General features: G+C 47.3%; 110 protein-coding genes, 13 tRNA genes, 3 rRNA genes, 4 pseudogenes, 1 riboswitch and 1 other annotated feature (2 of these 132 only partly in view). Of the genes and pseudogenes, 79 read left to right on the top strand and 51 right to left on the bottom strand.

The features are described 5' to 3' along the window. Positions 1-852, bottom strand: partial view of a GGDEF domain-containing protein gene (locus tag AC3IRK_RS14785; protein WP_131973489.1) — the 5' portion only. The gene continues 825 nt to the left of window position 1, outside the view; only the first 852 of its 1677 coding nucleotides appear in the window; its start codon is at positions 850-852; the stop codon falls past the left edge of the window. 125 nt (positions 853-977) lie between these two features. Further along, positions 978-1199, top strand: a binding site (T-box leader). Positions 1200-1256: 57 nt separating this feature from the next. Here AC3IRK_RS14785 and argS point away from each other — a divergent pair. After that, positions 1257-2939, top strand: coding sequence for an arginine--tRNA ligase (argS, locus tag AC3IRK_RS14780; protein WP_131973488.1), 1683 nt, complete (start codon positions 1257-1259; stop codon positions 2937-2939). 29 nt (positions 2940-2968) lie between these two features. Beyond that, positions 2969-3574: a hypothetical protein gene (locus AC3IRK_RS14775; protein WP_131973487.1), complete on the top strand. Its 606-nt coding sequence runs from the start codon at positions 2969-2971 to the stop codon at positions 3572-3574. A gap of 74 nt (positions 3575-3648) precedes the next feature. Here the strand turns inward: AC3IRK_RS14775 and AC3IRK_RS14770 are convergent, their stop codons facing one another. From AC3IRK_RS14770 to AC3IRK_RS14760, 3 genes and pseudogenes are all read right to left on the bottom strand, one after another. Then, a complete protein-coding gene (locus tag AC3IRK_RS14770) occupies positions 3649-4242 on the bottom strand; it encodes a metallophosphoesterase family protein (protein ID WP_131503480.1) in 594 nt (197 codons plus the stop codon). A 63-nt stretch (positions 4243-4305) separates the two neighbouring features. Further along, positions 4306-4473: pseudogene (locus tag AC3IRK_RS14765) on the bottom strand (carboxymuconolactone decarboxylase family protein); the annotation flags it as partial. Positions 4474-4557: 84 nt separating this feature from the next. Continuing rightward, a complete protein-coding gene (locus AC3IRK_RS14760) occupies positions 4558-5052 on the bottom strand; it encodes a YajQ family cyclic di-GMP-binding protein (protein WP_026827201.1) in 495 nt (164 codons plus the stop codon). A 161-nt stretch (positions 5053-5213) separates the two neighbouring features. Between AC3IRK_RS14760 and pulA the strand changes: the two genes are divergently transcribed. Both pulA and AC3IRK_RS14750 read left to right on the top strand, forming a co-directional pair. Continuing rightward, positions 5214-7226, top strand: a complete 2013-nt coding sequence (gene pulA, locus AC3IRK_RS14755) for a type I pullulanase (protein WP_489170172.1) — start codon at positions 5214-5216, stop codon at positions 7224-7226. Between the two features lie 217 nt (positions 7227-7443). Continuing rightward, complete coding sequence (locus AC3IRK_RS14750; RefSeq protein ID WP_131503478.1) at positions 7444-7926, top strand: site-2 protease family protein; 483 nt, start codon at positions 7444-7446, stop codon at positions 7924-7926. Between the two features lie 60 nt (positions 7927-7986). Here the strand turns inward: AC3IRK_RS14750 and AC3IRK_RS14745 are convergent, their stop codons facing one another. Next, on the bottom strand, positions 7987-8163 hold the full coding sequence (locus AC3IRK_RS14745) for a YycC family protein (RefSeq protein WP_114596622.1): 177 nt from the start codon (positions 8161-8163) through the stop codon (positions 7987-7989). Between the two features lie 115 nt (positions 8164-8278). Here AC3IRK_RS14745 and AC3IRK_RS14740 point away from each other — a divergent pair, with 115 nt between their 5' ends. The 3 genes from AC3IRK_RS14740 (at position 8279) to AC3IRK_RS14730 (ending at position 12460) form a co-directional block, all read left to right on the top strand. After that, a complete protein-coding gene (locus AC3IRK_RS14740; RefSeq protein ID WP_489170171.1) occupies positions 8279-9073 on the top strand; it encodes a hypothetical protein in 795 nt (264 codons plus the stop codon). A gap of 62 nt (positions 9074-9135) precedes the next feature. Continuing rightward, the gene (locus AC3IRK_RS14735) at positions 9136-11241 is read left to right on the top strand and encodes an MMPL family transporter (RefSeq protein ID WP_489170170.1); all 2106 of its coding nucleotides are present in this window, start codon (positions 9136-9138) and stop codon (positions 11239-11241) included. Between the two features lie 103 nt (positions 11242-11344). Further along, a complete protein-coding gene (locus AC3IRK_RS14730; protein ID WP_131503475.1) occupies positions 11345-12460 on the top strand; it encodes an NADH-dependent flavin oxidoreductase in 1116 nt (371 codons plus the stop codon). A gap of 50 nt (positions 12461-12510) precedes the next feature. On the opposite strand, the gene AC3IRK_RS14725 is transcribed toward AC3IRK_RS14730, so the two are convergent. The 9 genes from AC3IRK_RS14725 to AC3IRK_RS14685 all read right to left on the bottom strand — a co-directional run bounded on the left by AC3IRK_RS14725 (position 12511) and on the right by AC3IRK_RS14685 (position 21962). After that, on the bottom strand, positions 12511-13083 hold the full coding sequence (locus tag AC3IRK_RS14725; protein WP_131503474.1) for a 3'-5' exonuclease: 573 nt from the start codon (positions 13081-13083) through the stop codon (positions 12511-12513). Between the two features lie 109 nt (positions 13084-13192). Continuing rightward, on the bottom strand, positions 13193-14590 hold the full coding sequence (locus tag AC3IRK_RS14720) for an MATE family efflux transporter (protein WP_489170169.1): 1398 nt from the start codon (positions 14588-14590) through the stop codon (positions 13193-13195). A 160-nt stretch (positions 14591-14750) separates the two neighbouring features. Beyond that, positions 14751-15830 carry a site-2 protease family protein gene (locus AC3IRK_RS14715; protein WP_131503472.1) on the bottom strand — a complete coding sequence of 360 codons (1080 nt, stop codon included), beginning with the start codon at positions 15828-15830 and terminating at the stop codon, positions 14751-14753. A 79-nt stretch (positions 15831-15909) separates the two neighbouring features. After that, the gene (locus AC3IRK_RS14710) at positions 15910-17175 is read right to left on the bottom strand and encodes a sensor histidine kinase (protein WP_489170168.1); all 1266 of its coding nucleotides are present in this window, start codon (positions 17173-17175) and stop codon (positions 15910-15912) included. Continuing rightward, positions 17172-17855 (bottom strand): response regulator transcription factor, encoded by a 684-nt coding sequence (locus AC3IRK_RS14705; protein ID WP_131503470.1) that lies wholly within the window; start codon positions 17853-17855, stop codon positions 17172-17174. The genes AC3IRK_RS14710 and AC3IRK_RS14705 overlap by 4 nt, the downstream gene beginning before the upstream one ends. A gap of 11 nt (positions 17856-17866) precedes the next feature. Continuing rightward, complete coding sequence (locus AC3IRK_RS14700) at positions 17867-18724, bottom strand: hypothetical protein (protein ID WP_131503469.1); 858 nt, start codon at positions 18722-18724, stop codon at positions 17867-17869. Between the two features lie 99 nt (positions 18725-18823). Beyond that, positions 18824-19375 carry a maltose acetyltransferase domain-containing protein gene (locus AC3IRK_RS14695; protein WP_131503468.1) on the bottom strand — a complete coding sequence of 184 codons (552 nt, stop codon included), beginning with the start codon at positions 19373-19375 and terminating at the stop codon, positions 18824-18826. 122 nt (positions 19376-19497) lie between these two features. Further along, on the bottom strand, positions 19498-20382 hold the full coding sequence (locus AC3IRK_RS14690; RefSeq protein WP_290828182.1) for an SDR family oxidoreductase: 885 nt from the start codon (positions 20380-20382) through the stop codon (positions 19498-19500). 227 nt (positions 20383-20609) lie between these two features. After that, complete coding sequence (locus AC3IRK_RS14685; protein ID WP_489170167.1) at positions 20610-21962, bottom strand: FAD-dependent oxidoreductase; 1353 nt, start codon at positions 21960-21962, stop codon at positions 20610-20612. Between the two features lie 419 nt (positions 21963-22381). Here AC3IRK_RS14685 and AC3IRK_RS14680 point away from each other — a divergent pair, with 419 nt between their 5' ends. Then, positions 22382-22993 (top strand): YitT family protein, encoded by a 612-nt coding sequence (locus tag AC3IRK_RS14680; RefSeq protein WP_131973479.1) that lies wholly within the window; start codon positions 22382-22384, stop codon positions 22991-22993. Positions 22994-23069: 76 nt separating this feature from the next. After that, the gene (locus AC3IRK_RS14675; protein ID WP_131503465.1) at positions 23070-23630 is read left to right on the top strand and encodes a GNAT family N-acetyltransferase; all 561 of its coding nucleotides are present in this window, start codon (positions 23070-23072) and stop codon (positions 23628-23630) included. 270 nt (positions 23631-23900) lie between these two features. Here AC3IRK_RS14675 and AC3IRK_RS14670 read toward each other — a convergent pair whose 3' ends face one another. The 10 genes from AC3IRK_RS14670 to AC3IRK_RS14625 all read right to left on the bottom strand — a co-directional run bounded on the left by AC3IRK_RS14670 (position 23901) and on the right by AC3IRK_RS14625 (position 33461). Further along, entirely contained in the window at positions 23901-24596 is a 696-nt protein-coding gene (locus AC3IRK_RS14670; protein WP_489170166.1) for a phosphotransferase family protein, read from the bottom strand. A gap of 13 nt (positions 24597-24609) precedes the next feature. Beyond that, a complete protein-coding gene (locus AC3IRK_RS14665; protein ID WP_489170165.1) occupies positions 24610-25992 on the bottom strand; it encodes a hypothetical protein in 1383 nt (460 codons plus the stop codon). Beyond that, entirely contained in the window at positions 25989-26906 is a 918-nt protein-coding gene (locus tag AC3IRK_RS14660; protein WP_131503463.1) for an FTR1 family iron permease, read from the bottom strand. The genes AC3IRK_RS14665 and AC3IRK_RS14660 overlap by 4 nt, the downstream gene beginning before the upstream one ends. Before the next feature lie 12 nt (positions 26907-26918). Next, positions 26919-27656, bottom strand: coding sequence for a hypothetical protein (locus tag AC3IRK_RS14655; RefSeq protein WP_131973476.1), 738 nt, complete (start codon positions 27654-27656; stop codon positions 26919-26921). Further along, positions 27653-28384 carry a glycosyltransferase family 2 protein gene (locus AC3IRK_RS14650; RefSeq protein WP_214855356.1) on the bottom strand — a complete coding sequence of 244 codons (732 nt, stop codon included), beginning with the start codon at positions 28382-28384 and terminating at the stop codon, positions 27653-27655. The genes AC3IRK_RS14655 and AC3IRK_RS14650 overlap by 4 nt, the downstream gene beginning before the upstream one ends. After that, positions 28381-29814, bottom strand: coding sequence for an alkaline phosphatase family protein (locus AC3IRK_RS14645; RefSeq protein ID WP_489170164.1), 1434 nt, complete (start codon positions 29812-29814; stop codon positions 28381-28383). Before AC3IRK_RS14645 ends, AC3IRK_RS14650 begins: the two co-directional genes overlap by 4 nt. A 5-nt stretch (positions 29815-29819) precedes the next feature. After that, positions 29820-30677 carry a lysylphosphatidylglycerol synthase domain-containing protein gene (locus tag AC3IRK_RS14640; RefSeq protein WP_489170163.1) on the bottom strand — a complete coding sequence of 286 codons (858 nt, stop codon included), beginning with the start codon at positions 30675-30677 and terminating at the stop codon, positions 29820-29822. Beyond that, positions 30656-31576: an NAD-dependent epimerase/dehydratase family protein gene (locus AC3IRK_RS14635; protein WP_489170162.1), complete on the bottom strand. Its 921-nt coding sequence runs from the start codon at positions 31574-31576 to the stop codon at positions 30656-30658. Before AC3IRK_RS14635 ends, AC3IRK_RS14640 begins: the two co-directional genes overlap by 22 nt. 25 nt (positions 31577-31601) lie before the next feature. Further along, the gene (locus AC3IRK_RS14630) at positions 31602-32783 is read right to left on the bottom strand and encodes a hypothetical protein (protein ID WP_489170161.1); all 1182 of its coding nucleotides are present in this window, start codon (positions 32781-32783) and stop codon (positions 31602-31604) included. A gap of 150 nt (positions 32784-32933) precedes the next feature. Next, positions 32934-33461 carry a type III secretion system chaperone family protein gene (locus tag AC3IRK_RS14625; protein ID WP_489170160.1) on the bottom strand — a complete coding sequence of 176 codons (528 nt, stop codon included), beginning with the start codon at positions 33459-33461 and terminating at the stop codon, positions 32934-32936. Between the two features lie 208 nt (positions 33462-33669). Between AC3IRK_RS14625 and AC3IRK_RS14620 the strand changes: the two genes are divergently transcribed. From AC3IRK_RS14620 to AC3IRK_RS14610, 3 genes are all read left to right on the top strand, one after another. Further along, a complete protein-coding gene (locus AC3IRK_RS14620; protein ID WP_489170159.1) occupies positions 33670-36117 on the top strand; it encodes a CoA-disulfide reductase in 2448 nt (815 codons plus the stop codon). Between the two features lie 209 nt (positions 36118-36326). Beyond that, complete coding sequence (locus AC3IRK_RS14615; RefSeq protein ID WP_131503455.1) at positions 36327-37772, top strand: alanine/glycine:cation symporter family protein; 1446 nt, start codon at positions 36327-36329, stop codon at positions 37770-37772. A gap of 118 nt (positions 37773-37890) precedes the next feature. Beyond that, on the top strand, positions 37891-38352 hold the full coding sequence (locus AC3IRK_RS14610; protein WP_489170158.1) for a hypothetical protein: 462 nt from the start codon (positions 37891-37893) through the stop codon (positions 38350-38352). Positions 38353-38446: 94 nt separating this feature from the next. Here the strand turns inward: AC3IRK_RS14610 and AC3IRK_RS14605 are convergent, their stop codons facing one another. Then, positions 38447-39259 carry an aldo/keto reductase gene (locus AC3IRK_RS14605; RefSeq protein WP_026831792.1) on the bottom strand — a complete coding sequence of 271 codons (813 nt, stop codon included), beginning with the start codon at positions 39257-39259 and terminating at the stop codon, positions 38447-38449. Positions 39260-39416: 157 nt separating this feature from the next. On the opposite strand from AC3IRK_RS14605, the gene AC3IRK_RS14600 reads away from it, so the two are divergent. Beyond that, positions 39417-39617, top strand: coding sequence for a hypothetical protein (locus AC3IRK_RS14600; RefSeq protein WP_131503453.1), 201 nt, complete (start codon positions 39417-39419; stop codon positions 39615-39617). Positions 39618-39660: 43 nt separating this feature from the next. Here AC3IRK_RS14600 and AC3IRK_RS14595 read toward each other — a convergent pair whose 3' ends face one another. Together AC3IRK_RS14595 and AC3IRK_RS14590 are read right to left on the bottom strand one after the other, a co-directional pair. Next, complete coding sequence (locus AC3IRK_RS14595) at positions 39661-40968, bottom strand: Na+/H+ antiporter NhaC family protein (RefSeq protein ID WP_131503452.1); 1308 nt, start codon at positions 40966-40968, stop codon at positions 39661-39663. 78 nt (positions 40969-41046) lie between these two features. Further along, positions 41047-41150: riboswitch (SAM riboswitch) on the bottom strand. 68 nt (positions 41151-41218) lie between these two features. Further along, a complete protein-coding gene (locus AC3IRK_RS14590; RefSeq protein ID WP_131503451.1) occupies positions 41219-42181 on the bottom strand; it encodes a metal ABC transporter solute-binding protein, Zn/Mn family in 963 nt (320 codons plus the stop codon). A gap of 178 nt (positions 42182-42359) precedes the next feature. On the opposite strand from AC3IRK_RS14590, the gene AC3IRK_RS14585 reads away from it, so the two are divergent. Next, a complete protein-coding gene (locus AC3IRK_RS14585) occupies positions 42360-43319 on the top strand; it encodes an alpha/beta hydrolase fold domain-containing protein (RefSeq protein ID WP_489170157.1) in 960 nt (319 codons plus the stop codon). A gap of 51 nt (positions 43320-43370) precedes the next feature. After that, positions 43371-43961: a histidine phosphatase family protein gene (locus tag AC3IRK_RS14580; RefSeq protein ID WP_131503449.1), complete on the top strand. Its 591-nt coding sequence runs from the start codon at positions 43371-43373 to the stop codon at positions 43959-43961. On the opposite strand, the gene AC3IRK_RS14575 is transcribed toward AC3IRK_RS14580, so the two are convergent. After that, positions 43958-44443, bottom strand: a complete 486-nt coding sequence (locus AC3IRK_RS14575; protein ID WP_131503448.1) for a YwpF family protein — start codon at positions 44441-44443, stop codon at positions 43958-43960. The genes AC3IRK_RS14580 and AC3IRK_RS14575 overlap by 4 nt on opposite strands. A gap of 142 nt (positions 44444-44585) precedes the next feature. Between AC3IRK_RS14575 and AC3IRK_RS14570 the strand changes: the two genes are divergently transcribed. After that, positions 44586-44915 carry a hypothetical protein gene (locus tag AC3IRK_RS14570; protein ID WP_114596592.1) on the top strand — a complete coding sequence of 110 codons (330 nt, stop codon included), beginning with the start codon at positions 44586-44588 and terminating at the stop codon, positions 44913-44915. Between the two features lie 26 nt (positions 44916-44941). Here AC3IRK_RS14570 and AC3IRK_RS14565 read toward each other — a convergent pair whose 3' ends face one another. Both AC3IRK_RS14565 and AC3IRK_RS14560 read right to left on the bottom strand, forming a co-directional pair. Next, positions 44942-46393 carry a nicotinate phosphoribosyltransferase gene (locus tag AC3IRK_RS14565; protein WP_131503447.1) on the bottom strand — a complete coding sequence of 484 codons (1452 nt, stop codon included), beginning with the start codon at positions 46391-46393 and terminating at the stop codon, positions 44942-44944. A gap of 16 nt (positions 46394-46409) precedes the next feature. Next, positions 46410-46943 carry a cysteine hydrolase family protein gene (locus AC3IRK_RS14560; RefSeq protein ID WP_131503446.1) on the bottom strand — a complete coding sequence of 178 codons (534 nt, stop codon included), beginning with the start codon at positions 46941-46943 and terminating at the stop codon, positions 46410-46412. A gap of 164 nt (positions 46944-47107) precedes the next feature. Here AC3IRK_RS14560 and AC3IRK_RS14555 point away from each other — a divergent pair, with 164 nt between their 5' ends. The 3 genes from AC3IRK_RS14555 to AC3IRK_RS14545 are packed head-to-tail and all read left to right on the top strand — an operon-like array spanning position 47108 to position 48164. Then, positions 47108-47383, top strand: a complete 276-nt coding sequence (locus AC3IRK_RS14555; RefSeq protein WP_026827240.1) for a 4a-hydroxytetrahydrobiopterin dehydratase — start codon at positions 47108-47110, stop codon at positions 47381-47383. After that, entirely contained in the window at positions 47373-47867 is a 495-nt protein-coding gene (locus AC3IRK_RS14550; protein ID WP_131503445.1) for a hypothetical protein, read from the top strand. Before AC3IRK_RS14555 ends, AC3IRK_RS14550 begins: the two co-directional genes overlap by 11 nt. A gap of 33 nt (positions 47868-47900) precedes the next feature. Then, a complete protein-coding gene (locus tag AC3IRK_RS14545; protein ID WP_489170156.1) occupies positions 47901-48164 on the top strand; it encodes a hypothetical protein in 264 nt (87 codons plus the stop codon). Positions 48165-48236: 72 nt separating this feature from the next. On the opposite strand, the gene AC3IRK_RS14540 is transcribed toward AC3IRK_RS14545, so the two are convergent. Beyond that, positions 48237-48983: a rhomboid family intramembrane serine protease gene (locus tag AC3IRK_RS14540; RefSeq protein ID WP_131503444.1), complete on the bottom strand. Its 747-nt coding sequence runs from the start codon at positions 48981-48983 to the stop codon at positions 48237-48239. A 68-nt stretch (positions 48984-49051) separates the two neighbouring features. Between AC3IRK_RS14540 and acpS the strand changes: the two genes are divergently transcribed. From acpS to AC3IRK_RS14395, 29 genes are all read left to right on the top strand, one after another. Beyond that, entirely contained in the window at positions 49052-49438 is a 387-nt protein-coding gene (gene acpS / locus AC3IRK_RS14535) for a holo-ACP synthase (RefSeq protein WP_131503443.1), read from the top strand. Continuing rightward, positions 49410-50483: an alanine racemase gene (gene alr, locus AC3IRK_RS14530; RefSeq protein ID WP_489170155.1), complete on the top strand. Its 1074-nt coding sequence runs from the start codon at positions 49410-49412 to the stop codon at positions 50481-50483. Before acpS ends, alr begins: the two co-directional genes overlap by 29 nt. Before the next feature lie 139 nt (positions 50484-50622). Then, complete coding sequence (locus AC3IRK_RS14525; protein ID WP_012371670.1) at positions 50623-50847, top strand: hypothetical protein; 225 nt, start codon at positions 50623-50625, stop codon at positions 50845-50847. A 3-nt stretch (positions 50848-50850) separates the two neighbouring features. Further along, positions 50851-51201, top strand: coding sequence for a type II toxin-antitoxin system PemK/MazF family toxin (locus AC3IRK_RS14520; protein WP_014971520.1), 351 nt, complete (start codon positions 50851-50853; stop codon positions 51199-51201). Between the two features lie 202 nt (positions 51202-51403). Continuing rightward, a complete protein-coding gene (locus AC3IRK_RS14515) occupies positions 51404-51730 on the top strand; it encodes an STAS domain-containing protein (RefSeq protein ID WP_012371668.1) in 327 nt (108 codons plus the stop codon). Beyond that, positions 51727-52209, top strand: a complete 483-nt coding sequence (rsbW, locus tag AC3IRK_RS14510; protein WP_012371667.1) for an anti-sigma B factor RsbW — start codon at positions 51727-51729, stop codon at positions 52207-52209. Before AC3IRK_RS14515 ends, rsbW begins: the two co-directional genes overlap by 4 nt. Then, positions 52175-52972: an RNA polymerase sigma factor SigB gene (gene sigB, locus AC3IRK_RS14505; RefSeq protein ID WP_012371666.1), complete on the top strand. Its 798-nt coding sequence runs from the start codon at positions 52175-52177 to the stop codon at positions 52970-52972. Before rsbW ends, sigB begins: the two co-directional genes overlap by 35 nt. A gap of 67 nt (positions 52973-53039) precedes the next feature. Then, positions 53040-55160: a Tex family protein gene (locus AC3IRK_RS14500; RefSeq protein ID WP_188004853.1), complete on the top strand. Its 2121-nt coding sequence runs from the start codon at positions 53040-53042 to the stop codon at positions 55158-55160. Beyond that, positions 55157-55597 carry a SprT family protein gene (locus tag AC3IRK_RS14495; RefSeq protein ID WP_489170154.1) on the top strand — a complete coding sequence of 147 codons (441 nt, stop codon included), beginning with the start codon at positions 55157-55159 and terminating at the stop codon, positions 55595-55597. The genes AC3IRK_RS14500 and AC3IRK_RS14495 overlap by 4 nt, the downstream gene beginning before the upstream one ends. A gap of 149 nt (positions 55598-55746) precedes the next feature. Further along, positions 55747-55821: transfer RNA gene (locus tag AC3IRK_RS14490), tRNA-Asn, on the top strand. Positions 55822-55829: 8 nt separating this feature from the next. After that, positions 55830-55921, top strand: a tRNA-Ser gene (locus tag AC3IRK_RS14485). 49 nt (positions 55922-55970) lie between these two features. Further along, positions 55971-56045, top strand: a tRNA-Glu gene (locus AC3IRK_RS14480). A gap of 4 nt (positions 56046-56049) precedes the next feature. Further along, positions 56050-56125: transfer RNA gene (locus AC3IRK_RS14475), tRNA-Val, on the top strand. Between the two features lie 34 nt (positions 56126-56159). Then, positions 56160-56235: transfer RNA gene (locus tag AC3IRK_RS14470), tRNA-Asp, on the top strand. Between the two features lie 4 nt (positions 56236-56239). Continuing rightward, positions 56240-56311: transfer RNA gene (locus AC3IRK_RS14465), tRNA-Gln, on the top strand. Positions 56312-56317: 6 nt separating this feature from the next. Beyond that, positions 56318-56393: transfer RNA gene (locus tag AC3IRK_RS14460), tRNA-Lys, on the top strand. Positions 56394-56423: 30 nt separating this feature from the next. Beyond that, a tRNA-Leu gene (locus AC3IRK_RS14455) sits at positions 56424-56509 on the top strand. A gap of 4 nt (positions 56510-56513) precedes the next feature. After that, positions 56514-56590, top strand: a tRNA-Arg gene (locus tag AC3IRK_RS14450). A 19-nt stretch (positions 56591-56609) separates the two neighbouring features. After that, a tRNA-Ile gene (locus AC3IRK_RS14445) sits at positions 56610-56686 on the top strand. Between the two features lie 132 nt (positions 56687-56818). Further along, a 16S ribosomal RNA gene (locus tag AC3IRK_RS14440) occupies positions 56819-58380 on the top strand. 166 nt (positions 58381-58546) lie between these two features. Continuing rightward, positions 58547-61461: ribosomal RNA gene (locus AC3IRK_RS14435) — 23S ribosomal RNA — on the top strand. A gap of 46 nt (positions 61462-61507) precedes the next feature. Continuing rightward, positions 61508-61623: ribosomal RNA gene (gene rrf / locus AC3IRK_RS14430) — 5S ribosomal RNA — on the top strand. The 16S, 23S and 5S rRNA genes sit together here with 12 tRNA genes alongside, the layout of an rRNA operon. 167 nt (positions 61624-61790) lie before the next feature. Next, positions 61791-61867, top strand: a tRNA-Met gene (locus AC3IRK_RS14425). A gap of 33 nt (positions 61868-61900) precedes the next feature. Then, a tRNA-Met gene (locus tag AC3IRK_RS14420) sits at positions 61901-61977 on the top strand. A gap of 107 nt (positions 61978-62084) precedes the next feature. Beyond that, the gene (tsaE, locus tag AC3IRK_RS14415) at positions 62085-62531 is read left to right on the top strand and encodes a tRNA (adenosine(37)-N6)-threonylcarbamoyltransferase complex ATPase subunit type 1 TsaE (RefSeq protein WP_131502482.1); all 447 of its coding nucleotides are present in this window, start codon (positions 62085-62087) and stop codon (positions 62529-62531) included. Beyond that, a complete protein-coding gene (tsaB, locus tag AC3IRK_RS14410) occupies positions 62528-63181 on the top strand; it encodes a tRNA (adenosine(37)-N6)-threonylcarbamoyltransferase complex dimerization subunit type 1 TsaB (RefSeq protein ID WP_489170153.1) in 654 nt (217 codons plus the stop codon). The genes tsaE and tsaB overlap by 4 nt, the downstream gene beginning before the upstream one ends. Then, positions 63174-63629 carry a ribosomal protein S18-alanine N-acetyltransferase gene (gene rimI / locus AC3IRK_RS14405; RefSeq protein ID WP_489170152.1) on the top strand — a complete coding sequence of 152 codons (456 nt, stop codon included), beginning with the start codon at positions 63174-63176 and terminating at the stop codon, positions 63627-63629. Before tsaB ends, rimI begins: the two co-directional genes overlap by 8 nt. After that, positions 63629-64636, top strand: coding sequence for a tRNA (adenosine(37)-N6)-threonylcarbamoyltransferase complex transferase subunit TsaD (tsaD, locus tag AC3IRK_RS14400; protein WP_131502479.1), 1008 nt, complete (start codon positions 63629-63631; stop codon positions 64634-64636). The genes rimI and tsaD overlap by 1 nt, the downstream gene beginning before the upstream one ends. 30 nt (positions 64637-64666) lie before the next feature. Continuing rightward, on the top strand, positions 64667-65236 hold the full coding sequence (locus AC3IRK_RS14395) for a hypothetical protein (protein ID WP_489170151.1): 570 nt from the start codon (positions 64667-64669) through the stop codon (positions 65234-65236). A 44-nt stretch (positions 65237-65280) separates the two neighbouring features. On the opposite strand, the gene AC3IRK_RS14390 is transcribed toward AC3IRK_RS14395, so the two are convergent. Beyond that, a complete protein-coding gene (locus AC3IRK_RS14390; RefSeq protein WP_489170150.1) occupies positions 65281-65946 on the bottom strand; it encodes a haloacid dehalogenase type II in 666 nt (221 codons plus the stop codon). A 161-nt stretch (positions 65947-66107) separates the two neighbouring features. Between AC3IRK_RS14390 and AC3IRK_RS14385 the strand changes: the two genes are divergently transcribed. Continuing rightward, positions 66108-66761 (top strand): TVP38/TMEM64 family protein, encoded by a 654-nt coding sequence (locus tag AC3IRK_RS14385; RefSeq protein WP_489170149.1) that lies wholly within the window; start codon positions 66108-66110, stop codon positions 66759-66761. Between the two features lie 18 nt (positions 66762-66779). Here AC3IRK_RS14385 and AC3IRK_RS14380 read toward each other — a convergent pair whose 3' ends face one another. After that, entirely contained in the window at positions 66780-67235 is a 456-nt protein-coding gene (locus tag AC3IRK_RS14380) for a flavodoxin (protein ID WP_371819933.1), read from the bottom strand. Positions 67236-67340: 105 nt separating this feature from the next. Next, a complete protein-coding gene (locus AC3IRK_RS14375) occupies positions 67341-67661 on the bottom strand; it encodes a winged helix-turn-helix transcriptional regulator (RefSeq protein WP_012371654.1) in 321 nt (106 codons plus the stop codon). Between the two features lie 183 nt (positions 67662-67844). Between AC3IRK_RS14375 and AC3IRK_RS14370 the strand changes: the two genes are divergently transcribed. Together AC3IRK_RS14370 and AC3IRK_RS14365 are read left to right on the top strand one after the other, a co-directional pair. Further along, on the top strand, positions 67845-68243 hold the full coding sequence (locus AC3IRK_RS14370) for a DoxX family protein (RefSeq protein ID WP_131502474.1): 399 nt from the start codon (positions 67845-67847) through the stop codon (positions 68241-68243). Positions 68244-68264: 21 nt separating this feature from the next. Continuing rightward, positions 68265-68858: a flavin reductase gene (locus AC3IRK_RS14365; protein WP_131502473.1), complete on the top strand. Its 594-nt coding sequence runs from the start codon at positions 68265-68267 to the stop codon at positions 68856-68858. 69 nt (positions 68859-68927) lie between these two features. Here the strand turns inward: AC3IRK_RS14365 and AC3IRK_RS14360 are convergent, their stop codons facing one another. Together AC3IRK_RS14360 and AC3IRK_RS14355 are read right to left on the bottom strand one after the other, a co-directional pair. Further along, positions 68928-69320, bottom strand: a complete 393-nt coding sequence (locus AC3IRK_RS14360) for a hypothetical protein (RefSeq protein WP_051525108.1) — start codon at positions 69318-69320, stop codon at positions 68928-68930. Then, a complete protein-coding gene (locus AC3IRK_RS14355) occupies positions 69320-71221 on the bottom strand; it encodes an ABC-F family ATP-binding cassette domain-containing protein (protein ID WP_188004850.1) in 1902 nt (633 codons plus the stop codon). The genes AC3IRK_RS14360 and AC3IRK_RS14355 overlap by 1 nt, the downstream gene beginning before the upstream one ends. A gap of 156 nt (positions 71222-71377) precedes the next feature. Here AC3IRK_RS14355 and AC3IRK_RS14350 point away from each other — a divergent pair, with 156 nt between their 5' ends. The 11 genes from AC3IRK_RS14350 to AC3IRK_RS14300 all read left to right on the top strand — a co-directional run bounded on the left by AC3IRK_RS14350 (position 71378) and on the right by AC3IRK_RS14300 (position 80018). Beyond that, positions 71378-72037: a redox-sensing transcriptional repressor Rex gene (locus AC3IRK_RS14350; RefSeq protein WP_012371649.1), complete on the top strand. Its 660-nt coding sequence runs from the start codon at positions 71378-71380 to the stop codon at positions 72035-72037. Continuing rightward, positions 72037-72240, top strand: a complete 204-nt coding sequence (locus AC3IRK_RS14345; RefSeq protein ID WP_026831823.1) for a twin-arginine translocase TatA/TatE family subunit — start codon at positions 72037-72039, stop codon at positions 72238-72240. Before AC3IRK_RS14350 ends, AC3IRK_RS14345 begins: the two co-directional genes overlap by 1 nt. Positions 72241-72247: 7 nt before the next feature. After that, entirely contained in the window at positions 72248-73027 is a 780-nt protein-coding gene (gene tatC, locus AC3IRK_RS14340; RefSeq protein ID WP_131502471.1) for a twin-arginine translocase subunit TatC, read from the top strand. A gap of 107 nt (positions 73028-73134) precedes the next feature. Further along, positions 73135-73207, top strand: a tRNA-Ala gene (locus AC3IRK_RS14335). A gap of 245 nt (positions 73208-73452) precedes the next feature. Beyond that, positions 73453-77196 carry a S8 family serine peptidase gene (locus AC3IRK_RS14330; RefSeq protein WP_489170148.1) on the top strand — a complete coding sequence of 1248 codons (3744 nt, stop codon included), beginning with the start codon at positions 73453-73455 and terminating at the stop codon, positions 77194-77196. A 146-nt stretch (positions 77197-77342) separates the two neighbouring features. Next, positions 77343-77501, top strand: coding sequence for a hypothetical protein (locus tag AC3IRK_RS14325; protein ID WP_489170147.1), 159 nt, complete (start codon positions 77343-77345; stop codon positions 77499-77501). Positions 77502-77595: 94 nt separating this feature from the next. After that, entirely contained in the window at positions 77596-78045 is a 450-nt protein-coding gene (locus AC3IRK_RS14320) for a hypothetical protein (protein ID WP_489170146.1), read from the top strand. Positions 78046-78059: 14 nt separating this feature from the next. Continuing rightward, entirely contained in the window at positions 78060-78536 is a 477-nt protein-coding gene (locus AC3IRK_RS14315) for a hypothetical protein (RefSeq protein ID WP_489170145.1), read from the top strand. A gap of 20 nt (positions 78537-78556) precedes the next feature. After that, complete coding sequence (locus AC3IRK_RS14310; protein ID WP_489170144.1) at positions 78557-79018, top strand: hypothetical protein; 462 nt, start codon at positions 78557-78559, stop codon at positions 79016-79018. A gap of 18 nt (positions 79019-79036) precedes the next feature. Further along, entirely contained in the window at positions 79037-79510 is a 474-nt protein-coding gene (locus AC3IRK_RS14305) for a hypothetical protein (RefSeq protein WP_489170143.1), read from the top strand. Positions 79511-79532: 22 nt separating this feature from the next. Next, positions 79533-80018 (top strand): hypothetical protein, encoded by a 486-nt coding sequence (locus AC3IRK_RS14300; RefSeq protein WP_489170142.1) that lies wholly within the window; start codon positions 79533-79535, stop codon positions 80016-80018. Positions 80019-80271: 253 nt separating this feature from the next. Here the strand turns inward: AC3IRK_RS14300 and AC3IRK_RS14295 are convergent, their stop codons facing one another. From AC3IRK_RS14295 to AC3IRK_RS14280, 4 genes are all read right to left on the bottom strand, one after another. Then, positions 80272-81279: a FecCD family ABC transporter permease gene (locus AC3IRK_RS14295; RefSeq protein ID WP_131502465.1), complete on the bottom strand. Its 1008-nt coding sequence runs from the start codon at positions 81277-81279 to the stop codon at positions 80272-80274. Then, positions 81276-82283: a FecCD family ABC transporter permease gene (locus tag AC3IRK_RS14290; protein WP_131502493.1), complete on the bottom strand. Its 1008-nt coding sequence runs from the start codon at positions 82281-82283 to the stop codon at positions 81276-81278. The genes AC3IRK_RS14295 and AC3IRK_RS14290 overlap by 4 nt, the downstream gene beginning before the upstream one ends. 63 nt (positions 82284-82346) lie before the next feature. Further along, positions 82347-83258: an iron-hydroxamate ABC transporter substrate-binding protein gene (locus AC3IRK_RS14285; RefSeq protein WP_131502464.1), complete on the bottom strand. Its 912-nt coding sequence runs from the start codon at positions 83256-83258 to the stop codon at positions 82347-82349. A 3-nt stretch (positions 83259-83261) separates the two neighbouring features. Further along, the gene (locus tag AC3IRK_RS14280; protein WP_131502463.1) at positions 83262-84053 is read right to left on the bottom strand and encodes an ABC transporter ATP-binding protein; all 792 of its coding nucleotides are present in this window, start codon (positions 84051-84053) and stop codon (positions 83262-83264) included. A 189-nt stretch (positions 84054-84242) separates the two neighbouring features. Here AC3IRK_RS14280 and AC3IRK_RS14275 point away from each other — a divergent pair, with 189 nt between their 5' ends. From AC3IRK_RS14275 to AC3IRK_RS14265, 3 genes and pseudogenes are all read left to right on the top strand, one after another. Beyond that, entirely contained in the window at positions 84243-85301 is a 1059-nt protein-coding gene (locus tag AC3IRK_RS14275; protein WP_131972020.1) for an NAD(P)/FAD-dependent oxidoreductase, read from the top strand. Positions 85302-85457: 156 nt separating this feature from the next. Continuing rightward, positions 85458-86753, top strand: coding sequence for a cation:dicarboxylate symporter family transporter (locus AC3IRK_RS14270; RefSeq protein ID WP_489170141.1), 1296 nt, complete (start codon positions 85458-85460; stop codon positions 86751-86753). A gap of 184 nt (positions 86754-86937) precedes the next feature. Continuing rightward, a pseudogene (locus AC3IRK_RS14265) lies at positions 86938-87875 on the top strand (IS30 family transposase). A gap of 181 nt (positions 87876-88056) precedes the next feature. Here the strand turns inward: AC3IRK_RS14265 and AC3IRK_RS14260 are convergent. Beyond that, the gene (locus AC3IRK_RS14260; RefSeq protein ID WP_489170140.1) at positions 88057-88926 is read right to left on the bottom strand and encodes a hypothetical protein; all 870 of its coding nucleotides are present in this window, start codon (positions 88924-88926) and stop codon (positions 88057-88059) included. Positions 88927-89100: 174 nt separating this feature from the next. After that, positions 89101-89346: pseudogene (locus tag AC3IRK_RS14255) on the bottom strand (transposase); the annotation flags it as partial. Positions 89347-89860: 514 nt separating this feature from the next. Between AC3IRK_RS14255 and AC3IRK_RS14250 the strand changes: the two are divergent. Further along, a pseudogene (locus AC3IRK_RS14250) lies at positions 89861-90134 on the top strand (transposase); the annotation flags it as partial. Positions 90135-90237: 103 nt separating this feature from the next. Here AC3IRK_RS14250 and AC3IRK_RS14245 read toward each other — a convergent pair. Next, positions 90238-90471 carry a DUF4305 domain-containing protein gene (locus tag AC3IRK_RS14245; RefSeq protein WP_026831839.1) on the bottom strand — a complete coding sequence of 78 codons (234 nt, stop codon included), beginning with the start codon at positions 90469-90471 and terminating at the stop codon, positions 90238-90240. A 21-nt stretch (positions 90472-90492) separates the two neighbouring features. Next, positions 90493-91185: a CPBP family intramembrane glutamic endopeptidase gene (locus AC3IRK_RS14240; protein ID WP_489170139.1), complete on the bottom strand. Its 693-nt coding sequence runs from the start codon at positions 91183-91185 to the stop codon at positions 90493-90495. Positions 91186-91405: 220 nt separating this feature from the next. Here AC3IRK_RS14240 and groES point away from each other — a divergent pair, with 220 nt between their 5' ends. From groES to AC3IRK_RS14205, 7 genes are all read left to right on the top strand, one after another. Beyond that, positions 91406-91690: a co-chaperone GroES gene (gene groES / locus AC3IRK_RS14235; RefSeq protein WP_012371631.1), complete on the top strand. Its 285-nt coding sequence runs from the start codon at positions 91406-91408 to the stop codon at positions 91688-91690. Between the two features lie 19 nt (positions 91691-91709). Next, positions 91710-93350, top strand: coding sequence for a chaperonin GroEL (gene groL / locus AC3IRK_RS14230; protein ID WP_026831841.1), 1641 nt, complete (start codon positions 91710-91712; stop codon positions 93348-93350). 101 nt (positions 93351-93451) lie between these two features. Next, positions 93452-94000: a hypothetical protein gene (locus AC3IRK_RS14225; protein WP_489170138.1), complete on the top strand. Its 549-nt coding sequence runs from the start codon at positions 93452-93454 to the stop codon at positions 93998-94000. A gap of 1112 nt (positions 94001-95112) precedes the next feature. Further along, positions 95113-95370 carry a hypothetical protein gene (locus AC3IRK_RS14220; protein WP_489170137.1) on the top strand — a complete coding sequence of 86 codons (258 nt, stop codon included), beginning with the start codon at positions 95113-95115 and terminating at the stop codon, positions 95368-95370. Between the two features lie 298 nt (positions 95371-95668). Continuing rightward, positions 95669-98176, top strand: a complete 2508-nt coding sequence (locus tag AC3IRK_RS14215; RefSeq protein ID WP_489170136.1) for a DEAD/DEAH box helicase — start codon at positions 95669-95671, stop codon at positions 98174-98176. A gap of 880 nt (positions 98177-99056) precedes the next feature. Then, the gene (locus tag AC3IRK_RS14210; protein ID WP_489170135.1) at positions 99057-99524 is read left to right on the top strand and encodes a GNAT family N-acetyltransferase; all 468 of its coding nucleotides are present in this window, start codon (positions 99057-99059) and stop codon (positions 99522-99524) included. Next, complete coding sequence (locus AC3IRK_RS14205) at positions 99511-100449, top strand: HEAT repeat domain-containing protein (protein ID WP_489170134.1); 939 nt, start codon at positions 99511-99513, stop codon at positions 100447-100449. Before AC3IRK_RS14210 ends, AC3IRK_RS14205 begins: the two co-directional genes overlap by 14 nt. 107 nt (positions 100450-100556) lie before the next feature. Here AC3IRK_RS14205 and AC3IRK_RS14200 read toward each other — a convergent pair whose 3' ends face one another. Beyond that, a complete protein-coding gene (locus tag AC3IRK_RS14200; RefSeq protein ID WP_489170133.1) occupies positions 100557-102362 on the bottom strand; it encodes an LTA synthase family protein in 1806 nt (601 codons plus the stop codon). Positions 102363-102633: 271 nt separating this feature from the next. Between AC3IRK_RS14200 and AC3IRK_RS14195 the strand changes: the two genes are divergently transcribed. From AC3IRK_RS14195 to wrbA, 3 genes are all read left to right on the top strand, one after another. Continuing rightward, positions 102634-104667: an acyltransferase family protein gene (locus tag AC3IRK_RS14195; RefSeq protein ID WP_489170132.1), complete on the top strand. Its 2034-nt coding sequence runs from the start codon at positions 102634-102636 to the stop codon at positions 104665-104667. A 107-nt stretch (positions 104668-104774) separates the two neighbouring features. Next, positions 104775-105809: a DUF2332 domain-containing protein gene (locus tag AC3IRK_RS14190; protein WP_489170131.1), complete on the top strand. Its 1035-nt coding sequence runs from the start codon at positions 104775-104777 to the stop codon at positions 105807-105809. A gap of 105 nt (positions 105810-105914) precedes the next feature. Continuing rightward, positions 105915-106517 (top strand): NAD(P)H:quinone oxidoreductase, encoded by a 603-nt coding sequence (gene wrbA / locus AC3IRK_RS14185; protein ID WP_131502452.1) that lies wholly within the window; start codon positions 105915-105917, stop codon positions 106515-106517. 44 nt (positions 106518-106561) lie between these two features. Here the strand turns inward: wrbA and AC3IRK_RS14180 are convergent, their stop codons facing one another. Then, a complete protein-coding gene (locus AC3IRK_RS14180; protein ID WP_489170130.1) occupies positions 106562-109000 on the bottom strand; it encodes an ATP-binding protein in 2439 nt (812 codons plus the stop codon). Positions 109001-109253: 253 nt separating this feature from the next. Here AC3IRK_RS14180 and AC3IRK_RS14175 point away from each other — a divergent pair, with 253 nt between their 5' ends. Continuing rightward, positions 109254-109427: a hypothetical protein gene (locus AC3IRK_RS14175; RefSeq protein WP_012371618.1), complete on the top strand. Its 174-nt coding sequence runs from the start codon at positions 109254-109256 to the stop codon at positions 109425-109427. A 54-nt stretch (positions 109428-109481) separates the two neighbouring features. On the opposite strand, the gene AC3IRK_RS14170 is transcribed toward AC3IRK_RS14175, so the two are convergent. Then, positions 109482-110495 carry a zinc-binding alcohol dehydrogenase family protein gene (locus tag AC3IRK_RS14170; protein WP_489170734.1) on the bottom strand — a complete coding sequence of 338 codons (1014 nt, stop codon included), beginning with the start codon at positions 110493-110495 and terminating at the stop codon, positions 109482-109484. 194 nt (positions 110496-110689) lie between these two features. Between AC3IRK_RS14170 and AC3IRK_RS14165 the strand changes: the two genes are divergently transcribed. Next, on the top strand, positions 110690-111127 hold the full coding sequence (locus tag AC3IRK_RS14165) for a hypothetical protein (RefSeq protein WP_489170129.1): 438 nt from the start codon (positions 110690-110692) through the stop codon (positions 111125-111127). Between the two features lie 53 nt (positions 111128-111180). Here the strand turns inward: AC3IRK_RS14165 and AC3IRK_RS14160 are convergent, their stop codons facing one another. The 4 genes from AC3IRK_RS14160 to AC3IRK_RS14145 all read right to left on the bottom strand — a co-directional run bounded on the left by AC3IRK_RS14160 (position 111181) and on the right by AC3IRK_RS14145 (position 114283). After that, positions 111181-111678, bottom strand: coding sequence for a PCYCGC motif-containing (lipo)protein (locus AC3IRK_RS14160; protein WP_131502449.1), 498 nt, complete (start codon positions 111676-111678; stop codon positions 111181-111183). 93 nt (positions 111679-111771) lie between these two features. Then, a complete protein-coding gene (locus AC3IRK_RS14155; protein WP_131502448.1) occupies positions 111772-112689 on the bottom strand; it encodes a metal ABC transporter solute-binding protein, Zn/Mn family in 918 nt (305 codons plus the stop codon). Next, complete coding sequence (locus AC3IRK_RS14150; protein ID WP_131502447.1) at positions 112686-113546, bottom strand: metal ABC transporter permease; 861 nt, start codon at positions 113544-113546, stop codon at positions 112686-112688. Before AC3IRK_RS14150 ends, AC3IRK_RS14155 begins: the two co-directional genes overlap by 4 nt. Then, a complete protein-coding gene (locus tag AC3IRK_RS14145) occupies positions 113543-114283 on the bottom strand; it encodes a metal ABC transporter ATP-binding protein (protein ID WP_131502446.1) in 741 nt (246 codons plus the stop codon). The genes AC3IRK_RS14150 and AC3IRK_RS14145 overlap by 4 nt, the downstream gene beginning before the upstream one ends. Positions 114284-114518: 235 nt before the next feature. Between AC3IRK_RS14145 and mgtE the strand changes: the two genes are divergently transcribed. After that, positions 114519-115343, top strand: partial view of a magnesium transporter gene (gene mgtE / locus AC3IRK_RS14140; RefSeq protein WP_131502445.1) — the 5' portion only. Its footprint extends 528 nt past the window's final position; the window shows 825 of its 1353 coding nt (coding positions 1-825); its start codon is at positions 114519-114521; its stop codon lies beyond the right edge, outside the window.

The raw sequence follows: 115343 nt of genomic DNA, 5'->3' as shown, positions 1-115343 counted from the left end.
TTGCTTACGCTGTTGCTGAATTGATATCCAACCTTCCGAAAAATCAATCAGATACGGCAAGTCGCGTAATAAGGAGTCAATCGTTTCTTGTTCGAACTGGGAAATCAGCAGATGTTCTTTGGCGTCATCAAACCGTTTGGCTTTTTCATTCGCTTCGATTGTTTCCCCATGCTGTTGGAGCAATCGTTTGAATAAAAATAAGATCAGCGTCGAGACGGAAGCGGCGATGAGCGGGTTCTCATCATAAAACCAGATTCCGAGCAGAGCACTTAAGATACTGATACCGTAGACAAGTGTCTGCAGACGGACAAGGCGCACCCAATCATATTTCAAATATAAGATGCGGTTGACGAACCGGCATTGGAGGTAGGAAACGATCATGACGGTCGTTAAATATCCGAGAAGCGGAAGGAGTGCTCTCGAGTAAGTAAAGTCAGTTCCAATCGGTCCGCCGAGTACTAAATAGACGAGTGACGGAGAGGCAAGATAAACTAAATCAAACAGAGCATTGATCGGATATAAATATAAAAAACGTTGACGGCGAATTTCTTTTTTATGAGAAAAAAACTGAAAGACGAAGATGCCGATTTGGCTGAGAAGAATGGATGGCCATAATCCGTAATTAAGAAAGATGAATAAAATGATCCCTTCCTGAAACGTATAGTAAATGCCTCCACGACGAACATTATCGAACTGGAACAAGATGATGAGTGCTAGAAGATAAGTGGCATTGCCAAATGAGAGCGGAAAGTCGATGAGTGTGGGATGTGTAAGTAAAATGAAGGTAAGCAGACTAGCAACGAGACACAAGACAAGCCAACTGTTTCGTGCGACTTTTTGATAGTAGACCATGATGCGTCTCCCTCCTTTAACAGTCCTTCCCTACTTATACCCGTTTTGTGGAAATTATGATAAGGGATTTACAAAAAAATAAGGTTGAGAGAATGCAGTGAATTGCGTATAATGTGAAAGATATCAAACAATCGATGACGAAGAAAGTAGCGATATGATTTAATCGACCAGCGAATCAGGGAACGGTGAAAGCCTGAACAGATTAGACCATCGTGAAACGCACTTCCGAGATGCTATCCGAATCCATGTGATCAGGCCTAGCCGGGGGAACCCCGTTATCCCCGTTAAAGTGGGTGTCGTACCGTCGACACCAAGAAGAGTGGTACCGCGGTCATTCCGTCTCTTTGCGTGTTGCGCAAAGGGCGTTTTTTATTGGAAAAAATAAACTGTTTGGAGGAAACAAAATGAGTTACAAGCAACAATATGCCCAAGTATTACATGATGTGATTGGTGATGCATTGTCACAAGAAGAGATCGAACAGTTGATTGAACAACCAAAACATGAGGATCACGGCGATCTGGCATTCCCATGTTTCCAACTCGCAAAAGCATTCCGTAAAGCACCGATGATGATTGCAACGGAACTGGCTGAGAAAATCGATAATTCACTGTTCTCGAACGTGCAGGCAGCTGGACCGTACGTGAACGTCTTCTTAAACCGGGAAGTTGTTTCGCGTGAAATCATTAAACGTGTTTTAGAAGAACAACAAGCTTACGGATCAAGCGAAGCGAACGGCAAAACAATTGTGACTGACTTTTCATCACCGAACATCGCGAAGCCGTTCTCGATGGGACATTTACGTTCGACAGTCATCGGAAATGCGCTGAACCAGATTTCACGAAAAAAAGGATATGATGTCGTCGGCATCAATCACCTCGGAGACTGGGGAACACAGTTCGGGAAATTGATGGTCGCCTACAATATGTGGGGCAAGGAAGAAGACGTCCGGGCTGAACCGATCAAAGAATTGCTCAAACTGTACGTGCGTTTCCACGAAGAAGCGGAAGAAAATCCGGCTCTTGAAGATGAAGGTCGTGCTTGGTTCAAGAAACTTGAACAGGGTGACGAACAAGCAACAGCACTTTGGACGTGGTTCCGTGAAGTTTCGCTCGTCGAGTTCAACCGTGTCTATGAAATGCTTGGTGTCAGCTTCGACAGTTTGAACGGCGAAGCCTTCTATAATGATAAGATGCAGCATGTCATCGACTTATTGGAAGAAAAAGAGTTGCTCGTCGAGTCGGAAGGCGCAATGGTCGTCGACCTCGAAGCAGAAGGAATGCCTCCTGCCTTGATTAAGAAAAAAGACGGGGCGACATTGTATGCAACACGTGATTTGGCTGCTGCCGTCTATCGTCTTGAGACATACGGTTTCGAGCAGGCCTTTTACGTTGTCGGTGGTGAACAGGCCCTCCACTTTAAACAGCTGTTTGCTGTTCTGAAGAAACTTGGCTTTGAAAATGTCGACGGTATGCACCATGTCCCGTTTGGTCTGATTATGAAAGACGGGAAAAAGATGTCGACGCGTAAAGGACGGATTGTCCTTCTTGAAGAAGTGCTTCAAGATGCAATCAATGTCGCGAAACAAAATATCGCCGAGAAAAATCCGAACCTTGCCAATGCCGAACAGACGGCACGCGAAGTCGGTGTCGGTGCTGTCATTTTCCACGATTTAAAAAATGAGCGCATGAACAACATTGAATTTGATCTCGAACAAATGTTGAAATTTGAAGGGGAAACCGGTCCATACGTCCAATATACAAATGCACGGGCAAATTCATTGTTACGTAAAGGCGAATACGATGGATCAGCTTTTGCGGGTAGCGCAGATGACTATTCATGGGGTGTCGTGTCGATGCTGAACCAGTTCTCGGCAGTGATTGACCGGGCGTTTACACGTCGCGAACCATCGATCATCAGCCGTTATGTCCTCGATTTAGCTCAAAGTTTCAACAAATATTACGGACAGGTTCGTGTCCTCGAAGACGATGCGGAAAAACAATCTCGCCTCGCGCTCGTAAAATCGGTTACGATTGTATTGACGGAAGGATTACGCCTGCTTGGTGTCGGCGCTCCTGAAGAAATGTAAGATAAATCAATTAAAGATGGGGTTATCATATGAACAAAGAGACAATGGAACGGTTACAGCACGCATCTACACAAATGAATCAGGAAGACTTGGCTGCATCCATCGCTTTTATTGCTGACTTTCACGGAAAGGTTGCCACGTGGCTTCCGGGTGAATCAGTCGATTTCATCTTAGATTTCGTGACAGCACCAGGAGCCGATCAAATTGCTCCGATCAGCGGTGACGCACTCGATACGAAAAGTAACTTCGAGTTCTTCATGGAAAAAAAACAGACGCGCAAAAAACTCGGTGAGTTATTGGCGTTATGGAAAGCACCTCGTACGAAAGAGACATTGAATCAAATTGATGCCATTGGTCTAAAAAAATGGTTGGCACGCAATGAATTTCGTTCGGAAGACAAGCCATGGGATTATTTGAACCGCCTTCATGTCCTGTTATTCCTCGATCAAATGACTACGGTCATCGATGATCATCAGTTGACGACATTGTATGAGCAACTCGTTCGGAAAACACCGGTACCGACTAGCTTCGTCCGTCGTCAAGGGGAAGTCCGCCGTGTCGTGAATCAGTTCGCCGATAAAACAGAATTTACACAAGTCGATTTAGTTCGCGCTTCACTCGTGCGTTTCCTGTAAGCGAGATGACATCAAAATCCCCCGTATCCTTCACAAATTGTGAAGGATACGGGGGATTTTGTCATGTCAGACATTCATTTGACTTGATGAAAGGTGATGGTTTCGGCAGTCGTATCGTATAGTAACCATTCGCGTTCGACCAGAACCGGTCCGACGTTGATGGCGTAACGGCCACGTTTGATGGAAATCGGGATATCATGATGAATCGCTAGACGTTTGCCCTCTTTGAATAGTCCGTGCACATGACTGTGTCCAAAAAATAAGAGTCGGTCGGGATAAGCGGATGTATCGGGCGTCAGATCATAGCTCCATTTCAATTGGTCACCATGAATGAACAAAGCGGACGTGATTTGTTTTGTCCGTTCCGACATGCGCAGCTGATCGAGATAACTGGATATCCCTGCTGGAATCAATGAAAACAAGCGTTCTTCCTGGTTTCCAAGCAATGTCTCAAAAAAAAGCAATTTCAAAAAATCCGGATCAAGCGTCACGATTTGTTCGATTTCTTCAAACGTATACCGTTTGGCCCGCTTTTTTCCGATGTGACACTCATGGACATCCCCAAGCGAAAAGACAACGGCTTGCGGAGCCGTCTGTTGAATATCTGTCAACACAGCACGTGTATCGGATAGTGAACTGTGCAAATCCGTGATGAGTGCATACTGCATCTGGCATCGCTCCCTTGTACTAAGAGTATACCCCGGGTTTCATGCGGCTCATCCTATTTTTGATTAAGCCGGGTCGACCGTGACACCGCGCTCGGCAAAGACCACTTTTGCAACTTCGAGTGCATTGAGGACACGCGGGAAACCGGTATAAGGGACAAGATGCATGATGGCTTCAACAATCTCATTTCCTGTCAATCCAGTGGTTAAGCCGGTATTAATATGAAGGGCAAGCGTTATCCTTGATGGTGGATATACAGCGCAATAAGCATGAAAAAAACCCCCTTTCTCCAATCGGAGTAAGGGTTTTTTTTGTACTTAACGGAAATTGAGGAACTGGACGTCGACCGATAATGGTAATTCGCGGACGATTTGCATGACTTGTTGCAAGTCATCGCGCGATTTGCCTGTGACACGGATTTGATCGTCTTGAATCTGAGTTTTGACTTTGAGTTTGGATTCCTTGACGGCATTGTTGATTTTTTTAGCATCATCACGATCGATGCCGCTTTTGAGAATGACGCGTTGACGGACCGTGTTTCCGGCTGCCTGCTCGACTTTTTCGTATTGCAGGTTTTTCGTCGGGACTTCGCGCTTGATGAGTTTCGCTGTCAGGACATCTTTGACTTGATCGAGTTTAAAATTATCATCTGAAATCAGAATCAAATCTTCTTTCTCGAGTTTCATGTCGCTTTTTGATCCTTTGAAATCAAAGCGGTTCGTGATTTCCTTTAAAGCGACCTGCATCGCGTTTTTGACTTCCTCGATGTTGATTTGTGACACGATATCAAATGAATTGTCTTTTGCTGCCATAAGAATCTCCCCTTTCGTTCCACAACCATTTTAACATATTTGTCCGCAGATGCTTTGACTTCGTGTCGAAGTTTCGGCAAAAGAAAATGGAAGAGAAACAGTCGAATCGTTCATCTGTATGAAATTTTGTTATAATGAAAACCATGAAATGAAAGGGGTGCATGGCTTTGAAACAAACAGCAGATATGTTGACGCTCACACCAGAAGAGCTGGATGAGCGGTATGCCTATAAAGGATCAGATTTAGGAGCAACATTTGATGAAAAAACGATACGGGTCCGTTTATGGGCACCGACGGCTGAACGTGTCGTGATTCGTTTGTACCGGACATTGCGGGCAAGGAAAGTTGAAGAACTTGAATTGGCGGCGGATCAGCAGGGGACATTCGTCGTCGAACTGGATCGTGCTGTGTATGAAGGTTACTTTTATACGTTTCAAGCCAGCATCAACGGACAGAAAGTCGAAGCGGTCGATCCGTATGCAAAAGCAGTCGGGACAAACGGTAAACGGGGAGCATTAATCGATCCGTCCACCACTCAACCCGAGCGTTGGATTGAAGAACGCCCTCTCTTCCATTCGTCACAAGATGCCGTCATCTATGAATTACACGTTCGGGACGCGACGAGCCATTCGGCGAGTGGGGTCATCGAGCGGGGAACGTTCCGCGGATTGACGGAAGCCGGGACACGAACACCATCAGGCGGATTGACAGGTCTTGATTACCTGACGGATTTAGGTGTGACACATGTCCAATTGCTTCCGATTTATGATTTCGGTTCAGTGAATGAAGCCGCACCGAACGATCCGGATAACTACAACTGGGGATACGATCCCGTCAATTATTTTGCGCCGGAAGGATCCTATTCGTCGAATCCGGATGATCCGGCAGCGCGAATCCGTGAATTAAAAGCCTTGATTCAAGCCTTGCATGACCGGGGCATTCGTGTCGTGATGGATGTAGTCTTTAATCACGTCTATGATGCGGAAACGGTACCACTTGGCCAATTCGTTCCGGGTTATTTTTTCCGTCAGGCAGCAGACGGAACACTTTCGAACGGGAGTTTTTGTGGAAATGACACAGCATCAGAACGTTTCATGATGCGTAAGTTCATTCTTGATTGCGTGACGTACTGGGCGAAAGAGTATCATCTGGACGGATTCCGGTTCGACTTGATGGGCTTACATGATATCGAAACGATGAATCAAGTCCGCCATGCACTCGACCGGATTGATCCATCGATCTTGATTATCGGGGAAGGATGGGATCTTGACACACCACTTGCAGCCGATCAAAAAGCCAACTACTTTAATGCGCCGCAGATGCCGGGAATCGCTCATTTCAACAACGGATTACGTGACGGTGTCAAAGGTGACGTTCAGACACCGCTTGACCGCGGATTCATCAGCGGAACTTTCGAGCGGACAAATGAAGTCAAACGGGGCATTGCCGGAAACGTCTCTTCGCAAGGATTTGCGGATGAACCGAATCAAGTCGTTTCTTACGCGGAAGCCCATGATGATTTAACGATTTGGGACAAATTGTCCGTGTCACGGCCGGAAGATACGGATGAAGTCCGCCGAAAACGACAAATGCTTGCGAATGCCATTATCTTAACCGGACAAGGGATTCCATTTTTACATGCGGGACAGGAGTTTTTCCGGACAAAAAACGGCATTCGGGACAGCTTCAACTCCGGAGAAGTCGTCAATCAACTCGATTATGAACGGGCAGAAGAGTTCCGGTTCGGCGTCGAGTATGTCAAAGGATTGATTGCGCTGCGGCGTCAGTATCCGATGTTCCGTCTCGAAAACACCGCCATGATCCGCAAACATCTCCGCTTTCTCGAAGAAGGAGAAGGCATCATTGCTTACGAATTGAAGCGGACATATGAAGGGTATGTTGAACGTCAGCGGGTGTATCACAATGCGACGGAACACGATGTGACAATCGAGTTACCGGGCGGCGAGTTCGAAATTCTCGTCGAAGAAGGGGTTGTAAAAATCCATGCCCCTCGTCTGCATGAAGAAAAACAGCTTGTCGTGAAGGCTTTGTCGACGACAGTCATTGCCGAACGGAAAGCAGACTATAAAAAATATGCAGTGGCAGGCGGCGCCGCACTGACGATTCTTGGTTTGTTGTATGCAGCGAACAAACGGCGTAAAAATAATAAATGATGAGTCTTAAGCAACGAGGCAATTAGAAGAATCGGAGTTCACTGATGTGGGCTCCGATTCTTTTTTTTTAGAGCCGCATCCCGCAACGTAACAGTCATGTTGCGGTGTCATCATAATGACTTAATGATTTTTCATGTTTGCTGTTTTAATTCAGAGCTTCCGGGAACATACTATAAGTAGTATTTAGAGTGCTGGTTTTTTTGAAAGGATGTATTTTATGTTTGGCTTCAATGATATTTGGAAATTTTTCTTCTCGTTTTTTTTGTTATTACCAATCGTCACGTTAATTCATGAGATGGGTCATTACTTTTTCGCACGTCTGTTTGGGGGGAATATGGAAATCAATATCGGATCGGGGAAATCGTTGTTACGTGTTGGCCCCATCCGCTTGAACCGTATCTATTTCTGGGACGGATGGTGTCAGTATGAGGCACTTCGTCATGAAAATAAATTTACGAACATTACCGTCTATGCCGGTGGAGCTATTTTTAATCTGGCGAGCATCCTGATTGTAAACGGTTTGATTTATGCGGGTGTCTTCGAGGCTTCGATTTTTACGTATCAATTCGCCTATTTCTCGTTCTACTTCATTTTCTTCTCGCTGTTTCCGATTGATCATCCGAACGGTTATCCGAGTGACGGAAAAGCGATCGTTAATGTATTCCGTTATGGAAAATCAGAATATAACCCCCAATCGTAATCACAAGCAAAATATGCCCTTCTTTTATGCGACCAGCGCACGAAAGAAGGGCATATTGCATCATTTGTCTTCTGAAGATGTATCATCCGCAGAAGAAGAGTCGGATTGTTCTGTTTCTAATTCGACCAGTTTTTGTATCAAAATATGCCGTGGCATGTGCATTAACTGTTCGAGCGGCACATTGAGACGTTTCGAAAGTTCAACAGCTGTATCAGCAGACAGTTGTAGGGGTTTCATAGTGTGTGTACCTCCTTTTTGTTTCCTTTAAGTATACAGGACATGCTCTTCGAGCGCATCGACAGTAGCTAGAAATGAAGAAGGTTGATACCGTAGGGAGTAGGAAGTGATGCGTATGTATAAACCAGCCGCTGAGCTGTTGTTCCATGAATCTGTTTCACTTTTTGACCGATTTGGCGATGATCTGATTTTATACCGGGATCAAGGCGGATTTACAAAATGTGATTTGGATTTGAGAATACGGTGGGAGACAGCATGTGCGTATGTTCCGTTCACGTGGTTCTTTGAGCCGGACGGATACCGTGTGTTCATCGTTTTTGAAGAAACTTCATTGTTTGGTTTACTCGATTTAAGAGACGGACGTCTCCAATATATGAATCGCCCCATCTTCTTTGCTGATGCCTGGTTCAGTAATCTGTATGAATGGCGAGACAATCAGATTTTTATGTACTCGGCTGAGACCGATGTCGTGCGTTATTGTTTTGAAAAACAGGAAGGAACTTTTTCGGATTATGACGAAGCTCCTCTATTAGGACGTTTGATTGAACGGGGGTATCATCCGCAGTATGCGTTCGAACGTCTGCTCGCACCTGGAACGATGATTTCCTATGATGTGAATCAATCACGTTATGTCATTTGGGATGCGTTTACGGAACAGGAACAGTTGATTCCGTTTTCCGAGTATGACGACTATTTGTTGGTCGACAGCCGGAAAAATCTGTTTTCTGTCACGGATGCCAATCGATTTTATCTGTACGAAAAAGAGCAACTGAAATTTAAATTTGATGGGTGCCAGTCATCGATCCTGTTAAAGACGGTTTTACTGGATGAATCGGCGCAACGTCTGGCCATCGTCTCGACGTCGGCGAATTTCGGAAATACGTGGCTCCAGATTTTTCAAAAGACGTAAACACATCCTTTGTCGTAGCGGGCGAAGGATGTGTTTCTTGTATAGAGAGAGGAAGATGACAGATGGAACGTTTTGGTCAATACGTAGTGCGCTTTCGAAAAGGCACCAGCGTTACCTGGGTGGTGCTGTTGCTGATTCTTGGTTATTTTGCGGTGCAACTCCCGGATCAGCTGAAGGGAAACGGCTTTACACGGGACGGAGAGTTTCAACAAGTCGAACGCACGTTAGAAAAAGAATTTAAGCAGGACCCACACCAAATCATCGTTTTGTTTGAAGGGAAAACAGAAACCATCCGGCAGGAGATGCAGCGTCACGTCACGGCGTTTCGGACCATCCAAGGAGTGGGACAGGTTATCGGTGTCCAGGAAAATCCGGAAGCTTTAAAAGACGGAAAAGGATATGTCTCGATCGGGATACCGGACATTGACCCTTCCTGGGTGAAGGCGGTGCAGGAAAAACTGGATCCGCAAGACGGCAATACGATTCGCCTGACAGGAGAGCCGTTGATCGTCGACGATTTGAATACCGCATCGAAAAATGATTTGGTCCGGGCGGAATTGATTGGCGTACCGGCAGCGTTACTTGTCTTATTTCTTGTTTTCGGGACGCCGCTTGCTGCCATCTTGCCGCTCATCATGGGACTCGTCACGTTCATCTTCGGAGCCGGGACGTTGTATTTCATCGCCGGACAACAGGAATTGTCCATCTTTGTCTTAAATGCCGTAGCGATGATTTCACTGGCCCTCGGAATCGATTTTTCCCTGCTTTACGTCAACCGGTTCCGGGAAGAACGGGCAGCCGGACGGTCGATTACGGCAGCAGCGGAAGTTTCGGTTGCGACGGCCGGACGATCGATTTTATTTTCCGGGATTTGTGTGTTCGTCGGACTGGCGGGCTTACTTGTCATTGATGTCGATGTGTTTCAAGCAGTTGCGATCGGCACGCTGGTTTCGGTACTGGGCGCCGTCATCAGCGCTGTGACCTTACTTCCGGCCCTGCTCGCACTACTCGGGGGCAGTCTGGAAAAAGGGCGGATTTTTAAAGCGGATTCGGAGCAGGGGGAAGTCCGATGGCGTAAGCTCGCCCGGTTCGTCATGAAACGTCCGGTTGCCATCACCCTTTTTTCACTCCTTCTTCTTTTGCCGTGTTTAATTCCGTTGCGCGATTTGGAACTGAACATTCCGCAAGCAAGCGCGTTACCGGAAGATTATGAATCACGCCTCGCTTTTGAAGCGTGGGAAAAAACCTTTGGCGACGATGGGACCGATGCCGTCGTCTTGCTAAAAGCTGATTTTCAAACGGAACAAGGTGTCGAAAAACTGGAAGCGTTGACGACACGACTCGAAGCAGATGACGGAGTAAGCAGTGTCATTTCAGCGACGGCGCTGGCGGAAGCGAATGGACAGACCGTGACCCAGCTTGCTGCGAACGAACAGGGAAAAGAACAGTTGGCGCCTTTGATTACGTTTGATCAAGGAGTTGCCCGGATCAATGTCAAGCTGACGGGAGATCCGGGAGACAAGAGTTCACAAAAATGGGTCCGCGACGTGCGAGACCAAGGATACCAGGTCGGGGGACCGGCAGCCTTTAATCAGGAAATCTATGATGAAATCTACTCAAAAATGCCGCTCGCGCTAGGTCTTGTCTTACTTGCGACATTCATCATCCTGTTGTTTGCGTTCCAGTCGATTTTGATTCCGATCAAAGCCATCTTGATGAATCTACTCAGCCTCGGAGCAACATTTGGTCTGCTCGTCATTTTATTTGAATCGGGCTGGGTTTTCCCGGCCGAAACAATCGGTATCTTAACCCCTGTGTTCATCTTCTCGCTTGTTTTCGGATTATCGATGGACTACGAAGTATTCCTCGTCTCACGAATGGAAGAATACTACGATGAGACCGGGGATAATGACCTCGCAACGGAAATGGGACTGGCGAAGACGAGTAAAATCATCACCTCCGCCGCCTTGATCATGATTGTCGTCACCGGTGCATTTGCGTTTACCGGCGTCAGTCCGATTAAACAGCTTGGTGTCGGAATTGCTTTGGCGATTTTCATTGACGCGACGATCGTCCGGATGTTCCTTGTTCCGGCACTGATGAAGCTGTTCGGACACTGGAACTGGTGGTGGCCGGGCGGACGGCGAAAACGAAAATACCGGATCTGATCATCGTTCAGAACATCAGTGAAGCACATCATTAGTCATTTAAAGCAGGGCGGGCGTATACTGACGATATTCAAGTTAAGATTTCAGAGGAGGATATGCTTCAATGGCTAATGAAAAGATGTTTGATACGTTTACACTTCCAAACGGAGTGACCCTTAAAAACCGGATTATGATGGCGCCGATGACGAACTACGCGGCGGAAGAAAACGGTGAAGTTTCAGAAGCGGAGCTTGCATACTACGCAGCACGTTCAGGTGGAGTCGGTGCAGTCATTACAGCATGTGCCAACGTCACAGCAGACGGTCAGGGATTCCCGAACGAGTTTGGCGCAGAGCGCGATGAATTGATTCCGAGCCTGAAACGTCTCGCTACAACAATCCAAGATCAAGGCGCAAAAGCGATTCTGCAAATTTTCCACGCGGGTCGTATGGCACCACCGGAACTCGTCGGCGGACAAACAGTCAGCGCAAGTGCAGTAGCACCAGAACGTGAAGGCGCAATGACACCACGTGCACTGGAAGCAGCAGAAGTCGAAGCGATCATCGAAGCATTCGGTCAAGCAACACGCCGTGCGATGGAAGCCGGATTTGACGGAGTGGAAATTCATGGTGCGAACACGTACTTAATTCAACAATTCGTTTCTCCGCACTCGAACCGTCGTGAGGACAAATGGGGCGGAAGTCTTGAAAAACGTCTTGCTTTCCCATTAGCTGTCGTCGATGCCGTCGAAGCCGTTGCAAAAAAAGATCCATCGTTTATCGTCGGTTATCGTTTCTCACCGGAAGAAGTTGAAAATCCGGGAATTACACTCGATGATACGATGCAACTCGTTGATGCACTTGCGAAAAAAGATCTCGACTACCTGCACGTTTCCGTCATGGACTTCTTTGCAGGATCGATTCGTGATCAAAACGAAACACGTTCGCCAATCAGTCTCGTACAAGAACGTGTCGGTCAACACGTTCCGGTCATCGGTGTCGGTTCACTCCATACACCGGAAGAAGTCGAGCGTTCACTTGAAGTCGTGCCACTCGTCGCTCTTGGCCGTGAGTTAATCATGGAACCAAAATGGGTTGAAAAAGTAGAAGCTGGCGAAACGGAATCGATTCGGACAGAACTCGATCCGTCGGCACAGTCTGAACTCGTCGTGCCGGATGCACTATGGCAGGGAATCACGAGCCGTCCAGGCTGGTTCCCAATCAAACAAACAACAAAATAAGAAATACGAAAAGGAGCAACTCAGAATTCTAAGTTGCTCCTTTTTTAGTGTCAGTAAGCGACTTCACCCATCCGGACACCACAAAAACGGTGCAGTTCAACGGGATGATCCATGTTCGTCCGGTCGAACATATCCTGCAGTAATAACGCACAGATGTAGGCATCTTCCTTCGCATCGTGATGCTTAAAAGATACACCTAAAAACTCCGCCATCGTATTTAGCTTATGGTTCGGCAACCACGGATAAAGCTTCCGTGACAATTTGACCGTACAACCATACTGAAATGTCGGCATTTGATATAAGTCATATTTTTGAACCGCTTTTTGGAGCGCACCCATATCGAAAGCTGCATTATGGGCAACGACGAGCTCGGCCTGTTCAATTAATTCAAACAAGCCGTGTGCCGCCATTGCTTCCGGTAAGGCCGGTGCATCCCAGACGTCACTCGGGCGAATGCCGTGGACACGGATATTACCGGCATCAAAGTCTTCTTCCGGATTGATTAAGACCTGCTTGCTTGTGAGGACTTTCCCAGCGGATAAAACAGACCAGCCAAAGGCACAGATGCTGCGGCTGTTCCGGTTCGCTGTTTCAAAATCAATCGCCAGTGTATAACGTTCCATATCATCTCTCCTTTTTAATCAGCATACCGTATTTCGATTTAGAATGCATGTTCGTCTTTTCGTTTAATCAAAAAGTCCGTCTGTCTTTGAGACAGGACGGACTTTTTGATTATTTAGCCTGTACCGCTTTTTCTTGTGCTTCAGGTTCCGTATACGCATCGGGCTTAAAGAGCATGATCCGGTCACGGTAGGCAAAAACGACAGCCGTCAAAACGGCCATTAAATCAGCAATCGGGAAGGCGAACCAAACCCCTTGTACTCCAAAAAAGATAGGTAAAATCAGGACGAGTGGAATCGTATATAAGGTCTGCCGCGAGAGCGACAGGAACAAGGCGATCCGCGCCTTGGCAAGTGATTGATACATTCCGTTGATGATCATCTGAATCCCGTAAACGAATGAAATTGCGAATAAAATCCGCATCGCGGTCGAACCTTCATTGAGTAATGTCACATCTTCCGTAAACATTCCGACCCAAAAACGGGGGAACAGCTGGATTAACAGCCAAAGCGTGATCGACAGGCTCAAACCGTAGCGAATGGCCAGTTTGATTGCTTGTGACATCCGATCAAACTGTTTCGACCCGAAATTGTAGCCGACAATCGGCTGCATCCCTTGGACGATTCCCATGATTGGCATTCCGACAAGTGCCATGAACTTATTGATGACGGCAAAGATCGCAAGTTCCGTCGTACCGCCGTAGCGGACGAGCATATGGTTGACGGTGATGAATAAAATGGACTGTGACACTTGCATGATGAAAGACGATGAGCCGATCTGTCCCATCCGACCGACCAGTTTGGGATCAAACCGAAAGGCTTCACGGTCAAGGACAAGACTTGTTTTTTTCGCTTTCGTAAAGAAAAACCTGAAAATCAGAACGGAACCGACGATTTGCGCGACGACCGTCCCAAGCGCAGCCCCTTGAATGCCCCAGTCGAGTCCGAAAATAAACAGGGGCGTCAAGACGATGTTGATGGCGACTGTCGTCAGCATGACACGCATCTGATAACTGGCACGTCCTTCTGCCCGAAGCATGGCGCTCGAAGCCATCGTCAACATGAAGAACGGGGAACCGAGTAACAGGACACGGAGGAAATCAATACTGTATGGCATGATTTCCGGTGTGGCACCGAACACCTGTAACAACGGTTCGACGAAGATGAATGCCGTGATAATCGCAAGCATACTGACGACGAAAACGGTCATCAGGACATTTGCATAGGCACGACTGGCACCTGCCAAATTTTTTTGACCAAGCCGCTGAGAAGCAATGGCCGCACCGCCGATTCCAATCGAGTTCGAGATGGCCATCAAGACGAGCTGAACGGGGAACGCAATGCCGACAGCCGCGACGGCAACCGTCCCGATTCCTTGTGCCACAAAAATCGTATCGACAATATTATAGAGAGCAGTCACAAGCATCCCGATCATCGCCGGGAGCGACAGGCCGATCAGGAGTTTGTTGATGGGTGCTTCTCCCAAACGAGCCGTATTTTTATTCATCATCAGGAGAGCCTCCTTTTTTTCAAAACAGGGACATGGATTTTCATTCAGATTAGTCGCTTCAACAACCGGATGCAAGTAATCGAATCAGGCAATGTGCAAAACGATCAAAAGACACTCCGCCGATTGAAGACGAAGTGCCTGCTTGAGATAACACAACTGGTTAAGATGGGGTCGGAAGATACCCTTTTGAGTATTCAAAAGCGATGAAGAGAATTGCACCAAGAGCCAGGTAAGCGAACAACGTAATCGTCTGTTGTTTTTTCGGCATTTGATGATACTCAACCGATTTTTCAGCTTCGAGTAACGGTTCAATCCGCTGGTCCAGTCGACGCAACAAGGCATCGTAATCATTAGCCGAATCATATTGGTAACGAAGCAAGTCATCGGCAGCACTTTTCGCTTCTTCCGGACTCGCACTCCGTAAATCCTGGAGGTCGTGTCGGAGTGACCAGGCGATCGGATCATAGGTCGAAACGGGTGCATCGTCCGGTTCGTCGACGGTCGAGTCCGTCACAGTTTCCGTTGCTGCCAATTGTTCCTGTTCGACTTTCGCTTGCAGGACACGGCTGCGTGCAGCACGGTATAACATTAAAATCGATTTATTGTCTTCGTATTGTTTCGCAAAACGGTATCGCTTCCAGACGGCACTTCCGCCGAGAAACGCGATCAATAACAAGATGATGCTGAAGTGTGTCACACCGTATGCAATCAGGGCGGCGAGACCGGCGACCCAAACGACAATCGGCAGACCGGCTAAAATCCGTCCGCCGTCAAGCGGACTGACGGGCAACAGGTTGAACAGGTTCAGCAAGGCCCCTAAATGGAAGATGACAAGCCAAAAATCGTTTCCCGTCACGGCGTATCCGATCAAAAGCGGGATGAGGGAGAGTAATCCGGCAAGCGGACCGCCATATGCCAAAATTGCTTCTTGTTTCGGGGTCCGGAATGTATCCTTGATTCCGATGACAGCTCCCATGAACGGAACGAAAATCGCCGGTCCGGTCTTGAAACCAAGCCGTTTGGCTGCTGCGAGATGCCCCATCTCATGAATGAACAGGAGATAAAGCAATCCGACACCAAACCAGACGCCAAAAATTTGTGCATAAAACAATAACGAGATACCGAACGAGATTAGCGTCCCGCCGAATTTAGAGAACTTTAAGAGAGCGAGCAGCACTTTACCTTTTGAGAGCAAAAATGCTCCGGCGACGGCTAAGCCTCCCCAACGTTTTTTATCCATCGTTCATAACCTTCTTTCATCATCTGACTCCTGTCTCTAGTGTACGCCAAAAGACGGGGGAAGGTTTCATTTCAGGTGTTCAATGGAAGGTGATGTAAAAACAACTTCCGCCACCGGGACGAGCTTCACTGCCAACGGACAGATGATGATGTTCCGCCAGTGCAGCAGCAATCGACAGACCAAGACCGCTGCCGGACCGGTCACGGGCTTCATCGAGCCGGTAAAACCGATCGAACAGACGCTTGCGCTGCTCCGCAGATAATGAGGTTCCACGGTCAAGCACTTCGAGCCGGTCCGGTCGAAGACGGATTTCCGGATCTTTGGCATATTTGATCGCATTATCGATGGAAATCGTCAAAATTCGGACAAGTGCTTCATGATTCGCTGTGACGGTTCCGATGGCATCGACTGGAATAGCAGTGTCATAGGCATGGTGCATCCGGTCCGCGACTTCCGTCCCGAGCTGCTTCAAGTCAACCGTCTCCGTCGTCGTTTCACCATAGCCGAGGCGGGATAATTCGAGCATCGGTTCAATCAGTCCACTCCGCATCGTGTGCGTTTCGTTCAGAATGTTACTGATGGATTCTTCGAGGACATCAGGATTTGTCTTGCCCCAGCGCTTCAGAAGTTTCGCATACCCTTCGATGACGGTCAGCGGCGTCTTCATCTCATGCGAGACATCCGCGACGAACTGCCGTTGCTGTTCCATTGTTTGATCGACACGTCCGATCATCCGGTTAAAGACTTTTCCGAGCTGTCCGATTTCATCATTTTGCTGTTCCGGAACAGTCTCAAGTGTACCGGAGTCGGAAATCCGTTCCATCGTCTGACCGAGTTGACGAAGTGGACGCAACGTTTGATAGGCGATGAAAAAACTGCTGAGAAAAGCGATGATGACGGCGACGATCAGGACGATCGAGAAGGCGAAAATCAGCGTCGAGACCGTATCGTCCACCGTGTCGTCTTCAAACAGATACGCCTGATCTTGATGGACGACGCCAAACCAGTTACCGGATTTGAACGGTTCGTCGCGGTTTGTCGGAATGCCGGGAAGATCGCGTGCCCGGACATCGCCGTTGACCGTCGCGGAATCGTCATCCTCTTCATCGTTTGCAATCACCCAACGTCCGTCGTTACGGGACAGGACGACGGAATCTTCATGAAGTGTCAATAATGCCCGGGTCGTCGAATCATCTTCCATCAGCTCCTCGGCCTGCTCGAGTTGTGTGAAACGGGATTCGATTAAATGGTCACGGACGACATACGTGACGACTAAAAAAGACAACAGCAATAAAAGGGTCGTGAACAACGTCACCGATAACGCAAGTTTGGTTCGTAACTTCATCCTTTCTCCTCCCTTAAAACATAGCCAATGCCACGAACGGTCTGAATGAGGGGAGACTGGCTGCGGTCCATTTTTTTGCGTAAATACCTGATGTAGACATCGACGATATTCGTTTCCCCGAAATAATCATAACCCCAGACCCGGTTAAGGATTTGCTCACGGGTCAAGACGTGTTCCTTGTTTTCCATCAGATAAGACAACAAATCAAATTCACGTGGCGTCAAATCAAGCGGAACATCGCTTCGAAACGCTTCATGCCGGTCCAAATCGAGTAAGACATCGGCGTAATGCAGCTGATTGGTTTCGACCGCTGTACGTATCGTCAAACGGAGTAACCCGCGGATCCGTGCCAACAGTTCCTCGATTTCAAACGGTTTCGTCACATAATCATTGGCACCGAGATCAAGACCGGCAACCTTATCATACACTTCGCCTCGTGCCGTCAACAGGATGACGGGAACCGGATTATTTTTTCCGCGAAGCCGCCGAAGCACCTCGAAGCCGCTGAGCTCCGGCATCATCACGTCAAGTAAGACGAGATCGATGTCGTTCTCAGCAGCTGCTAAGCCATCTTTACCGTTGAAGGCGACCTGCGTCGCGTATCCGGCGTGGTTTAATTCCAGTTCAAGTAGGCGGGCGATTTTTGAATCGTCCTCGACGATTAAGATGGTCGGTGCCATAGACTTCCTCCTTACGACTGTTCGTCGATTTCTGTCACTTGCTTAGATCCGTTCAACTCCAGTTCGACTTGTGAACCAACCTGTACATCATTATCCTGTTCCATGTTTTGCGCACGTTCAAACGTCACGTTTTTACCGTTTTGTTCAATGACGACTTGTGTGTCCGTCACACGGATCAATGCACCACGGATGTCTTGATCTTCCGCATCTTCACGGTCGAGCTCCCGGACGAGACCGGCTGCTGTCAGTTCAAGTTTGACGGTATCACCGGCTTGCGCTTTGTCGATCTCTGCGCGCTCGCTGAAGCGGTACGCTTGATCCGAACCATTTTGAGTCAAGACGATTTGTTCATTGGACAACTCTTTGACGACACCGGTGACTTCATTGCGGTCATCGTCGGATGAATCGTCATTGCGATCATCCCGGTCGTCATTTCGATCATCTTCCCGTTCAAGTTCCCGGACAAGACCGTCCTGATTGAGTTCAAGTTTAATCCAATCACCGGGCGTAGCTTGTTCGATTTCAGCAGATGAGGCAAACGAATACGATTGATCCGAACCATTTTGTGTCAGTGTCACCGATGTGTCGGATACTTCTTTTAACGTTCCTTCCATTTCCTGATCATCATCCCGGAATGAGCTTGGAAGCGACTGTTTGACGTTACTTGATACTTTTGTTGAAGCGGCTTCGACTTTTTGTTCCACTTGTTCTGACGTCGTAACCGTTGAATTGATAAGCGAATGTCCTGGACCGGTGAACAGCAAGAAGGCGCCTGCGCCTGTCAAAACGGTCCCTGTGATAGCGATTGAAGCGAGCCCGCGTTTCACCATATTTTTTTTAGGTTTGTCCGTACGTTTTTCGTTTGTCATGATAATTCCTCCTCCGTAGTGGTAGCTGCTTTTCTTATTCTTAGAATAGCGCCCGTACGTGAGAGGAGACTGAGGATTAGATTAAAATTTGATGAGAAATTAAATCGATTTGATGAAGCGGGCCGGATTTCCTCCGACCACCGTATTCGGAGCAACATCTTTGACGACGACACTTCCGGCTGCGATGACAGCATTGTCACCGATCGTTACGCCCGGTGCGATGACGGCACGTCCGCCGATCCAGACGTTGTCCCCGATGACAACCGGTTTCCCGAATTCATAACCGCTGTTGCGTTCGACCGGATCGAGCGGATGCGTCGCCGTATATATATGGACACCCGGAGCGAGCATACAGTTGTCGCCGATCGTAATCGGACAAATGTCGAGCAGTACACAATCGTAATTGGCATAAAACCGTGCGCCGAATGTAATGTTGTAGCCGTAATCACATTTAAAAGATGGTTCGATGTAAAAATCGGTCTGCTCGATTTGGAACAGTTCCTGCAGGAGCGACTTTCGGGCAGGTAACTCGTTGATGCTGAGTTGATTAAATTGATGACAAAGCATCTGAGCCCGCTTTCGATCAGCGACCAGTTCCGCATCTCCGGCTAAATACAATTGACCTTGAATCATTTTTTCTTTTTCCGTCATGTGAATCATCTCCTGTCATATGTATACCTTCATTAGACTAAACCGGGCAGGGAGAAGCAACTCATAACCAAAAAAGCAGCTTTGATGTCGCCATCAAAGCTGCCTGGTTGAAAAAAATTGAATTAAGCGAGTTCGATTCCGCCTGTGACACCATAAATTTGAGCTGTTACATAACTGGCGTCATCCGAAGCGAGGAAGACATAGACGCTCGAGAGTTCGACCGGTTGACCGCTTCGTTTAAGCGGTGTTTCCTGTCCGAATTCTGGAATGTTTTCGCTTGGTTGTCCTCCTGAAATCTGAAGTGGTGTCCAGATTGGACCCGGTGCAACCGAGTTGACGCGGATGCCTTTTGGCGCGACTTGTTTCGCAAGTCCGCGTGTGAAACCATTGATGGCAAATTTTGTTGACGCGTAGTCAAGCAGGTTCGCACTTGGATTGTATCCTTGAACCGAAGTCGTCGTGATGATGGAAGCTCCTTCTTTTAACAGCGGAAGAGCCGCTTTGACGACCCAAAACAATGAAAAGACGTTGATTTCATATGTTTTGCGGAGTTGTTCCGTCGACAGGTCCATGATGTCCTCGACAGCTTGTTGTTTACCGGCGACGAGTGCCAAAATATCAATTCCGCCTAGTGAATCATGTGCTTCTTTGACGAGTTGTTGACAGAACGTTTCGTCACTGAGGTCACCGGCAAGTAAGTATGCCTTTTGTCCGGCTGCTTCGACGAGTGCTTTGACTTCTTCCGCGTCTTGCTGTTCTTCCGGAAGATAATTGAGGAACACATCGGCACCTTCACGGGCATAAGCGATGGCAGCGGCGCGACCGATTCCGGAATCGCCTCCTGTGATCAAAGCTTTTTTGCCTTTTAATTTACCGGATCCTTTGTAGCTTTCTTCACCACAATCGGGGACGGGTTCCATTTTTGCCTGGACAGCCGGTGCCTCCTGATATTGTTTCGGGAAGTCATCATTGAAATATTGTGTAAGTGGATTGTTAGACTGTGACATGAATTGATTCCTCCTGTGATAGTGGTTTCGTTTGCATAAGAAGTATGTTCCCTGTCACTTCACGTCTAAACGTCAATTGATTAACCGAGTGAAGTTTTTAGCAGCTGTGGAAGGAGACCGGGCAAAGCAGCCGCAACAGATTATCGGAATTGATTAGATGAAAAATAAAAAAATCGGAATCCACGGATGTGGACTCCGATTTGAAGAGAGAAGGGGAAGGTGATGCATTAAACGCGTTCCGATGTCAGTTCATTCATGCCTTGTAAAGCTGCTTGGTTCAGCAGGTTCCATGGTTTGTTGTAATGCGGTTGGAAGAAGAAGTCGACGAACGCCAATTCTTCGAGCGTCATGTCGTTTTGAATGGCCACCGATAACGTATTCATGGCTTGTGTCAAATCAACTTTTGAGATGATTTGCGCTCCGACAAGACGGTGAGTCGTTGTTTCATAAACGAGTTTCAATTGGACATTTTCAGCTGTCGGCATAAACTCAGGACGGTAGGCATCCTGAACCGTCGTACTCGCTACCTCCAAACCGAAGAATGGAGCGGCATCTTCCGTCAGACCGGTCGAAGCAATGTTCAAGTCATACAAGCGGAGACCGGATGTACCTTGCGTCCCCTGGTAACGGATTGTCGGAGCAAGCAGGTTTTTCCCGACAAGTGTCCCCATACGGACGGCATTCGTTGCGAGTGGAATATATGCATGTGTCCGGGCCGGATTGTAATAGACGGCACAGCTGTCACCGGCAGCAAAGATGTTCGGATTACTTGTCCGCATATAGTCGTCGACGATGATGGCACCGTTCGGTAACATGTCGATTTGTCCTTTTAACAATTCCGTGCTTGGTCGGAAACCAACACAGAGAATGACGAGATCCGTTTCAAACGTTCCTTTATCCGTGACGACTTGTGTGACGTTTCCATCAACACCGGTAAAGCTTTGAACAGTCTGGTTCAGTTCCAAACGAATGCCGCGATCCGTCAATTCGTTTTCGATGATGTCGGTGAATGAACGATCCAGGTATTTATTTAAAATCCGGTCGGCACTGTCGATGAACGTGACGTCTTTACCGTATGCTTCAAACGCTTCAACCAGTTCGGCACCGATATAACCGGCACCGATGACTGTGATTCGCTGGGCATCCGTCGCTTTTTTGATGATTGTTTGGGCATGGTGATAGTTTTTACAAAGCTCGATTTGATTGAGTTCAATACCCGGTAACATCGGAATGATCGGCCATGAACCCGTCGTCATGATCAATTTATCGTACGTATCATAAACGGTTTCACCCGTTACGAGGTTTTTGGCAACAATCGTTTGATTCGTGCTGTCGATTTCGAGAACATCATGTTTTAAGCGCATGTCTGCACCAAGCTCAGCCAGTTCATCCGGTGAAGAATAAAACAGCGACTCCGCATGCTCGACGACGCCACCGACGTGAAGCGCGATACCGCAAGAGAGGAAAGAGACGTTATCGTTTCGTTCATAAACAGTGATATCCAATTGCTCGTGCTGTGAAGTCAATTCTTTAACTGCTGCTGTTCCTGCGTGTGTACAACCGATGACTGCTACTTTCATGAGTAAAGTCCCCTTTTTGTTTTGTTTGTGATAAAAATCACATTCATTTGATATCCTTAGTGTATTACTTCACAAAGTGGTTTTCAAGTTTTTTGTTCAATATTGAGCAAAGATTTGTCTAAAATGTGAATGAGTGAGCAAGTGAGTGTCGTCTATATCAGTTTTGTTAAAAACGTGTAAAACTGTTTCAGTTTCTGAAGTTCAGGTTATAATGAAAGGGACAACAAAACGAAAGGGTGGAAACCGATGGACACCGAGAGGACCGATCATCTATTCAGCTTACCTGATTTTTAGCAGCGCCAATCTTCATTGAACAGGAAGGTAATGGCTTGAAAAAAATCAGGGAGAGCGAAAATAGATGAATACCCAAACGGGACAATTACATCCTCTCCCATGGAAGATACGGGAGAGGACAACACATGAAACGAATTATTACCATCTTAGCCGGAACGCTGCTTATGGCGTTTGGCTACTACACCTTGAATGAACAATTTGGTTTGGCAGAAGGCGGATTTATCGGGTTATCATTGCTCGGACGCTACTTTTTTGACATCAATCCATCGATTTCGATGATTGTACTCGATATTCCATTTTTTATCGGAGCACTCTATTTTAAAGGCAAACGGTTTGTCGGGGAAGCGCTGATTTCAGCAAGCGCCTTGTCTCTGTTTTACGAAATGTGGTACCGACTGGATCTGTTTCATTTTCCGGAACAGGCCTGGCCGGCAACGCTGATTGCGGCCGTCGCAAGCGGTATCGTGACCGGATATGGTCTCGGACTCGTCTTGAAAAGCGGCGCGGCAACAGGAGGCGACGATTTATTGTCGATGGGTCTCAGTAAGCTGACCGGCTTATCGATCGGGACGATTTTATTTAGTCTTGATGCCGTCGTCCTTGTCATCTCACTCGTCTATCTGCCGTTGAGCTTAACGTTATATACGTTGCTTGCCGTCGCGATTGCGGGGCGTGTTGTTTCAGTGATGACGCGTGAACCGGTTGAGGTAGCAATTCCGGTAACAGAGTTGAAGTGAACCGAATCAAACCTTCCTGATATCAGGAGGGTTTTTGTTTTAGGATAATAAGAGAAGAAGAAAGGAGCAAAATCAAATGATCAGACAAGCGACTGCGAATGACGCGGATCAAATCGCGCCGTTGATTGAACAGGCGATTCATGAAATTGCCGAGACGCTGACCGGAACGCAGGAGAAGGAATTAATTTTGGAGCGGCTCGCGCTGTTTGTTACGCAAACCGGAAACCGGTTGAGTCACGAGAATATCCTTGTCAAAGAACTCGACGGACGTGTCGTCGGCATCGTCATCACGTATGCCGGATTTGATGCAGCGCGGTTGGATGAACCGATTAAGCGTCAGCTCCGCGAGTGGACAGGACAGGACGTGCAAATTGATCAGGAGACGGAAGGTGATGTCTTTTATCTCGATACGTTATCCGTTGATGCAGCATACGGTGGAAAGGGAATCGGGTCTGAACTATTGCAGGCAGCGGCGGACGAAGGCCAACGGCGTGGATTACGGGCCTTTACGTTAAATGCGGATCAGACAAATGCGGGGGCGCAACGATTGTATCGACGTCTTGGATTCGTACCGGTCAAGACGATTGAAATCAGTGGTGGACAATTTGACTATATGGAACGACCGTATTCAACTTGAATGACGAGGGAAGTGCTTCGAATTCGTTTTAAGATTCGTTGATACGCAGACAAGACTTCGCTTTCCGCTTTTCCCGCAGGAGACTTCGTGTTGTCTGCTTCTCCATGACGTTTTGTTAAGCTGTTAAGATCGATACAATAAGAATCTGGATTCAAAAAATCACTCGCTTCACGCGACTCCTACAGGAAAACGCGTGAAGCGAGTGATTTTTTTACGTTAAGCTTAATTAGGTGGCGATGATTTGTGATTCGTTGGAGTCGACCGGATCCATCACTTTAAAAAACGTTGTAACAGAACGGATTCGACAGGCGTAATCTGCTCTTCCAAACGAGAAGCTGCACACAACCGTAAACAACCCTTAAATCCGGTGACTTTTCTGATGCGCTTAAAGTAACAGACACGGTACAAATGACTGAGGATGAAGCGGGAAATACGTTCTGCCGGGTTTCGTAAAGACATTCGTCCTCCGTAGCGAATCAATAAAAAAGTACGGGCGACGTCCATCAGTGGATTGCCGATAGAGGCATCCATCCAATCGATAACGTACAGTTCTTCTTTTACGAGTAATAGATTATATGGATGAAAATCGCCATGACACAAAGCAGTGCCTCCTACTAGCCCATCATGATCAGGATACCGTTCCTGTAAAAGCGGTAAGCCGGCAATGGATAATGCATGAAGAAGTTTTTGTGATATGACCATTTTTGTCATGTAACGCCAAATCCTAAACGGATGACATTGCATCAGGTCACCGAGCGGTTCCCCTGACAGATACTCCATGCGAATGGATCGATTGACACAGTCATAGACTTGAGGGATCATCGGAAAATTATGACGAATCCGTTGATGATTTTGAAATTCCTGTTGAATGGCAGCGAATGGAATAGAATCGTGAAACTGTTTTCGAACAATCGTCTCGCTTTCTTTCTGGATCATCGCCGTATTTCCGCTTCCAATAATACTCATCCAAATTCGCTCCTTAACGTAAAATTAACCGATACAACCGTGCATCCGCATCTTCCGGCTCAAACCGCCGATCACTCGTGAAATGGAAAACTTCCGTTGCTTCAAGCGGCACATCCGCTGCCCTTAACCGTTCCAGCAATCGACCGGTCAGGTAGACTTCCTGTGATTTCGGCTCTGCCCGCCATTTACTTACAGATCCAATCGGAACGATGGTGGCAGGCGGTCGTTTCATCAAAAACTGCCGGTCCTCTTCGTCGGTGAAGACGGTTGCTGACGCCGGTAACTCGGTGATCGCTTCCGCCAGCTGAAGCGTTGCCGGCTGAGCAGTCGCCTGTTCATACAAGGCAATGCTGCCGATTACCAACTGGATGCATAAAAACGGAACGAGCCAACGGATCGATAAGTGCCGTACGAACAGGATGACGAGAAGCAGGACAAGCGGTAAGACATGCCGCGGCTTGTCGATATTTTGCGCGAACCAGACCCAAAGAAAATAACCGATCCCGGTTACAGACCACCAAAGTGAAAGCGGACGGATCCGTTGAGCGCATAAGAATAAAACAGAGGCAAGACCGAGCCAGGTCGCCAATCCGAATCCATGCCAGATCATTTGTTTTAGTGTTAATCCAAGTCGTTCGAGCAGCGAGGCTTGATCCGTTTGTGCCGTCCCTCCCCAGTCCGAAAAGTGTCCTGTCACGAAACTGAGCGACAACTGGGCAAAGGAGGCTGGTCCGCCGACAGAGAAGGCAACCGGCAACAACCAGGCGAGTTGAGCAAGCAGGAGAACGGCGGTTTCCGATACAAATTGCCATGCATCACGACGTGACTGCCACAGTAAAAACAAGAGGATGATGCCGAACGGCGCATATGACAGCCGGGTCGCCATTAACAGTCCGAACAGGAGGTACGGCAAAAGGCGGAAACGGTTCTGCCGGGCCTGTTCAACACTCCACATGAACCAACAGAGTACACCGAGTGCGAGACCGTCCGACATACCGGTTGCAGACAACGTGACAAGCGAAGCAATCGAGACGACTGTAAACGCGCTGAGCAACCGAACGGTGTCGAGGGAACAGCGTTTGAATAAAAGATACAACGGGATGACACCACTTGCGAGACCGAATGTCGAAATCATACCAAGTGCACGGACCGGATCGACACCAAGCCGCGCGAGACCGGTCGCGAGCAGGATGAAAAACGGGTATCCGGGGAAGTGCGGTTGCAGATTGGCCAGATCGTATTGACCGACAGCCAGTGTGAAATTCGCAATGTCGTAGCTTGCCACAAACGGACTGACGAATGCCAGACGGATGCCGGTGAACCCGAACAATAACAGACAAGCGATGAAAAAAAGCGATCGTCCACGTCGATGTGGATGACCGCTCCGAACCGTCATGAGACCTCCTGCAGTTTCTTAGCGGTTTTTGACGTCCGATTTTGACGTGTTAACATAAAACCGGCAAAGGCGAAGTATCCCCACCACGCGATGACCTGCTCGATGGATGGGTTGTGGCTGTAGCCGAACATCGCACCCATGAACGTGCCGATTTGTCCGCTGATCAAAGTCGTATTGCCCGTGTCCCGCAAATACTGGACTTGATCGATGTAGTGTTCCGGCATGAAAGCGACGATATTGTAAAGCGCAGCCGGTGTTCCGTCCGCATTCGTCAACAGACTGCCGAGCAAGCCGAGATCTTGGAACCGGCCAATCGTTTGCACAAGCATGCCCGCTGCAATGAATAAAATCAAGACGCCGGTCACTTGGAAAAAGCGCTTGACGGGAATCTTCATCGTCCCGGAAACGAACAGGTAACCGAAAATCAAGGCGAGCAGGAGACCGGAGACGGCACCGTAGCTCGTCAGGACTTTTTCGATTTCACCGCCGGAAATCGCGGCGAAGAAGAAGACCGTTTCGATCCCTTCCCGGACGATGACGAGGAACGAATGGACGATCATCGTAATCGCACTGCCGGTCGAGACGGCAGCCGCGACTTTCGCCTGTGAAGCCTGCTGGTTCTCTTTCGCCTCCTTGCCCATCCAAAGGACCATGTGCGTCAAGAGGAAAACCGAGATGATCATGATTCCAAGACGTAAATACGTATCGCTGCCGAAGCTTGCGAAACTCGTAAAGACGACCTGGAACAGGAAGGCGACACCCAGACTCGCGAGTAAGGCAAGTCCAACACCGGCGTAGACCCATTTTTTATATTGTGGTGCATTGAGCCGATCGAGATAACCGAGAATCAAGCCGACGATCAGGACGGCTTCGAGACATTCGCGAAGGGTGATTAAAAACGCCTGAAAATCCATGTGTCTTCCTCCTTATTGAGCGCGTCGTTTCTTACGCTGACCGATGATGACGATGACGATTAAGATGATGACGAGACTGATGGCGACCGTTTTCCAAATATCGTCCGTTCCGAAAGACTGACCGAAAATCGAGTCTTCTTCATCGAAGACACCGGTCTTTTCCTCACCCGGCAAAATGAATAACGGTGTGACCGTCTCTTCAATCTGTTTGATGTTTTGGTCAAACGCTTTGCGGTCACTTGCTTTTTTACCGACTCCGAACAATCCGGGGTTTCCAAGAGCAGCAAGCGAATCATCAAATGCAGTATACAAGGAATCACTTGTCTTTGCACCCTCGCTTTCCTTAACATAAGGGGCGAGGACGTCATATGTGCCGCGTGCCTTCGCGAGCAACAATTTCGCTTGGCCAAAGTCATCGAATTGTTCCTGTGCGAAATGCAGACGGCGTTCGATATTTTGACGTAAAGCGACGCGATACGCCTGTTTGGCTGCTGCTGCATCTTGGTCTGCCAAAGCGGAATCAATTTTTTCCTTCGCTTCCGGGAAGTAGAGCGTGAATTCTTTATCGTAAGCGTCAATCGTCTCCCGCGCTAATGTGTAATCTTTTTGGTCGAGTTGTTCTTCAAACTGTTTATAGGCTTCCGCGAACGCCTCTTTTCCCGGATCCCCGTAGCTGTAGGCAGATGCCGACAGCGGCGCAGTCAACAGGATTAAGAAGGCAATCATGGTCAATACAAGCGGTTTTTTCATCCAAGATGCTCCTTTCGTTCAAAACGTTCTTCAGCGGATAAGCGGACGACGGGGCGACGCCATTCCCGATAAATCGCAGGTAAGACACGCTGGACATAATTCAAACGGATAAAGGACTTACCGGCTTCGCGCACACGGTAACGAATCGGAACTTCGTGCAACCGGAAGCCTTTCCGGACAAGGTTCAGTGTCAGGACTTGAGCGTAGTTGTAGTCGTGGATGATTTCTGCATGGTTACACGCTGCACGGGAAAAGGCCCGCATCCCGCTTTGTCCGTCATAAATCCGCTGTTTCAGCAACAGACACTGTAACCAGGTGAAAACATGATTTCCAATATAGCGGTACAGGCGCATCCCGTCAACGGTCCCTAAGAAACGGGAACCGAACACATAGTCCGCTTCACCCGCGAGGATCGGTCGGACGACATCCGGAATCTGGTCAGCCGGATATTCATTGTCCGCATCGATCATGACCGCGACGCTTGCCCCATGCTCGTAAGACCGGAGCAGTCCTTCGCGGACAGCCGCACCGAGTCCCTGGTTGTCGGAAAAGCGATAGACGTGTGCGCCGTGGCGCCGTGCAATGTCCGAGGTCGCATCCGTCGAACCGTCATCAATGACGATGGTCTCGACGGGAAGCCCGTCAATTTCAGCCGGAATGCGTTTTAAGACAAGCGGCAAGGAGACTTCTTCGTTATGGGCCGGAAGAAAGACGACGATTTTTTTCATGAGGATTCCTCCTTAAAGGCTTCCGTCAGTAAGACACCGCGGCTGTCGTGCGGGATAGCAGCACCAAGCAACTTCGAGACGGTCGGTCCGAGCGACAGGATATGCCGGTGTGTATCAACTTTCAGACCGGAATGGACGTGTTTGCCGTACATCCAGAACGGGACGAACCGTTCCCCTTCATCCAGATGACCGTGACCGCCGATTCCGTCGGCTTGTCCGTGATCCGCCATGACGATCAGTGTGGCATCGTCGAGCTTACCAAGCCGGTCCAGGTCGTCACAAAACTCAGCCAACAAGGCATCCGCCTCTTCGATTTTTTGGACATATTCGGAATAAAGGGTGCCGCGGCTGTGACCGGTCTGATCGGTCCCGATCAGCTGAATCGCCAGTAAATCCGGATCTTCGTCCCGGACGATCTGTTTGGCGCGGTCGATGATGTTCCGGTCGGCGACATCATTATGCATGACGGCTGTCACGGTATGCACGTCTTTAGAACCGAACGCATCGACGAGATGGGCGATACCGAGAATCTTACCGGTCTTGCCGACGTCACGCAGTCGATCGAAGACCGTGTCTGTTTTGACACCGGTCGTGTTCCAGACCATGTTCGAATGGATCCCGTGTTCTTCCGGTCGTGCGCCTGTGAACATCGAGCTGAAGCAGACGACGGTCCGGGCCGGATAGACCGTCTCCATGTTCGTATACTCCGTTCCTTCCTGGCGCAATCGCTCAAGGAAAGGAGTGTCTGCTGCCATATAACGATCTTTCCGCATGCCGTCGACAATCAGGACATAAACTTTCGACGAAGCGGGAACCGGTGCATCGACGGTCGACTCCGTCGGTAATTTCGGTTTCCAATCAAACAGATAATGATGCAGGATCCAGGCGAACAGGAACAGTCCGAGCGGGAACCAAAGATAAGACCAGTCAAGCGTCTGTTCGATTGAAGCCGTTTGCCAATAGGCAAGCAACAATCCGACTTTCGGCAGTTGTTCCTGGGCGTTTCCGCTTGTTGAGTCACTGTTCTTTAGAACGAGCTTCCAAAACCGGGTGAAATTCAACCAGTCGGTCCCGATCCGGAGATGATAATAAATCGTTCCCCAGAAAAAGACGGTAAAGAAGAAGTAGAGACCGGCGCCGTACGCGAATAGCGGGAGCAGACGGGAATCCGTTCCTTCTATAAATAGCCAGACAATCAAAGGCAGCCAAAGATAGTTCCGTAAAAATAACGGGAAATCAAACTTCCAATATAAAACGAGCAGCGGCAGTGTCACGAGGAAACCGAAGCCGGCACCGCTGAGTGAACCTTGAACTAAAAGCGTGTAGCTCAGGAAAACACCCAGTGTAAAAATCGGTGTGAAGGGTTTACCTTCATTCAGTAAGTTCCATATCCGTGCGGCAACTTTTTCAAAGCGGGAAGCACTTTTCATGCAGGTCATCCTTTCGTGTTGTGCTTCTTGAACTGGGAAAACAGTAATTGAACCGTCTTAAAATGACGGATGAGTACATAAACCGGCGCTAAAAACGCAAACGCGTATTTAAAGAGATGGGTCATCAAGGCAAGCTCATACGGGTTCGGAACACCCGACAGGTGCAGGACGGTTCCCATGGCAAGTTCATACGTCCCGAGCCCGCCCGGTGTGAATTGGGCGATGCCGGACAGGACCCCAGCGCTCATCGCGACGAGAATGACGGGAAAAGGAACGGTCACTTCGGCGCCTTCGAAAAGACAAGCGACGGCAACGGCTTCAAAAATCCAGGCGAGCAGACCGTATCCGATTAATGCCGGCATCGCTTGGATGAATCTGCGAACGAGCAGTAAGAGGACGAGACCTCCTGAGAGTGCCAAGGCAGCGACCCAAACGGTTTGTCCTAATAATACCCCGGCCGCCACGAAAAGACCGAGTACGGATAGGTCGATCCCGCGTTGTGCGACCAAAATGGCGGTCGTCCGTTTGAGAGGACTGCCAATGGCACGGGCTGTCAACAAGCGGACCGCTTCCCCAAGCTTGACGGGGGACAGATGATTAACAGCCAGTCCGATATAGAGACTCGTCAGATAGACAGCTGTCGGAGCCGTTTTTTCATCGGCTGTCCGCCAGGCAATCGCCCGGACATAAAAAGCAAGTGCGTAGCTGAACGTTGCGGCCAGCGTCCAGTAAGAAGTCGTCAATGTTTTGATATAGCGCCAGGCAGTCGGCAGTTCCAAGCCGAATCGCAGAAGTAAAAAAAGAGCTGCCAACGTCAAGAAGACGCTCGCAACTCCACGGATCACCGACGTTCGAGATGCCATGTGATCATCCGTTCGATTCCATCAGCGAGCGTAAAGGAAGGAACGTAACCAAACGTCTGCCGGGCCGCCTCGGTATTACTCCAAGTCATTGAGACATCGCCTGGTCGGGCCGGTGCCGAAATGACAGGTACGTTAAACCGTTCGCCGAGTAACGTGGCGATATCATGAACCGATTCCGGACGATTGGCACCGAGATTGAAGAGGCCTGTCGCGTTTGCTTCAAGCGCCTGTTCCATGCCCCGGGTAATGTCATCGATATAGGTGAAGTCACGGACCGGATCGCCGAAAACGGTAATCGCTTGACCGTCCAGCGCTTGTTCAATGAAGCGGAACAATGCCATATCCGGTCGACCGGACGGACCATATACCGTGAAAAATCGGAAGATCGTCATGTTCAGGTCATACAGATTTTGATAGGTCCGGCAAAACGTTTCCGCACTGTACTTAGCTGCTGCGTAAGGACTCATCACATTTCCCGTCGCTTGATGTTCAAGCAAGGCGCCGGTCTGTTCACCGTAAACGGAAGAGGAGGAAGCAAAAAACACATGCGGAATACCGTGGGTCCGAGCTGTTTCGAGGACAGTCACCGTCATCGCGATGTCATCTTCGATGTAGCGATGGGGTTCAGTTAAAGAGCCCGGGACACCCGGCAATGCTGCCAAATGAAACAGGGCAGCAAACGAGTGGGAGGCACACCACGTTGCCAAATCTTCGTGGACGTTGCCGTCAAAGACGTCAATCCCGTTAGCCTGTAACTGCTTTGCCCGTGTCAGCTTCAATTCGACATCATAATAGTCGGTAAAAGCATCGATGACATAGACGGTGTGACCGCTTGCTTGAAGACGTAGTGCAAGCGCCGCCCCGATAAAGCCGGCTCCTCCTGTAATTCCGATTTGCATAGCGCATTCCTCCGATTTTAAACGATTAGTTGAGCGGCTCTAACGCGTCAGTGATTTGATCACCTGTTTCTTCTGCCTTCAGATCACCTTTTTCGACAAGAGCATACCAGGCACTCGCATCTGCCAAAACTGTTTGTGCTGTTTCTTTGCCTAAACGATTTTCGAGTGTCGGTTTCATGGCAATGACGAACATGTTAGCTTCCATCGCTTCGACGCGTGCTGTATCAATATCTTTTTTCTCGAGTGCTTCTTGTGTTTCTTCGTGGTAGCCGTCAATCTTTTCCGTTAGTGCTTTGGCGAACAAGCTCTCGATTTCTTTGAACTTAACGTCTGCCGGTTTTGTTTTTGAGAAATCATAGCGTTCTTTTAATATAGCGACGGCTTCTTCATCGCCGCCGGCAAGTGATTCTTCGATGGCCAGCAGGAATCCGTATCCTTCAGCTTGTTCCATCTGCAATTCTTTTTCGTCTGTGCCGGCTTTGACACCGTCTTCGATTTTTTGAGCGTATCCGAGAGCGGCGAGATAGAACGACCGGTAAATCGATTTATCCGTCAATTGTTTCGCAACATTAAAATCGGCGATGTTTTTTGCCGTAATCGCTTCTTCCTGCGCTGTCAATCCGGAGTTGATGGCTTGAGCGATCGAGTCTTCGTTTTTAAAGCCGTAACTGGCATCCCGTTTTTCAGCCGTCGGAATGAAGACTGTCTCTGACATGTCTTGAATGTCGTTGAGTGCAGCTGTCGCTTCGTCCGTTTTTCCGGCCTTAACGGCTTCTTCCGCTGTTGCTTGTGTTGATTTTTGAAGTTTATAGAAATAAGACTGAATGCCTTTATCCACGAGTTGGCGGGCAATATTCTCATCAAGTTCTTTGGATTCGACACCTGCTAATGCGGAACTGATGACTTCATCAATTTCAGGAGCAGCTGTCGTGACGCCGCCTTTTAATTTTGAGTCATAGCTCGTCTGAACCATTTTCCAGTCAATCGCTTGATTTTCTTTTGCTTTATCGAGCTCCGCTTTGATGGAACTGAAGATCGTCAGTTCATCTTTTAAGGTCGTAGCGGCGATACCGGCGTTTGTTTTCGTCTCAGATGTTTGCTCCGTTTTTTCTTTTTTAGGAGCCGTCGTCGTCTCTTCGCTGTTTCCACAGGCCGCAAGCAGTCCTGCAGTCATAAAGAGTGATGCTACTTTTAAGCTTTTTTTCATAATCTATTCCCCCAGAATAAGATGATTGTGTTAAAAATGATGTCGTTTTCACAAATCTAACTATAGCGAGAATAATTCTCATTGTCAATTGAACCTGAAAATGAAAAAATGGCTCCCGAGTTGTCTCGAGAGCCATTTTTAAGCGATATTTTACTGAACTTGGTCATACAATTTCGTAAGATAAGCAAATACTTCGTCGGAAGCTTGGAACATCATGACAGAGTGTCCGAAGATTGCTGCCGGATTAAAGCCGTGATCGAGGTCAATCGTTGAAGCAATCGTGACATCACGGTCGCTGTCGAGGACAACACGGAAGTATTTGAATTCTTGGTTAAAGTCATTGATCGCATTTAAGATTGGGAGATCTTCGACACCGTCTGGCACGTGTGTGATTGTACGGGCGAATAACTCGACATCCGTCGCCGTTTTGCTGAAGACGATCATCATCATCGGTTCTGCGCCTGATGGTGTTTTTTCTTGCGTCATAAAGAAAACGTGTGTCTCGTTTTCACGTGCTTCCATCGGGATGCCTTTTTCGACTAAGAATGCTTGGAACTCTTCCAGATATTGTTGTTGCACAGTCGTTACCCCGTTTTCATTTGTTTCGGGCTGACTGTTTTGGTTGATCGGTGTGACTTTGTTATCGTTCGTGTCTTTCGAGTTACGATCCTGGTCCATTTTAAAATCCCCCTTATAAATACTGTAATCTCAGTTTCAAGCATTTTAGATGGAATTGCAACTAATGTCCGTTATCATCGAAGGAACAATTTTAATCTGAAGTTCCGACAAGTTTGTGAATCAACGAACAGATAACTTGAAAAGATATACCTGAATGGGTATATTGGTACACATAGAACATTGGAGATCATTGGAGGAGGAAACCGGAATGAAAACGATCATTGTAGGTGGAGTAGCTGGTGGAGCAACTGCGGCGGCGCGATTACGTCGATTGGACGAAACAGCAGAAATCATTCTTTTAGAACGTGGAAAAGAAATTTCTTTTGCAAACTGTGGACTTCCGTACTATATCGGAGACGTCATTAAAGACCGGAATAAATTGCTGGTTCAAACTCCGGAAGGGATGAACGCACGCTTCAATCTGGACGTCCGGAATTTATCGGAAGCGATCCGGATCAACCGCGAGCAAAAAACGGTGACGATTTGTAAAGTGGATACGGGAGAAGAGTATGACGAAACGTACGATCAGTTGATTTTGTCACCCGGCGCAAAACCGATCCGTCCAGGCATTCCGGGGTTAGCGGAAGCAACAAATGTCTTTACGTTACGGAACATTCCGGATACCGATAAGATGCGTCAGTATGTCGACGAAGCGCGTCCGGCACATGCGACGGTCATCGGCGGCGGATTCATCGGTCTTGAAATGGCGGAAAACTTAGTCGAACGCGGAGCACGCGTGACGTTGATCGAGATGTCGGATCAAGTCATGGCACCGGTCGATCCGGAAATGGCAGCCATCGTTCATGAACACTTACGGGCGAAAGGCGTCGAGTTGATTTTAGCGGACGGTGTGTCACGCTTTGAAGAAGCGGGGAACCGTGTGGTCTTGACGAGCGGAAAAACGATTCAGACAGAAATGAACATCTTATCCATCGGGGTCATGCCGGAAAGCAACTTGGCTTCGGAAGCTGGACTGAAGCTCGGCATCAAACAAACGATTCAAGTCGATGAGACGTTGCGGACATCTGATCCTTCCATCTTTGCGATTGGTGATGCGATCGAAGTCAAAGACTATATTACGGGGGAACCGGTTCATGTCCCGCTGGCTTGGCCGGCAAACCGTCAAGGACGTCTCGTCGCCGACATCATTGCCGGACGAGATGTCCGTTACACGGGGACACTCGGAACAGCAGTCGCAAAAGTGTTTGATTTGACGGTTGCTGCAACCGGAAACAATGAAAAACGTCTCCGTCAGTCAGGACGCCGTTATGAAGCGATTCACCTGCACCCCGGTTCACATGCCGGCTATTATCCGGGAGCGAGTCCGATTTCGATGAAACTGTTATTTGATCCGGTGGATGGAACGATTCTCGGAGCACAGGCGATTGGGATGACAGGTGTCGAAAAACGAATCGACGTTTTGGCAACGGCGATTAAAGGTGGACTGACAGTACTTGATCTTCCGGATCTTGAATTGTCGTATGCGCCTCCTTATAGTTCAGCAAAAGATCCGGTCAATATGGCAGGTTACATTGCCTCGAATATCGTACTCGGAGACAGCGAAAACGTTCATTGGCATGAGATTGACCAAATTGTCGCGGACGGCGGATTATTGCTCGATGTTCGCGAACCTTCGGAAAATGAACTCGGTTCGATTCCGGGATCAGTCAACATCTCATTACCGACGTTACGTCAATCGCTTGACGAATTGCCGAAAAATCAGACGATTTACGTGACGTGCCAGGTCGGACTCCGTGGATATGTCGCGAGTCAATTGCTGAAACAGAACGGATTTACCGTCAAAAATTTGAGCGGCGGTTATAAGACGTGGGCGACGGTCAACCGTGACCGCGAAGCGAGAAGTCAAGTACAGGAGGAAACAGCTGTGACGACGATAAAAAGTGAGCCGAAACAAGTGGCGAAAGAACAGATTACGTTACTCGATACATGCGGTTTACAGTGCCCGGGACCGATTTTGGAGCTGAAAACGAAAATTGATCAATTACAGGACGGGGATCAAGTCTTTATTAAAGCATCCGATCCCGGTTTCCTGCCGGATGTTCAAGCGTGGGCAAAAAAATTGGGGCATACCGTCCACACGGCGGAAATGAATAAAGGCATCGTTGAAGTCCTCCTTGAAAAAGGGAATGCTACGAACCAACCGGTATCATCAGTCGCCACAACTGCCGATGATGCGACGATGGTCGTATTCAGCGGCGATCTTGATAAAGCACTTGCATCATTCGTCATTGCGCAAGGGGCACAGGCGATGGGGAAACAAGTGACGATGTTCTTTACGTTCTGGGGACTCAATGTCATCCGTAAACCGGATGCACCTGCCGTCGACAAGGCACCGATGGAACGGATGATGGGAATGATGATGCCGAAACATGCCGGTGATCTCCCACTTTCGAACATGAATATGGGTGGAGCCGGTCAAAAAATGATGAAAAAAGTCATGAAGGATAAACAGGTCGATGCTCTAGAGACGATGATGGCGAAGGCTCAAGCAGCCGGTGTCCGGATGATTGCCTGCACGATGTCGATGGATATCATGGGGATTAAAAAAGAAGAGTTACTCGACGATATCGATTACGGCGGTGTCGCAAGTTATCTTGGAGCGACAGATGGTTCGAACCTGAATCTGTTTATCTGAGGCAATTCAATTACCGAGGGACTGACCCAAACGTCAGTCTCTTTTTTTGTGTGAAATCTAACATTCGATGTGAGGTTTGAGTTGTGAAACTCAAATCATATGGGTTATCGGGTATTAAAATGAATTTGATTTTCTAAAATTATTTTCGTATCATAGAACACATGTGAAAAAAGGTTACATGATTGAGGCTTACATAAGGAGGAATACCTGTGGAAAAACAACTGATGGATTTAATCGGTAGTATTAATGACTTGTTATGGTCGAGTGTCTTGATCATCTTGTTGGTTGGTCTGGGAATTTATTTTACAATTCGAATGGGGTTCGTCCAGTTTCGGATGATTCCGGAAATGTTGCGGCTGTTGTTCCAAGGAACGGATAAAGGGAAAGATGGTGTGTCGCCGTTCCAAGCCTTCGCCATCAGTACAGCGGCACGGGTCGGGACCGGCAATATCGCCGGCGTCGCGACAGCCATTGCGCTCGGTGGACCGGGTGCTGTCTTTTGGATGTGGTTGATTGCCTTAATCGGTTCCGCTTCAGCATTCGTCGAGAGTACGCTCGCTCAGATTTATAAAGTACGTGACGAAAAAGCTTGGCGTGGCGGTCCTGCATATTACATGGAAAAAGCGCTCGGACAACGCTGGCTTGGCGTCGTTTTCAGTATCTTGATTACCATCTCGTTTGGATTCGTCTTCAACTCAGTCCAGTCCAATACGATTTCATTATCGCTTCAAAGTCAGTATGGGGTAGATAAAACGTGGATTACAGTTGGACTTGTCCTGTTAACGGCACTCGTAATCTTCGGCGGTGTCCGGAGTATTGCGACGGTGTCAGCCTTCCTCGTCCCGATTATGGCAGGCGGATACATCTTGATTGCTCTCTACATCATGGTGACGAACTTAGAGGTGTTACCGAACGTATTCGGTCTGATTTTCCAGGAAGGATTACTCGAATTCAAAACACTTGCCGGTGGAGCAATCGGAGCAGCGGTCTTAAACGGAATTCGTCGTGGTCTTTTCTCAAATGAAGCCGGTATGGGTTCAGCGCCGAATGCTGCTGCGACGGCAGAAGTGTCCCATCCTGTCAAACAAGGGTTGATTCAATCGTTTGCGGTTTTTGTGGATACACTGCTCGTCTGTTCTTCGACAGCAATGATTGTTCTAGTCAGTGGTGTTGCGACGCAGGATGCGAGTGGAGCACCGGTCGCCGGAATCGATTTGGCGCAAGGGGCACTCGCTTCTCAGGTCGGTCCATTGGCTACTGCATTTATGGCGCTTGCGATTTTCTTGTTTGCCTTCAGTTCGATTGTCGGAAATTATTATTACGGTGAATCGAATATCAGTTTCATCAATGACAATAAAAAAATCATGATGGTGTATCGTGTCATCGTCCTCGGCATGGTTGTGTTTGGTTCGCTCGTTCAAACGGCGGGACTTGTCTGGGCGCTCGCGGACATCTTCATGGGCTTGATGGCAATCGTTAACTTGTATGCAATTTTCCGCTTATCCAAAATTGCGAAGCTGGCACTCGATGATTATTTAGTACAACGTAAAAATGGTCAGGATCCCCGTTTCCATAAAGATTCGATTCCGAATCTTCCGGGGAAAGAAACGCTCGAGGCGTGGCAGGATGAAGACCGGAAAGAAAAAGCCATTTAATATGAGAAGGATCAGAGTCATCTGGTCCTTTTTTTATTGGTAGAGATTTTGATAATCGTCATTAAAGCGATGTGAAAATGGGAATACTAAAAAAAAACGACCGGAAAGGAGGGGGAGGATGGAAAACGTACATTATGTTCGAGTCGCGGATGCCGTTTGGGATTCGTTTGGAGATGATCCCCACATCATCATGGACTGGATTTTGTTTATCCATGAAACACAACCCGATCATGAGCAATTATTCGCACTCGAAGAGACGACCCCACTGTATCAGTTGATGAGCCAAATCGATATCTTCATTGACCAGGAAACCCACTATAATTTGGGACGGGCGATTGTCGGGGAAGAACTAATCGTCAATGAGGAGCATGCGGCAATCGTCGGCATCCTTCCCTTACCGCTACTCATCATTTCGTCGGAGGTCATGCGTAATTTTGATCGACGGGCACTGGAAGTGATTTATCAGGAGGCCGGCCGGCAAGGTGATTTCGATGAGGTTTGGGAACAATTCGGGAATCTACGCGCCTATTTTCACCAGGCGGAAGAAGCGCAGGATACGATTCTCGTCTATTATGTATAGGGCTTTCCTTGTACAACTCCATTATATAAGGACATAGAAAAAGAGAGGGGGATGTGACATCCGCCTCTCTTTCCTGTATGTGTAAAGTCAATGCTTAAAAGTCGATTTCGTCTGGATCCGGTCCGAGACGAACATCCGTTGCCAAACGATCAATCTTCTCGAGATCATCTGCGTCCAGTTGGAAGTCAAAGACGTCAAAGTTTTCCGCAATGCGTTCAGGTGTGACCGATTTCGGAAGCGCGACAATACCGTTATCCAAATGCCAGCGCAAGACGACTTGTGAAGGAGATTTACCGTGTTTTTCTGCAATTTCCTTGAAGTCATTGATTTCGAGGAATTTCCCTTGCATGAGCGGGCTCCACGCTTCAACTTGAATGCTATGGTCCTGTAAATATTCATGCAGTTCGTGTTGCGGAAGTTGCGGATGAAGTTCGACCTGATTGATCATCGGTGTCATTAATCCTTCTTCAGCAAGTGTATCGAGGTGATGTTCTTTGAAGTTCGACACGCCGATGGCTTTAATTTTCCCGGCTTCGTAAAGCTCAACCATCGCTTTCCACGCTTCGATATATCCTTCAACCGGCCAGTGGATCAGATAGAGATCAAGGTAATCGGTCTCGAGACGTTCAAGTGACTCGGCGAAAGCTTCCTTAGTGCGTCCGGCACGAATATCATCGTTCCATACTTTAGACGTTAAGAAGAGATCTTCACGGTTCACGCCGCTTTCTTTAATTCCTTTGGCGACACCACGTTCGTTTTTGTAAACGGCAGCCGTATCAATATGACGGTAACCGACACGAATGGCTTCTGCGACGGCAGCCGGTGCTTCCGTCTCTTCGTCGACTTGCCAGACACCGAATCCGATTTGTGGAATTGTGACACCATTTGAAAGTTTTGCGTATTGCATGTGTATACTCCTCCTTTAATGAAACGAGAATATGGAATTGCTCGTTTAGTTTAGCATGAACAAGCAAGAACGTCCGTTTCAACGCTCAAGGGAGGAAAAAGCCGGTTAGAAAGCGAAAAGAGGAGGGTAAATCTATAAAGGAAACGAGGTGTATTTTATGAAACGATCTGTTAAAAACGTACCAAAAGGTGTTTGGGCCGGCCTTGCAGCCCTGTTAGGGACACAAGCGACATGTTTGTTCCTTGGTGCACGGAAGACAGGACGAAATCCGTGGGTCTGGGGAGGCGCAGGACTGATTCAGTTCCCGCTTCCGGCGATTGCGTATTTCATTCTCAACCGCCAAGACCAGAAAAAATAAGTCAAAACAAGACCTATCGCAAAAGCGACGGGTCTTGTATTTTTTACGAAACATTTTTTTTACGCACATCAGCTGTTTTTCGACGCGGGAAGCCGAAGACGATGGCAAGAGATCCGCAAACGAAAAGCAGGAACGGATAAAACAGATAGGGAATCAGTTCCGGGGAAGCCGTTTTCGTTAATTCCGCTGCAATCAGCAACTGGGCTCCGTACGGGATGATTCCTTGGATACCGCACGAGAAGATATCGAGGATACTGGCGGATTTCTTCCGATCAATATCATACGTATCGGCGATTTCCGCAGCGAGTGGTCCGGCGACAAGAATCGAAATCGTATTGTTCGCTGTCGCAAGATTCGTTGCACTGACGAGTGCCGCCATACTGAATTCCGCGCCGCGGCGTTGTGAGATTTTCCGCGTCAGGGTTTCTTTCAGATAAGCAATCCCGCCGTTAAAGGTGATCAGGCTGACGAGTCCGCCCATTAATAACGTCAAGATCGAAATTTCTGCCATCCCCATCAATCCTTCAGACATCGACAGGACGAAGCCGCTTAAGCCGAAGCTTCCGTCCATCATACCGATGATACCCGTCAAAACGGTTCCGCCGACTAAGACGAGGATGACGTTGACACCAAACAAGGCGAGGACGATGACAGACAGATACGGAATCAATTTATAAAACTCAAACGCTTTTGCTTCGACGACGTCTCCTGTACCTGAGACGAAAGCCAAGATGATGACCGTCAGGATTGCTGCCGGCAAGACGATCATGAAGTTGGTTCTGAATTTGTCGCGCATATTGGTTTTTTGCGTCCGGACTGCTGCGATCGTTGTATCGGAAATGAATGACAGGTTATCACCGAACATTGCACCGCCGACGACAGCTGCCGCGGCAATCGCAACATTGACACCTGTTGCTTCATGAATTCCGAGAGCAATCGGGGCAAGTGCGGCAATCGTACCGGTCGAAGTCCCCATCGCCATCGAGATGAAAGCAGCGATGATAAACAATCCACTCATTAAAAGAGAAGGCGGTAAAAATGTCAGCGACGCGTTGACGGTCGCTTCGATGGCGCCAATCGCATCGGCCGTTCCGGAAAAGGCACCGGCAAGTAAGAAAATAAAGACCATGATCATGATGTCCGGATTTCCGGCACCCGTTGCAATCCGTTCCACGGTTTGATTGATGCTGCCTTTCGTTGTGACCGCCGCAAAAATCAAGGCAATCAAAGCCGCAATCAGAATCGGGAATTTGTAGAAATCATCGTAAAAAATACCGGCACCGATAAAAAGAACTAAAAAGACAAGTAACGGTAGAAGTGCCCATTTGTTCGGTATAATCGTCTCGTTCATAAAACCACTCCTTTTCTACAAGTACAAAAAAAGACTCCTTCGCAAGAAAGAAGGAGGTCTTTACTGAAAAAGACGCTCTTCTTATCTCTCAAGCCGCAGCTTGCTGGATTTGGCACAGTACGATTTAATCGTCCGCTGCCGAAACATCATCGGGCCAGTCCCTCCGTCTCTCGCGATAAAAAGAAGTCATTTGATTGTCTGAAATACGTTTTCTACCGTAACGTATCTTTTACTGCATGTCAACACTACTTCACTGAAGTGCTTGTTTGAGCGTCGTCACATTTTCATTCATCAAGTCAAAATACGAGGCATTCTGCTGTTCTTTCGTGACGGACTCCAGGTTGTGGATCGTAATCGCTTCGGCTCCGATTTCCTGTTGGATGACGCGGGCGACTTTAGGAGAAACCGTCTCCTCGAAAGCGATATACTTCAAGTCATGCAATTTGGCTTCTTTGACGAGAGCGGCCAGTTGCTTTTGGGAAGGCTCGTCCGACGGAGAGATGCCGGCAATCGGCAATTGCGAGAAACCGTATCGTTCGGCTAAATATCCGTAAGCGGCATGCGTGACGAGCAATTCTTTTTTCGAGCCCTTATCGACAGCCTGTTGCAGATTTTGATCGAGCTCATCTGCCTGCGTATCAAATTCAGCCAGGTTTTTTTCAAACGTCGCTTTTTTATCCGGTACTTCTTTTGCCAGTGCCGTCGAAATCGATTGGGCCATCATTTTGGCATTGTTCGGATCGAGCCAGACATGGGGATCGTATTTGCCGTGATCATGTTCTTCTTCCGCGTGTTCGTCAGCATGATCATCGTGTCCTTCATGTTCGTGAAGCGTGGCGTTGGCTTCGAGTAAGTCGATTCCTGTGCTTGTCTCGACAAAACGGACATCGTTGCCTTTCAGACTGGCTTTGATTTTTTTCGAATACGGTTCAAGCGTCGTACCGGTTAAGAGGAACAGATCGCCTTGTGCGATTTCTGTCAGTTGTTTAGACGTCGGCTCGTACGAGTGCGGATCGGCACCGGGAGGGACAATCATCTTGACGTCGATATCTGTTCCGCCAATTTCCTTGGCGATTGCCGCAGTAGCGAATGTCGATGTATACACCCGAAGCTTTTGATCGGTCGCATCTTGATTGGATTCGGAAGAACCGCAGGCAGCAAGAAAAGCAGCGCTGGCAAAGGCGACCGTGAAAGCTGAAAGTAATTTTTTCATATGAATAAACCCTCCAAAAATTATTAAAACGTAATTATTCCGATTTGAACCTTTTCACTATAACGAATCCAAAACGAAGCGTCAAGTATAAGTCGGGGAAGACGTTCGGCTTCTAAATAAATCGGGTAGATGACTAATAAGAGATCAGAAATCGAGAGTAAGCTTTGGAGGTGATGAGGTGAAACGGGAAACTGCTTGGCTGATGGGAGGGGCGGCAATTTTAACGACAGCCGCAGCCGGAGCGAGCATCTGGAACAACTATGGTGCTTTATTACGATGGACGGAACCGGCGCTTCCACTGTCGGAAGTCCAACTCGCACCCCGGACGATTTTGTTTAAAACCGTTAATCAGAAAGAACTAAAGTTGGATTTATATTATCCGCCGGGTGATGGTCCTTTCCCGGTCGCGATTTATGCGCACGGGGGAGCCTTCGTCAGAGGGAACCGGGATGACGTCTTTTGTTTTACGCCAATCGTCGAGCGTTTCCTGGAACTCGGCATCGCCGTTTGCAGTATCGATTATCGCTTGTTTGAGGACGGCAGTTATTTTCCGGATAATCTGGAAGACGTTCGGGATGCACTTTGTTTCTTAAATCAGGAAGCCGACGATTTACGGATTATGCGGGGACGCATGGTGTTGTGGGGAGACTCAGCCGGTGCCGCGTTAATGCTGACGACGGCACTTGCCCCGATGGAATTCATCGGCGAACAAACAGCCGAATGCCTCCCGTTGATCAGTGGTGTCATTGCCCTGTATCCTCCGACGAACTTCCTCCTGTTCAAGTTCATTCAAACGTGGATTGCCAATATTAAGTTTTACGGAGGAGGGCGGGACGAGTGGCGGGAACTCATGACACGTGTTTCGCCGGTAACACATTTGACAGCAGACTCACCACCGATCATGTTGTTGCACGGAAAAAAAGATCCGATTGTCCCATTTACGCAAGCGCTCCACTTCGTTGAAAAGGGAGCCGATGTCGGAGCCGACGTCCGGCTGTTTTCCTTCCCGAACGGCACGCATTCCCTGGCGAGCTTTACCCAGACCGAAAATCCGTTGAAAATCGAGCGGTTACTGGAACGGATTGAGACGTTTAGTTGTCAGGTCCTGGCGTTGCCGCCCCGGGAGACCCTTCACTAAAAAAGAAAACATGATACAATCAGTCATATTTCTTTTGAAGGAGACAGTAAAATGACAGAAATTTGTTTAGTGCGTCATGGTCAAACGGATTGGAATTTAAACGAGCGGATTCAAGGACGAGAAGATATTCCGCTCAATGAGACAGGGCGATGGCAGGCTGGAATGAGCGCAGCTTACCTGGCGGAAGAAAAATGGGACGTCTTGATTTCAAGCCCCTTATCGCGGGCAGTCGAGACGGCAGAAATCATCGGACGTTCAATCGGGCTGGATGTAACGGAGACGGATGAACGGTTGGTCGAACGGGAGTTTGGATTGGCATCAGGACAGCCCGTCGCCGGAATCTATGAAGCAGTCCAAGCGAATGATACGGAACGTGTACCGGGACTTGAAACCGAACAGGAAATTCAGCAGCGGGTGTTTTCGGCAATTGAAGAATTGACAGAAAAATATCGGGGACAACGCCTGTTGATCGTCTGTCACTCGCATACGATCAAAGCGGCATTATCCTCGATTGATGATAGCTTCAGTTACCGGACACCGCTTAAGAATGCATGTGCGAACTATATTCGTTTCTCCGACCGGTATGAGATTGACCGGATCAATGTCGCGGATCATATCGTAGATCAAACGATACGTCCTTAAGAGATGGTTGGATTTTCGTGGAGGTACTGTTTAAACGTTTCTTTCGCGATACTCGTAATATGTGCGCCGCGTTTTGAACGCCGGTCTTTGTATTCCTGAATCAAGGCTTCACCGGTGAAATGATCCTCGACGACTTCGCGTAAGATCGATTCCGACAAGTCATTTTTCATCATGACCATCTTTCCTTTGAACAGGTACGATACCCCTTCACTTAAGGGAGTCGATTCAAGCGGCGTCACAATCATCGCAGCCGGATCATTATCAGGTCGGGAAATCGTAATTTCAATCAAGGCCCGTAAATTTTTATTGAATAACTCGTCGATGATCGGTTGATCATTTTCCAGGACGACAATTTCAGCGACCCACTGTGCCGTCTGATCCGTGCTGACAGTCAATCCATCTTTGATCGTAACGGGAATCGTCGTATCCCGGCCGGATTCATCCATTAAAATACGTAAGGTGCACAATTTAAAGGTTTTCAAGAAAACGCCTCCTTGTTGAATGAACAACAGATTTTCTTCAGTATACCGTGACCGGGCAAACGGTGGGAAAGTTTTAGAGAGGATTTTTTAGTGAACTATGTTTAAATGGAAGTAGAAATTAGAAACAGGAGGACCGTTCATTATGCCGCAAGCACTGATAGGAGTATTAGGAATCATTGGCATCATCTTACTTGCCCATTACATCATCTCGTATTGGCATGCTGAACCAACAGACCGTCCGACACTTGCTTATCGTATAGCGCTCCTGATTGCCTGTTTGCTTCTCATCAGTGGAAGCGACCACTTAATCAGTATTTTTTATGCGGATTCCTTGGCAGAGTTCGGTCAACGGATTACGTATATCGTCTTCATCGGAGGTGCGCTTGGTTTCGCTTGGTACTTTCGTCAACAAATGGAACAAGCGGCAATCCAAATGACAGTTACACCAAATGAAACAGCCCACTTCAGCTGAAGTAGGCTGTTTTTATGTTCAATTGTTTATTTTAGACCGCTCGCAGTCCGTGTGTCGCGAATCATATCCAGTTTCAGTTTCCAGAGACGGTCGCTGAAGGTGATGGCATAGACTTCCGGCAGACGGAGGCGTTTGTATTCTTCCCATAGACGACCGATCTGCTGTTCATGGAAATGGCGGCTTTCTTCGATGGTCGGGACCGTGTATACCAGTTCTCCGTCAACGAAAATCGGCGTCAGCAAACGTTCGACGTTAAAGTTCTCGATCCGGTTGCGGAATGACGGATCACGGACGTCGATTAAGTCGATTGCCTCCAGATCAGTCGGATCTTCATCCAGTAACGTCACGTAATCACCTTTGAATTTATTCGTGACGCGGTCGACAATCCGGTACACTTCTTTGATGTGTGGTGTCGTCGTCTTCGCTTTTGAGGACGAGACTTTGATGACCGGAATGAGTTCGCCGTCGACTTCACGTGCGACCAGCTTATAGACCATACCGAGTGCAGGTTGTTCGTATGCTGTGATACCGCGTGTTCCGACGAGGAACGTATTCGCCTGTGCCCCTTGAATCCGTAAATCCTGGATGACGTATTCATCGAGATCACCGGATAAGACGATGTCGACATCCGGGAAGCCGGCTTCATCGAGCATTGTCCGTGCCCGTTTCGATAAGTAGGATAAATCGCCGGAATCAATCCGGATACCGCGCAATTTATGTCCTTTTGCTTCGAGTTCCTTCGCGACGATGATCGCGTTCGGCAAACCGCTTTTCAGCGTGTCGTACGTATCGACGAGTAATGTCGCTTGATCCGGATAGTAGGCAGCAAACGTCCGGAACGCCGTTAATTCATCATCATGGAATTGAATATCGGCATGCTCCATCGTTCCGCCGCACGGAATACCGAAGTCTCGTCCGGCAGAAGCAAGGCTCGTGACATCAAAACCGGCTAAGTACGACGCGCGGGTTCCGAAGTAAGCAGCATCGATGCCTTGGGCACGACGCGCACCGGCTTCGAGGAATTTTGCACCGGGTGCCGATTGACGGATCCGCGCATATTTCGTAGCGATCAGGGATTCGTGGTTAGCGATATTCAAAATCGCCGTCTGCAATAATTTTGCTTCGAAAATCCGGGCTTCGATCCGGACAAGTGGTTCGTTCGGGAAAACGATTTCGCCTTCTTTGACGCTTGAGATGGAACCGGAGAATTTAAAGTTGCGCAATTCCTCTTTGAACTCGTCCGGGAAACCGATCATTTTTTGGAGATACGTAATGTCCTCTTCTGTAAAACGGAGGGTCTGAACATATTCGATGATATTTTCGAGCCCGGCGAAGACGACATAACCCCCTTCGAACGGGTTTGACCGATAGTAGACGTCAAAGACAGCGCGTTCATTATGACGTCCTTCCTGCCAATAAATATACATCCACCGTGGCAGATAAAGATCAGTATGAAGTGCAAGATTACGTTGTAACATGAAGACAGATCCCTTCTTATTCGCCGACGACATCTGCGCCGATCGATTGTTTGAAATGCGTAAGTGCCCAGTCATGGCCGGCCGCGTTAAAACTTGCGACGGCGTCGGCATGGACGACGATTTTATATCCCAGATTGTAGGCATCGACCGCTGTGTGCAGGACGCAGATATCCGTACAGACACCGACGAGATGAACTTCGTGAATCGAACGTTCCCGTAACCGTAAATCAAGATCCGTTCCGGCAAAAGCACTGTACCGTGTTTTATCGATGACATGATCTGCGACACGTGCCATCTCAGCTACTTGTCCGAAAAGATCTCTGCCATGAGTACCACGGATGTTGTGGGGTGGGAAGAGGACGGTTTCCGGATGGAAGGTGTCTCCTTCTTCGTGAATATCGTTTGCGATGACGACATAATCCTCTGATGAGAACTCATCCATCAGTGAAGCGATGCGTCCTTCAATGGCCTGTCCTGGTTTTCCGCACGTCAACTTTCCTTCATCGGCTACAAAATCAACCGTATAATCAATCACGATAAGCGCACGCATGAGCGTCTGCCCCTTTCTTTTTTGGGAGATAGTGTTCTCCTTCACATTGTACTCTATCTGTGCCAGAAGACAAAAGGAAGAAATCCATCGGCGAGAGGTATAAGAAACCGGAAAAGTAGGGTATAAGGTATAGGACGAAAATAATGGTGGAGGAGGAAAATGGCATGAAAAGGTTGAATGAGTATGAAGTGGAAGAACGTCTGGAAGGACTGGCGGAATGGCGTGTCGTCGATGACGAAATCGTCCGTGTCTATACATTGGATTCATTCCCGGCAGCACTTGATTTTGTACAGGAGGTTGGTTCGATAGCGGAACATCTCAACCATCATCCGAGAATCATCATTGACTATAAGAACGTTACGCTTGCTGCGACGACCCACGATTCAGGCGGTCTGACTAGCAAAGACTTCGAACTCGCGGAGGCCTGTGATGCCATCTAAACTTTCCATAACATTCGGTAGCGGCAGTTTTGTTGATCAAATTCGATCGCGTGATCCTCAGATTCGAGCAGCAAGTGGAAGCGGTGAGGCTCTTTTGTTTATTGAAACAGAAGGGAAGTCCCCGTTTCAAAGCGGCAACACATATACATTACTCGAAACACGCGGTAATTTTGATGAACAAGGCAGTTTATTTTATTGGTCGATTCCGGCAGATCAAAACAGCGGCGATTTATTTGTCCATCATGTCATGTCGGATCCAAAAGTACTGGGTGCGGAATACGACAGTTTCAAAGCCGTTCGGATCGCCCGCGTCGAGCGCGGAACAGATTTGGTCCTGTTGATTCAGTTCAACAATGACACGGATGCTTCGCGTTATGCGAAATCAGTTGAACGACTGACCGTCGACCAGTATGCTGAAGAGGCAGGGAAGTCTTTTTCGCCTTCTCCGGTCATGAAACGGTATCAGCTTTTACCACCACTTTAAGAAACAGTTAAATTAGTCTAGGGGGAAAAACAGATGAAAAAGAATTACTTTTTAGTAGCAACACTTGGCGGAGCACTCGTAGGTGCCACATTATCCATGCTTCATAAAGATACACGTCAATCGCAACTGACTGCGGTCAAACGCACATTTGGCGGAGCGGGAACACAACTTTCAGCTGTCAAACAGGATCCGAAAGGCCGTTTTGAAGAACTTCGCGCTTTATATACAGATAACCAAGAAACGATTCACAACTTGATCGATGATATCAAAGATCTTGCGGAATCATTACGTAAATAAGCGAATAGGGAAAGCGAGCCTGTCTGAATTTCGAAAATCGGAATTCAGACAGGCTCGCTTTTTTGTTCTTTTTTAAATGAATCGAGCCAGCAGACCAAACACAGCAAAGGCGACGATGACATAAAAGATGATCCGTCCGAGTTGTCCGGAACCGCTCGTATGAATGATACGACCGCCTGATGCAGGACGCCTTCCGCTATTGAATGGTCGTGTAAACGGTACGGTGCCTTTTCCGAAAATGAAGCCGGCAAGGAATCCGAGCACGAAACCATATAAATGACCGAAGACAGAGACATTTGAACCGAGTAATGTGAAGATTGCTGTGATGGCACTAAAGATATAAACGAGACGTGCATCATCGGCTGAGATGACGGTCCGTTTGAAACGGCCGAGGTAGACGTAAAAACCGAGCAATCCTAAAATAGCACCCGATGCCCCGGCTTGACCATAAAGCGGTTCATTGATTTTCGTGAAATACGTCAAGACGTTCGCGAGCGTACCGACTAAAAGATAGAAGGAAGCAAACTTCGCGTGACCAATCATCCGCTCTAGCGCAGGTGCAAAAATGATCAGGGCAAACGTGTTGAAGGCGATATGCCAAAAATCATAATGCAGGAACGTCGCCGTCACGACACGCCACCATTCCCCGTTCCCGATGAACAAGTTGATGGCTGCCCCGTAATTGAGCGGCGAAAAGCCAAAGTTGAAAAAGACGTTTAACTGTTCGATGACAAACAGGACAACTTGGATTAAAATGAACAACGAAACGACCGGATAAGAACGTGTGAACGTTTGTAGGTTTTCCGTTCGACTAAACATGACAACACCTCGCTTCCTCTTCATTCTATATGAAGATGGCGAAGAATAGAACTGTGGAGGCGTCAGGAATGATTTTTGGAATAGGACTCGATCTCGTAGAACTGGAACAAATTCGCCGAACGCTCGAGCGTCAACCGCGTATCGTTAAACGGATTTTGACGGCAGAAGAACAAAAACGGTTTCATACGTTATCCGACGGGCGTAAGCTTGAGTATCTCGCAGGACGGTTCGCTGCCAAAGAAGCGTTTGTCAAAGCGTTTGGAACCGGCATCGGTGCCGAAGTATCCTGGCTCGATCTCGAAGTGTTGAATGAAGCCTCGGGACGCCCGGTCATGACAGGACCGTTTGAAGGGACGATTCATCTCTCGATTACCCATTCCGACCATTATGCGGCTGCACAAGTCTTATTAGAAAAGAGGAGTTCAGATGTATCGACCAACTTGGATAGAAATTGATCGCGACGCAATCGCCCACAATGTACGTGAAATCAAGGCCAGAATCGGTCATCAAACGATGATGGCCGTCGTAAAGGCGGATGGATACGGACATGGTGCCGTGACGGTCGCGGAAATCGCTTTGGCAAACGGGGCAGATTTGCTGGCCGTCGCCTTGCTTGAAGAAGCAATCGAGTTACGGGAAGCGGGGATTCAGGCGCCGATTTTAATGCTCGAAACGCTTTTGCCGGAACACGCACCGATCGCCTCGAACTATGATGTTGCCGTGCCTGTTTTTTCAGCAGACTGGTTGCGGGAAGCGAAACAGCATTTAACGGACGTCGATCATTTACGACTCCATATTAAAGTCGACAGCGGAATGGGACGTCTTGGACTCCAGACACTGGAAGAGTTGGATGCCGTCTTAAAAGAGCTGGACTCGGATGTGATGGAGCTCGAAGGCATTTATACGCATTTCGCGACGGCTGATGAATTGAACAGCCGGTTGTTTGACGAACAACAGACCGTTTTTCTGCGTTTCGTCGAACGTGTGCCCGGCATTCGGTATATCCATGCGGCCAACTCGGCCGGCGCCATCCGTTTAATTGGACAGGACCCGTTTAATGTCGTCCGGATTGGGATTGCGTTATACGGAGCAATGCCGTCAGATGAAATGATTCCATTTTACGAATTTTTACGACCGGCTTTTTCACTAAAAAGTCGTCTGATGCAGATCAAACAGGTTGAACCCGGTCAAACGATCAGTTACGGTGCGACGTATACGGCTCCGACGGATGAGTGGATCGGAACGGTCCCGATTGGATACGCCGATGGCTGGTCTCGTAAATTCCAAGGATACTCATTGCTTGTCGACGGTTATCCGTGTGAAATCGTCGGACGGGTCTGTATGGACCGGTTAATGATCCGCTTACCGCACGACTATCCACTCGGAACAGAAGTCACATTGATCGGGCAAGGGGTACCGATTGATGAGGCCGCTCACTGGTTAGGGACGATCAACTACGAAGTACTGTGTCAGTTTTCGAAGCGTGTCCCGCGTATCTAGTTTTTGAAAAGACATCAATATGATGGTAAAAAAATGTTATTTGTTTGAATTTTGATTGTATTTTCTGAATTTGACTGATATATTGAAGTGGAAGTGAGTCGTTCGTTAAGGTTTCAGTGAATCTGGAGGTGCCATTATCTTGGTCCAACAACGGGAAAAGCAATTTGTTGAACGAAATGTAGCGAAGGAGACGATTGGGATGAAGTCGAACCATACGACCGAAGAACGCAAGCGTCAGCTACGTGAGGAATTGAAACGTGGTTACGAAGAAATGGCAGCGATCAATTTATCAATCGTTGGCGAAATGTTCCAGATTGAAACGGAGGCGGAGTTCTCGCTCCTACGTCAAGTAAGCGGGGTGTAAGCTTTGATAGTCAAACGTGGCGACGTGTTTTATGCAAATTTGTCACCTGTGGTCGGATCGGAACAAGGAGGCGTTCGTCCTGTCCTTGTCCTACAAAATGATATTGGTAACCGATTCAGCCCAACTGTAATCGTGGCTGCGATCACGGCACAGATCGACAAAGCCAAACTACCGACCCATGTGGAAGTATATCGAGAGCGACACGGATTAGAACGTGATTCGGTCATCCTACTTGAGCAGGTCCGTACAATCGACAAACGCCGTCTAACGGATAAAGTCACGCACCTAGATCCTGACACGATGATGAAAGTAAATAGTGCCGTCGCGATCAGCCTAGGCTTGATTGATTTCTAGGCACTTACATATAACAGCGAGAAGAGTCGATACATCTGTATACGACTTTTTTTGAACATTTTTTTTAATTTTGGTTTAAAGATGTTCAAATGCGGGAATTACATCAGAGTGACCTTTTCTTTAAGGAGGGTCATCCCATACTATTTAAACCAAATAGATAGAGAGAACACATAGCAGATTTTCCTTGAGGAGGAACTTGAAGATGGATTTAACAATCAAAACAGAACAATTGGATGGTCAGACGCATCTCTATATCGCAGGAGAGATTGATACGTATACAGCACCGAAACTTCGTCAGGAACTTGTACCGGCAGTCGAAACAAACGACGTCGTTGTTCATTTGGACGAAATTCATTATATGGATTCAACAGGCCTTGGCGTATTTGTCGGAGCGCTTAAAGCATCAAAGAAAAACGGAACATCATTCACACTCGTCGGTGTTTCGGAACGGATTCGCCGTTTGTTCGAAATTACAGGTCTTTCAAGCATCATTACAATCGATAGTGGTGTACGAGGTGGAACACAATGAAGAACGAACAACTTGAAATGACACTTCCGGCAAAACCGGAGTATGTTGCAATTGCCCGATTAACCGTTTCAGGTGTCGCGAATCGGATGGGTTACACTTACGACGATATCGAAGACATTAAAATTGCTGTTTCTGAAGCATGTGCGAATGCCGTCCAGCATGCGTATGAAGGAGAACAAGATGGATCGATGGCTTTAACGTGTAACGTTTACCCGGACGATCGTCTTGAAATCATTGTCAAAGACAATGGGGTGACGTTCGATAAAGACAGCGTGAAGCGTCAAAGTGAACCAATCACGGAATCGCATGATTTAGACTCTCTGCACGAGGGGGGACTAGGGATCTTAATGATCGAAGCACTCATGGATCAAGTCACGATCGAGAAAGCAAACGGCGTCACTGTCCATATGACAAAATATATGAATAGAGATGAGGTGGGTCAAAGTGCCAGCAAAGTCTCAACAACGCCATCACAGTGACGATGAAGTCCTTCGTCTGATTGACCTGTACCAACAAGATGATCAAGATGAAGAAGTTCATGCTGCTTTACTTGCCCGGTATTCCGATCTCGTTGAGGCGCTTGCCCGTAAGTTCTCACGTGGCCGTCCGATTCATGATGATCTCGTCCAAGTCGGGATGATTGGTCTGCTTGCCGCACTTCGTCGTTTTGATAAAGAGTTCGGTCGTAGTTTCGAATCGTTTGCCGTTCCGACCATCATTGGTGAGATCAAACGGTTTATCCGCGATAAGACATGGAGTGTTCACGTGCCGCGTCGTATCAAGGAACTGGGACCGAAAATTAAGAAAGCCGTCGAAGAACTGACGACAGAATTGCAACGTTCACCGCGAATCGATGAAATTGCAGCCCGGTTGGAAGTATCGGAAGAGGAAGTTCTTGAAACGCTTGAGATGGGTAAAAGTTACCAAGCCTTGTCCGTCGACAGCTCAATTGAAGCGGATCAAGAAGGCAGTACGGTGACATTACTTGACCTCGTCGGTAACCAGGAAAACGGATATGATTCGGTGGATCAAAAGCTGATTCTTGAAAAAGCGTTTGCTGTTTTGACGGACCGGGAACGCTCGATTTTAGAATGTGCCTATTACCGGAACATGAGTCAAAAAGAAACCGGAGAGCTCCTTGGAATTTCGCAAATGCATGTGTCGCGTCTTCAGCGTCGTGCATTGCAAAAATTACGGGAAGCCATCAAAGTAGAACCAAACGAAGTATTTTCAAAAGACTGATGCGGAAGCATCGGTCTTTTTTTGTGTCCTATCGATTCTTCGGTATAATGACAGAGAGGTGAGGAAAATGGAGAAGAGAATCGCAACAGAATTGAACATCAGACCAGCCCAGGTGAAAGCCGTTTTACAATTGACGGAAGACGGAGGAACGATTCCGTTTATCGCCAGGTACCGTAAAGAACAAACCGGTGAACTCGATGAGGTCGAAATCAAAGCAATCCTCGATCGCCATAAAAGCATCACACAACTGGAAACGAAACGAGAAGATGTCCTGCGGAAAATTGAAGAGCAGGGTGTCTTGACGTCCGAGTTAAAACAAAGTTTGATGGGAGCGACGACGTTACAACAAATTGAAGACTTATACTTACCGTTTCGTCCGAAACGGAGAACAAAAGCTGAAATTGCCCGTGAAGCAGGATTGAGTCCATTTGCCGACTTTTTACGTTCGCCAAAATCATACGATGAACAGCAATTTAATCAGTATGTAGCAGCACATCCGGAAGGCGAGGCAATTGCCGGGGCGCAAGCGATCATCGCAGAAGAATGGGGCGAGCAGGCGAGTGTCCGGGAACATATCCGGAAGACAGCTTACCGGTTTGCAGATATCGTCACGAAACTAAAAAAGGACGCAGTCGACGAAAAACGTGTCTTTGCCCAATACTATGAGTACATTGAACGGATCCGTCAAATCGTGCCGCACCGGATTTTGGCGATTAATCGTGCCGAGGCGTTAAAAATCGTTTCCGTCAAAATCGTCCTCGATGAACAACAGGTATTACCGTACTTGTTGCGACCGTTCAGCCGATTGGCAGAACAAAAACGTCAGTTGGTCGAAGAAGCCGTCCAGACAGGATATAAAAAATCGGTTTTCCCGGCAATCGAGCGGGAACTTCGGAATGAGTTGACCGATAAAGCGGAAAACCAGGCAATTGAAGTGTTCGGAAAAAACTTACGACAACTCTATATGCAACCACCGATGAAAGGGAAAGTGATGTTAGGACTGGATCCTGCATACCGGACCGGATGTAAGTGGGCAGTGATTGATCCGACAGGGGAAGTAAAGGAAGTGGGTGTCGTCTATCTCACGATGTCGGAACAAAAAGCACAGGAGGCACGTCAAGTCTTGACGAAACTCGTGAACCGGTACGGAATCGAATTGATTGCGATCGGAAACGGTACGGCTTCCCGCGAGACCGAATCCTTCGTCGCGGACTGGATTAAAGGACATGATCAAATTGCCTTTACGATTGTTGATGAGGCAGGGGCAAGTATTTATTCGGCGTCAGAAATCGCGCGCACCGAGTTCCCGGATCTACAGGTCGAGCAACGGTCAGCCATCTCGATCGCACGACGCCTGCAGGATCCGTTGGCGGAACTCGTCAAAGTGGACCCGCAATCCGTCGGTGTCGGACAGTACCAACACGATGTCACGCAGACAAAGTTAAAAGAAACACTCGATTTCGTCGTCGAGACGGTCGTTAACCAGGTGGGTGTTGACGTCAATACGGCCTCGGAGTCGTTGCTCGGTTACGTCGCCGGGATTACGAAGGCAACAGCTAAAAAGATTGTCGAACGCCGCTCTGAACTGGGTGCGTTTGCATCCCGGAAAGAATTGCTGAAAGTCCCGCGTTTAGGAGCGAAAGCATATGAACAGGCAGCCGGCTTCTTGCGTATACCGGAAGGCAGTCATCCGCTTGACCGGACACCGATTCACCCGGAACAGTATAAAACCGTTGAATCGTTGTTTAAGCAACTGGATTTATCCTTACAGACTGTGGGAACGGAAACCTTACGGACTCGGCTCGGAGAATTATCTGTACCTGAAACAGCTCAATTGCTTGAAGTCGGTGAACCGACATTACGTGACATTATCGAAGCTTTGCAACGTCCGGAACGGGATCCGCGGGAAGCGCTCGATAAACCGTTACTGCGTCAGGATGTCTTATCGCTCGATATGATTCAAGTCGGAATGGAGTTCCAGGGGACAGTCCGGAATGTACTCGACTTTGGTGCTTTCGTTGATATTGGTGTGAAGGAGAGCGGCCTTGTCCACATCTCGAAGCTCAGTAAAAAACGGGTCAAACACCCGCTTGATGTCATTGCAGTCGGTGATATCGTAACCGTTTGGGTAACGAGTGTCGAACCGGAACGGGGACGGATCGGTCTGACGATGGTCAGTCCGTCATGACGAACGAAGAGTTGCAGCAATACGTCGAGCAACTCTCGCTCGACGTGTTTGCTTTACCTTTTAGACATATTGCACTTTTTAACGATCGCTTACGGACAACCGGGGGACGTTATTTTCTGACAGATCATCATTTGGATTTCAATCGGAGCTATTTAGCCGACCATAATATCTTTCGCGGAATCGTCATTCATGAGCTGTGCCACTATCATTTACACCTGCGTGGAATGGGACACCGGCACCAGGATCAGGATTTTAAAGAGTGGTTACAACGATACGGAGGACTGCGCTACAGTCCGCGTCTGGAAGAAACGGAAAAAAAGAATCATCTTTATAAGTGTGAGAAATGCGGGACATTATATAGAAGAAAAAGAAAGATGAATCCGGAACGTTACCGTTGCGGACGATGTCGTGGAAAGATTTTTTACAAAAGTAGTTGACGTTCATTTCGGAGCATGATAAATTATAGAAGTCGTCAAAACGACTGCAATTAAACAACTTCTCGTCACTAAAAACTTTTTTAAAAAAGCATTGACGAAGAGAAAGAAAGTTGCTAATATAGAAAAGTGTTCTGAAACGAACGTCACGTTCCGCAATAGCTCAGTGGTAGAGCAACCGGCTGTTAACCGGTAGGTCGTAGGTTCAAATCCTACTTGCGGAGCCATTATCTTTGGAGATGTACCCAAGTGGCTATAAGGGGCGCCCCTGCTAAGGGTGTAGGCCGGGAAACTGGTGCGAGGGTTCGAATCCCTCCATCTCCGCCAGACCTCTTATGTGAATTTGTTACTTGAGAATAATTATCAGTTTTTAAATGGCCCGTTGGTCAAGCGGTTAAGACACCGCCCTTTCACGGCGGTATCACGGGTTCGATTCCCGTACGGGTCACCATTTTGGAGGATTAGCTCAGCTGGGAGAGCATCTGCCTTACAAGCAGAGGGTCGGCGGTTCGATCCCGTCATCCTCCACCATTTTTAATTTCATACTTAAGTTTCACAAAAATGTGGTCCTGTGGTGTAGCGGTTAACATGCCTGCCTGTCACGCAGGAGATCGCGGGTTCGAATCCCGTCAGGACCGCCATTTTTGGGCTGTGGCCAAGTGGTAAGGCACTGGATTTTGATTCCAGCATGCGAAGGTTCGATCCCTTCCAGCCCAGTTTTTCGTGTCATTAGCTCAGTTGGTAGAGCATCTGACTTTTAATCAGAGGGTCGCAGGTTCGAATCCTGCATGACACACCATTTTATTTTTTAAATTCTAATTTTATATTTGCGGTCGTGGCGGAATGGTAGACGCGCTAGGTTGAGGGCCTAGTGGTGGCAACACTGTGGAGGTTCAAGTCCTCTCGACCGCACCATATCGCACCCTTAGCTCAGCTGGATAGAGTACTTGACTACGAATCAAGGGGTCGGGAGTTCGAATCTCTCAGGGTGCACCATATTTTGTTTGCTTTTGACGGGCCTATAGCTCAGCTGGTTAGAGCGCACGCCTGATAAGCGTGAGGTCGGTGGTTCGAGTCCACTTAGGCCCACCATTTTCAAAACAAACGATGACGAACTTTGAAAACTGAACGATGAGGCAAAAAACGTATCTTCGGATACAAACAATGAATGAAGCGCAAGCTTCGTCAACGTGACTTCGGTCACACAACGAGCAAGTCAAACACTTTATGGAGAGTTTGATCCTGGCTCAGGACGAACGCTGGCGGCGTGCCTAATACATGCAAGTCGAGCGCAGGAAGCTCACGGAACTCTTCGGAGGGAAGTGAAGGGAATGAGCGGCGGACGGGTGAGTAACACGTAAGGAACCTGCCCCAAGGATTGGGATAACTCCGAGAAATCGGAGCTAATACCGAATAGTTCTTCAGACCGCATGGTCTGATGATGAAAGGCGCTCCGGCGTCACCTTGGGATGGCCTTGCGGTGCATTAGCTAGTTGGTGGGGTAATGGCCCACCAAGGCGACGATGCATAGCCGACCTGAGAGGGTGATCGGCCACACTGGGACTGAGACACGGCCCAGACTCCTACGGGAGGCAGCAGTAGGGAATCTTCCACAATGGACGAAAGTCTGATGGAGCAACGCCGCGTGAGTGATGAAGGTTTTCGGATCGTAAAACTCTGTTGTAAGGGAAGAACAAGTACGAGAGGTAATGCTCGTACCTTGACGGTACCTTGCGAGAAAGCCACGGCTAACTACGTGCCAGCAGCCGCGGTAATACGTAGGTGGCAAGCGTTGTCCGGAATTATTGGGCGTAAAGCGCGCGCAGGCGGCCTTTTAAGTCTGATGTGAAAGCCCCCGGCTCAACCGGGGAGGGTCATTGGAAACTGGAAGGCTTGAGTACAGAAGAGAAGAGTGGAATTCCATGTGTAGCGGTGAAATGCGTAGAGATGTGGAGGAACACCAGTGGCGAAGGCGACTCTTTGGTCTGTAACTGACGCTGAGGCGCGAAAGCGTGGGGAGCAAACAGGATTAGATACCCTGGTAGTCCACGCCGTAAACGATGAGTGCTAGGTGTTGGGGGGTTTCCGCCCCTCAGTGCTGAAGCTAACGCATTAAGCACTCCGCCTGGGGAGTACGGCCGCAAGGCTGAAACTCAAAGGAATTGACGGGGACCCGCACAAGCGGTGGAGCATGTGGTTTAATTCGAAGCAACGCGAAGAACCTTACCAACTCTTGACATCCCCTTGACCGCTTGAGAGATCAAGTTTTCCCTTCGGGGACAAGGGTGACAGGTGGTGCATGGTTGTCGTCAGCTCGTGTCGTGAGATGTTGGGTTAAGTCCCGCAACGAGCGCAACCCCTATCCTTAGTTGCCAGCATTTAGTTGGGCACTCTAGGGAGACTGCCGGTGACAAACCGGAGGAAGGTGGGGATGACGTCAAATCATCATGCCCCTTATGAGTTGGGCTACACACGTGCTACAATGGACGGTACAAAGGGCAGCGAGACCGCGAGGTGGAGCCAATCCCAGAAAGCCGTTCCCAGTTCGGATTGCAGGCTGCAACTCGCCTGCATGAAGTCGGAATCGCTAGTAATCGCAGGTCAGCATACTGCGGTGAATACGTTCCCGGGTCTTGTACACACCGCCCGTCACACCACGAGAGTTTGCAACACCCGAAGCCGGTGAGGTAACCGCAAGGAGCCAGCCGTCGAAGGTGGGGTAGATGATTGGGGTGAAGTCGTAACAAGGTAGCCGTATCGGAAGGTGCGGCTGGATCACCTCCTTTCTAAGGAAAACGTCCCTTACGGGACATGCCCATCGTTCAGTTTTGAGAGCTCGTCTCTCAGTCTCGCAAGAGACACTCGCACCTTGAAAACTGAAGACATCAACAAGACATCAAACTTTTTATAACCATGTCATTAGACGTGTGTTCTTAGAATACCAAAATGCTAGATCAAGGTATGAAGGGCGTACGGTGGATGCCTTGGCACTAGGAGCCGATGAAGGACGCGACGAACAGCGATATGCTTCGGGGAGCAGTAAGTATGCTTTGATCCGAGGATTTCCGAATGGGGGAACCCACCATCCGTAATGGGATGGGACATGTTACATGAATACATAGTGTAGCGTGAGGCAGACCCGGGGAACTGAAACATCTAAGTACCCGGAGGAAGAGAAAGCAAATGCGATTCCCTGAGTAGCGGCGAGCGAAACGGGAACAGCCCAAACCGGAGAGCATGCTCTCCGGGGTTGTAGGACACTCTATACGGAGTCAAAAAGGAAGACAGTAGGCGAACGACCTGGAAAGGCCGGCCGAAGAAGGTGACAGCCCTGTAGCTGAAACTGTTTTCCCTCCAGAGTGGATCCTGAGTACGGCGGGACACGTGAAACCCCGTCGGAATCCGGGAGGACCATCTCCCAAGGCTAAATACTCCCTAGTGACCGATAGTGAACCAGTACCGTGAGGGAAAGGTGAAAAGCACCCCGGAAGGGGAGTGAAATAGATCCTGAAACCGTATGCCTACAAGTAGTCAGAGCCCGTTAATGGGTGATGGCGTGCCTTTTGTAGAATGAACCGGCGAGTTACGATAGCGCGCGAGGTTAAGCTGATGAGGCGGAGCCGTAGCGAAAGCGAGTCTGAATAGGGCGCCATAGTGCGTTGTCGTAGACCCGAAACCAGGTGATCTACCCATGTCCAGGATGAAGGTCAGGTAACACTGACTGGAGGTCCGAACCCACGCACGTTGAAAAGTGCGGGGATGAGGTGTGGGTAGCGGTGAAATGCCAATCGAACCTGGAGATAGCTGGTTCTCCCCGAAATAGCTTTAGGGCTAGCCTCGAGGTTGAGAGTTCCGGAGGTAGAGCACTGATTGGACTAGGGGCCCCCACAGGGTTACCGAATTCAGTTAAACTCCGAATGCCGGCAACTTATACTCGGGAGTCAGACTGCGAGTGATAAGATCCGTAGTCAAGAGGGAAACAGCCCAGACCGCCAGCTAAGGTCCCAAAGTGTATGTTAAGTGGAAAAGGATGTGGCGCTGCCTAGACAGCTAGGATGTTGGCTTAGAAGCAGCCACCATTCAAAGAGTGCGTAATAGCTCACTAGTCGAGTGGCGCCGCGCCGAAAATGTAACGGGGCTAAACATACCACCGAAGCTGCGGATTCCGTAAGGAATGGTAGGGGAGCGTTCCAAACCGCTGTGAAGCTGTACCGTAAGGAGCAGTGGAGCGTTTGGAAGTGAGAATGCCGGTGTGAGTAGCGAAAAGAGGGGTGAGAATCCCCTCCGTCGAAAGCCCAAGGTTTCCTGAGGAAGGCTCGTCCGCTCAGGGTTAGTCTGGACCTAAGCCGAGGCCGAAAGGCGTAGGCGATGGATAACAGGTTGATATTCCTGTACCACCGATCCACCGTTTGAACAATGGGGGGACGCAGGAGGATAGTGACGCATGCGGATGGAAGTGCATGTGTAAGTTTCGAGACCGTCTGATTGGCAAATCCGTCAGGCACCAAAGTCGAGGAACGATGCGGAGTCCCGTAGGGACGAAGGTCACGATTTCACACTGCCAAGAAAAGCCTCTAGTGAGGTGGAAGGTGCCAGTACCGTAAACCGACACAGGTAGGCGGGATGAGAATTCTAAGACGCGCGGGATAACTCTCGTTAAGGAACTCGGCAAAATGGTCCCGTAACTTCGGGAGAAGGGACGCTCTACATGAGTAGAGCCGCAGTGAATAGGCCCAAACGACTGTTTAGCAAAAACACAGGTCTCTGCTAAATCGCAAGATGACGTATAGGGGCTGACGCCTGCCCGGTGCTGGAAGGTTAAGGGGATGGGTTAGCGCAAGCGAAGCTTTGAACCGAAGCCCCAGTAAACGGCGGCCGTAACTATAACGGTCCTAAGGTAGCGAAATTCCTTGTCGGGTAAGTTCCGACCCGCACGAAAGGCGTAACGATTTGGGCACTGTCTCAACGAGAGACCCGGTGAAATCATAGTACCTGTGAAGATGCAGGTTACCCGCGACAGGACGGAAAGACCCCATGGAGCTTTACTACAGCCTGATATTGAGGCTTTGTGCATGATGTACAGGATAGGCGGGAGACGTCGAGACCGGAGCGCCAGCTTCGGAGGAGTCACCCTTGGGATACCGCCCTTCATGCATAGAGTCTCTAACTCGCAGCCGTCATCCGGCTGGAGGACCGTGTCAGGCGGGTAGTTTGACTGGGGCGGTCGCCTCCTAAACAGTAACGGAGGCGCCCAAAGGTTCCCTCAGAATGGTTGGAAATCATTCGTAGAGCGCAAAGGCAGAAGGGAGCTTGACTGCGAGACCTACAAGTCGAGCAGGGACGAAAGTCGGGCTTAGTGATCCGGTGGTTCCGCATGGAAGGGCCATCGCTCAACGGATAAAAGCTACCCTGGGGATAACAGGCTGATCTCCCCCAAGAGTCCACATCGACGGGGAGGTTTGGCACCTCGATGTCGGCTCATCGCATCCTGGGGCTGGAGTAGGTCCCAAGGGTTGGGCTGTTCGCCCATTAAAGCGGTACGCGAGCTGGGTTCAGAACGTCGTGAGACAGTTCGGTCCCTATCCGTCGTGGGCGCAGGAAATTTGAGGAGAGCTGTCCTTAGTACGAGAGGACCGGGATGGACGCACCGCTGGTGTACCAGTTGTTCCGCCAGGAGCATCGCTGGGTAGCTACGTGCGGACGGGATAAATGCTGAAAGCATCTAAGCATGAAGCCCCCTCCAAGATGAGATTTCCCTTTGAGTAATCAAGAAAGACCCCTCAGAGACGATGAGGTAGATAGGTCACGGGTGGAAGCATGGCGACATGCGGAGCTGAGTGATACTAATCGGTCGAGGCCTTGTTCTAGCAGATGATTGTTGATGACTTCAGTTTTGAGGGCGCGAGCCCGTCGTCTGGTGACGATAGCCAAGTGGTCACACCCGTTCCCATGCCGAACACGGAAGTTAAGCACTTGAACGCCGAAAGTAGTTGGGGGCTTCCCCCTGTGAGGATAGGACGTTGCCAGGCAAGTGAAGGACCGATCTGCATTTTGCAGGTCGGTTTTTCTTTAAAAAAACAGTTAGAAAAATGATGTCAGTATAAGTTCTTTTAAGAAAAACAACAAGAAAATGAAATAAAGCTTGTCTTTTTTAAAAGTACATGTTATATTAATATCTGTCGAAACGTTATATCATCGCGGGGTGGAGCAGTCTGGTAGCTCGTTGGGCTCATAACCCAAAGGTCGTCGGTTCAAATCCGGCCCCCGCAACCAATTTTTATAATTCAAATCCGAAACGTTTATCGTCGCGGGGTGGAGCAGTCTGGTAGCTCGTTGGGCTCATAACCCAAAGGTCGTCGGTTCAAATCCGGCCCCCGCAACCAATTTTAAACTTAACTTCAACTTTACTACGAAACGTTCAGCGTTTCGTATTTTTTTTTGCCTTTTTTGTTCGGTACAATGGAGTAAGAGAAAAGGAGGAGGGACATCGATGATGGAACTTGAAATGACGAGTCTTGAACAAACGACGACGCTTGCCGTTGAACTGGGCCACCGTGCCTTTAAAGGAATGGTCGTGACACTGGATGGTGACTTGGGAGCAGGAAAGACGACGTTTACACAAGGGTTCGCGAAAGGACTTGGGGTAACACGCAACGTCAACAGTCCCACGTTTACAATCATGAAAGTTTATGCCGGACGACTACCGCTCTATCATATGGATGTCTATCGTCTCGAAGGCGGCGATGATATTGGTCTTGAAGAGTATTTAAATGGAGATGGTGTCGCGGTCGTCGAATGGTCGGAATTGATTGCCGACGTCCTTCCGCCAGAACGTCTTGCGATTACGATCGAACGGACAGGTGATGATTCACGCCGTTTTCGTTTGGAGCCGATCGGTGAGCAGTACATCCAATTATGTGAGGAGTTAAACCAATGAAAATCGTAGCGATTGATACATCGACGAAACAACTGTCTGTTGCGTTGTCGGACGGACAACAGATTTTGGCAGAAGCCTCTTATGTGACGTCTTTGAACCATGCGACAAAACTGATGCCGCTGCTCGAACGGATGATGCAGGAAGTCAACTGGTCGCCGCAGGATTTAACTCGTATCGTCATCGCCGACGGTCCCGGCTCTTATACCGGTCTCCGGATCGGGGCAACTACAGCTAAGACACTGGCTTATACGCTAGGAATCGATTTAGTGCCGGTCTCGACACTTGAGTTAATGGCAGCTTCAGCAGGGTTAACCGGACGGATCATAGCGATTCAGGATGCGCGCCGTGGAACCGGATTCGTCGGTTTCTATGAAGAGGGGCAATTGGTAGGCGAAGAACAGCATACGGTTGTTGCTGAATTCGTCAAAACGCTGCCGGAAGATACGAAGATGACAGGTGATACAGACAAGTTCGTAACGGAACTTGAACCGTTTACGATCGTGAGCCCGGCCTTCCGTTCACCGCGGGCGGGTGTCCTTGCGTTGCTTGGTGCTACCCGTGAACCGGTTGAAGTCCATTCGTTTGAGCCGCGTTACTTACGTCTCGCGGAAGCAGAAGCAAAATGGATTGAGGCACAACGTCATGACTAATGTCTCCGTTCGAAAAATGACGGTTATGGATGCACCTGGTGTGCATGCCGTGGAACTCGAATCTTTTGCGACACCGTGGACACTGGAATCATTCATTGCGGAGATGACACAAAATCCGAATGCGTATTACCTGGTCGCAGAGACGGATGAAATCATTGGATTCGCAGGGCTATGGCACATTGCTGATGAAGGCCATATCACGAACGTCGCCGTTAAACAAAAGGCACGTGGTCGTGGAATCGGTCAGACATTGCTGGTTGCGTTAATTGAACAAGCCAGACAATTAGGATTACGGGCGATGACGCTTGAAGTACGTGTATCGAATACACCGGCACGGACACTGTATGAGAAACTGGGCTTTTTATATGCCGGAACGAGAAAACGGTATTATCAAGATAATAATGAAGATGCAGCCATCTATTGGCTGGAGCTGGAAGGAGACGAGTGATGACACAGCCGTTGATATTAGCCATTGAATCAAGTTGTGATGAGACAGCTGCGGCTGTCGTCCGCGGAGGAACAGACGTCTTATCGAATGTCGTATCTTCCCAAATTGAAAGCCATAAACGTTTTGGAGGAGTTGTCCCGGAAGTCGCATCCCGTCATCATGTGGAACGCATCACGTATGTCATTGACGATGCGTTAACGGAAGCCGGTGTCACGATGGATGACATCGATGCGATTGCCGTTACGGAAGGACCCGGTCTTGTCGGTGCATTACTCGTCGGTGTCAGTGCAGCAAAAGCGTTGGCATTCGCACACAGTAAGCCGCTTCTCGGTGTCCATCACATCGCCGGTCACATCTATGCCAACCGTTTGGAACAAGAGCTCCACTTTCCTCTCGTCTGCTTGATTGCATCCGGCGGACATACAGAATTGATTTACATGCCGGAAGACGGCGTGTATGAAGTCATCGGTGAAACCCGGGATGATGCGGCGGGAGAAGCCTATGATAAAGTAGCACGGACGTTAAAACTTCCTTATCCCGGCGGTCCCCGGATTGATCAACTGGCGCAAACCGGTCAGGACACATTCCATTTCCCGCGGATTTGGCTCGAGAAAGAGTCGTATGACTTCAGCTTCAGCGGACTCAAATCTTCTGTCATCAATGCGGTTCATAACGCCGAACAACGCGGCGAAGTAATCATTCCGGAAGACTTGGCTGCCAGTTTTCAGGCGAGCGTCGTCGAAGTGCTTGTTACGAAAGCAATCCGTGCCGTTAAGGAAAAGGGCGGCAAACAGTTGCTTGTTGCGGGTGGCGTCGCCGCCAACCGCGGACTGCGGGCAGGATTGACGGAAGCCTGTGCACGTGAAGGCATCGAGTTGGTCATTCCGCCGATGCACTTATGCGGTGATAATGCCGCGATGATTGGAGCGGCAGCGATTCACCCTTACCGGGCAGGCCGCCAATCGACACTTGCCATGAATGCCGAACCTGGGCTAGATTTAAAGTAAGGAATTCGAAAGACATGGGGGAAAAATGGAATGAAAAAAGTCATCATCGTGTTATTAGGTGTACTTGTCATTGTCGCAATCGGCTTACAGATTCGTGAAATCGTCAATGCTTATCAAATCGCCTATAAAGAAGAGCTTGTCCCTGATAAAAAGGCGGTCGAGACGAATACGAAGCAAAAGCCGTTGTATGAAATCGGTCGTGCGGAAGGTGAAAAGACACGGATTGAAAAACTGTACGCCTTTGATCAAACCGTCGATGGCGAGCTGAAGAATGTTGTGATTGTCGACCGGAAGTATGGTTTGACGAACAAAGCGAGTGATGACTTCTTTATGATTGCACCGGGAAAACCGGCAACCGGACAGGAGAAAAAATCATTCCAACCGATGATTGATCGTCTCGATGGACAGCAGGTTCAGGCGGAAGTCATCTCAAAACACCAGGTCGTTGCCAATGAAAACAATAAAAAACGGACGTTGACGTTGTATAAAGTGTTCTATAAAGATACCGACCAAAAAGAATACCTGTTCTTTATCGAAAAAGAAGGTGGACTGAAGCTTGATCTCTTCAAAAAAGGCTACTCACGTCTGTCTAATTATTAAATGAAAAGCGATGTTCACCTGGGTCTAGGTAAACATCGCTTTTTTCATTTCCATTCCAGCAAGCCGGTTAGATCATCATAAATACTGTCCGGATCAAGATTCAATTCTTCGACGGGCAGACCCGACCGGTTGATCCAGGCTGTCCGAAAACCAAAACTTTTAGCGCCGGTAATGTCCCAGCCGTTCGACGACATGAACAGGATTTCTTCCCGTTTGAGACCTAACGTATTGAGCGCATGCATGTAAGAAGCCGGTGTCGGCTTATACTGTTTAATGTCATCCACACTGATGATGTGATTAAACCGTCCGGAGAGACCAGACTGTTCAATCAATGGATCAAGCATATCGTGGGAACCGTTTGAGAAGACAGCCAGTTGTTTATCACTCATCTGCTCTAAGACGGCATCGACTTCCGGATAATGATCGAGCTTTAAATAGACTTCCATCAAGGCGGCAATGTTTTCTTCCGTGACGTGTAGCTTCAGTTGCAGTAAGGCATAACGGAGTGCATCACGCGTCACTTGGCTGAACGGGACGTACTGGCCGTTCAACTGACGTAAGAAGGAATATTCCAGCTGTTTTTGACGCCAGGCCTGGCTGATGGCTTCGCCGTGCTCCGGGTAGAGTTCCTCTGCTTTGACTTTGACGGAGTGGACATCAAACAATGTACCGTAGACATCAAAGACCAGTGCTTTAATCGGTTGTGTCATGTTAATCACCTTTCTGAGTTACACGTTATCTGTATCTAGTTCCCGAAAACAGTCTCAGCTGAAACGCATATTCCAAAAGCCGCTAAAAGCGTAACTCGAGTAGGATTCGGGAACGGAATAGAGAAGACAAAAGTTATTTGGAAAAGACAGGAGATGTTTTTTTGACACGTCAGCAGCAAATATTCCGGATTTTGTTCCTTATCCTCATCGTGGGCGGTCTGATCTGGTTCAGCCGTTCCTATCTCAAGCTCAGTCCGACAGATATTAAGGGCTGGATTTTATCGTTCGGGATGTGGGCGCCGATTCTGTATATTTTACTTTATACGATTCGTCCGCTGATTTTCTTCCCGGCATCCGTCCTGTCAATCACAGGTGGTCTTGCGTTTGGTACCTGGCTCGGGACGCTGTACACGGTCATCGGAGCGACTCTCGGTGCTATCGTTGCTTTTTTAGTCGCGCAAAAGCTTGGAAACAGACTGATTAAGAAAAAGGAACAGGCGGGAAAAATCGAACAGATTCAGCAACAGCTCGAAAAAAACGGATTCATCTATGTGTTGATCTTCCGTCTGTTGCCAATCTTCAACTTCGATTTGATCAGCTATGCCGCCGGACTATCGAAAGTCCGGTTGCTGTCCTTTTTCCTCGCGACGTTGCTCGGAATCATCCCCGGGACATTTGCCTATAACTTTTTAGGCAGCAGCATCGTCTCGAAGGATCCGCAACTCATCATCGGTGCGATTGTCGTCTTTCTTGTGTTGACGATTGTTCCTTGGTATCTCCAAAAACGCTGGAAAACAAAAAAGAACCTTGGCTGAAGTCGAGGTTCTTTCCGGTTAAGCGTGAAGCCGTTGTGCCCGGACAAAAAATTCATTTGCGAACGTACGACAGGCGGCTTGTTTCTCGGGTGTATCGGGATCAAACTCAATCTTCAGCCCAGGGACGACGATCGTCGCGCCGGCAGATGCAAGCGTCTGTTCCAATGTATCGACGGCTGCACAGTATTTAGGATAATCCAAGTCGCCGGAGCCAAAGGCAGCAGCGGCTAAGCCGTTTAACGTACTTTCCCCCAACTCGTCGACGAAATCTTCAGCTTCGTATGGCAAATCACCGTCTCCCCATGTATACGAGCCGAGTAGCACGGCATCATACTGAGAGAAGTCAGATGGATATAACTGATCAAGCTCTTGTATATGAACCGTACAGCCCTTGCGTTCGAGTTCCGCCCGCAAAAGGTGCACGATATCTTCTGTATTGCCGGACATGCTGACAAAACCAATCATGATGTTCATCTGAATCATCCTTTCTCCAAAACATGAACATCTTTAGTTTAATTGATAATCGTTCTCAATACAAACGGAAATAAAAGCCTCTCCCAAATGGAGAGACTTTTCATGTCAGTCTTGGAGCTCGGCCCATTCTTCGATTGAACGAATGACAGGTTCAAGCTGACGACCTTTGTCAGTCAAACTGTATTGAATTTTAATCGGACGTTCCGGAATGACGGTCCGGATGACAATACCTTCCGCCTCAAGTTCCTTCATGCGCTCCGTCAGCATACGACCAGATAACTCCGGAATCGCATCTTGAATTTCGTTGAAACGACAGGTCTTCGTCATGAGATGACGTAAAATCAAGCCCGTCCACTTCTTGCCCAAAATTTCAAAGGCATGTTCGACTTTCGGACAAAGGGCAGTCGGAATCAATGTTTCTTCCATCAGCACTCATCCTTTCTATAGTCTTAGTATACCCACTCTGATTCAAAATTACGAATTATTTTACTTAAAGTAATAAAATAAACAAAAACAAATCTGTTTACTTTTAGTAAGTGTTAGTTTATAGTCGTATTTAGGTTACGAAAAGTAATTAAAAAACATTAAGTAAAAGGAGTTTTGATCAAGATGATGGATTTAGGATTATTTCTTATTCGAATGGTGATTGGATTAACATTTGCAGCACACGGGACACAAAAATTGTTTGGCTGGTTCGGCGGGCACGGGATTGCAGGGACGGGCGGCTGGTTCGAATCGATCGGGATGAAGCCGGGTAAAATGCTTGCGCTTACGGCAGGACTGGCAGAACTGATTGGTGGTTTACTATTTGCCGGTGGATTGTTCTTATGGTTCGCGGCAGCACTGATTATCGGGTCGATGCTCGTTGCAATCATCAAGGTGCACGGGCAAAATGGTTACTGGGTGACACAGAACGGGTACGAATATAACATGGCACTGATCGTCATCGCCCTTGGCGTCGCCTTGATTGGTGCCGGAGACTATTCACTCGCAGCCATGCTCGGGTGATCAGAGAAAGCGGGTAAAAAGATGAAGTTTGATGCACAGTCACTCAGTCCAAAAGAAAACTATAAATTGTTGATCGGGAGTATCATCCCGAGACCGATTGCCTTTGTCACGACGAAAGGAGCGGACGGAACGGTCAATGCCGCCCCGTTTTCCTTCTTCACCGCCGCTTCGAGCCATCCGCCGCAACTGTTGATTGCCGTCCAAAAGACGGATCAGGGCGAAAAAGACACCACTAAAAATATTTTGTTGAATAAAGAGTTCGTTATCCATATCGTCAGTGAAGAGATTGTCGAAGCCGTCAATGAAACGGCAGCACCTCTTGCTTACGGGGAAAGTGAATTGAACCGGACGAATCTTACGCTGATCGACAGCGATTTGATTGATGTCCCGGCGGTCGCGGAAGCGAAAATCCGGTTTGAGCTGAAACTGTCACAACACATTGAACTGGAAACAGCTGACTTATTAATCGGCGAAGTCATCCGGTATCATGTCGCGGATGAACTCGAGGAGTCGTTCCGGATTGATGCCGACGGTTTAAAAGCAATTGCCCGTCTTGCCGGCAATGATTATGCGAAAATCGGTGATATCTTCACAATTACCCGTCCAACGAAATAAGATAAAGTCATGCCAAATAGACGAGGGAAGCAGATTCGATGTCTGCTTCCCTCGTCTATTTTTTGTTGCTTACTCCATGTTATGGCGTTTACTGTACTGGAAACCGTCGAGTAGATAAAACAGGACGGCGAGCGCCCAAATCCCGACACAGCTGATTAAAAAGGCCACCAATGGGGAGACGGCACCGTAATACATGATGATCATCGGATCATTCAGTTCGACGAACGATTGAATCGTCAGCAACGTGCAGATCAGACCGGATAATAAACTGATGAACAGTCCGCTCCATGTCTGAATGACAAGACCGATCATACAGGAAATCAAGATAAACAACGGATAAACGGCATTAAACGCATCCGGACGAATGAAAGCCGAGACATAGTCCGCATACATCGGGACGAAGTAGAGGACACCGGACAATAATCCTTGGATCAGATTGATCAGATAACTTTTCGAGCGCATCAGTGGAACGACTCCCACTGTTCCATCAAATCGAGCAAGTCGACATCAATCTGATCGCGCTCTGCCGAAAGGGCGGTCGCTTTCGGAATATCATTAAAGACTTCCGGTTCGCACAACAACTGTTCGATTTCGACCGACCGGTTCTCCAACCGTTCAATCTCTTGTTCGAGCTTCTCCAGCTGTTGTTTCTTTTTGCGCGCTTCTTTTTGCGCCTCTTTATCAATCGTCTTCGTCGAAGCGACTTTGATCGCTTTCGCTTCTTCTGCTTCGAGGCGGGCGATTTCTTCCTTCTCGGCTTTTTTCTCCATATAATACGAGTAGTCACCGAGGTAATCGGTCACGCCGTCTGTACTCATCTCGATGACACGTGTCGCGACGCGGTCGATGAAGTAACGGTCGTGGGAGACGAACAGTAACGTGCCTTCGTAATCGACAAGTGCATTTTCGAGGACCATTTTCGAATCAAGATCCAGGTGGTTCGTCGGCTCATCCAGCACAAGCAGATTCGTTTTCCGTAACTTCAGCTTCGCGAGCGCCAGACGTCCGCGTTCACCGCCCGACAATTCATGGACGAGCTTGAAGACATCATCGCCGCTGAACAGGAACTGCCCGAGAACGGACCGGACTTCCTGTTCGCGCATCAACGGCCATTCGTTCCAAATTTCATCAATGACCCGATTGCGGTCGTTCAGTTCCGCCTGCTCCTGATCGTAGTAGCCAATCGAGACGCCAGTACCGAAACGATAGTCACCGAACAGCGGTTTCAGACGGCCGACAAGCACTTTCAGTAACGTCGACTTGCCGATTCCGTTTGGTCCGACAAGCGCCAGTGATTCCGCACGTTGCAGCCGGAACGTAATGTTTTTCGAGACGGCTTCTTCGTAGCCGACAGCGAGTTGATTGACCTGCAGCACATCATTGCCGCTCTGCTTTTCAATCGGGAATGACAGAACCGTACTGCGTTCGTCACCGTCCGGACGGTCGATCCGGTCGACTTTTTCGAGACGCTTGCGGACACTTTGCGCCCGTTTCGTCGTCGTCGCACGGGCGATGTTACGCTGGATGAAGTCCTGCATCTTCGCGATGTCTTCCTGCTGCTGTTCGAACTGTTTCATTTCCTGTTCGTACAGTGCCGCTTTTTGTTCGAGATACTTCGTATAGTTGCCTGTGAATTTCCGCGACACGTTCCGGGACAATTCATAGACGACGTTGACGACTTGATCGAGGAAATAGCGGTCATGGGAAACGATCAGGACAGCACCACGGTAACCGGACAGGTAGCTTTCGAGCCAGGACAACGTATCGATGTCGAGGTGATTGGTCGGCTCATCGAGAATCAACAGTTCCGGTGCCTGGAGTAACATCTTCGCCAGGGCAAGCCGGGTCCGCTGTCCACCGGAAAGCGTCTGAATCCGGCGGGAATAATCGTCCGGATAAAAACGCATCCCGTGTAAGACAGAGCGGATGTTGGCTTCGAACTGATAGCCGCCGGCTTCCGAGAAGTCGTGTTGCGCTTGATCGTACGTTTTCAGGAGACGGTCATAGGCAGTCGGATCATTTAAAATGTGCTCCATGCCCATTTCGATTTCCATCCGACGAAGCGCCCGTTCCTGATCCTGCAGATGCTCAAAGACGGTCAGCATCTCGTTCCAAATCGATTCGTTCGACTCGAGTCCGCTGTCCTGCGCGAGATAACCAATCCGGACTTCCTTGCTTTTCATGATCTCCCCCGAGTCATGTGACAGCTCCCCGGCGATGATTTTTAAAAGTGTCGATTTTCCGGCACCGTTTCGTCCGACGAGGGCAATCCGGTCCCGTTCCTGTACTTCGAGTTTAATATTGTCTAAAATCGGCTCTACGCCGAATGATTTTGAGAGTTGGTTTACTTGTAAGAGAATCATATCCATCCATCCTTCCACCCTTTAGTCTATCACGAAAAATCCTGCCGAATATAATATTTGTTACTCTATGTGAAGTGGTTTACAATCAAGGAGAGTAGAATTCTTTGCATTGATTTGGGTGCCACGTCAGAACGTGGCCGAAGGGGGAACTGCAGTATGAATGGGCCAGACACAAAAATACCACAAGCAACGGCGAAACGACTGCCGTTATATTATCGTTTTATCCAAAGTCTCTATAACTCCGGCAAGCTGCGCGTCTCGTCAGCAGAGCTCAGCGAAGCGGTCAAAGTCGACTCTGCGACGATCCGTCGTGACTTTTCCTACTTTGGGGCGTTAGGGAAAAAAGGGTACGGTTATAACGTTCAACATTTGTTAACATTTTTCCGAAAGACACTCAACCAAGACGAGGTCACGAATGTCGCCTTAATCGGGGTCGGACATCTCGGAACAGCGTTTGCAAATTATAACTTTTTAAAGAATAATAGTACTCGTATCGTCATCGCGTTTGACGCCGATGAAGACAAGGTCGGAACAACGACGCAGGACGTTCCGATTTATCACGTCTCGGATATGAAAGAACAAATCAAAGCGAACCATGTCGATGTCGCCATCTTGACGGTACCGTCGCAGTTCGCGCAGTCAGTAGCGGATGAGTTAGTTGAGTACGGTGTGACCGGCATTCTGAACTTTACACCGGCCCGGTTGAATGTCCCGGCCCACGTCCGGGTGCATCACATCGATCTGTCAATCGAGCTGCAGTCGCTCGTCTATTTCATGAAGCATTATTCGCAATCAGCTGAAGGAGTGAAATCATAATGGAAAACTTAATCCCGTTGACACTTGGTATCGGCCCGGGGAGCATCGCCTTGATTGGTGTCGTCGCCCTCATCATCTTCGGACCGAAGAAATTACCGGAACTCGGCCGCGCCGCCGGTCAAACGTTAAAAGAATTCAAGAGTGCGACAAACGGCATCATGGAAGATGATAAAGACAAAAAGGACGAAACGAAAGAGAAGTGAGTGAATCATGGCGATCGATCAAGAACAGAGTGTGACATCGCACTTAGATGAACTGCGTAAGCGGATCATCTGGTCGCTCATCATCGTGGTAGTCATGTTTATCGCAGCCTTTCCGCTCGTCCGGCCGCTCGTCCGTTTTTTACAGGCCGACCTCAAGGAACTCGGAATCGGTTTAAATGCGTTTAACGTCGTTGATCCGTTGATGTTATATCTGAATCTTGCGTTCATCATCGCAATCGTCTTGGCGTCCCCGTTTTGGATGTACCAGCTTTGGGCGTTCATCCGTCCCGGTCTGCACGATCAAGAACAAAAAGCGACGTTGACGTACATTCCCGTGACGTTTTTCTTATTCCTCGCGGGCGTTTCCTTTTCTTATTTTTGGCTGTTGCCGTTTTTACTTGAAGTATCAACGGAACTCGGACAAGAGCTTGGGATTGAACAGGTCATCGGTGTCGAGAACTATTTCAGTTTCCTGATCCGGTTGACGATTCCGTTTGGTCTGTTGTTCCAGTTACCGGTCGTGACGATGTTTTTGACACGGCTCGGACTCGTAACGCCGTTCTTCATGCGGAAGAATCGGAAGTATGCGTATTTTGCGTTGTTCGTGATCGCGGCGTTGATCTCACCGCCCGACATTACGTCGCATTTGATGATTTCTGTTCCTTTGTTCATCCTCTATGAAATCAGTATCATCATCTCGGCACGGACGTATAAAAAAGTGCTGATCCTGGAGCAACAGGCTGAACTGGAACGACAGGCAGATATGATGCGTGAATTGAACAAATAACGGAAGATTCTCCTTTGCCGGTAAGGTGAGGGAGATTTTTTTGTAAGCGGTCTAATTTTATATTGAAAAAATGAACAGCAATGGGTATACTCATTATAGAAACACACGGGGGCTTAGCTCAGCTGGGAGAGCGTTTGGCTGGCAGCCAAAAGGTCGTCGGTTCGAGCCCGATAGTCTCCATATTGCTTTACCTGCCGAAACCTTGGGAAACCAAGGTTTTTTTTGTCCTTTTTTATTCACCTGTAAGAAATAGATAAGGGAATATAAGGATTTATTCATTTTGTGATGTAATAAACAAACAAATATTTTTAAAAAGCACCAAATTTAAATTGTATATTAAGCGAAAGTTAATTAAACTAAAAATACAGAATTTTCGTTTAATACGTTTTTGCTCCACATTACATTTTTGGAAAAGAGGAAAAGGAATGAAGAAAAAGAAGATTGCTCTGATGGCGGCTGCCCTCATGACATCTTCCAGCCTAGTTCATGCTGAGGGACACGTGTCATCACAAAAAGTGGATGTACAAAAGCCACAAGCACTCTCACTGAAAAAAGCGGGTCAAGAAAAGTCATACAGTCAAAACGAAAAAGTACGGATTGTCGTCGAGCTCGATCAAAAAGCAGCGATTGAACACGCGCAGGCACAAAATAAGCGTTACAGCACGTTAAGCAACACGGAAAAAATTATTCTTAAGAATCAAATCGTCAACAAACAGAAGGAAGTCAAAGCGGCAATTGCCCAAAAAGACATTTCTGTTTCGTATAAAGAAAGCTTCACGACCGTATTGAACGGGTTCAGCGGGGAAGTCAAATATGGTGAAATCAAGGAACTGAAAAAATTAAGCGGGGTCAAAAACGTACATATCGCACACGAATATGCGCGTCCGGAAGTCGAAAAGGGCGCAACACCAAACATGTTACATAGTAAAGACATGGTCAATGCGAAGCAGACATGGCAGGACTACGGCTATAAAGGGGAAGGAACGATCGTTGCCGTCATCGATACGGGAATCGATCCGACGCACAAGGACATGGTCCTCAGTCCGGAGACGAAAGTCGATTTGACGTCGTCAAAAGTCGAAAGCTTTAAATCGTCAAAAGGTTTAAAAGGAAACTACTTCACGGAAAAAGTACCGTACGGCTATAACTATGCGGATCATGACAGCGAAATCCGTGATCTTGGGCCAGGCGCTTCGATGCACGGGATGCACGTCGCCGGTACAGTGGGTGCCAACGGCGATGAAACGAACGGTGGAATCAAAGGGGTTGCACCGGAAACACAACTCCTCGCGATGAAGGTCTTCGGCAATGATCCAGGGATGCCGTCGACATTCAGTGATATCTATATCAAAGCGATTGATGATGCGATTGCGCTAGGAGCAGACGTCATCAACATGAGTCTTGGTTCAACGGCATCCTTCGTCCAAAAAGATGATCCGGAACAAAAAGCAATCGTCAATGCGATGAACAACGGTATTTTATGTGCAATTTCAGCCGGGAACTCGGCATTCGCCGGAAGCGGCGCCGGAAACCCGTACGCGTCGAATCCAGACGTCGGTGTCGTCGGCTCGCCGGGCTTAATCAGCGAATCGCTGCAAGTCGCGTCGGTTGAAAACACACAGCTGACACTCGAAGGAATGGCATTGACGGTCGACGGGCAGGACGCAGGTTACCTCGCTTATCAGAAACAAGACTCGCCGAATCCGATTGCGGTCTTTGATAAAGAGAAGATGGATGTCGTCTATGTTGGTGACGGCAGTGAACCGAACTATGCCGGCAAAGACGTCAAGGATAAAGTCGTCTTCGTCGTCCGGAACGGCAGCTTCAACTACGGCATGATTCAAGCGGAAGCCGAGAAACAAGGCGCGGCCGGTGTCATCGTCCGCGGACGTGTCGATCATGGTGATTACGTCAGCATGGCACTTAATAAACCTACGATTCCGCTCGTCTCGTTAAGCATTGCCGACGGAAACGAACTCGAAGCGAAAGCGAAAGACGGCAAGGCATTGACAGTGACGTTTGACGGAAAAGCAGTCTCGACACCAAACCCGGTCGCAGGCGAAATGTCTGACTTCACATCATGGGGTGTGACGCCGAACCTTGACTTCAAGCCGGAAATCACGGCACCGGGCGGGAAAATCTACTCAACACTCAACGATAACGAATATGGCGTCATGAGCGGAACATCGATGGCAGCACCACACGTCGCCGGTGGAACAGCACTCGTCATGCAGCGGATCGACAAGGACTTCAAGGTCAGTGGAGCGACACGTGTCAAACTCGCGAAGACGATTTTAATGAACACGTCACGTCCGCAGCTCGATAAAGGAAAATACAATGCGGAAGCAAAAACCGGTAACTATTATTCTCCGCGTCGTGAAGGTGCCGGACTGATGGACTTACGTGCGGCGATGAAAACACCGGTCGTCGTTACGGAAACGAAGTCGGGTGAAGGAAAAGCCGCCTTGAAACAAGTCGGCGACAAGTTCAGCTTCACGTTAGACCTGAAGAACTACAGCAATGAGAAGTTGACGTATAAACTTGCCGGAACGGTCCAATCGGATCTCGCCGTCCAAGGTCAAAATTTCCTGGAAGCCAACGGTATATTCAAAAAAGGAACAGTTGATGCGGTTGACGCCAACAAAGGCACGTTCCCGATCTCCTTCACGGTCGGCTCGAAGAAAGCAAGTTCAGTCGCGATTAACGCGAAGAGTACAACAAAAGTCAACGTTACGGTTGATTTAAAAGATACAGTCGATTGGGCAAACGGTGCACCGCTTGAGTCAATCTTCGAAAACGGCTACTTCGTCGAAGGATTCGTCCGTCTGATCGATACGAACAGCAAAAATCCTGAGTTGACAGTTCCGTACGTTGGTTTCAAAGGAGCATGGGACAAAGCACCAATCCTTGATGCACCACTCTACGATGACAACACGTTCTACGGCGTCACAGGTCTTGCGACAGAAGTGAAGGATAACTTCAACCTCCTCGGAACGAATGCTGCAGGCGACGTCGTTAAAGAAAAAGTCTCGTTCTCACCGAACGGTGACGGCAGTGCCGATGAGGCCTTCCCGGTCCTGTCATTCTTACGGAATGCGAAAAAAGTCGAGTACTCGATTCTTGACCGCAATAAATCAACACTCCGTAAACTCGAAACGCAGTCAGACGTCATCAAAAACTATTACGATGGCGGATCGGAAGATGGTTTCACACCGGTGACGAATGCGGCGTGGGATGGAACGGTCAACGGTTCAAAAGTCAAAGATGGTCTGTACTACTACCAAGTGAAATCGGTCGTCGATTATCCGAATGCGAAATGGCAGACGGCTCTATTCCCGATCTACATCGATACGAAAATTCCGGCTGCGACTGTTAAATGGGATGCTGACAAAAAAGCAGTTTCCTGGACAGCCGGTGACCAAGGAACGGGTGTCGCTTCATTCGATATCCTGGTCGACGGAAAAAGTGTCTTGAAACAGCCGCTCGCTCCGTCTGTTAAAAACTACACGCTGACGGATCTGCCAAGCCGGACGAAAGTCACGTTCGTCGTATCAGATTATGCCGGTAACAGCGTGAAGAAAAACGTCAATACATCAGGTGTCGATAAAGCGGTTCCGAATGTCCAAATCGATACACCGGAAGCACTGGGCTTAACGACATCCCAACAAGTGAAGGTCTCAGGAAACGTTTCTGATGAGTCTGGCGTCAAATCATTCAAAATTAACGGAAAAGCCGTTAAATTACGCTGGGATGCGGTTCAACAACACTATGCATTCAGCCATGACATCACGTATACGACGGATGGTGTGAAGTCGTTTAAAGTCGAAGGCTATGATGGAAAAGGTAATCGTGTTGCCTTCAGCCGTCAAGTCATCATCGACTCGGAGCGTCCGACAATCCGTGTGACAGCACCAAAAACGGTTTCAAGCAAAACGAAAACAGCTAAGATGACGATCGTCCTGCGCGACAACTACGATGAGTTACGCTTTGATCTGAACGGTAATGCGGAATACCGCCGTTCGTTCAAAGAACCGTATGAAATGCGTGCCTTCAAGAAAACAATCTACAAGACTGTTACCTTGAAAAAAGGTCAAAACGTCTACAACTTGAAATTAAAAGACCTCGGTGGCCATGTCGTCGAAAAGAAAGTTGTCATCACGAAGAAATAAGGATTTGAAGACAGTGTTGGTCCCGGTGGACGTTCGCCGGAATCGACACTGTTTTTTCGCAGTGTGTTACAGAAAGGCTTTCGGTGTTTATCAAGTTCCGGGAATGGGAAATTTCTTTATAGGTTATTTTTTGAGGGGGAACTCGTATGAATCCATTTACTACACTCATTGCCTTCATCGTCGGCTGTCTGGTTCTGTATCTCGGAATTCGGGATAAGAACGGTTGGTTGATCGGTGTCGCAATGATTCCGCTCGCCATTGTTGCATACAGTGTCATCTATCTGATCATCCAGGTCTCGACCTAGAAACTTCTTTTGCAGAAGTTTCTTTTTTTTTGAAACATAACTGGTAAAATGTAAGTATATTACATTAAGAGCTGATGGAGAGGAACGTGTTGCAATGAATGCCGTGACAGGACAACAGATGGAATTAAAGGAACTTTATCAACACATGCATCAACGGACGACGGCTAAATTGTGGGCCGTCTTGGCACTTTTCTTGTTTGTCAGCAATATGATTCAGCAACCAATCCTTGCTTTGATTATTCCGATTCTGTATTTCATATATGATGTCGTGAGGCAGCACCGGCGTTTTCAAATCGTTGCCCGTCACACCTCCCAAAGATCAGCAGACCGTCTGTTCCGTCTGCATGTCGGTGTCGGACTGTTTCAATACGGAGCGCTCGCAGCCTTGATTATTCTGACGGCCGATCGGTCAGGTACGACCTTTTTGCTTGGACTGTGTCTTTTCGTCATTCCGTTTTACTGGCTTTGCCGGCGTTTCTTGATGTACCGCTCTAAACAGATTGATCCGACTTATATCAGTGAAACAGAGATCCAGCAGGGATGAAGGAGGAAAGTCAGATGCAAACGGCACGGGACGAACGGTTACATGAACTAACGCTTGCCTATATCGATAAGAGTCAACTGCAAAAAAGCGGCTGGCTGATGGCTGCCGTGGCGGCAACGCTCGGCATCTTTTCGGAAACGATGGATTCCGCACTTTACTTCGGTCTGTTGCCGCTTGTCTATCTGATTTTTGATCTTCCGTTTCAGCTGGAAAAACGCAGGATTTTAGAACGGTATCTCTCCAAAGATCAGGTCATGACACAATCGATGCTGTGGCTCGGAATTCAGATTGTATTATATGGCTCATTGCTCATGGTTGTACTCGAAACGAAAGGTATGTCTTTATGGAAGATGACGTTTTGGATCATCTTGATTCTCGCTCCGATTTATTTTGCGACCGATTGGCTGTTTAAGAAGATGGCGCGGTCGGGAGATCCTGACTTCATCAGTGATCAGGAAGTGCATAAGCATGTGAAGGACCTGGAAGAATGACATCTAAAGGAGAGAACATCATGCGCACGGCACGGGACGAACGGTTACACGAATTGACGCTGGCTTATATGGAAAAGGACTTCTTAGGGAAAAAGTGGGTGTGGACGTTCTTATTGTTGATGCTTGTCGGAATTCTCATAACTGTGTTTGACTCGGTTCTGTTCAGTCTATTATTTCCGGCAGCTTTTCTTGCTTCGAATCTTCGTTATCAATTCAAAAAACGTCAGATTCTTGAATCGTATATCGGAGAAGAATTGGCAACCAAACAATGGCGTTTTTGGATCATCTATCAAGTGATTCTGTATACGATTTTCATCGTTCTGATGGTAGCAACGATGGAACGTCCGTTTTGGCAGATGTGGCTTAGCCTGATGCTCATTCTGATTCCGCTGTATGCAGTGTGTGAATGGACATTCAAGAAACTGCAACTACGTGATGATCCGGATTTTGTCAGTGATCAGGAAGTATACAAAAATGTATGAAATAGGAGCTAACATCAAATGAATACACTGCTTGAAAAAAATACACGGTTAAATTTGCTTGGACCGCCGCTTAAAAAGCTTCAACATCTGATTCCGGTTGCTGTATTGATGCTTGCGTTAATCTGTTGGTTCATTCCTGGGGTTTGGGAAACAGGACTGTTTACGTTATTTGCGGTTACGGTACTTTGTCTCGCAGGCGTCGTCCGCGAAATCATGCGTCTGCGGATTTTAAAGCGACGTTTGGAAACTGATTTATATGAACAGACTGTTTTAAAGGTCGGTCGGGCTTCAATGATTGGGTATTTTGTGCCGATGTTTTTAATGTATTCTGGTTATGTTTTCCCAGGATATTCAGGTATTTCTTTCGCCCTGATTCTGTTCTGGGTGTTCGCAATTACGGTATACGTCTCTCGATTAAACACGATAGCGAAACAGCTTGATCCTGCTTTCGTGACGATGCGGGAAATCGAACAGTACCGGAAAAGAGGTTGATTCGGTAGAGAGGGGACATGTTATGGAAGAGAGTACAAAGCAACGAACACTTGATTACCTGCGCTTCACGAAACGTGCCCGGAGTGTCCAAACGGTATTTTTTCTACTCGTTTTGATCATCTTTTTGTTTCTGGCAGATGATTTAAACTTCGCTGAAGCCTCGATGCATTACTTTTTACTGATTCCCGTCCTCGGCTACCAATGGACGGTCCGCTTCTTGAAGTACCGTTATTTCACGAAACGTTTTGACCGGATGGAAGTCTGGGATCATCTCGGGTTGCCGTACATCGTCATTACGATTACCGAGCTTCTACTTGTCGTGGCGTCCCAGTTCTTGATTCCGTACGTGTCGCGACCAACGCTGATCGGACCGATTCTGGTCTTTTTACTATCCGTCTTGTCACTCGACCGTCTCGTCGATTCCCGGATCAAACGACTCGATCCGACGCATTTATCAGAACGCGAGCTGATTCTCGCGGAAAGAGAAGCGCGGCGGGTTAAATATTAAATGATCTAATAAAACGATACGTAAAACACAACAGCAGCGAGGGGAAGTTGAAATCCCTCTCGCTGCTGTTGTGTTTTTAAAGAAATGATTTGATTCACGAGACTCCTGCAGGAGAAAGCGCAAGGTAACTTGCGCTATCAGAGACAAACAAGACCCGCTTTCCTGTCCAAATGGGCAGGAAAGCGGGTCTTGTGTCTCGCCTGAGGAAAGCGAGTGAAACCAAAAATCATTTCTGGTTGGTTGATCAGTGTTCTTACTTTTTCAGAAGCAGATAGACAAAGTACGGAGCGCCGATCAGCGCAACGACGATTCCGGCAGGCACACCGTCCGGACCGGCAATGTTGCGTCCGATCGTATCCGCCAATACAAGCAGCCAGCCGCCGATCAACAGTGCAATCGGCAGGAACCACTGATGACGGGGACCGACGAGCGCCCGAGCGATGTGCGGCGCCATCAAACCGATGAAGGAAATCCCTCCGGTGACAGAAACGGCGGATGCCGCGAGTGCGACAGCCGTCAGCAACAGTTGAATCCGTTCCTTTTCAATCGATACGCCGACGCCGATCGCAACCGGTTCATTTAAGGCGAGCAGGTTAAGCTTATTTGCTTTATACAGTGTGAACGGAATCAGGACAATCAGCCACGGCAGTAAGGCATAAACAAACGTCCAATCCGTTCCCCAAATGTTACCGGCCAGCCACTTGGCGATGAAGTCGACCTTTTCACGTTTGGTCGAAGAAATCAGAATGACCATGATTCCGGACAAGGCCATCGAGAAACCGACCCCGGTCAAAATCAACCGGATCGGTTGTAAGCCGCGATTCCGGTCGTACGAGAGTGCGTAAATGGCGACAGCGGTCACTAAAGCACCTAAGAATGCCGCAACCGGTAAGCCGTAGATGAATGAGCCGACATCCACGGGGAAGTAGAGGAAGAAGATGGCGACCGCGACCCCGGCTCCCGTATTGATGCCGATGATTCCGGGGTCGGCCAGTTCGTTGCGTGTGATGCCTTGCAGGATCGATCCGGACAAGGCGAGCGCCATCCCGGCGAGCAACGTGATGACAATCCGCGGCAGACGGAGTGAAAATAAAACAAAGTCTTCTTTGAACGATCCTTGTCCGAGCAGGGTCGGCAACAGGCGATCGTAAGAGAGAGAAGCCGGACCAAGACCGATGCTGAGGATGATTGTTCCGAGCAATAACAGGCTTAACAGCAAGAAAATCAGGCGTTGACGGTTACGTAAACGGGTTTCCATCATGAGAATGCGTGACCTCCTTTACGAACAATCAATAAGAAGAACGGTAAACCGAGCATCGAGACGATTGCAATGACCGGTGTTTCGTACGGCGCAAACAGCGTCCGTCCGATTGTATCAGCAAGCAGCATAAACGTCGCCCCGAACACAGCCGTCATCGGCAGAATATACCGGTAATCGGTCCCGACAATCGCCCGGACGATATGCGGAATCATCAATCCGATGAAGGCCATGTTGCCGACTAAGGCGACGGCAGCACCGGCAAGCAGGATGACAACGATGTACAACACGGCTTTGATCCTGGTGATGTTTTGACCAAGACCAAGCGCAACTTCTTCTGACAGACTGAGAATCGTCAATTGACGTGAGAAAATCATCGCAATCAATGTACCGATGATGATGACCGGCGTGATTGCTTGTAGTTGACCCCACGTCGTCCCAACTAGACCGCCTGACGTCCACTGGGAAACGTCCTGGGCAATCTTAAAGTAAATCCCGATACCTTCCGCGATCGCATACAGGAAAGCGGAAATCGCAGATCCGGCGAGGACGATCCGGAGCGGGGAAAATCCGCCTTTTCGGGAAGCCCCGATGCCGAAGACAAGTGCCGCACCAAGAGCTGCCCCGAGGAAACAGGCAAGCATGATGCCGTAGTAGTTGATGCCGGGCAGGAGGACGATGGCTAAGGCGAGTGCCGCGTTGGCACCGGCCGTCAAACCGAGCAGACCGGGGTCAGCGAGCGGATTGCGGGTCATTGCCTGCATGATTGCTCCCGAGATGCCGAGGGCGGCACCGACGAGAATTGCTGCCAGTTCACGTGGCAGCCGGATTTCCTGAATGATTTTTGCTTTATCGTTAAGCGGACCAAACGTCAAGGCGTTCCAGACTTCGCGGATCGTCGTATCAGCAGCACCAAACGTCATCGATAGCCAAAACATGATGACGAACAGAATGAGTCCGAATGAAATTTTTAAGCCAAAAGGTAGTCGAGCGGATGACACGGATATCGCCTCCAGTTTGTATGAATCCAAAAAAGGAGGGAGCGATGAGGCTCCCTCCTTTAGTATACGTTACGCGCCAAGGAAATTTTTCTTGAAGAACTCCAGTTGACGTTCCAATGTGAGTGGATCGTTGAAGTAGAACTCTTTTGAATCAACTTCGAAGACGTGGTTGTTTTTAACGGCAGGGATGTTTTTGTACGTGTCCGTTTTCGTGAACGAGTTGTCTGCTTCCGCTGTTTTGCTGAAGATCAGATAGTCGCCTGCATATTCCGGCAGAACTTCAGGTGATAACGCGTAATAGCCGTCTTTTAACGCCATCTCCGTGACTTTTTTCGGCATTTTTAATTTCATCTCTTGGTAGAGGATTTCTGTACCGCGGCCCCAGTTGTCGCCGAAGACGTAGAGCTGTTTGTCGAAGCTTTCGATGACGGAAACCGTTTTGTCTTCACCGATTTTGGCTTTGATTTCTGTTCCGGCGTCCGCAGCACGTGTTTTGAAGTCTTTGACCCAGTCGCGTGCTTCCTGCTCTTTGTTGAGCAATTTACCGATTTCGATGTGTTGTGTCAAATAGTCGACTTTTCCGTATGTGTATGTGACAGTCGGTGCGATTTTTTTGAATTTATCGATGTTTTTCGTTGTGTTGTAGCCGATGATGAGATCCGGCTCGAGTTCGATGACTTTCTCAACGTTCTCTTCTGAAACTTCTTGGACGTTTTTCAAATCAAACTTCGGATTTGATTTAGACCATGAGTCGACACCGACGAGCGGGACATCGAGTGCCATGACGTTTCCGGCAAAACCGGCGAGGACGACGACACGTTTCGGATTCGCCGGTACTTCGACGTCTCCAGTTTCGGATTTATAGGTAATCGTTTCTTTTTTTGTATCAGCGGATGATGTCTCTTCTTTTTTCTCCGTGTTGCCACAGGCGGCAATCACAAGTGTTAACAATAAAAGAACCGGTAATAACAGTTTTTTCATGATTCAATCTCCCTTAATTAAGTTGTAGGTGACGCACATCGGTTTATTCGTGCGCGGATCACGACCGATTTCGGCATCGATATGGAATACATCTTTGAGGACGTCCTTTGAGATGACTTCCTCACACGTTCCGGCTTTGACGACTTCACCGTGTTTCATGGCGATGATGTAATCGGCGAAACGTGCCGCTTGATTCAAATCGTGTAACACCATCACGATGGTCCGACCTTCTGTCCGGTTGAGCTGTTCCAGTAACTCCAGGACTTCAAGTTGGTGAGCGAGATCGAGGTAGGTCGTCGGCTCATCAAGGAAGATGATGTCGGTTTCCTGCGCGAGTGCCATCGCAATCCAGACCCGTTGCCGCTGACCACCGGACAAAGCGTCGACAGGACGATGCTTAAACGCCATCGTGTCTGTCGCTTCGAGTGCCCAATCGATGATCTCGTAATCGTGTTTCGTCAGACGACCAAAACCTTTTTGATAAGGAAATCGACCGTATGAGACAAGCTCTGCGACCGTCAGACCACTTGCGCTTTCCGGGGTTTGCGGCAGAATAGCCATTTTCCGGGCAAGCAGTTTTGTACTTTCCTTCGCGATATCGAGACCATCGAGCAACGCACGCCCTGATTGATGGGGTATGATCCGGGTCATCGCTTTTAATAACGTCGATTTTCCGCATCCGTTTGCCCCGATGATCGTCGTGATTTGTCGATCGGGAATCTGGACCGTTAAGTCTTTGACGATGGTACGATCTCCGTAACCGATGCTGATTTCTTCCGTTGCTAGACGTACCATACACACAGACTCCTTTTCGGTTAAAATCGTATTCGTTGATAATGATTATCACTATCGTCCACCTAACCATACCAGTTTCATAAAAACGCTGTCAACATTTTTTCTTGTCTTCAAGACATGTTCACGTTATCATTGGAAATGAGAATGATAATCAGTCGTATCGAATCGAATCGTGAGGGAGTGAGCGAGATGGAACAGCAGGAATTGTTCGATGTAACGGTAATTGGTGGAGGCCCGGCCGGGTTATACTCTACTTTCTATAGTGGACTACGCGGAATGAAGACGAAATTAATCGAATATCAGGCAGAACTGGGTGGAAAGATTCACGTCTATCCGGAAAAGATGATTTGGGACGTCGGAGGTCAGCCACCTATTACCGGTGCAAAGCTGATGGAACAGCTGGTCGAACAAGGACTGACGTTTAATCCGACAGTCCATTTGAACGAAAAAATCATCTCCATCACGAAAGATGTGTTCGGCAACTTCGTACTCGAAGCAGAGTCGGGGACGATCCATTATTCGAAAACCGTCATCGTTGCCGTTGGAGGCGGGATCCTCAATCCGCAGAAGCTGAAAATCGAAGGCGCAGAACGGTATGAAGTGTCGAACTTGAACTACACTGTCAAATCGATTGAACGGTTTAAGGATAAGACCGTCATTATTTCCGGCGGGGGGAACTCGGCAATCGATTGGGCGAACGAGCTCGAACCGGTCGCAAAAAAAGTTTACGTCACATACCGGAAAGACTGCTTCACGGGGCATGAAGCGCAAGTTGAACAGCTCGTCAACAGTTCCGCTGTTTGTCTGCTCAACACGACAATTCATAAGCTGGTTGCGAGTGACGACCATCACCGGATTGCCTCGGTCGAACTGATTGACTGTACGACGAACGAGACGGTGACGCTGGAGATTGATGAAGTCATCATCAATCACGGCTATGAGCAGGATGCCGAGTTGCTTTCGAACTGCGATCTTGAGTTGCAACAGGTCGATGATTTTTACATCGCCGGGACAGCATCGAGTGAATCAAGTGTGCCTGGTCTCTATGCAGCGGGTGATATCCTGTCGCATGATGGCAAAGTTCATCTCATCTCCGGTGCATTCCAGGATGCAGCGAATGCTGTCAACCGTGCGAAGAAGTTTATTGAACCGGAGGCACCGAAAGTCGCGATGGTGTCGTCGCATAATGAAGTCTTTAAAAAACGGAATCGGGAATTGATTCAGGAAATGGTGAACCAGAATCATTAACAAACAGAGCAAAAACGTATTTCTACAGCCTTTTCGGTTGCGGAAGTACGTTTTTTGTCTGTTCTGTACTACTACAGAACGATTTGACATCTAGCTGTATTTAGGACAAAATTCACTTATGTGTTTTTAAAATGTGTGAAATTAAGGAGGCAGATTATGGCAGCAACGAAACGCAAACCACTTGGTCTTGCTTGGCAGATTTTAATCGGATTGATTCTCGGGATTACCGTCGGTGGTATCTTTTACGGGAATCCACATGTCGCGGAGTGGCTGAAGCCAATCGGTGATATCTTTATCCGGATGATGAAAATGATCGTCGTCCCAATCGTCTTTACGACAATCGTGCTCGGTGTTTCATCGGTCGGAAGTCCAAAAAGTCTGGGACGCCTTGGCGCGAAGACGCTCGGTTACTTTACAATCGTCACGATGATTGCGATCTTTACCGGATTATTCGCAGCAAACCTTGTTGAGCCGGGAGCCGGTATCAATATGGCGACGCTTGAAAAGACGGACATCTCAACGTACGTCGCGACAGAAGAAACGACGAAAGATCAAGGTCTTGTCGAAAAAATCGTCAATATCGTGCCGACGAACATCTTGGACGCGATGGTACGCGGTGATATGCTCGCCATCATCTTCTTCTCGGTCCTATTTGGACTCGGTGTCGGATTTGCGGGCGAAAAAGGCTTGCCGGTCGTCCGCTTCTTCGAAGGTGTCGCAGCGGCGATGTTCAACCTGGTTAACATCGTCATGAAGTTCGCACCGATCGGTGTCTTCGCCTTGATTGGTGTCACTGTCTCGACGTTCGGAATCGAATCACTCGGTTCATTATTTAAATTGATCGGAACGTTATATGTCACGGCGCTTCTTTTCATGGTCATCGTCTTTGGCTCGATCATGAAATGGGTCGGCATCCGGGTATCGGATTTCGTCCGTGTCTTTAAGGATGAATTACTCCTGACGTATTCGACGGCATCGTCGGAAACAGTGTTACCACGCGTCATGGAGAAACTGGAGAAGATGGGTGTGCCAAAATCGATCGTCAGCTTCGTTGTTCCGACGGGTTACTCATTTAACCTCGATGGATCAGCACTTTACCAAGCCATGGCTGCGTTGTTCATCGCGCAGATGTACAACATTGATTTATCGATCGGCACGCAGTTGACGCTTGTCTTCGTTCTGATGCTGACGTCAAAAGGAATGGCTGCTGTACCGGGAGTTTCGTTTGTTGTGTTGCTCGCAACACTCGGAACGGTCGGGATTCCACCAGAAGGTCTCGCCTTCATCGCCGGGATCGACCGGATCATGGATATGATGCGTTCTGTCGTCAACGTGACAGGGAACACGCTCGCATCACTCGTCATCGCGAAGTGGGAAGGTGTCCTTGATTCCGACCAACTCGACGAGTTCATGTCGACGGAAGGTAAGAAGGATCAAATCAAGAGTGCATAATAGAGGACAGCAGACCAGATGAATCGTTGAGGGCACTGTAAAAATTGATTGCTTTCGGATGCATTAAATTTATTTAAAGACGAATTGTAATATTAAGTGCAACACCTAGCTGGAAACACAAAAAAACCCATAACGGCCTCGTGTAGAATAGAGTTACCACACAAAATTCAACGGAGGATTCGTTATGAGCTATATTCATCTTACCGTATCAGAAAGAGTCAAAATAGAGACGTATCTTGAGTTAGGTTTCTCTGTCCGAAAGATTGCGGGACGCCTAGGGAGTCAACCTTCTACGATTTCACGAGAATTGAAACGAAATCCTCACTACGATTCTTCTCATGCTGACCAGCGTTATGTGGAGAGAAAAAAGAAGTGCGGTGCACGTACGAAGTTTACACTCGAAAAAGGAATCTGCATCCTCGAAAAGTTACGGGAGACGTGGTCCCATGAACAAATTGCCGGACGATTATTCCAAGAAGAAGGACTCTCGTTCAAGACAACTTATCGTTGGATTTATATGGGCCTCGTCGAGGCCGATTCTGGACTCCTTCGGCAAAAGGGAAAGGTCAGAAACCACGTGAGACGCGCGGGCGCTTCAACGTCGGACTGCCAATCAGTAAACGTCCGTCCGACGTCAAAGGGCGTCAAACGTTTGGAAATTGGGAGCTTGATACTGTTGTATCGGGTAGAGGGACGTCCAAAGCCTGTGTCGCAACGTTCGTTGAGCGAAAGAGTCATTTTTATCTCGCTGTACCGATGGAAAATCGGTCCGCTCAATCGATTGAGTCTGCGATTCAAGCATTACATCTTTTTTTCCCGTTGGGAACGTTCCAAACTGCGACGACAGATCGCGGAAAAGAGTTTAGCTGTCATGAACGAATTCGTGACACGTTAGGCTTACCCATGTATTTTGCGGATCCGTATTCTTCTTGGCAACGTGGGAGTAACGAGAACGCCAATGGTCTTCTACGTGAATTTTTTCCGAAGGGAACAGATTTCGGAAAGGTCAGTCGTTCTGAAATCGCTCAAGCGCTCACCTGGATTAATGGGAGACCACGAAAATGTCTCAACTGGAAAACTGCATACGAGGTCTTCACGGAAGAAGTGTTGCACTTAATTTGACAAACCGTCGTATTAACAAAACAGGCTTGACTCTATAAAAATTAAGAGCCAAGCTGTCGAATGTCTTTATCGATACAAATGCTTAATTAGTAGAAAGTAATTTAATTCATCCATGATAAATCTTTTTTTTATTCATCCCAATAAATATATTTCGGATTATATATATTATTAACCATTAAATTTACTGTTCGAATTTTAATGTTTGGTACACTCTACCTGTTTTAGCAGTTTTATTGAGTAGCTCTAATTTAATAGTGCTTGTAATGGAGGCATATCCCGCATTTAAAAATCCATCTATGTGATACTCGCCTCTGCCATTAATGTTCTCTCCTGCTTTTTTTGCATAACGATCAGGCATAGTCATCTTTATTATTCTAACATCTGCAAAATCTGTTGAACCGTTACTCCCTGTCCCATCTACTGAATTCAGTCGAAGTCCATAATTACCAATTGAATAATGATTAACAAGCTTCAGGGTAGCTATTGGAACTTTATAACTTTTAATTTTTACCCATGCAGTATATCTTCTATTTCCATATTTTTTTGTACGAATTTGTGTATTTCCAGGTTGAACACTTTGTAACTTAATTCCTCCTAAGTTTTCATCATCATCTCCCTCACTATTTGAGTCAATCGATTCATCATTTGATCCGACCTCTATTGCTGAGCCATCAGATAATCTTCTTTCTTCTACTTCCCCAGTTGTTAGGTTAGACAGGACTCCTGATATCTTTAAGTTAATTTCATTTTTCATTTCTTCATTATAGTCATTAATAATTTTTTTAGAGGTTTCTTTCATTAAAACAGATTTTAAAGTTTCTTTTTGCGCTGAAGTAAAATCATCCAATTCTTCCGAATTTTCAAGATATCTTAACTCTTTTTTTAATTCATCACTTGAATCAATATCTTTAAGTTTAAGAACCTTTATAACATATTCCAATTTATTCAGTGGTAGTGCATGAACTGAAACACTTGGACCAGATAATAAACTTGCTAGAGCTACACCAGATGCAACCGAGTACATAATCTTATTTTTCAATGTTTTTTTCAATTAAAATCATCTCCTAATATTTTTAATTCATTTGTAAATATACTACAAAAGAGTTACGCGTAAATACTTTTATTACAAAAATGTAATAAAATCTCATTAGAAATCAAAATTAATTATTGTTCTCAGTATAAAAAGAAAGTGTTTTAGAATTAAAAATAGATTATCGAACAGTGCTTAAAAAGTTGGGAAGTATTTTTTAGGAGCTTTTAATGCCTGGATTCGGTACTTAACTGGAGTCCTAGGACCAATTGGTAAGTTTTTGAGGTTCAGGGCACTGAAAGTAAGCATTGCTTGAAGCGTTGTTTTTTTCAGAACCCGATGGTAGGTCCAACGCATGCCATGCATCTCCCTCACGTCTGCGAAGACGAGTTCGATAACAGAGACCTTTATTGTTCTCGCATAGATAACAGTCATAATAGAAGTTCTTTGTCTTGAACATTTCTTTCACTCCTCTAGGGCGTGTATACAGGGAAGGCGGGTAAAATGCCTTGCTTGAGAAGATGATGGGCGATTGGAACTGTCTTATAAGCAGAGTCGGCGACGACAGAGAAAGGTTTTCGAAATGCTGTGTGACACATTGAAGAAGCTAAGGGAATACGGTACTATCATGGACTTTTTCAAGTATCAGAATCAATCCGAGAACGAATCAATTCCTGTCACGAGCATTATGACAAGAGTAGGCGAACTACTTTTTTTCATGAAGTATCCGATCTTCGTTGACCTCTAGGTCCAATTATTTTTTGTATTGTTGCGCAGTGCGTCGGACAAACTTCTTCTTGTATTTCAGTTTATTCGCTCGAAATCGCTCTCTAGGCAAAAACAAACAGGAGCGACTCTGCAACGAAGTGAAGCGCCGCGATGTTTGTCCCAAAAAAACGATTCGAGGCGAACAAAAAAACGATCCTTCTCGTTTAAGAGAAAAATCGCATTTTGTCTTCATAGTGATAGAGGATTCCAATATACATCGCATGCCTTTAAAGAAGCAGATATTACGCAAAGTATGTCTCGTGTCGGTAAGTGTATCGATAACGACCTTATGGAATCTTTTTTAGTACGTTGAAATGTGAAATTTATTATTTAAGTAAGTTTCAGGAGCTCGACGAACTTCTTCAAGCAATCCAACGATACATACAGTTTTACAATAAAGAACGATATCAACAACTACTAACGGCCTGAGTCCACTTGAATTCAGGGATCAGACCGTTTAGATAATTTTTAGTTATTTCTCCTGTCTATTTTAGGGGGAGCAAGAGGGAGCAGTTCATTTCAAAATGGGGGTGTTTACAATCTAAAACACGATCTCATTTTGCGTTATTTCTTGTCGTCCTTTTTTTCCTGTTCTTTTTTGATCATCTTCTTGGCTGCCATCCGGAAGCGGAAGATGAGGTAGAGACGGTAAAAGTCGACGGCTGCGAACAGCGTCAAGAGGATCGTCCAGAAGTTGAAGACGGTTCCGGCCTCGATCGAGTTGCTGTAAGCGAGGTACATGAACAGAATACCGAAGATGGCATAGAAAAATGCCATGAAGTTTGAACCTTGTCGCATGAAAACACTACCTTTCGTTAATTAAGTCGTTGCGTAGAGTGCGAGTACGACGATGCCGTTGTTAAAGACATGGATCGCGATTGGAGCGATGATGCGGCGTGTCTTGACAAAGACGAGCGAGAAGACGAAACTCATCGCGACATAAATCAAGAACTTGTTGTCGCCGTGGATCAGACCGAAGATGATTCCACTGAGAACGAAGCTGAAGATGAAGTTCAGTTTCGTCGACAAGTTTCCGAACATGATGTGGCGGAACAGAAACTCTTCCATGATCGGACCAAGCAGGACGACCATCAGTTGGAGAATCGGAATGACTTGGATCGCTTGCATGATTTGATCCGTATTTTGTGATTTCGCGATATTTTCAATCCCACCGGACAACCAGGCATCAATCAAGTTGACGCTGATTAAAGAGACATACAGTAAGACAATCCCGATTCCGATCCACTTTAACGTATCTATCGTATCGGTTTGGTTGCCCTCTGCTTTCCACTTCTGCCAGTCAGGACGTAGACAATAGAAGGAAACGATGACGGCTACGGTAAAACCGATCGCGAGCCACCAACCGAGAACACTCGGAATTTGGCTTTTTGATAGGAAACTGGGAAAGGTCGCCGGGACAAGTTGCACGATTAAATAAATCACGATCGGAATGACGTGACGGATTTGCCACTTCTCAGCCATGTTAAACGGCAGATTGACGGAATTTTTCATCGGGCGGAACACAACTCCTTTGTAATGAAGGTACTGTCCCGATTGTAACAAACAAACCGACCGGGCGCACGAATGGTGATGGTTCAAAGATGTCAATTCCGGGAAAACGGATAAGGGTTCGGGCTTGAATTCCAACCGGAAACCGTTTAAGATAAAAATATGTTAGCACTCCAATTAAGTGAGTGCTAAAAAACAGTCATGTTCAAGGAGGATGTTTCGCATGTTAAAACCACTTGGTGATCGCATCGTGATCGAAGTCGTTAAAAAAGAAGAAACAACACTCGGAGGAATCGTTCTTCCTGGGTCAGCGAAAGAAAAGCCGCAAGAGGGTAAAGTCGTCGCTGTCGGTACAGGCCGTGTGACGGAGCAGGGTGTCCGTGTACCACTTGAAGTGAATGTCGGGGACCACGTCATCTATGCGCAATACGCAGGGTCAGAAGTGAAAGTCGATGGTAACGAATACTTAATCTTACGCGAAAGCGATATTTTAGCAGTAGCAAACTAATTAAAGGGGGATTTCAGTCATGGCAAAGGATATCTTATTCAGTGAAGAAGCACGCCGGGCGATGCTTCGCGGAGTAGACGCATTAGCGGACGCAGTCAAAGTGACAATCGGACCAAAAGGACGTAACGTCGTCCTCGAACGTAAATTCGGTTCACCACTCATCACGAATGACGGTGTGACGATTGCAAAAGAAATCGAACTCGAAGATCACTTCGAAAACATGGGCGCGAAGCTCGTCGCAGAAGTTGCATCAAAAACGAACGAAATCGCAGGGGATGGTACGACAACAGCGACAGTCCTCGCACAAGCGATGATCCGTGAAGGACTCAAAAACGTCACTGCGGGTGCAAACCCGATGGTCATCCGTAAAGGAATCGAAAAAGCAGTCCGCCGTGCCGTCGAAGAACTGCACGCGATTGCGAAACCCATCGAAGGCAAAGAAGCGATCGCACAAGTTGCGGCGATTTCGGCAGCTGACGAAGAAGTTGGTCAATTGATCGCCGAAGCAATGGAGCGTGTCGGTCAGGACGGCGTTATCACAATCGAAGAATCACGCGGCTTCACGACGGAACTTGACGTCGTCGAAGGAATGCAGTTCGACCGTGGATACGCGTCACCGTACATGATCACAGATTCCGATAAGATGGAAGCGGTCCTTGAGAATCCGTACATCCTGATCACGGACAAAAAGATTTCGAACATCCAGGAAATCCTGCCGGTCCTTGAGCAAGTCGTTCAACAAAACAAACCACTCTTGATTATCGCGGAAGACGTCGAAGGCGAAGCACTCGCGACACTCGTCGTCAACAAACTCCGTGGAACGTTTAACGCCGTTGCGGTTAAAGCACCTGGTTTCGGAGACCGTCGGAAAGCGATGCTCGAAGACATCTCAATCGTCACTGGCGCAGAACTGATCACAGAAGAGCTCGGTCTTGATCTCAAAGAAACACAAATCACGCAACTCGGTCGTGCGTCGAAAGTCGTCGTCTCAAAAGACAACACGACAATCGTCGAAGGAAACGGACACAGTGATTCAATCACAGCCCGTGTCGGTACGATCCGTTCACAAATCGAAGAAACGACAAGCGACTTCGATCGTGAAAAACTCCAAGAGCGTCTCGCGAAACTCGCAGGCGGCGTAGCCGTCGTCAAAGTCGGCGCAGCAACAGAAACGGAACTGAAAGAACGGAAGCTCCGGATCGAAGATGCCCTCAACGCGACACGCGCAGCCGTCGAAGAAGGAATCGTTGCCGGTGGAGGAACAGCCTTCATCCACGTCACGAAAGCTGTTGAATCGATTCTTGCCGTCACAACAGGCGACGAAGCAACAGGTGTTAACATTGTTCTTCGTGCCCTCGAAGCACCACTCCGTCAAATCGCGGAAAATGCCGGTCAAGAAGGTTCAGTCATCGTCGAGCGTCTCAAGCATGAAGCGCAAGGCATGGGTTACAACGCGGCAACAGACGAGTACGTCGACATGATCGAAACAGGAATCGTCGACCCGGCGAAAGTAACGCGTTCAGCACTTCAAAACGCAGCGTCGGTTTCAGCGATGTTCTTGACGACAGAAGCTGTCATCGCCGACAAACCAGAACCAGCCGGATCTGCTCCTGCAATGCCTGATATGGGCGGCATGGGTGGAATGGGCGGAATGATGTAAAAAAGTAATTAAATCACAAAGGTTTTTCAGCAATTTAATAATTGTTGAAAAGCCTTGTTTTTATATTTTTCAAACTTAAGTCAAAGGAGATGTGTATTATTATGAGAAATAGTTTTGCCGAAGAATTTAATGAGATTATCGATACTTTGATGATAAATAATGATTTAAAAACTAAAGTAAGAGGATTAATTGATGATAAACAGATAGATGGAAAAGTGTTGGAAGGTGGAGAGCGAGAGAATCATTTCAAATCAATTCTTATTGGTTTAATAGAGGGGAATTACGATTTAAATGATAGTTTTAGATTAGTTGAACAAAACATACCTGTCCGTTCTTCAATCCATTCAGGAAATAGACGAGTATTTTCTGATGGATGGGCAAAAAGATTAGTAAAAACTAACCTAAGTAAGTTTTACAATCAAGCTGTATTATTAACTATTTTAAGTAATAATGAGCAGGAATGTTTTGTTCCTCATTCTAGTGATGAAAGTCACAATTCGCCATGCAGTCTAGCAGCTGGAAGGCAGTATAATGCGCAAACTATGTTAAATCGTTTAGTAGAGGCATACGAAAATGGGAATTATAGTAAAAACTTAAAAATTCCAAATCATCCTAATTGTACTCATGTTGTCATACCTGTGTTTGAATAAGACTGCCTATAAAATAAATTTATTATTTCTTTAGTACAGACTTTGTACTCAGTTTTCTGTTAAGACATTTTCTTAGTCTCCCATTGATTCAGGCGAGAGATTGAGCGATTTCAGAAAGACTGACCTTTCCGAAATCTGTCCCCTTGGGAAAAAAAATACGGATAAGACCATTGGCGCTCTCGTTACTCCTACGCTGCCAAAAAAGAATACGGATCCGCAAAATACATCGGTACGCTATCATGTAACGAATTCGTTCATGACAGCAAAAATCTTTTCCACGAGCTGTCGTCGCGGTTTGGAAGGTTCCCAATGGCAATACTTGAATCGCAGACTCCATCGATTGATCGGACCGATCTTCCATTGGTACAGCGAGATAGAAACGGCTCTTTCGCTCGACGTACTTTGCAACACAGGTCTTTGATTTCCATCTACTCGAGACAACACTATCAAGCTCCTAATGTCCGAATGTTTGATACCCTTTGGCGTCAGATGGACGTTTACTGATTGGCAGTCCGACGTTGAAGAGTTCACGTAGTTTCTGACGCTTTCCCTTTTGTCGAAGGAATCCGGAATCGGTCTCGATAAGGCCCGTAATCAAATGATAAATGTCTTGAACGAGAGTCCTTCTCCTTAGAATAAACGTCCAGCAATCTGTTCAGGAGACCACGTCTCCCGTAACTTTTCTAGAATGCGGAGTCCTTCTTCTAGCGTAAACTTCACCCGTGCACCGCACTTTTTTTCACTCAATATAACGCTGGTTGGCATGGGAAGCACTGTAGTGAGGATTTTATCTCAATTCTTATGAAATCGTAGAGGATTAATGCCCAACGCTCCCGCAATCTTTCGCACAAACCCAACTCATAACGAATCTTCCGTTGAATTTTGTATGGTAAATCTATTCTACACGAGGCCGTTATGGGTTTTTTTGTGTTTTTAATTAGGTTTTACACTTAATATTACAATTTTTCTAAATAAAATAATTGGAAGTTATTCTCTTATAAAGTAAAATGAGAATGAATTTTAAGTTAATGTTAATTATATGGATTTTAAAATGAAAAGTATAATCAAAGAAAATTTTATTTTGAAATTACAAAATATAGAGGAGTTTAAAAATGACACATTTTGAACATCGCATAGAATCTAGAGAAGAACAAACAGATGAATCTGGACAAAATGTTACTATCTTTGAATTAGTAGTTCGTATTAGTGATTCTGTTGACCGAGTATCACTATATCCTATGAAGGTGAAATATGTTAATGGAATGGTTTTACATGATACAAATAAATTGAAAAAAGATTTTTCGAATGTTTCATTAAGAAGAAATTTGATTATGAGCATGAAAAAATTCGTAAAATCACAAGTGATTTAATTGTCAATACAGAAACTTCAACTTTAGATAGAGCTCATTAGATTTTTCGAATTTTTTAATATCATAATTTTTAAAAGCTGATAGAATTCAAAAACAAAGTAGTCATTAAATACCTATTACAACTTAATTTTAAAAATATTTTTTCCTATTTATCTGTAAGTAACAAATAACGTTAAAAACATTTAAGGATAATAAAATAGAACTTTTATTTGATTTTTAATTGTTAATTAGCTTCTGTATATTTACAAGTGATTTTTTCATAAATACTAAATATTTTATACAAAAGGAGATTTTTTTAATGATTGATTTTGGGAATTTATTAGACGAATTTGATAATGATGAGGTAATTTTTCCGAAAGAAATATTTGAAGCTAATATTAGAACTAAGAAGTTTTCTTATCTTAGAGGTGATCAAGAAAAAATCTTGGAAAAATGGTTTAAGAAACGTAATCAAAAAGACAACATAATCAAAATGAATACTGGTGGGGGAAAAACTACAGTTGGGTTATTGCAACTTCAGTCTTCATTAAACGAAGGAATAGGTCCTGCATTATATCTTTGTTTAGACAATCAGCTTATTCATCAAGTAATTCGTGATGCAGAGGGTTTAGGCGTTAAATGTGTAGAAATATCTCATGATAATACATTTCCTGGAGAGTTTTTAAATAGCGAAGCTATATTAGTTACAACTTTTCAAAAACTTTTTAATGCTAAATCAATTTTTGGAATTCAAGGCGATACCTCTAGAGAAATTATTGAATTAGGGTGCATAGTAATTGATGACGCACATTCAGCGCTACTTAAAGCTAAAGAGGCATTCACTCTTAAATTTCCTAGAGAAAACGTAAACTACGATTTAATAGTAAATAGTTTCAAAGATTCATTGTTTGGCCAAGCTATGGGAAGCACGGATGACATTTTAACTGGACGAGATAAATACGGTATATTAATGATTCCTTATTGGTCGTGGATAGAAAAATTACCAGATATAATTGATAAAATTAATAAAGAGGATGAAACAGTTAAATTTAAATGGCAACTTATTAGAGACTATTTAGAACAATGTATGGTATTGGTTTCATATCCTCATGTTGAAATCACTCCTAATTGTTTACCGATTCACATGATCCACGGATATGCAAATGCTCAGAGACGAATTTTTATGTCAGCCACTTTAAATGATGATTCATCACTGATTAAAGACTTTGGAGTACAAAAGCAAGCAATTCTTTCACCTATTCAATCAAGTACATTCAGTGATATTGGTGAAAAACTTATTATAGCTCCTTTCAATGTTGATAGTAGTTTGAACAGTAGTAAATGGGCTACAATTCTTTCGAAATTAGGTAATCATAATATCGTTAGTTTGGTATCTTCTGATAGTAAATCTGAACGTTGGATAAATAATGGTTTTTTGAAACCTACTCCTCAAAATATTAGAGAAGTTTTGAGTAATTTAACTCAGGGACAGGGTGAACATATTGTACTTTCTAATAGGTACGATGGTTTAGACTTGGCAGAAGATGCATGTCACATTCTTGTGATTGACGATCTACCTCAAAGTTCTTCTTTAATAGAACGCTATAGTATTTTTGCTAGGCCGTCTTCTAAAATAATGAATATGAATCAAGCACAGAAAATCGAACAGGGTTTAGGAAGAGCCGTTCGATCTGTTAACGATTACGCGATAATTTTTCTTTTAGGAAGAGACTTAGTTTCTAAATTGTCAAATAAGCAATTCCAAAAATTTATGTCGCCTCAAACAGTTAATCAAATACAACTCGGTAGTAAGGTCGTAGAGTTAATAAAGAAAGATGCAGAAACTCCAGTTAAAGCAATTGGTGGAGCAATGAAGCAAATACTAGATAGAGATCCAAGTTGGATTCAACTTCATAAAAAGCAAATTAGTAAAGTTTCTAATATTGAAATAGATGACAATCTTGTTTCTATATCAGAGATAGAAACAAGAGCATTCAAACAAGCCATCTCTGGGCAATACTTACAAGCTTCAGAAACTATCAGAACCAATATTAAAATACTTTCAAATTCTTCTGAAGCTGAAGAGGGTTGGTATGCTCAATTAGCAGCATCATATCTGTATAAAATTGATCGGCAAAAGTCTATGGAACTGCAGTTATTTGCGCATAGTAAAAATTCTTATTTATTAAAGCCGCCTCTTGGAGTTAATTATAGAAAATTAACTACAAAAACTACTATGCAAGCATCAAAAATTAAGAAATTCATTTCAGAATTTTTAGAGCCGAACTCTATAATATTGAAAATCAATTCGATATTAGAAAACTTGCTATTTGCACAAGATTCGTCAGCGGCATTTGAAAAAGCATTTTCTGAATTAGGAAATTGTTTAGGATTTGAAGCACATCAACCGGATAAAGAGTTCAGTATAGGTCCTGATGTTTTGTGGAATCTTTATAATGATGAGTATTTAATAATTGAAGCTAAAAACGAAGTTGATTTGTCTAGGAAGGAAGTCTACAAGTCAGAAACTGCTCAAATTTCTGAAGGTATGAATTGGTTTGAGCAAGAATATGCCAATAAGATAGGAATACCTGTTCTGATTCATCCGACAAATAAACTTCATAAAGAAGCATTTGGTCCTCCTAGTTTAAAGTTTTTAACAAATGATAAATTACAAATGTTTAAAGAGAATGTTAGAGGATTTTATGGGAAATTAGCTACTAGATCTTTAGAGCAATGGGATTTAAGAGATTTAACAATCGAACTAAAAAATTATCAACTAGATAGTCAAAGTATAAAAAATTACTTTATTTTAAAAAATAACTAAATACACATGTATTTATTAAAAAATGTAAGAGACTTCAGTGAGTGAATGAAACTTGTATGAACCACATTTTTTACAGAATTTCAGAGCGACTTCTTTCCTTGTCGAAAAGTTATAACACGTAACTTCGCTCGAAGTTTTCGTCAAATCGACTTTACAGTAGTATTTTATAGTGGAACGGACTATTCATTCAGATTAGGTTTGTTGTCTAAAAGCGATTGTCTCTGATCATATACGGTGTTTTTTAATTAAGCAGATCAATAATCGTTGGTGCGATATCGATTTGTCCATCGTTTTCTTAATAACTCGACCATTGTGTTGGTCGGGTTATTTTGATAAAAAGTGGTACACGTCGTTCTAGCTCGAACGCCGCAATAGGTGACATGATCTTGTTTTTCTTATGTATCTCGCTGTCTTTGTTTATTGATCCATTGCCATGATTATTATAAAAGATAACAATTGACTGATTCCGTTTCTTTAGCTCCTTAATCATCTTTCTAACGACGGTATAGACTTAATGAACTGTCTGTCAATAACAACACAACATTAAAAACTATACTTAAACAATTTTAACGTTAGATTTTTATTGATTTCATAAGGCGTAAGACTCGTCAAGACGAATAAAAAAGAGGAAAACGATTCCTGAAATATTTTCATACGCTTAATTAATTCTAAGAAAAACTATCAATTGTTTAATGTCATACAAATTTTTTCGTTATAAGCCAAAGGAATATTAAAATTAAAAACTAAGATAAATCATGAAAGGTCGAAATCTATGAAGAAGAATGCAAAAATCACAATTGATCCTTTAAGAAATCAATCTATAGATATCGTCAATAATGTAAACGAATCCTTTCCAATCGTTGGTAGGGTTATACCATGTTTGATTGAAGGAGTCTGGACTTACGAAGAACAGTTATACGAGACTCTATCTGAAACACGTTTTCCGGATGACCATCTCGACTGGTTTACTTATATCGACAGCAGTGAAAAAATCGTCTTGTTAGCCTTTCATGAAGACACGTGCATCGGACAGATCCGTCTCGTCAAAGACTGGAACCGTTTTGCCTATATCGAAAACATCGCCGTCAAAAAAGATTTCCGGAAAAGCGGTGTCGGTCACTTATTGCTTGAAGCAGCTGAAACCTGGGCGAAAGAACAGTCGTTAATCGGCTTATCGCTTGAAGCACAAAACGATAACTTGATTGCCTGCCGTTTTTACGTCAAAGAAGGATTTGTCCTCGGCGGTGTGGATACGCTGAAACAGTTTGCTAACCCGAAGATTGATTTGACATTGTACTGGTATAAAATTTTTCAACAAACTGAAGGAATTGCTGATGAACAAGGATGAATTGATTGCATTAGCGGAACAGATGTCGATCGACGAGTATGTGTACGATGAAGAACGGGGTTATTACACGAGTGAAGGTTCGCCGTCTGACTTGGCGTATGAAATAGCACGTCGCTTTCAGGATGTTCAAATGCTTCCTGTTTTAATGGACCTGCTTGAACAGACTAAACGGTTGGACATGAAACAGCGTTTCTACTTTATGCTTGGGACGATTGGTACGAACACAGGCGACGTCCGTGTTGCTGATTTATTGTTAGAACGGCTGGCACAAGAGACGAAGCCGACACTGATTGTCAAAATCCTTGATGAACTGGCGAAACAGGAACGGGTACATGACGCGACTGATATCATCAAGTATGTCGAGGATTCCCGTTCGGCTATTCGAAATTCGGCGATTGATGCACTCGGCTCCTGTCGGGGTGCTTTAGCAGAAGATGCGTTAATTCGATTCATTACAACCTCCACCGATTCATTTGAAATCATGAGTGCGAATTTTGTATTGGCAACGATTGGGACAGAGCGGGTGATTCCACATCTGTTACCGCTCCTTGATCATCCGAAAGGTGATGTCCGGCACTCGGCGCTGAATGCCATCAGTGAACTTGGAGACGACTCGTTCCTGCCGCTGTTTATAAAAGGCTTGAAGGATCGGTCAGTCGACGTCAAGGCGTATGCCTTGCTCGGAATTGCAAAACATGGGGATGCATCTGCTATTCAGCCGATCATTAAACGAGTGAAAACGATGCTCAAGCGAAAGCGACAGATTCAAAGCGACGAGATCTTGGTCGCATTCCGTTTTTTGAATCGTTATCGACACTCGGACAAGACGATCCCGGAGTTATTTGACTGGATCATCACGAAAAGATGGGATGTCTTGTTTGAAGAGGAACAGCAGTGGTTGACGGAAAATTGGACATCTCACTAAATGATCCGTTCAAAACGGATGGACTAAAGCATATAAAAGGAGGATCCGGACTCAATATCCGGCTCCTCCTTTAGTGTTGCAACGATCATTTGATTCGGATGATTGGTTCAGTCTTGCTCTAATCCATTCTTTTCGATGATCGCATCCGACAGACGCAAATCTGTTCGTACTTGTTTCGTTTGCGACTGGCACATCTCACGGTCGACCTGTTTTTTCGTCGAGACGTCATAACAGATGCCGTTGCCGGCTTTTTCCGTCAGATTCGCTTCGTAATAGTAGTCCTTGTAACGGAACGAGCCGTCGCGGAAAGCGGTGAGATTCGGTTCATCATCGAGCAGGGAGTTGCCCATCATATACGGGGACTCGAGATTGAGTAAATCAACAATTGTCGGAGCGATATCGATTTGTCCGCCATTCTCTTGGATGATTTGTCCCGTGTTTTGATGTGGTTTTTTGATGAACAACGGCACTTGGCGGTCGAGGACGAAGGCGTCGACAGCATTGTCGATTTTCGCTTTTTGTTGCATCTCACTGCCTTCGTTCGTCAAGCCGCTGTCATGATCGCCGTAAAAGATGACGAGTGTATCGTCCCACATGTCTTTTGCCTTCAACTCCTTGACCATCTGCCCGACGGCTTCGTCGACATAATGGACGGTCTGGTAATAGCCTCTTAACATCGGATCGTCATAACCGGACAAGTCGAGTTGCCGTTCGTCTTTTGGTATCTCGTATGGCGTATGACTTGTCAAGGCGACAAGGAAGGAGAAGTACGGTTCTTTCAGCATTTCCATATGTTTAATCGATTTTGTGAAAAACTGTTTGTCATTCAGGGCCATGCCGATTTTCTTTTGTTTCGGATAATCATCTTGGCTGAAAAAATGTTTGAAGCCGATATTTTGATAGACCTGATCGCGGTTCCAAAAGCCTTTTTCATACGCATGCATGGCAGCTGTGTCGTACCCGTTCGTACGCAACAGGTCCGGCAGCGCGTTAAACTCGTTGTCCGGGAACCGGGTGTAGACGGAACCGGATTTTAACGGATAAAGCGACGTATTCGTAATGAATTCGGCGTCCGAAGTCCGTCCTTCGTGTGTCTGGTGGTAAAACGACGAGAAGTACAATGATTCCTCTTTCAGTTTGTTTAAATTCGGAGTTAAGGTCTGACCGTTCACTTGTTGGTCGATGACAGATGCCTGAAACGATTCGAGCTGCACTAAAATGATGTTTGGTTTTTTCGTGGCACCACTCGTGTCGGAAGTTTTCGTTTCGTCGATCTGTTGTTGTTCCGACGTGGTCAACGCTTTGTCCGGCGCAATGGCGCCTTGGATGCCGCGCAACAAATCAATGCCGTGATACCCCCAAAATCCGAGCTGGTAATAGTCGCGCATGTCGGACACGGACCGGCTGAGCCGTTGATCTTCTTTGACGACGCTGTATGTGACCGGAGCCGCAAACAGAACCATACCGGCAAGGAAAGCGAGTCCGGCCGTTTTTCGGCGTGTCTTTTTCGCGACGGCAAATGTCCGCTTTCGCATGAAGAACAAAAAGCCGATGAAAATCAGACTGTCCGCAAACAACAGGAAGTCCGATGGCAGAATCAAGGCAGCAAAACCGCTGCTGACATCTCCCATCTGCATCATCTGTGACATGAGCGAAACGGACAGGAAGTCGTCAAAGTAACGGTAATACCACATATCGGAAATCAGTAAAAAACTGTTGGCGATGAGAAGGGCGAGCCAAATCCAGCGGCGTTTTTGCCAGTCGATTAATAGGGTCCAACTCGACAGCACCAGCATACCGCCGAGATTCATGAAAAAGAGATCGAGCGGAAAAGCCGTATCGGTATAAAAACTAAACAGCACGAATTTTAACGTGCCCAACAATAAATAAAACGCGTAACCGAGTACAATCATGATTTGCTCCTAACGTTCGTCATAGTCTTGAAATAGTCTATACCCTGAAGCGAATGAGAACGAACGTTTGAGTCGGTCGTTATGTGCTGTGCATTTGAAAAAGCCGGGATTCAAGCAGTGAAGGAGAAAAGAAACATCGAAATAATAGGAATGTTATAGATTTTATAAGTAATTTACATTAGGATGAATTGGTGCGTATTTAATGTTTGAGGGAATTTTTTCAATTTCAGTCGTCCCGTCATGAATCAAAAAGTATAGGAGCTAATGTAAAATGAATCAACTGAATCAAAAAGAAGTGCCGCAACAAAAACTCATTAACACCAAAAGCCAGTTCCGGCCTGAAATCGAAGGGTTGCGTGTCGTTGCTGCCTTACTGGTCGCAGTCTATCATATCTGGTTCAACCGCGTATCGGGCGGTGTCGATGTGTTCTTCGTCATCTCCGGATTCCTGATCACGACGTCGATTATCTCGACGATTAACCGGACCGGTGAATTCCGCTTTTTGCCGTACGTCACGAAACTGATTAAACGGTTACTGCCGTCGGTCCTGTTCATTTTAGCCGTCGTCCTCGTTCTCAGTTCATTTTTACTGCCGCAATCGATTTTAGAGAAAACGATTCGTGAAGTCGTCGCCTCGATGTTCTTCTATCAAAACTGGCAACTCGCCATCTCGAGTACGGATTATCTGGATGCGAGTCAGATGAAATCGCCGGTCGAACATTTCTGGGCACTGTCGATTCAAGGTCAGTTCTATATGATTTGGTTTATTCTGTTCTCATTCATCTTATGGATGGTCAAAAAGTATACGATTAAAAACGTCAAACCGATGATCAATACGATTTTAGGGGTGTTGTTCGTCACATCGTTAAGCTATTCGATTTATTTAACGGAAGTCAACCAGCCGTGGGCGTATTTCATCACGATGACGCGCGTTTGGGAATTTGCGTTAGGCAGCCTGCTTTGCATCAACCTGTCGTCCATCCATGTTCCGAAATGGATGGCGACTTTGATGGGCTGGCTCGGTCTGGTTGGTCTTGTCCTGACCGGGATTCTCTTTAACGTCTCGCAAATGTTCCCGGGCTACATCGCCTTGTGGCCGATGACATGTGCGTTGTTCATCGTCCTGTCCGGAACGCGCGACACGACGTTCGGCATCAAACGTTTCCTCGGATCAAAGCCGATGGTCAAACTCGGAGGCATTGCGTTCGGGATTTACCTCTGGCACTGGGTCCTGCTGGAGTTTTACCGGTACAACGTCCAGCAGACACCGGGCTTCCTGATGGGAACTGCCATCATCCTGTCGGCGATTCTTCTGTCGTACCTGATGACGGAATTTATTGAGAAACCGATCCGCAGTGCAACAGTCGACCGGTCCGCTTTCAAGAAGCTCGGCATCATGATGAGCATCAACGTTTTGTTGATCGGTTCACTGATCGGACTCAAGTATTTCGAAGAGCAGGAATTAAAGAAGGGTGTCAGCGCAAACGATTATCCGGGAGCGATCGCGGTCAAGAATCCGGATCAAACGCCGGAGCGCGATCCGTTTCCGTCCTATGCCAACGTCTTTGATGACCTGCCGCTCGTCCACACCGACGGCAGTAATCAGGGACTGAGCAAAAGTGATGTCAAAGTCGGCGAATACGGCGAAACGAAAAACTATATCGCAACGATTGCCCTCGTCGGCAGTTCGCACTCGGAGCAATGGTTCGGAGCGATTCATGAAGCCGCAAAAGGTGAGAAGTACCGGATCTTGAATATCACCCGTTCCGGAACACGCTTCTCGACCGGCTACGACGATAACGTCTTAAAGGGTATCTGGAATCAAAACGTCCTCGACTATTTGAAGGATGCCGATGTCGATCTGATCATCTCGCACGTCACGGCAGCGGATGCGACGAAAGATAAGATTCATCAACAGATGGTCGATCAAATGCAATACGTCAAAGACGAGTACGGCATCGACGGTCTGGCACTGCGGGATAATCCGCGTTACAGCTTCAACGTCCTCGAGTCGCTCGAGACGACGAGCATCGAAGAGACGACGAAGAAGATGAATGCCGAAGTCAACCAACGTGATGGAGCGTATTGGAAAAACTTCGAAAAAACGAACAAATCGCTCTACAAACTTGACTTGACGGATTACTTCCGCGTCAACGGTGAATTCCGTCCGGTCATCGGGAATGTCGTCATCTATCGTGATATCAGTCATATGACGAATTCATATGCTGAAAGTTTCGGACCGGTCTTCAAACAGAAACTGAATGAAGTCGTGACGGATATCCTGAAGAAAAAAGAAGAAAAGTAAGAACTGAAACACTTCCGCTTATGGGTGGAGGTGTTTTTTGTAGAGAAAACAGTTCTTTGGAATAATTTGGGGAATACAACAGGGAACGTACAAAGGGGGAACTACACATGACAGAAACAGAACTCGCACAACGTTTTCAAACGTTTGCGGAACGGGAGTGCCGCGACTCCAGTCCGTTATACGAATACTTATCACTCGAGATTGCGAAAAACCCGGAAATTCTCGCATTATGCCAACACGCACGTGACGGTCAGCCGGTTCCGAACCTGTTATTTGGTGCCGTCCATTATCTGTTGTTAAAAGGCGTCGGTCATCCGCTCGCCGCGTATTATCCAAGCGTGACTGAACGGCCAAAACCGTTTACAGATGCCTTTGCCGATTTTCAGTCATTTTGCGCGACATATGAAGTCGAGTTGATTCCGCTCCTGGCACATCGTCTTGTCCAAACGAATGAAGTTCGGCGCTGTACGTATCTCTATCCGGTATTCAGTCAGATTCATCAACAGACACAGAGACCGCTCGCTCTACTTGAGATCGGGACGAGTGCCGGCTTACAGCTGCTGTTTGATCAATACAGCTACGCGTACGGAAACGGGGAAGTCGTCGGGAACCCGGCATCGCGTCTGCACTTGACGTCGGTCATCGAAGGAACGGAAACGCCGGCCGTGGCACAAACGCCGCCGCCGGTCGCAAGCCGGATCGGACTTGATCTGAACATCGTCGACTTACATGATGCCGATGAACAGTTGTGGCTGAAAGCACTGATTTGGACGGAGCACCGGGAACGGCTCGAGATGTTCGAGGCGGCAGCGCGTTACGTAGAAGAGTACGCGCTGGAACTCGTCGAAGGGGACGGAGTGAAGTTGTTGCCGCTCTATGCAGCACAGACACCGGACGATAGTATCCTCTGTATTTTCCATACGCATGTTGCGAACCAGATGCCGCTCGCGGTCAAAAAAGAATTGCTGCAGGTCGTCGGGGAAATCGGGCGGACGCGTAATCTCTATCACGTCTACAACAATGTCCAGGACCGTTACCTGCATCTCGATGCCTACATCGACGGTGTGTTGACGGAACAGACTATTGCCGAGACGGACGGACACGGTCGCTGGTTCAAATGGCTCGTGACACAAAAAGTATAAAATTATCTTGGATTCAAAGGAAAGGCGTTACTTTATCCAAAAAACGGGAAAAGACGACATGTACATCCATCGTCCGTCACTGTTTTCGAAAAAAGGAGCGAAGTCATGTCTAATGTGAAACTGGCTGTCATCTATTACAGTTCGACCGGAACCAATCATCAACTCGCCATGTGGGCGAAAGAATCAGGAGAAGCCGCCGGTGCTGAAGTCCGTCTTGCGAAAATCAAGGAGACGGCACCGGCAGAAGCAATTGCCTCGAATCCACTTTGGCAAAAACATACCGATGCTACGCGTGACATCGAGGAAGCGACACCCGACTTGCTTGACTGGGCAGATGCGATCATCTTCAGCGTCCCGACCCGTTACGGACACGTTCCTGGACAATTCCAGCAATTCCTCGATACGACAGGTGGTCTTTGGGGACAAGGGAAACTCGTCAATAAAGTCGTCAGTGCCATGTCGTCTGCGCAAAATCCGCACGGTGGTCAGGAAGCGACAGTTCTTGCTGTTTATACATCGATGTTCCATTGGGGTGCGATCGTCGCAGCACCAGGGTATTCGGATCCGGTCCTGTTCGCAGCAGGCGGAAACCCGTACGGAACAACGGTCACTGTCGACCAGGACGGAAACATGGTCGAATCGGTTGAACCGGCTGTTCGTCACCAGGCGAAACGGACGGTCGATATCGCAAGCCGTATTAAAGGATAAGCAAAAACCGCGCCGTTCCGCAAGGGAACTGGCGCAGTTTGTTGTTATAACGGTGGCATCGGATTAAGCGGTAAGTCGACGGTGAAGGTCGAACCTTGTCCTTCGATTGATTCGACATGGATTTCGCCATCATGGGCACGGGCAATTTCGCGACAAATTGATAACCCGAGTCCTGTTCCACCGATTTTTCGGGTATCCGAATTATCGACACGATAAAACTTTTGGAACAGTTCGCTCATCGCGGAAGCAGGAATTCCGATTCCGTGATCGGTAATCGCGATGGTTACCCGATTAGTGTGTTCCGTTAAACGAACTTCAATTGAGCCGCCTGCTGGAGAATACTTAATCGCATTGTTAATCAAGTTTCCAAACAGCTGACGAATCTTTTTCGTATCGGCCTCAATCAAGAGCGACGAAACGTCAGTCAAGATGCGAATAGTATGTGTAGAAGATGAAAGACTATGAAGTTGCTTCAAATCCTTCAGCATCGCGAGTAGATCAAACGGTTCGAATGTGTACTGCTGACGGTTGGCTTCCATCCGTTGCAGGTCGAGGAAGTCGTTGATTAACAATGACAGTCGTTCGGTTTCCGAATGGACCGCTTTCAGATATTTTTTTTGACGATGTGGAGGGAGATCCCGTTGAATCATCAACTCGGTGAATCCATAAATCGAAGAGAGCGGTGTCCGTAATTCATGGGAAATTGTTGAAACGAGTTCGTTTTTAATTCGGTCAATTTCGACTTCATTCGTCACATCACGTAAAACGAGAAGAATCCCGCGGAATTTTCCGCCGTAATGGATTTCTTCCGAGTATGTCTTGATGAAACGTTTTTCACGATCGATCGAAAAGGTAATACCTTCTCCGGTTTCACGATTAATGAATGTTTGGTGCAGATATCGTTCGAATTCAGAGAGCTGATCCACTCGATTTTTCAGATAGGTGATCGAGTCATCGATTTCAATCAACCATTCTGCTTTCGAGTCGACGGCAGATGGATGATCGAATAAATCGAGTAACGGACGATTGATTAATTGAATCGGTCCGTCGGGTTCGATGTAGACAATCGATTCGCGGATCGAGTTCAACAAGCGGGCTGTTTTTTCCCGTTCCCGTCCAATCTCATCAAACGTCCGCATCCGGAGTAACGATAAGGCCAGCTGACGTGCAAAGGCAGCAAGCTCCTCTTGTTCCTGCGGGTCAAATGGATGATGGAGGCGCATCAGGTAGATATAGGCAATGATCTCATCGGTGCTGGCATCAAGAACCGGTGTGACGGCAATCGCGCGTTGGGCAAACTGAGTGGTGTGCGGGACTTTATCCTTTCGTGCTCGACGGATGACAGGTTCGATCGTCGCAATTAAATCGTCTTGTTCTTGTTCCGTCAGACCGTAGGAAATGATATTCGTCACCGTTGTTCCTTCCTTAAAGATCAAGGAACCGTTCGTTGAATCGGTAATCTCGACCATCTTTTCGATGACGGCCGGATAAGCGGTGACTGTGTCACGGGAAGCAAGAGTTTCCGTCAGCTGATTCCGGATTTTCAAGTGTGCTTCGTTCCGTAAAGTGATTCGCAACGCTTGTTCTAAATTATCATTGGATGACATCAACCGGTGTTTATTGTCGGTCAGGGCCGTCGCCATTTGATGAAAAGATTTGCTGAGCTCACCGATTTCATCGGTCCGATTCATGGGAATCAGCGGTGCGGTATGTTGCCCTTGGGCAAGCAGTTTACTTTCTTTACTGAGGAGCTGGATTTGACGTGTCGTCCGTGCGATGAACGGTCGAATGATCAACAGAATGACAAGGAACAGGACCAACAGATTGATGAGCCAAATCCACTCCGCGTATTTCGTTTGTTTGATCAGTTTCTCTTTTGCCATTTCTTCTTTCGCCTGGAGACTCATCCGGTAACTGGTGAAGACACTCTCCATCGTATTAACGCTTTTGCGCATCGTTTCACTGTTCGATGCATTCATCTTGAACTTCCGGTTCGGATCCCGCTTGACCTGCGGCATCATCGATTTTAAACTCGGCATCTGTAAAAACGTTTCGTCCACGGTACCGTCCTGTTTGGCTTTGACATATTTAATCAGGCTCGGCATGACGAATGTCGTGTAGGACGTGTACAGGGAGCGGACATCAGACGCGTAAATCTGATCCGCTTGATATTTTCCGTTTTTCTCGAACCATTTGGTTTGCTGTTCAAGAGATGATTTTTTTTCATTAATGGTTTCAAGAACGGCGTCATCACCGAAGACGATATATCCGCGCATTTCATATTGTAAGGACTGCCAATCGTCCCATAAGGACGTCGCCCGTTCCTGCCGTTCACTGATCGCATCGAGACTTTTCTTGGCGCTCATCACCTGATGATTCGTATAAAAGTAAGCGGCAATCGAAGAGACTGATAACGTGATCAGTATAAGGTAAAAAGCGGACATGATTTGCCGGCTGATTTTTTGATTGAACCATTTTTTCATATGATTGTGGATGCCCCTTTGCTTCAGCGTTCCGTATTGAACATAGATGTAATTACTATACTTATTTCTTACCGTAATCGTACATTTTTTAGACTCAGAAATACAGTGTTATTAGAAAATTATCTTAAATACAAGAAATTCATACCAGAAAGTGCTAAATCAAGGGTAAGGATTAAGAAGTTGAAGGGCAGATGTCCTTTGGCAGGAAGAATGCAGAAGTATTAACATTTTGAAATGAAAGGGGAGAAGAAGGATGAATTATCGATTTTTAGCGGTGCTGTTCGCAGCGGATGCTGCCATCCTCATTATCGGAGGAATGTTGCTGCGCGATACATTTCAGTACGCACCGGTCATCGGCTGGGCGGGAGGACTCCTGTCATTGTTTGCGGCCATCGTCTTTTCAATGAAACGTCAAAAAAGCAGATAATCGAAAAACAGGATGTTCTTTCTCTTTTCGAGAAGAACGTCCTGTTTTTTTAGATTAATGCTGTTCGACGACAATCTTACCAATCGTCTTGCCACTTTCGACGAGACGGTGGGCTTCTTTTAAATTCTCTGCATTCAGTCCGATCAACGTCTGAGTGACAGTCGTCTCAAGTGTTTCTTCCTCGAGCCAAGTCGCGATGCGGGTCAGAATTTCATGTTGGCGAATCATGTCCGGTGTCCCGAACAGGGAGCGGGTGAACATGAACTCCCAGGCGAAAGTGGCACTCTTTTGTTGCAAAGCGCTGAGATTGAGTGCCTGCTCCGTCTCGACGATACTGCAGATGGTCCCTTGCGGTGTGATGACATCGACCATCGCATCAAAATGCTGATCGGTCGCATTCAGACAAAAAATGTAGTCGACGTACGAATAACCGAGTTGTTCGAGTTGTTCCCGGAAATCTTTGTGGTGGTTAATCGTATGATGGGCGCCGTGTGCTTTCGCCCAGTCAATCGTTTCCGGACGGGAAGCGGTCCCGATGACGGTCAGGCCGGCATGGTTCGCAAGTTGTGTCGCGATCGATCCGACACCGCCTGCTGCACCGATGATTAGAATCGTCTTCTCGAGATTTGATTTGGCATCAAACGTGATATGCATCCGGTCAGTTAAAGCTTCGTAAGCCGTCAAGGCAGTGAGGGGAAGCGCCGCCGCCTCGCTGAACGTCAAACGTTCCGGCTTCTTCGCAACAATCCGTTCGTCGACGAGCTGGAATTCACTGTTGGAACCGGGACGATTGATGGCACCGGCGTAGTAGACTTCATCCCCGACGGAAAAGAGGGAGGCGTGATCACCGACTTCAACGACGACGCCGGCTGCATCATAGCCGATGATTTTCGGTTCCTGTTCGTCCGCGCCCTTAGCCCGGACTTTCGTATCGACCGGATTGACGGAAACGGCTTTAATTTCGACTAGCAGATCGTGTCCTTTTGCGACGGGACGTTCGATTTCAAGATCAATCAGACTGTCGGCTTCCGTAATCGGTAAATGTTTGTGGAATCCAATGGCTTTCATCTGTTGCATGACAAAACATCCTTTCAGAGATAAGTATCTTTTGAACTTTTCCACGCGTCATGAAAAACGAAACCCGTCCAAAATTAGAAAACCTGTTTCCTTCCTGTAAGGTCCATGCGTTGAATTGGAAATTTGTAGTAGAATGCAGGTAGTAGAATGCAGAGTGTAGATCTTATTAAAAGGAGTCGAATTGTATGCATGATGTCATTTCTTTTCCGGCTGCCCCGACACAATCGATCATTGAACAGTATTTAGTCCATGCGCATCCCTATCCCCGTTCGTATCAACCGGCGAAATTGATTGCGCTTCGACGGGAACGAGGGGTCATGAACCGGTTGTACCGAACAGAACGGGAACTGGTTCTCCGTCCGAGCGAATCGGTTGCTCCGCAAGTCCAGCGCCTGCCGCTTGAGCAACAACAGCGTTTGATTGGTTATATGGAAGCCCGAAAAAATAGTTTCGGGTTTGACGAGGCCGAGACATACAAATTTTATCTGCTCGAAATCGCTTATGAATTACGGCATCTTCCGCGGACAAGTCAACCGCTTCGGGCACATACGTATTATCAGCTGGAGGAATTGCTGTCCGGTAAACCGTTTGTTCTCCATGCGACGGCTCGCCGACCAGGATAAGTCTTTACTCCAAAGAAAGCTGCCTCGACGTGATGTCGAAGTAGCTTTTTGATTTAGAGGGCCGTTGTCGGTGTCGGCTTGGCACCCGTCTTTGCATAGGCCGCATCAATGTCAGCACGGATTTGTTTGACCGGAGTATCTTGTTGGTAAGCGACGATTGATTGGGCGGCGATATCGAGACACGTTCCGCACGTAATGCCGTGTGTCGTCCAAGTCGTTTTTCCATCTGCTGTTTGATCAGCGATGAAGCAATCATAGTTACTCGTGTGTCCGGCCGATTCCCCGCACCCGCAATAACACGGCATCTTTTCCAACAGATCCTGATGTTTGGCGACAGACAGGTAAATCGTCTGAATCGAAGAATCCGTTTCTTTTAAGAACGCCGGTGCAATCGCCGGCGACGTCGTCTGTTCCAGCTGATCGGCACTTGTGTGCGTCGCATGGGCCTCGTGGTCAGTATGCGGCGCACTCTTTTGTTCCGTCTGTCCGCACGCACCGAGGGCAAGCGTCGCCGACAGTGTCATGATCATCCATCCGGTTTTTCCAGGCATCTTCATTCCTCCATCACTCGTTGATTCTTTCCTTAGTATACGGTGGAAGGTTCAACGGCAGGTAAGGAGGTAATGGCAATTCGATGACAGTTCTTATCGCGTTAACTGTTGTTCGATTGTCTCGAAGTTCGTTTCCATCATCGTCAAGTATGTTGAGGCGTCTGTTCCTTTTGCCCCGAGGGAATCGGTGTAGAGGGTTCCGCCGATCGGAATGCCGGTTTCACGGGAGACCGTCTCCATGCTGCGCCGGTCGACACTCGTTTCGACGAACAGCACCGGAATGTCCTGTTGTTTGATTAAATCAACAATCCGCCGGACTTGGTCGGGCGTCCCTTGGTTATCGGAATTGATTTCCCAAATATAATCCGCTTTAAAATCATAGGCAGAGCTGAAATATTTAAAGGCGCCTTCACTCGTAATCAGATGACGTTCGGCATCCGGTATCGCAGTAAAGCGTTCTTTTGCTTTCATGTCGAGTGTTTGCAGTTCTTTAACATAATCCGACGCATTTTTCTCATAATCCGCTTTGTTCGCCGGGTCTTCTTTAATCAATGCGTCTTTGACATTTTCAACGTATTGGATGCCATTGCTGAGATCGAGCCAGGCATGCGGGTCGGTTTCCTGTTCCTTTCCGGCTGCCGTCAAATACTTTGGTTCGACCCCTTTACTTAAAGCATAGACCGGAGCATCCTTCTCGTCCTTATTCGTACTCGAGCGGAGTTTATTGAACCAGGATCCGCCGGCTTCGAGATTCAGACCGTTGTAAAAGACGACATCGGCATCCGCCATCTTCCGGACATCGGTTGGCAACGGCTCGTATTCGTGCGGATTTTTGCCGATCTTGACCATGCTGTGGACGTCGACGTGTTCACCGCCGACGACCCGGGTCATGTCTTCTAAAATCGAATAGGTCGTAACGACTTGTATTTTGCCGTCGTCGGCAGAATCGGTAGAACAGCCGGCCAGCAAAACGGCGAGACCGGCTAAGGGGATGAATCGTTTGAAGGTCATGGCGTGAGCTCCTTTTTCGGTAATTTCCATTTCCGGAGCAATCCGTGGCGCGGTGAGAAGATGAAGACCAGCGCAAACAAGGCGGTCGCGACCAAGACGATCGAGGCTCCGGACGACAGGTTATAGGTGAAGCTGAAGTATAGACCGACGACGGAAGAAATCGTCCCGAGACCGGCAGACAGAAAAATCATCCGCGACAACCGGTTCGTTAACAGATAGGCGGTCGCCGCCGGTGTAATCAACATCGCGACGACGAGAATGATACCGACTGTCTGAAGCGATGCGACCGTGACGAGCGTCAACATCGTCATCAGCAGGTAATGAATTAATCGGGTCGACAGACCATATGCTGCTGCCATCGTCGGATCAAATGAGGTGACAAGCAATTCTTTGTAGAATAGAAAAATTGCCCCAAGGACAATCAGACCGATGGCGAGCGTCATCCACATATCGCTTGGACGGACGGCAAGGACGTTTCCGAACAGAATATGGTACAGGTCGCTGCTGCTGCGTAAAAAAGAAATCAGGATGATCCCGAGCGCAAAGGCTGACGTAAATAAAATGCCGATGGCCGTGTCATTTTTAATCCGGCTGTTTTGACTGACGAAACCGATCCCGAGTGCGGTCAGAAGACCGGTCGCGACGGCGCCGATGAAGAAGTTAATCCCAAGCAGGTACGAGATGGCGACACCCGGCAGGACAGCATGGGAGATCGCGTCCCCCATCAGCGACATCCCGCGTAAAATGATGAAGCAGCCGATGACACCACAGATGATGCCGACCATAACGGACGTCACAAGTGCTTTCTGGAGAAAATCATATTCGGTCAAAGCTTGAATGAAATCAAGGACATTCATGACGAAACCTCCACTTTCTGAAGGAAGGCAAGCGGATTGCCGTATGCGCCTTCGATGATATGCGGCTGCAGGACATCGGTTGGCGGACCTACTGAAATGACCCGTCGATTGAGGAGTAACAGTGTATCAAAGTAATCGGCCGCCTTACTTAAGTCGTGGTGGACTACGATGATTGTCTTTCCTTCCTCACGCAACGTGCGTAACAAGTCGATGATGACTCCTTCACTGCCGGCATCAACGCCGACGAACGGTTCGTCGAGCAATAACAGGTGGGCTTCCTGCGCTAAGGCACGGGCCAAAAAGACACGTTGTTGTTGACCGCCGGACAGTTCCCCGATTTGACGGTCAGCGTAATCGAGCATCCCGACCCGTTCGAGGCAGGAGCGGGCATGCATCCGATGGTGCTTCGTCGGACGCTTGAATAGACCAAGTTGTGGAAAACAGCCGATCAGAACGGCATCGATGACGCGGATCGGAAAATCCCAATCGATCGCACTGCGTTGCGGGACATAAGCGACCTGCGTCCGAGCCTCTTTCATCGATTGACCAAGCAAACGGATCGTAGTTGCTTCTGCCGGAATCAAGCCCATGATTGCTTTGATGAAGGTTGATTTCCCGGCACCGTTCGGACCGATGATTCCAATGAGTTGACCCGGCGTGAAGCGAACCGACACTTTTTCTAAGGCGATGTTTTCGAAATACGAAACGTTTAATTGTTCTACTTCTATTGCGTACATGTGAAGACACTCCTTTCAACTGCTTGAATTTTAGTGTGAAAACAAATGTTTCCTTAGGGAAAGAAAAAGTCTAAAAAAAGAGATTGCCTTATCGCATCTATTGTTCTACGAACTAATAATGTTTCCTTTAGGCAAATTTTAAGGTGAGACGAAATAAATGTCAACTGCTTTCGTAGAAGTGCTTTTGAAAACATCGTGCTAAGATGGAAGAGGAGAAAAACGCGGGGGTGAGAGGATGAGTCAGTCAGAGGAACAACAATGGAAGTTGCTGTTACTTGAGGCATTGGTAAAAGAGCGGCGTGAAGATGCGCAGCAAGTGATTGAAGAAGTCTATCCATACGATTTAGCGAACTGGTATGGTGAGCTCGGTGCGACGGAGCAAGAACGGCTCCTCCGTTATCTCGATCATGAGCGTTTGGCAGACGTCATCGAGGAACTTGAACTTGAACAGCAACTCGAGGTGTTACGACGCCTTGATGTCGAGCATGCCGGTCATGTGATGGACTTGATGGAAAATGATGATTTGGCGGACATACTGGAAGAATTACCAAAAGAAGAAGTCGACCGATTGTTGTCCGGCATGCGTCAGGATGAGGCACTTGTCGTCCGCAATTTATTGACGTACCCGGCAGAGACAGCAGGCCGCCTGATGACGAACCGGTTCATCTGGGTAACGGAGGAGTCGACGATTGGCGAGACGATCGAGAAGATGCGGGACTATATCGAATACTCGGAGACAATCAATTACGTCTATGTCGTCAATCAGCTGAGTCAGCTCGTCGGCGTCATCTCGTACCGTGATTTGATTCTCGCGAGTAACGACGAGCGGATTGCGGACGTCATGGACCGAAAAGTGATCAGCGTCTCGTCCGAGACCGATCAGGAAGATGTCGCGAAAATGTTTGAACGCTACGACTTAGTTTCGTTGCCGGTCGTCGAAGGGGACGTCCTCGTCGGATTGATTACGGTCGATGATGCCCTCGACGTCTTACGGGAAGAAGCCAACGAAGACATCGAGAAGTTATCCGCGTCCGGTAAATCGATTGATTTTGATACGAAG

The organism is Exiguobacterium sp. GL_137 (assembly GCF_057834585.1).
The sequence above is the reverse complement of the archived record's forward strand: the minus strand, read 5'-3'. Positions and strand labels throughout refer to the sequence as shown.

Bases quoted from the DNA above. Each gene is read 5' to 3' on its own strand.
- AC3IRK_RS14180 (WP_489170130.1), bottom strand. From the start codon at position 109,000: ATGAAAAAATGGTTCAATCAAAAAATCAGCCGGCAAATCATGTCCGCT.
- AC3IRK_RS14605 (WP_026831792.1), bottom strand. From the start codon at position 39,259: ATGCAATACGCAAAACTTTCAAATGGTGTCACAATTCCACAAATCGGA.
- AC3IRK_RS14175 (WP_012371618.1), top strand. From the start codon at position 109,254: ATGAATTATCGATTTTTAGCGGTGCTGTTCGCAGCGGATGCTGCCATC.
- AC3IRK_RS14775 (WP_131973487.1), top strand. From the start codon at position 2,969: ATGAACAAAGAGACAATGGAACGGTTACAGCACGCATCTACACAAATG.
- AC3IRK_RS14730 (WP_131503475.1), top strand. From the start codon at position 11,345: ATGGCTAATGAAAAGATGTTTGATACGTTTACACTTCCAAACGGAGTG.
- AC3IRK_RS14275 (WP_131972020.1), top strand. From the start codon at position 84,243: ATGGAACAGCAGGAATTGTTCGATGTAACGGTAATTGGTGGAGGCCCG.
- AC3IRK_RS14715 (WP_131503472.1), bottom strand. From the start codon at position 15,830: ATGGATAAAAAACGTTGGGGAGGCTTAGCCGTCGCCGGAGCATTTTTG.
- AC3IRK_RS14165 (WP_489170129.1), top strand. From the start codon at position 110,690: ATGCATGATGTCATTTCTTTTCCGGCTGCCCCGACACAATCGATCATT.
- AC3IRK_RS14365 (WP_131502473.1), top strand. From the start codon at position 68,265: ATGAAGTTTGATGCACAGTCACTCAGTCCAAAAGAAAACTATAAATTG.
- AC3IRK_RS14620 (WP_489170159.1), top strand. From the start codon at position 33,670: ATGAAAACGATCATTGTAGGTGGAGTAGCTGGTGGAGCAACTGCGGCG.
- AC3IRK_RS14245 (WP_026831839.1), bottom strand. From the start codon at position 90,471: ATGCGACAAGGTTCAAACTTCATGGCATTTTTCTATGCCATCTTCGGT.
- AC3IRK_RS14680 (WP_131973479.1), top strand. From the start codon at position 22,382: ATGAAACGAATTATTACCATCTTAGCCGGAACGCTGCTTATGGCGTTT.
- AC3IRK_RS14725 (WP_131503474.1), bottom strand. From the start codon at position 13,083: ATGGAACGTTATACACTGGCGATTGATTTTGAAACAGCGAACCGGAAC.
- acpS (WP_131503443.1), top strand. From the start codon at position 49,052: ATGATTTTTGGAATAGGACTCGATCTCGTAGAACTGGAACAAATTCGC.
- AC3IRK_RS14560 (WP_131503446.1), bottom strand. From the start codon at position 46,943: ATGCGTGCGCTTATCGTGATTGATTATACGGTTGATTTTGTAGCCGAT.
- AC3IRK_RS14655 (WP_131973476.1), bottom strand. From the start codon at position 27,656: ATGAAAAAACCGCTTGTATTGACCATGATTGCCTTCTTAATCCTGTTG.
- AC3IRK_RS14685 (WP_489170167.1), bottom strand. From the start codon at position 21,962: ATGAAAGTAGCAGTCATCGGTTGTACACACGCAGGAACAGCAGCAGTT.
- AC3IRK_RS14345 (WP_026831823.1), top strand. From the start codon at position 72,037: ATGGAAAACTTAATCCCGTTGACACTTGGTATCGGCCCGGGGAGCATC.
- wrbA (WP_131502452.1), top strand. From the start codon at position 105,915: ATGTCTAATGTGAAACTGGCTGTCATCTATTACAGTTCGACCGGAACC.
- rsbW (WP_012371667.1), top strand. From the start codon at position 51,727: ATGAAGAACGAACAACTTGAAATGACACTTCCGGCAAAACCGGAGTAT.
- AC3IRK_RS14280 (WP_131502463.1), bottom strand. From the start codon at position 84,053: ATGGTACGTCTAGCAACGGAAGAAATCAGCATCGGTTACGGAGATCGT.
- AC3IRK_RS14735 (WP_489170170.1), top strand. From the start codon at position 9,136: ATGGAACGTTTTGGTCAATACGTAGTGCGCTTTCGAAAAGGCACCAGC.
- AC3IRK_RS14625 (WP_489170160.1), bottom strand. From the start codon at position 33,461: ATGGACCAGGATCGTAACTCGAAAGACACGAACGATAACAAAGTCACA.
- tsaE (WP_131502482.1), top strand. From the start codon at position 62,085: ATGATGGAACTTGAAATGACGAGTCTTGAACAAACGACGACGCTTGCC.
- AC3IRK_RS14270 (WP_489170141.1), top strand. From the start codon at position 85,458: ATGGCAGCAACGAAACGCAAACCACTTGGTCTTGCTTGGCAGATTTTA.
- AC3IRK_RS14295 (WP_131502465.1), bottom strand. From the start codon at position 81,279: ATGATGGAAACCCGTTTACGTAACCGTCAACGCCTGATTTTCTTGCTG.
- AC3IRK_RS14745 (WP_114596622.1), bottom strand. From the start codon at position 8,163: ATGAAACCCCTACAACTGTCTGCTGATACAGCTGTTGAACTTTCGAAA.
- AC3IRK_RS14170 (WP_489170734.1), bottom strand. From the start codon at position 110,495: ATGAAAGCCATTGGATTCCACAAACATTTACCGATTACGGAAGCCGAC.
- AC3IRK_RS14570 (WP_114596592.1), top strand. From the start codon at position 44,586: ATGCCGCAAGCACTGATAGGAGTATTAGGAATCATTGGCATCATCTTA.
- AC3IRK_RS14310 (WP_489170144.1), top strand. From the start codon at position 78,557: ATGCGCACGGCACGGGACGAACGGTTACACGAATTGACGCTGGCTTAT.
- groL (WP_026831841.1), top strand. From the start codon at position 91,710: ATGGCAAAGGATATCTTATTCAGTGAAGAAGCACGCCGGGCGATGCTT.
- AC3IRK_RS14580 (WP_131503449.1), top strand. From the start codon at position 43,371: ATGACAGAAATTTGTTTAGTGCGTCATGGTCAAACGGATTGGAATTTA.
- AC3IRK_RS14195 (WP_489170132.1), top strand. From the start codon at position 102,634: ATGAATCAACTGAATCAAAAAGAAGTGCCGCAACAAAAACTCATTAAC.
- AC3IRK_RS14660 (WP_131503463.1), bottom strand. From the start codon at position 26,906: ATGGATTTTCAGGCGTTTTTAATCACCCTTCGCGAATGTCTCGAAGCC.
- AC3IRK_RS14550 (WP_131503445.1), top strand. From the start codon at position 47,373: ATGCCATCTAAACTTTCCATAACATTCGGTAGCGGCAGTTTTGTTGAT.
- AC3IRK_RS14610 (WP_489170158.1), top strand. From the start codon at position 37,891: ATGGAAAACGTACATTATGTTCGAGTCGCGGATGCCGTTTGGGATTCG.
- AC3IRK_RS14760 (WP_026827201.1), bottom strand. From the start codon at position 5,052: ATGGCAGCAAAAGACAATTCATTTGATATCGTGTCACAAATCAACATC.
- AC3IRK_RS14145 (WP_131502446.1), bottom strand. From the start codon at position 114,283: ATGTACGCAATAGAAGTAGAACAATTAAACGTTTCGTATTTCGAAAAC.
- AC3IRK_RS14190 (WP_489170131.1), top strand. From the start codon at position 104,775: ATGACAGAAACAGAACTCGCACAACGTTTTCAAACGTTTGCGGAACGG.
- AC3IRK_RS14315 (WP_489170145.1), top strand. From the start codon at position 78,060: ATGCAAACGGCACGGGACGAACGGTTACATGAACTAACGCTTGCCTAT.
- tatC (WP_131502471.1), top strand. From the start codon at position 72,248: ATGGCGATCGATCAAGAACAGAGTGTGACATCGCACTTAGATGAACTG.
- AC3IRK_RS14720 (WP_489170169.1), bottom strand. From the start codon at position 14,590: ATGATGAATAAAAATACGGCTCGTTTGGGAGAAGCACCCATCAACAAA.
- rimI (WP_489170152.1), top strand. From the start codon at position 63,174: ATGACTAATGTCTCCGTTCGAAAAATGACGGTTATGGATGCACCTGGT.
- AC3IRK_RS14375 (WP_012371654.1), bottom strand. From the start codon at position 67,661: ATGGAAGAAACATTGATTCCGACTGCCCTTTGTCCGAAAGTCGAACAT.
- AC3IRK_RS14590 (WP_131503451.1), bottom strand. From the start codon at position 42,181: ATGAAAAAATTACTTTCAGCTTTCACGGTCGCCTTTGCCAGCGCTGCT.
- AC3IRK_RS14690 (WP_290828182.1), bottom strand. From the start codon at position 20,382: ATGTCACAGTCTAACAATCCACTTACACAATATTTCAATGATGACTTC.
- AC3IRK_RS14705 (WP_131503470.1), bottom strand. From the start codon at position 17,855: ATGGCACCGACCATCTTAATCGTCGAGGACGATTCAAAAATCGCCCGC.
- AC3IRK_RS14600 (WP_131503453.1), top strand. From the start codon at position 39,417: ATGAAACGATCTGTTAAAAACGTACCAAAAGGTGTTTGGGCCGGCCTT.
- AC3IRK_RS14695 (WP_131503468.1), bottom strand. From the start codon at position 19,375: ATGACGGAAAAAGAAAAAATGATTCAAGGTCAATTGTATTTAGCCGGA.
- tsaD (WP_131502479.1), top strand. From the start codon at position 63,629: ATGACACAGCCGTTGATATTAGCCATTGAATCAAGTTGTGATGAGACA.
- groES (WP_012371631.1), top strand. From the start codon at position 91,406: ATGTTAAAACCACTTGGTGATCGCATCGTGATCGAAGTCGTTAAAAAA.
- AC3IRK_RS14630 (WP_489170161.1), bottom strand. From the start codon at position 32,783: ATGAAAAAAAGCTTAAAAGTAGCATCACTCTTTATGACTGCAGGACTG.
- AC3IRK_RS14515 (WP_012371668.1), top strand. From the start codon at position 51,404: ATGGATTTAACAATCAAAACAGAACAATTGGATGGTCAGACGCATCTC.
- AC3IRK_RS14360 (WP_051525108.1), bottom strand. From the start codon at position 69,320: ATGCGCTCGAAAAGTTATCTGATCAATCTGATCCAAGGATTATTGTCC.
- AC3IRK_RS14540 (WP_131503444.1), bottom strand. From the start codon at position 48,983: ATGTTTAGTCGAACGGAAAACCTACAAACGTTCACACGTTCTTATCCG.
- AC3IRK_RS14320 (WP_489170146.1), top strand. From the start codon at position 77,596: ATGAATGCCGTGACAGGACAACAGATGGAATTAAAGGAACTTTATCAA.
- AC3IRK_RS14150 (WP_131502447.1), bottom strand. From the start codon at position 113,546: ATGAATGTCCTTGATTTCATTCAAGCTTTGACCGAATATGATTTTCTC.
- AC3IRK_RS14645 (WP_489170164.1), bottom strand. From the start codon at position 29,814: ATGAAAAGTGCTTCCCGCTTTGAAAAAGTTGCCGCACGGATATGGAAC.
- AC3IRK_RS14710 (WP_489170168.1), bottom strand. From the start codon at position 17,175: ATGAAGTTACGAACCAAACTTGCGTTATCGGTGACGTTGTTCACGACC.
- AC3IRK_RS14545 (WP_489170156.1), top strand. From the start codon at position 47,901: ATGAAAAAGAATTACTTTTTAGTAGCAACACTTGGCGGAGCACTCGTA.
- AC3IRK_RS14650 (WP_214855356.1), bottom strand. From the start codon at position 28,384: ATGAAAAAAATCGTCGTCTTTCTTCCGGCCCATAACGAAGAAGTCTCC.
- AC3IRK_RS14220 (WP_489170137.1), top strand. From the start codon at position 95,113: ATGACACATTTTGAACATCGCATAGAATCTAGAGAAGAACAAACAGAT.
- AC3IRK_RS14300 (WP_489170142.1), top strand. From the start codon at position 79,533: ATGGAAGAGAGTACAAAGCAACGAACACTTGATTACCTGCGCTTCACG.
- AC3IRK_RS14675 (WP_131503465.1), top strand. From the start codon at position 23,070: ATGATCAGACAAGCGACTGCGAATGACGCGGATCAAATCGCGCCGTTG.
- AC3IRK_RS14350 (WP_012371649.1), top strand. From the start codon at position 71,378: ATGAATGGGCCAGACACAAAAATACCACAAGCAACGGCGAAACGACTG.
- AC3IRK_RS14495 (WP_489170154.1), top strand. From the start codon at position 55,157: ATGACGAACGAAGAGTTGCAGCAATACGTCGAGCAACTCTCGCTCGAC.
- AC3IRK_RS14370 (WP_131502474.1), top strand. From the start codon at position 67,845: ATGATGGATTTAGGATTATTTCTTATTCGAATGGTGATTGGATTAACA.
- pulA (WP_489170172.1), top strand. From the start codon at position 5,214: ATGGCTTTGAAACAAACAGCAGATATGTTGACGCTCACACCAGAAGAG.
- AC3IRK_RS14635 (WP_489170162.1), bottom strand. From the start codon at position 31,576: ATGCAAATCGGAATTACAGGAGGAGCCGGCTTTATCGGGGCGGCGCTT.
- AC3IRK_RS14215 (WP_489170136.1), top strand. From the start codon at position 95,669: ATGATTGATTTTGGGAATTTATTAGACGAATTTGATAATGATGAGGTA.
- AC3IRK_RS14160 (WP_131502449.1), bottom strand. From the start codon at position 111,678: ATGCCTGGAAAAACCGGATGGATGATCATGACACTGTCGGCGACGCTT.
- AC3IRK_RS14325 (WP_489170147.1), top strand. From the start codon at position 77,343: ATGAATCCATTTACTACACTCATTGCCTTCATCGTCGGCTGTCTGGTT.
- AC3IRK_RS14555 (WP_026827240.1), top strand. From the start codon at position 47,108: ATGAAAAGGTTGAATGAGTATGAAGTGGAAGAACGTCTGGAAGGACTG.
- AC3IRK_RS14770 (WP_131503480.1), bottom strand. From the start codon at position 4,242: ATGCAGTATGCACTCATCACGGATTTGCACAGTTCACTATCCGATACA.
- AC3IRK_RS14740 (WP_489170171.1), top strand. From the start codon at position 8,279: ATGTATAAACCAGCCGCTGAGCTGTTGTTCCATGAATCTGTTTCACTT.
- AC3IRK_RS14205 (WP_489170134.1), top strand. From the start codon at position 99,511: ATGAACAAGGATGAATTGATTGCATTAGCGGAACAGATGTCGATCGAC.
- tsaB (WP_489170153.1), top strand. From the start codon at position 62,528: ATGAAAATCGTAGCGATTGATACATCGACGAAACAACTGTCTGTTGCG.
- AC3IRK_RS14670 (WP_489170166.1), bottom strand. From the start codon at position 24,596: ATGAGTATTATTGGAAGCGGAAATACGGCGATGATCCAGAAAGAAAGC.
- AC3IRK_RS14565 (WP_131503447.1), bottom strand. From the start codon at position 46,393: ATGTTACAACGTAATCTTGCACTTCATACTGATCTTTATCTGCCACGG.
- AC3IRK_RS14285 (WP_131502464.1), bottom strand. From the start codon at position 83,258: ATGAAAAAACTGTTATTACCGGTTCTTTTATTGTTAACACTTGTGATT.
- alr (WP_489170155.1), top strand. From the start codon at position 49,410: ATGTATCGACCAACTTGGATAGAAATTGATCGCGACGCAATCGCCCAC.
- AC3IRK_RS14355 (WP_188004850.1), bottom strand. From the start codon at position 71,221: ATGATTCTCTTACAAGTAAACCAACTCTCAAAATCATTCGGCGTAGAG.
- AC3IRK_RS14240 (WP_489170139.1), bottom strand. From the start codon at position 91,185: ATGAAAAATTCCGTCAATCTGCCGTTTAACATGGCTGAGAAGTGGCAA.
- AC3IRK_RS14395 (WP_489170151.1), top strand. From the start codon at position 64,667: ATGAAAAAAGTCATCATCGTGTTATTAGGTGTACTTGTCATTGTCGCA.
- AC3IRK_RS14225 (WP_489170138.1), top strand. From the start codon at position 93,452: ATGAGAAATAGTTTTGCCGAAGAATTTAATGAGATTATCGATACTTTG.
- AC3IRK_RS14155 (WP_131502448.1), bottom strand. From the start codon at position 112,689: ATGACCTTCAAACGATTCATCCCCTTAGCCGGTCTCGCCGTTTTGCTG.
- AC3IRK_RS14330 (WP_489170148.1), top strand. From the start codon at position 73,453: ATGAAGAAAAAGAAGATTGCTCTGATGGCGGCTGCCCTCATGACATCT.
- AC3IRK_RS14750 (WP_131503478.1), top strand. From the start codon at position 7,444: ATGTTTGGCTTCAATGATATTTGGAAATTTTTCTTCTCGTTTTTTTTG.
- AC3IRK_RS14380 (WP_371819933.1), bottom strand. From the start codon at position 67,235: ATGAACATCATGATTGGTTTTGTCAGCATGTCCGGCAATACAGAAGAT.
- AC3IRK_RS14640 (WP_489170163.1), bottom strand. From the start codon at position 30,677: ATGGCATCTCGAACGTCGGTGATCCGTGGAGTTGCGAGCGTCTTCTTG.
- AC3IRK_RS14305 (WP_489170143.1), top strand. From the start codon at position 79,037: ATGAATACACTGCTTGAAAAAAATACACGGTTAAATTTGCTTGGACCG.
- AC3IRK_RS14200 (WP_489170133.1), bottom strand. From the start codon at position 102,362: ATGATTGTACTCGGTTACGCGTTTTATTTATTGTTGGGCACGTTAAAA.
- AC3IRK_RS14700 (WP_131503469.1), bottom strand. From the start codon at position 18,724: ATGACAAACGAAAAACGTACGGACAAACCTAAAAAAAATATGGTGAAA.
- AC3IRK_RS14665 (WP_489170165.1), bottom strand. From the start codon at position 25,992: ATGACGGTTCGGAGCGGTCATCCACATCGACGTGGACGATCGCTTTTT.
- argS (WP_131973488.1), top strand. From the start codon at position 1,257: ATGAGTTACAAGCAACAATATGCCCAAGTATTACATGATGTGATTGGT.
- AC3IRK_RS14390 (WP_489170150.1), bottom strand. From the start codon at position 65,946: ATGACACAACCGATTAAAGCACTGGTCTTTGATGTCTACGGTACATTG.
- AC3IRK_RS14595 (WP_131503452.1), bottom strand. From the start codon at position 40,968: ATGAACGAGACGATTATACCGAACAAATGGGCACTTCTACCGTTACTT.
- AC3IRK_RS14500 (WP_188004853.1), top strand. From the start codon at position 53,040: ATGGAGAAGAGAATCGCAACAGAATTGAACATCAGACCAGCCCAGGTG.